94 protein-coding genes and 9 pseudogenes (2 of these 103 only partly in view) are annotated in these 115,343 nt (G+C 59.9%); 42 read left to right on the top strand and 61 right to left on the bottom strand.

The genetic code is table 11. The annotated features are described in order from the left end of the window. From LRS56_19870 to LRS56_19815, 12 genes are all read right to left on the bottom strand, one after another. On the bottom strand, positions 1-923 hold the 5' portion of the coding sequence (locus LRS56_19870; protein ID WDU61092.1) for a M14 family metallopeptidase. The gene continues 196 nt to the left of window position 1, outside the view; 923 of the gene's 1,119 nt are visible here — the first part of the coding sequence; the start codon lies at positions 921-923; the stop codon falls past the left edge of the window. A gap of 9 nt (positions 924-932) precedes the next feature. Next, the gene (locus tag LRS56_19865; GenBank protein ID WDU61091.1) at positions 933-1,643 is read right to left on the bottom strand and encodes an ABC transporter permease; all 711 of its coding nucleotides are present in this window, start codon (positions 1,641-1,643) and stop codon (positions 933-935) included. Beyond that, positions 1,640-2,368: an ABC transporter permease gene (locus LRS56_19860; GenBank protein ID WDU61090.1), complete on the bottom strand. Its 729-nt coding sequence runs from the start codon at positions 2,366-2,368 to the stop codon at positions 1,640-1,642. The genes LRS56_19865 and LRS56_19860 overlap by 4 nt, the downstream gene beginning before the upstream one ends. Before the next feature lie 57 nt (positions 2,369-2,425). Next, positions 2,426-3,205 (bottom strand): transporter substrate-binding domain-containing protein, encoded by a 780-nt coding sequence (locus LRS56_19855; GenBank protein ID WDU61089.1) that lies wholly within the window; start codon positions 3,203-3,205, stop codon positions 2,426-2,428. 309 nt (positions 3,206-3,514) lie between these two features. After that, a complete protein-coding gene (locus LRS56_19850) occupies positions 3,515-5,149 on the bottom strand; it encodes an ATP-dependent DNA ligase (GenBank protein ID WDU61088.1) in 1,635 nt (544 codons plus the stop codon). After that, on the bottom strand, positions 5,146-6,150 hold the full coding sequence (locus LRS56_19845; protein ID WDU61087.1) for a ligase-associated DNA damage response exonuclease: 1,005 nt from the start codon (positions 6,148-6,150) through the stop codon (positions 5,146-5,148). Before LRS56_19845 ends, LRS56_19850 begins: the two co-directional genes overlap by 4 nt. 202 nt (positions 6,151-6,352) lie before the next feature. Further along, positions 6,353-8,794, bottom strand: coding sequence for a penicillin acylase family protein (locus LRS56_19840; GenBank protein ID WDU61086.1), 2,442 nt, complete (start codon positions 8,792-8,794; stop codon positions 6,353-6,355). Between the two features lie 226 nt (positions 8,795-9,020). Continuing rightward, positions 9,021-9,665, bottom strand: a complete 645-nt coding sequence (locus tag LRS56_19835) for a glutathione S-transferase N-terminal domain-containing protein (GenBank protein WDU61085.1) — start codon at positions 9,663-9,665, stop codon at positions 9,021-9,023. Between the two features lie 104 nt (positions 9,666-9,769). Beyond that, positions 9,770-10,555, bottom strand: a complete 786-nt coding sequence (locus LRS56_19830; GenBank protein WDU61084.1) for an ABC transporter ATP-binding protein — start codon at positions 10,553-10,555, stop codon at positions 9,770-9,772. Further along, the gene (locus LRS56_19825; protein WDU61083.1) at positions 10,552-11,610 is read right to left on the bottom strand and encodes an iron ABC transporter permease; all 1,059 of its coding nucleotides are present in this window, start codon (positions 11,608-11,610) and stop codon (positions 10,552-10,554) included. Before LRS56_19825 ends, LRS56_19830 begins: the two co-directional genes overlap by 4 nt. Before the next feature lie 140 nt (positions 11,611-11,750). Continuing rightward, complete coding sequence (locus tag LRS56_19820) at positions 11,751-12,866, bottom strand: ABC transporter substrate-binding protein (protein WDU61082.1); 1,116 nt, start codon at positions 12,864-12,866, stop codon at positions 11,751-11,753. Positions 12,867-12,891: 25 nt separating this feature from the next. Next, positions 12,892-15,273 carry a TonB-dependent siderophore receptor gene (locus tag LRS56_19815; protein ID WDU61081.1) on the bottom strand — a complete coding sequence of 794 codons (2,382 nt, stop codon included), beginning with the start codon at positions 15,271-15,273 and terminating at the stop codon, positions 12,892-12,894. A gap of 196 nt (positions 15,274-15,469) precedes the next feature. Between LRS56_19815 and LRS56_19810 the strand changes: the two genes are divergently transcribed. Next, positions 15,470-16,180 carry a response regulator gene (locus LRS56_19810; protein WDU61080.1) on the top strand — a complete coding sequence of 237 codons (711 nt, stop codon included), beginning with the start codon at positions 15,470-15,472 and terminating at the stop codon, positions 16,178-16,180. Then, positions 16,177-17,567: pseudogene (locus LRS56_19805) on the top strand (ATP-binding protein). Before LRS56_19810 ends, LRS56_19805 begins: the two are co-directional and overlap by 4 nt. Positions 17,568-17,625: 58 nt before the next feature. On the opposite strand, the gene LRS56_19800 reads toward LRS56_19805, so the two are convergent. Both LRS56_19800 and LRS56_19795 read right to left on the bottom strand, forming a co-directional pair. Next, entirely contained in the window at positions 17,626-17,826 is a 201-nt protein-coding gene (locus LRS56_19800; GenBank protein ID WDU61079.1) for an SEC-C metal-binding domain-containing protein, read from the bottom strand. After that, positions 17,823-18,305: an LEA type 2 family protein gene (locus LRS56_19795; protein ID WDU61078.1), complete on the bottom strand. Its 483-nt coding sequence runs from the start codon at positions 18,303-18,305 to the stop codon at positions 17,823-17,825. The genes LRS56_19800 and LRS56_19795 overlap by 4 nt, the downstream gene beginning before the upstream one ends. A gap of 691 nt (positions 18,306-18,996) precedes the next feature. Between LRS56_19795 and LRS56_19790 the strand changes: the two genes are divergently transcribed. Continuing rightward, entirely contained in the window at positions 18,997-19,446 is a 450-nt protein-coding gene (locus tag LRS56_19790; protein WDU61077.1) for a hypothetical protein, read from the top strand. A gap of 27 nt (positions 19,447-19,473) precedes the next feature. Then, positions 19,474-20,334: a hypothetical protein gene (locus LRS56_19785; GenBank protein WDU61076.1), complete on the top strand. Its 861-nt coding sequence runs from the start codon at positions 19,474-19,476 to the stop codon at positions 20,332-20,334. A 541-nt stretch (positions 20,335-20,875) separates the two neighbouring features. On the opposite strand, the gene LRS56_19780 is transcribed toward LRS56_19785, so the two are convergent. The 11 genes from LRS56_19780 to LRS56_19730 all read right to left on the bottom strand — a co-directional run bounded on the left by LRS56_19780 (position 20,876) and on the right by LRS56_19730 (position 32,314). Further along, positions 20,876-21,439, bottom strand: coding sequence for a recombinase family protein (locus LRS56_19780; GenBank protein WDU61075.1), 564 nt, complete (start codon positions 21,437-21,439; stop codon positions 20,876-20,878). A gap of 1,355 nt (positions 21,440-22,794) precedes the next feature. After that, positions 22,795-23,928 carry a hypothetical protein gene (locus tag LRS56_19775; protein ID WDU61074.1) on the bottom strand — a complete coding sequence of 378 codons (1,134 nt, stop codon included), beginning with the start codon at positions 23,926-23,928 and terminating at the stop codon, positions 22,795-22,797. Between the two features lie 432 nt (positions 23,929-24,360). Next, positions 24,361-24,600 (bottom strand): hypothetical protein, encoded by a 240-nt coding sequence (locus LRS56_19770; GenBank protein ID WDU61073.1) that lies wholly within the window; start codon positions 24,598-24,600, stop codon positions 24,361-24,363. A 30-nt stretch (positions 24,601-24,630) separates the two neighbouring features. Beyond that, positions 24,631-24,822: a hypothetical protein gene (locus LRS56_19765; protein ID WDU61072.1), complete on the bottom strand. Its 192-nt coding sequence runs from the start codon at positions 24,820-24,822 to the stop codon at positions 24,631-24,633. A 35-nt stretch (positions 24,823-24,857) separates the two neighbouring features. Continuing rightward, positions 24,858-25,163: a hypothetical protein gene (locus LRS56_19760; protein WDU61071.1), complete on the bottom strand. Its 306-nt coding sequence runs from the start codon at positions 25,161-25,163 to the stop codon at positions 24,858-24,860. After that, positions 25,163-25,441, bottom strand: coding sequence for a hypothetical protein (locus LRS56_19755; GenBank protein WDU61070.1), 279 nt, complete (start codon positions 25,439-25,441; stop codon positions 25,163-25,165). Before LRS56_19755 ends, LRS56_19760 begins: the two co-directional genes overlap by 1 nt. Before the next feature lie 434 nt (positions 25,442-25,875). Then, positions 25,876-28,122, bottom strand: a complete 2,247-nt coding sequence (locus LRS56_19750) for a hypothetical protein (protein WDU61069.1) — start codon at positions 28,120-28,122, stop codon at positions 25,876-25,878. A 57-nt stretch (positions 28,123-28,179) separates the two neighbouring features. Then, positions 28,180-28,716 carry a hypothetical protein gene (locus LRS56_19745; GenBank protein WDU61068.1) on the bottom strand — a complete coding sequence of 179 codons (537 nt, stop codon included), beginning with the start codon at positions 28,714-28,716 and terminating at the stop codon, positions 28,180-28,182. Positions 28,717-29,597: 881 nt separating this feature from the next. After that, positions 29,598-31,316 carry a recombinase family protein gene (locus tag LRS56_19740; GenBank protein WDU61067.1) on the bottom strand — a complete coding sequence of 573 codons (1,719 nt, stop codon included), beginning with the start codon at positions 31,314-31,316 and terminating at the stop codon, positions 29,598-29,600. A gap of 13 nt (positions 31,317-31,329) precedes the next feature. After that, positions 31,330-31,812 carry a YchJ family protein gene (locus LRS56_19735; GenBank protein WDU61066.1) on the bottom strand — a complete coding sequence of 161 codons (483 nt, stop codon included), beginning with the start codon at positions 31,810-31,812 and terminating at the stop codon, positions 31,330-31,332. A gap of 4 nt (positions 31,813-31,816) precedes the next feature. After that, positions 31,817-32,314: a DUF6231 family protein gene (locus LRS56_19730; protein WDU61065.1), complete on the bottom strand. Its 498-nt coding sequence runs from the start codon at positions 32,312-32,314 to the stop codon at positions 31,817-31,819. A gap of 190 nt (positions 32,315-32,504) precedes the next feature. Here LRS56_19730 and LRS56_19725 point away from each other — a divergent pair, with 190 nt between their 5' ends. Next, positions 32,505-33,203, top strand: coding sequence for an OmpA family protein (locus LRS56_19725; GenBank protein WDU61064.1), 699 nt, complete (start codon positions 32,505-32,507; stop codon positions 33,201-33,203). A 147-nt stretch (positions 33,204-33,350) separates the two neighbouring features. After that, a complete protein-coding gene (locus tag LRS56_19720) occupies positions 33,351-34,109 on the top strand; it encodes a collagen-like protein (protein WDU61063.1) in 759 nt (252 codons plus the stop codon). A gap of 184 nt (positions 34,110-34,293) precedes the next feature. Here LRS56_19720 and LRS56_19715 read toward each other — a convergent pair whose 3' ends face one another. After that, entirely contained in the window at positions 34,294-34,758 is a 465-nt protein-coding gene (locus LRS56_19715; GenBank protein ID WDU61062.1) for a CopD family protein, read from the bottom strand. A gap of 99 nt (positions 34,759-34,857) precedes the next feature. On the opposite strand from LRS56_19715, the gene dinG reads away from it, so the two are divergent. The 6 genes from dinG (at position 34,858) to LRS56_19685 (ending at position 43,321) form a co-directional block, all read left to right on the top strand. Then, positions 34,858-37,002, top strand: a complete 2,145-nt coding sequence (gene dinG / locus LRS56_19710; GenBank protein WDU61061.1) for an ATP-dependent DNA helicase DinG — start codon at positions 34,858-34,860, stop codon at positions 37,000-37,002. A 98-nt stretch (positions 37,003-37,100) separates the two neighbouring features. Further along, positions 37,101-39,398 (top strand): beta-galactosidase, encoded by a 2,298-nt coding sequence (locus LRS56_19705; GenBank protein WDU61060.1) that lies wholly within the window; start codon positions 37,101-37,103, stop codon positions 39,396-39,398. 82 nt (positions 39,399-39,480) lie between these two features. Further along, complete coding sequence (locus LRS56_19700; protein ID WDU61059.1) at positions 39,481-40,626, top strand: serine hydrolase; 1,146 nt, start codon at positions 39,481-39,483, stop codon at positions 40,624-40,626. 144 nt (positions 40,627-40,770) lie between these two features. Continuing rightward, positions 40,771-41,922, top strand: coding sequence for an OmpA family protein (locus tag LRS56_19695; protein WDU61058.1), 1,152 nt, complete (start codon positions 40,771-40,773; stop codon positions 41,920-41,922). 27 nt (positions 41,923-41,949) lie between these two features. Continuing rightward, entirely contained in the window at positions 41,950-42,597 is a 648-nt protein-coding gene (gene pdxH / locus LRS56_19690) for a pyridoxamine 5'-phosphate oxidase (protein ID WDU61057.1), read from the top strand. A 259-nt stretch (positions 42,598-42,856) separates the two neighbouring features. After that, positions 42,857-43,321, top strand: coding sequence for a glycine zipper 2TM domain-containing protein (locus tag LRS56_19685; GenBank protein ID WDU61056.1), 465 nt, complete (start codon positions 42,857-42,859; stop codon positions 43,319-43,321). A gap of 341 nt (positions 43,322-43,662) precedes the next feature. Here the strand turns inward: LRS56_19685 and nhaA are convergent, their stop codons facing one another. Continuing rightward, a complete protein-coding gene (nhaA, locus tag LRS56_19680; GenBank protein WDU61055.1) occupies positions 43,663-44,844 on the bottom strand; it encodes a Na+/H+ antiporter NhaA in 1,182 nt (393 codons plus the stop codon). A 216-nt stretch (positions 44,845-45,060) separates the two neighbouring features. Between nhaA and LRS56_19675 the strand changes: the two genes are divergently transcribed. Next, the gene (locus LRS56_19675) at positions 45,061-46,155 is read left to right on the top strand and encodes a PLP-dependent cysteine synthase family protein (GenBank protein WDU61054.1); all 1,095 of its coding nucleotides are present in this window, start codon (positions 45,061-45,063) and stop codon (positions 46,153-46,155) included. A 118-nt stretch (positions 46,156-46,273) separates the two neighbouring features. Here LRS56_19675 and LRS56_19670 read toward each other — a convergent pair whose 3' ends face one another. Both LRS56_19670 and LRS56_19665 read right to left on the bottom strand, forming a co-directional pair. Beyond that, a complete protein-coding gene (locus tag LRS56_19670; protein ID WDU61053.1) occupies positions 46,274-47,887 on the bottom strand; it encodes an NAD(P)/FAD-dependent oxidoreductase in 1,614 nt (537 codons plus the stop codon). A gap of 106 nt (positions 47,888-47,993) precedes the next feature. Further along, complete coding sequence (locus LRS56_19665) at positions 47,994-48,665, bottom strand: hypothetical protein (GenBank protein ID WDU61052.1); 672 nt, start codon at positions 48,663-48,665, stop codon at positions 47,994-47,996. 182 nt (positions 48,666-48,847) lie between these two features. Here LRS56_19665 and LRS56_19660 point away from each other — a divergent pair, with 182 nt between their 5' ends. Next, entirely contained in the window at positions 48,848-49,228 is a 381-nt protein-coding gene (locus tag LRS56_19660; GenBank protein ID WDU61051.1) for a hypothetical protein, read from the top strand. Here the strand turns inward: LRS56_19660 and LRS56_19655 are convergent. Further along, on the bottom strand, positions 49,213-49,812 hold the full coding sequence (locus tag LRS56_19655) for a short chain dehydrogenase (GenBank protein WDU61050.1): 600 nt from the start codon (positions 49,810-49,812) through the stop codon (positions 49,213-49,215). The genes LRS56_19660 and LRS56_19655 overlap by 16 nt on opposite strands. Positions 49,813-49,916: 104 nt before the next feature. Here LRS56_19655 and LRS56_19650 point away from each other — a divergent pair, with 104 nt between their 5' ends. Next, the gene (locus tag LRS56_19650; GenBank protein WDU61049.1) at positions 49,917-50,825 is read left to right on the top strand and encodes a LysR family transcriptional regulator; all 909 of its coding nucleotides are present in this window, start codon (positions 49,917-49,919) and stop codon (positions 50,823-50,825) included. On the opposite strand, the gene LRS56_19645 is transcribed toward LRS56_19650, so the two are convergent. The 9 genes and pseudogenes from LRS56_19645 to LRS56_19605 form a co-directional block, all read right to left on the bottom strand. Beyond that, on the bottom strand, positions 50,822-51,307 hold the full coding sequence (locus LRS56_19645; protein WDU61048.1) for a DoxX family protein: 486 nt from the start codon (positions 51,305-51,307) through the stop codon (positions 50,822-50,824). The genes LRS56_19650 and LRS56_19645 overlap by 4 nt on opposite strands. Next, positions 51,304-52,079 (bottom strand): annotated as a pseudogene (locus LRS56_19640) (DNA-binding domain-containing protein). The gene LRS56_19645 and the pseudogene LRS56_19640 overlap by 4 nt, the downstream one beginning before the upstream one ends. Further along, positions 52,076-52,941 (bottom strand): annotated as a pseudogene (locus LRS56_19635) (DUF692 domain-containing protein). Before LRS56_19635 ends, LRS56_19640 begins: the two co-directional pseudogenes overlap by 4 nt. A gap of 22 nt (positions 52,942-52,963) precedes the next feature. Next, positions 52,964-53,263: a DUF2282 domain-containing protein gene (locus LRS56_19630; protein ID WDU61047.1), complete on the bottom strand. Its 300-nt coding sequence runs from the start codon at positions 53,261-53,263 to the stop codon at positions 52,964-52,966. A 257-nt stretch (positions 53,264-53,520) separates the two neighbouring features. After that, positions 53,521-54,222 carry an ABC transporter ATP-binding protein gene (locus LRS56_19625; protein ID WDU61046.1) on the bottom strand — a complete coding sequence of 234 codons (702 nt, stop codon included), beginning with the start codon at positions 54,220-54,222 and terminating at the stop codon, positions 53,521-53,523. Position 54,223: 1 nt separating this feature from the next. Beyond that, positions 54,224-54,991 carry a high-affinity branched-chain amino acid ABC transporter ATP-binding protein LivG gene (livG, locus tag LRS56_19620; protein ID WDU61045.1) on the bottom strand — a complete coding sequence of 256 codons (768 nt, stop codon included), beginning with the start codon at positions 54,989-54,991 and terminating at the stop codon, positions 54,224-54,226. Beyond that, entirely contained in the window at positions 54,988-56,241 is a 1,254-nt protein-coding gene (locus LRS56_19615; protein WDU61044.1) for a high-affinity branched-chain amino acid ABC transporter permease LivM, read from the bottom strand. Before LRS56_19615 ends, livG begins: the two co-directional genes overlap by 4 nt. After that, entirely contained in the window at positions 56,238-57,161 is a 924-nt protein-coding gene (gene livH / locus LRS56_19610) for a high-affinity branched-chain amino acid ABC transporter permease LivH (protein ID WDU61043.1), read from the bottom strand. Before livH ends, LRS56_19615 begins: the two co-directional genes overlap by 4 nt. A 228-nt stretch (positions 57,162-57,389) precedes the next feature. Continuing rightward, positions 57,390-58,517: a branched-chain amino acid ABC transporter substrate-binding protein gene (locus LRS56_19605; protein ID WDU61042.1), complete on the bottom strand. Its 1,128-nt coding sequence runs from the start codon at positions 58,515-58,517 to the stop codon at positions 57,390-57,392. Between the two features lie 342 nt (positions 58,518-58,859). On the opposite strand from LRS56_19605, the pseudogene LRS56_19600 reads away from it, so the two are divergent. Continuing rightward, a pseudogene (locus LRS56_19600) lies at positions 58,860-59,163 on the top strand (DUF2288 domain-containing protein). 260 nt (positions 59,164-59,423) lie between these two features. After that, positions 59,424-60,515, top strand: coding sequence for a hypothetical protein (locus tag LRS56_19595; GenBank protein WDU61041.1), 1,092 nt, complete (start codon positions 59,424-59,426; stop codon positions 60,513-60,515). Between the two features lie 36 nt (positions 60,516-60,551). Here the strand turns inward: LRS56_19595 and LRS56_19590 are convergent, their stop codons facing one another. The 3 genes from LRS56_19590 to LRS56_19580 all read right to left on the bottom strand — a co-directional run bounded on the left by LRS56_19590 (position 60,552) and on the right by LRS56_19580 (position 65,703). Next, the gene (locus LRS56_19590) at positions 60,552-62,729 is read right to left on the bottom strand and encodes a hypothetical protein (protein WDU61040.1); all 2,178 of its coding nucleotides are present in this window, start codon (positions 62,727-62,729) and stop codon (positions 60,552-60,554) included. Between the two features lie 204 nt (positions 62,730-62,933). Further along, the gene (locus LRS56_19585) at positions 62,934-65,198 is read right to left on the bottom strand and encodes a bifunctional diguanylate cyclase/phosphodiesterase (protein WDU61039.1); all 2,265 of its coding nucleotides are present in this window, start codon (positions 65,196-65,198) and stop codon (positions 62,934-62,936) included. A gap of 139 nt (positions 65,199-65,337) precedes the next feature. Further along, complete coding sequence (locus LRS56_19580; GenBank protein ID WDU61038.1) at positions 65,338-65,703, bottom strand: YkgJ family cysteine cluster protein; 366 nt, start codon at positions 65,701-65,703, stop codon at positions 65,338-65,340. Between the two features lie 253 nt (positions 65,704-65,956). Between LRS56_19580 and LRS56_19575 the strand changes: the two genes are divergently transcribed. Further along, complete coding sequence (locus LRS56_19575) at positions 65,957-67,303, top strand: MFS transporter (GenBank protein WDU61037.1); 1,347 nt, start codon at positions 65,957-65,959, stop codon at positions 67,301-67,303. A gap of 165 nt (positions 67,304-67,468) precedes the next feature. Here LRS56_19575 and rapA read toward each other — a convergent pair whose 3' ends face one another. After that, a complete protein-coding gene (gene rapA, locus LRS56_19570; GenBank protein ID WDU61036.1) occupies positions 67,469-70,315 on the bottom strand; it encodes an RNA polymerase-associated protein RapA in 2,847 nt (948 codons plus the stop codon). A 219-nt stretch (positions 70,316-70,534) separates the two neighbouring features. Between rapA and LRS56_19565 the strand changes: the two genes are divergently transcribed. Next, on the top strand, positions 70,535-70,876 hold the full coding sequence (locus LRS56_19565; protein ID WDU61035.1) for an aspartate-semialdehyde dehydrogenase: 342 nt from the start codon (positions 70,535-70,537) through the stop codon (positions 70,874-70,876). Here the strand turns inward: LRS56_19565 and LRS56_19560 are convergent. From LRS56_19560 to LRS56_19550, 3 genes and pseudogenes are all read right to left on the bottom strand, one after another. Next, positions 70,873-72,053, bottom strand: a pseudogene (locus LRS56_19560) (aminotransferase class V-fold PLP-dependent enzyme). The gene LRS56_19565 and the pseudogene LRS56_19560 sit on opposite strands and share 4 nt — an antisense overlap. Then, on the bottom strand, positions 72,050-72,520 hold the full coding sequence (locus LRS56_19555; GenBank protein ID WDU61034.1) for a RidA family protein: 471 nt from the start codon (positions 72,518-72,520) through the stop codon (positions 72,050-72,052). The pseudogene LRS56_19560 and the gene LRS56_19555 overlap by 4 nt, the downstream one beginning before the upstream one ends. A 90-nt stretch (positions 72,521-72,610) precedes the next feature. Next, entirely contained in the window at positions 72,611-73,483 is an 873-nt protein-coding gene (locus LRS56_19550) for a LysR substrate-binding domain-containing protein (protein WDU61033.1), read from the bottom strand. Between the two features lie 133 nt (positions 73,484-73,616). On the opposite strand from LRS56_19550, the gene LRS56_19545 reads away from it, so the two are divergent. Beyond that, positions 73,617-73,778, top strand: a complete 162-nt coding sequence (locus LRS56_19545; GenBank protein ID WDU61032.1) for a hypothetical protein — start codon at positions 73,617-73,619, stop codon at positions 73,776-73,778. A 1,244-nt stretch (positions 73,779-75,022) separates the two neighbouring features. On the opposite strand, the pseudogene LRS56_19540 reads toward LRS56_19545, so the two are convergent. After that, positions 75,023-76,497 (bottom strand): annotated as a pseudogene (locus LRS56_19540) (inorganic phosphate transporter). A 313-nt stretch (positions 76,498-76,810) separates the two neighbouring features. Then, positions 76,811-77,011, bottom strand: coding sequence for a hypothetical protein (locus LRS56_19535; GenBank protein ID WDU61031.1), 201 nt, complete (start codon positions 77,009-77,011; stop codon positions 76,811-76,813). Between the two features lie 544 nt (positions 77,012-77,555). Here LRS56_19535 and pcaR point away from each other — a divergent pair. From pcaR to pcaC, 11 genes are all read left to right on the top strand, one after another. Further along, a complete protein-coding gene (gene pcaR, locus LRS56_19530) occupies positions 77,556-78,398 on the top strand; it encodes a pca regulon transcriptional regulator PcaR (GenBank protein ID WDU61030.1) in 843 nt (280 codons plus the stop codon). 148 nt (positions 78,399-78,546) lie between these two features. Next, positions 78,547-79,887: an MFS transporter gene (locus LRS56_19525; GenBank protein ID WDU61029.1), complete on the top strand. Its 1,341-nt coding sequence runs from the start codon at positions 78,547-78,549 to the stop codon at positions 79,885-79,887. A gap of 299 nt (positions 79,888-80,186) precedes the next feature. Further along, the gene (locus LRS56_19520) at positions 80,187-81,044 is read left to right on the top strand and encodes a CoA transferase subunit A (protein ID WDU61028.1); all 858 of its coding nucleotides are present in this window, start codon (positions 80,187-80,189) and stop codon (positions 81,042-81,044) included. Next, entirely contained in the window at positions 81,041-81,823 is a 783-nt protein-coding gene (locus tag LRS56_19515; GenBank protein ID WDU61027.1) for a CoA-transferase subunit beta, read from the top strand. The genes LRS56_19520 and LRS56_19515 overlap by 4 nt, the downstream gene beginning before the upstream one ends. Next, a complete protein-coding gene (gene pcaF / locus LRS56_19510) occupies positions 81,820-83,022 on the top strand; it encodes a 3-oxoadipyl-CoA thiolase (protein ID WDU65781.1) in 1,203 nt (400 codons plus the stop codon). The genes LRS56_19515 and pcaF overlap by 4 nt, the downstream gene beginning before the upstream one ends. A 17-nt stretch (positions 83,023-83,039) precedes the next feature. Then, entirely contained in the window at positions 83,040-83,744 is a 705-nt protein-coding gene (pcaH, locus tag LRS56_19505; GenBank protein WDU61026.1) for a protocatechuate 3,4-dioxygenase subunit beta, read from the top strand. Position 83,745: 1 nt separating this feature from the next. After that, positions 83,746-84,312 carry a protocatechuate 3,4-dioxygenase subunit alpha gene (pcaG, locus tag LRS56_19500; GenBank protein ID WDU61025.1) on the top strand — a complete coding sequence of 189 codons (567 nt, stop codon included), beginning with the start codon at positions 83,746-83,748 and terminating at the stop codon, positions 84,310-84,312. Positions 84,313-84,492: 180 nt separating this feature from the next. After that, entirely contained in the window at positions 84,493-85,791 is a 1,299-nt protein-coding gene (locus LRS56_19495) for an MFS family transporter (GenBank protein ID WDU61024.1), read from the top strand. A gap of 10 nt (positions 85,792-85,801) precedes the next feature. Continuing rightward, positions 85,802-87,166: a 3-carboxy-cis,cis-muconate cycloisomerase gene (locus LRS56_19490; GenBank protein WDU61023.1), complete on the top strand. Its 1,365-nt coding sequence runs from the start codon at positions 85,802-85,804 to the stop codon at positions 87,164-87,166. A 10-nt stretch (positions 87,167-87,176) separates the two neighbouring features. Further along, positions 87,177-87,968, top strand: coding sequence for a 3-oxoadipate enol-lactonase (gene pcaD, locus LRS56_19485; protein ID WDU61022.1), 792 nt, complete (start codon positions 87,177-87,179; stop codon positions 87,966-87,968). A 182-nt stretch (positions 87,969-88,150) separates the two neighbouring features. Continuing rightward, positions 88,151-88,549, top strand: a complete 399-nt coding sequence (gene pcaC, locus LRS56_19480) for a 4-carboxymuconolactone decarboxylase (protein ID WDU61021.1) — start codon at positions 88,151-88,153, stop codon at positions 88,547-88,549. A gap of 128 nt (positions 88,550-88,677) precedes the next feature. Here pcaC and LRS56_19475 read toward each other — a convergent pair whose 3' ends face one another. From LRS56_19475 to LRS56_19465, 3 genes are all read right to left on the bottom strand, one after another. Then, a complete protein-coding gene (locus LRS56_19475) occupies positions 88,678-89,577 on the bottom strand; it encodes a polysaccharide deacetylase family protein (GenBank protein ID WDU61020.1) in 900 nt (299 codons plus the stop codon). Between the two features lie 186 nt (positions 89,578-89,763). After that, a complete protein-coding gene (locus LRS56_19470; protein ID WDU61019.1) occupies positions 89,764-90,888 on the bottom strand; it encodes a hypothetical protein in 1,125 nt (374 codons plus the stop codon). Between the two features lie 251 nt (positions 90,889-91,139). After that, positions 91,140-92,390: an OprD family porin gene (locus LRS56_19465; GenBank protein WDU61018.1), complete on the bottom strand. Its 1,251-nt coding sequence runs from the start codon at positions 92,388-92,390 to the stop codon at positions 91,140-91,142. Between the two features lie 347 nt (positions 92,391-92,737). Between LRS56_19465 and LRS56_19460 the strand changes: the two genes are divergently transcribed. Beyond that, the gene (locus LRS56_19460; protein ID WDU61017.1) at positions 92,738-93,076 is read left to right on the top strand and encodes a hypothetical protein; all 339 of its coding nucleotides are present in this window, start codon (positions 92,738-92,740) and stop codon (positions 93,074-93,076) included. 83 nt (positions 93,077-93,159) lie between these two features. Here LRS56_19460 and adeC read toward each other — a convergent pair whose 3' ends face one another. The 3 genes from adeC to LRS56_19445 are packed head-to-tail and all read right to left on the bottom strand — an operon-like array spanning position 93,160 to position 98,924. Beyond that, positions 93,160-94,617 carry an AdeC/AdeK/OprM family multidrug efflux complex outer membrane factor gene (gene adeC / locus LRS56_19455; protein ID WDU61016.1) on the bottom strand — a complete coding sequence of 486 codons (1,458 nt, stop codon included), beginning with the start codon at positions 94,615-94,617 and terminating at the stop codon, positions 93,160-93,162. Next, positions 94,614-97,775: an efflux RND transporter permease subunit gene (locus tag LRS56_19450; GenBank protein WDU61015.1), complete on the bottom strand. Its 3,162-nt coding sequence runs from the start codon at positions 97,773-97,775 to the stop codon at positions 94,614-94,616. The genes adeC and LRS56_19450 overlap by 4 nt, the downstream gene beginning before the upstream one ends. Before the next feature lie 3 nt (positions 97,776-97,778). Beyond that, complete coding sequence (locus LRS56_19445; GenBank protein WDU61014.1) at positions 97,779-98,924, bottom strand: efflux RND transporter periplasmic adaptor subunit; 1,146 nt, start codon at positions 98,922-98,924, stop codon at positions 97,779-97,781. A 286-nt stretch (positions 98,925-99,210) separates the two neighbouring features. Here LRS56_19445 and LRS56_19440 point away from each other — a divergent pair, with 286 nt between their 5' ends. Next, positions 99,211-99,843 carry a TetR family transcriptional regulator gene (locus tag LRS56_19440; GenBank protein ID WDU61013.1) on the top strand — a complete coding sequence of 211 codons (633 nt, stop codon included), beginning with the start codon at positions 99,211-99,213 and terminating at the stop codon, positions 99,841-99,843. A 306-nt stretch (positions 99,844-100,149) separates the two neighbouring features. Here LRS56_19440 and LRS56_19435 read toward each other — a convergent pair. The 3 genes and pseudogenes from LRS56_19435 to LRS56_19425 all read right to left on the bottom strand — a co-directional run bounded on the left by LRS56_19435 (position 100,150) and on the right by LRS56_19425 (position 102,742). Continuing rightward, a pseudogene (locus LRS56_19435) lies at positions 100,150-101,204 on the bottom strand (alkene reductase). 31 nt (positions 101,205-101,235) lie between these two features. Continuing rightward, on the bottom strand, positions 101,236-102,402 hold the full coding sequence (locus LRS56_19430; protein ID WDU61012.1) for an MFS transporter: 1,167 nt from the start codon (positions 102,400-102,402) through the stop codon (positions 101,236-101,238). A 13-nt stretch (positions 102,403-102,415) separates the two neighbouring features. Beyond that, positions 102,416-102,742 carry a helix-turn-helix transcriptional regulator gene (locus LRS56_19425; GenBank protein ID WDU61011.1) on the bottom strand — a complete coding sequence of 109 codons (327 nt, stop codon included), beginning with the start codon at positions 102,740-102,742 and terminating at the stop codon, positions 102,416-102,418. Positions 102,743-102,896: 154 nt separating this feature from the next. On the opposite strand from LRS56_19425, the gene LRS56_19420 reads away from it, so the two are divergent. Further along, positions 102,897-103,481 carry an ACP phosphodiesterase gene (locus tag LRS56_19420; protein ID WDU61010.1) on the top strand — a complete coding sequence of 195 codons (585 nt, stop codon included), beginning with the start codon at positions 102,897-102,899 and terminating at the stop codon, positions 103,479-103,481. 108 nt (positions 103,482-103,589) lie between these two features. Here LRS56_19420 and LRS56_19415 read toward each other — a convergent pair whose 3' ends face one another. After that, positions 103,590-104,381 (bottom strand): lysophospholipid acyltransferase family protein, encoded by a 792-nt coding sequence (locus LRS56_19415; GenBank protein ID WDU65780.1) that lies wholly within the window; start codon positions 104,379-104,381, stop codon positions 103,590-103,592. Next, positions 104,381-105,135: pseudogene (locus tag LRS56_19410) on the bottom strand (GNAT family N-acetyltransferase). The gene LRS56_19415 and the pseudogene LRS56_19410 overlap by 1 nt, the downstream one beginning before the upstream one ends. 195 nt (positions 105,136-105,330) lie before the next feature. Between LRS56_19410 and LRS56_19405 the strand changes: the two are divergent. The 4 genes and pseudogenes from LRS56_19405 (at position 105,331) to LRS56_19390 (ending at position 108,607) form a co-directional block, all read left to right on the top strand. After that, positions 105,331-106,404 (top strand): serine hydrolase, encoded by a 1,074-nt coding sequence (locus LRS56_19405; protein ID WDU61009.1) that lies wholly within the window; start codon positions 105,331-105,333, stop codon positions 106,402-106,404. Continuing rightward, on the top strand, positions 106,401-106,715 hold the full coding sequence (locus LRS56_19400) for an amidase (GenBank protein WDU61008.1): 315 nt from the start codon (positions 106,401-106,403) through the stop codon (positions 106,713-106,715). Before LRS56_19405 ends, LRS56_19400 begins: the two co-directional genes overlap by 4 nt. A gap of 152 nt (positions 106,716-106,867) precedes the next feature. Then, positions 106,868-107,449 carry a YceI family protein gene (locus LRS56_19395; GenBank protein WDU61007.1) on the top strand — a complete coding sequence of 194 codons (582 nt, stop codon included), beginning with the start codon at positions 106,868-106,870 and terminating at the stop codon, positions 107,447-107,449. A gap of 1 nt (position 107,450) precedes the next feature. Then, positions 107,451-108,607, top strand: a pseudogene (locus LRS56_19390) (phosphatidylserine/phosphatidylglycerophosphate/cardiolipin synthase family protein). Between the two features lie 130 nt (positions 108,608-108,737). Here the strand turns inward: LRS56_19390 and bglX are convergent. Then, positions 108,738-111,029: a beta-glucosidase BglX gene (bglX, locus tag LRS56_19385; protein ID WDU61006.1), complete on the bottom strand. Its 2,292-nt coding sequence runs from the start codon at positions 111,027-111,029 to the stop codon at positions 108,738-108,740. A 242-nt stretch (positions 111,030-111,271) separates the two neighbouring features. Between bglX and LRS56_19380 the strand changes: the two genes are divergently transcribed. The 4 genes from LRS56_19380 (at position 111,272) to LRS56_19365 (ending at position 114,715) form a co-directional block, all read left to right on the top strand. Next, positions 111,272-111,883, top strand: a complete 612-nt coding sequence (locus LRS56_19380; GenBank protein WDU61005.1) for a LemA family protein — start codon at positions 111,272-111,274, stop codon at positions 111,881-111,883. Positions 111,884-111,901: 18 nt separating this feature from the next. Further along, positions 111,902-112,627 carry a YgcG family protein gene (locus LRS56_19375; GenBank protein ID WDU61004.1) on the top strand — a complete coding sequence of 242 codons (726 nt, stop codon included), beginning with the start codon at positions 111,902-111,904 and terminating at the stop codon, positions 112,625-112,627. Positions 112,628-112,658: 31 nt separating this feature from the next. Next, a complete protein-coding gene (locus LRS56_19370; GenBank protein WDU61003.1) occupies positions 112,659-113,276 on the top strand; it encodes a TPM domain-containing protein in 618 nt (205 codons plus the stop codon). Positions 113,277-113,497: 221 nt separating this feature from the next. After that, complete coding sequence (locus tag LRS56_19365) at positions 113,498-114,715, top strand: SAM-dependent methyltransferase (GenBank protein WDU61002.1); 1,218 nt, start codon at positions 113,498-113,500, stop codon at positions 114,713-114,715. Positions 114,716-114,809: 94 nt separating this feature from the next. Here LRS56_19365 and LRS56_19360 read toward each other — a convergent pair whose 3' ends face one another. Next, on the bottom strand, positions 114,810-115,343 hold the 3' portion of the coding sequence (locus tag LRS56_19360; GenBank protein ID WDU61001.1) for a DMT family transporter. It continues 366 nt past the right edge of the window; the window shows 534 of its 900 coding nt (coding positions 367-900); its start codon lies off the right edge, out of view — the gene reads right to left on this strand; it ends in the stop codon at positions 114,810-114,812.

Genomic DNA, 115,343 nt, shown 5'->3' with positions numbered 1-115,343 from the left:
GGCAGGGCGCTGAACACCAGCAGGCCGCCGACCGGCGTGGCCACCGGTTCCACGCCCGCCAGCGGGGTGGCCGGGTAGGGCAGGTCGGGCAGCGGCGCTACTTCGCCGGCTATTGCGCCGAAGTGGATCAAGTAATCGATAATCGCCTGGCAGTCGAGGCTGGCCAGGCCGTGGTTGACGTCGCCCTGCCCACGCAGTTCGACGGTCACCGAAAAGCTGCCCATGGGGATCGGAAAGCGCCCGCCGAAGCGTTGCTGCAATTGCCACCACACCAGCGTGAAACACTCATCGAACGACTGCCCGCCGGAGTCGGTGGCCAGCAGGTTGGCCTCCGAGCCGATATAGCGCGCCAGCGGCTCCACCTGCGGCCACGCTTCTGGTGTGGTGTACAGGTGCGCCACGGCTTCAAAGTCGCAATGCAGGTCCAGCACCATGTCGGCATCGCAGGCCAGGCGTTGCAGCACCAGGCGCTGGGATTGCAACTGGGTGTCGGCGGTGTGTAGCGCCAGGGCGGTGATCAGCGCGGCGCGGATCAGTTCGACGTTGTGCTGCGGGTCATCGCCAAGCAGGTCTTCGACCCGGTTGCCGACGGTTTCACTGAGGTCGACAAACAGGCGATTGAAGTTCTGCCCGCTTTCCAGTTCGTAGCGGCCCAGCGGGATATCCATCAACACCTGTTCCAGCCCCACCGGGTTAGCGATGGGCACCAGCACGATCTCGCTCAACAACCGCCCGGCCGCCGCCAGCTCGGCGAGGCGCACCTTGAGGTGCCAGGCCACCAGCATGCCCGGCAGCTCATCGGCATGCAGCGACGACTGGATATAAATCTTGCCTTGGGCCTGCTGCGGGCCGAAGTGAAAGCTGTGAATCTGCCGCGCCGTACCTGGCACAGGCGCGATCAGTGGATGAACCTGATGACGCATGAAAGCTCCTTAATGGCTCGGGCCGAGGAAGGCCAGCCAGCGGCGTTCCGCCAGACGAAACAGCCCGACCAGGGCAAAGGTCACGGTCAGGTAGATCAGCGCAGCGATGCCGAATGATTGAAAGGTCATAAAGGTCGCCGAGTTGGCGTCCCGGGCGACTTTGAGGATGTCTGGAATCGTCGCGGTAAACGCCACCGTGGTCGAATGCAGCATCAAAATCACTTCATTACTGTAGTAGGGCAGCGAGCGGCGCAGCGCTGACGGCATGATCACATAGGCATACAGCTTCCAGCCGCTGAGGCCGTAAGCTTTGGCCGCTTCGACTTCGCCATGGGCCATGCTACGGATCGAGCCTGCGAAAATTTCCGTGGTGTAGGCGCAGGTGTTGAGGGCGAAGGCCAGGATCGTGCAGTTCATCGCATCGCGAAAGAACGCATCCAGCAGCGGTTGTTCGCGTACGGCGGCGATGCTGTAGATGCCGGTGTAGCAGATCAGCAGTTGTATATAGAGCGGCGTGCCACGAAACAGGTAGGTGTAGAACTGCACCGGCCAACGCACCAGGCGGTTGCGCGACACCCGGGCGATGGACAGCGGGATCGACACCAGAAAACCAATCACCAGGGAGGCGCTGAGCAGCCACAGGGTCATGGCCAGGCCGGTGATGTGCTGGCCGTCGCTATAAAGGAAGGGCCGCCAGTATTCCTGCAAGAGTTCGATCATCGCACTGCCTCCCGGGAGCCTGCGGAGTAGCGGCGTTCAAGACGGCGCAAGACAAAGTTGGACGCGCTGGTGATCAACAGGTAGATCAACGCGGCGAGCACCAGGAAATAGAACAGTTGGTAGGTGCTCTTGCCGGCATCCTGGGCGGCCTTGACCAGGTCCGCCAGGCCGATGATCGACACCAGCGCGGTGGCCTTGAGCATCACCATCCAGTTGTTGCCGATACCCGGCAGGGCAAAGCGCATCATTTGCGGGAAGGTCACGTAGCGAAACCGTTGGCCACGCTTGAGCCCATAGGCCGTGGCGGCTTCGAGCTGGCCACGGGGCACGGCGAGGATCGCGCCGCGAAACGTCTCGGTGAAATACGCACCGTAGATAAAGCCCAGGGTGATCACCCCGGCGCTGAATGGGTCGATCTCGATGTATTCCCATTCCATGAAGTCGGTAAGGCCGGTGAGCCAGGTTTGCAGGCTGTAGAAAATCAGCAGCATCAGCACCAGGTCGGGTACCCCACGAATCAGCGTGGTGTAGAGCTGGGCGGGGATGCGCAGGAAGGGCAGGCTGGAGAGTTTGGCACTGGCACCGAGCAGGCCCAGCAACACACTGACGGCCAGGGACAGCACCGACAACTTGATGGTCATCCAGGTGCCTTGCAGCAGCAACGGGCCGAAACCCTTCAAGCTGAGCGCGCTCAGCCCGAGGGTTTGCAACAATTCTTCGAACATAAATCAGGACCTATGGCGATGAAAAAGCGCCCCTCCAGAGAAGGGGCGCCCCAGGCATTACTTGCCGCTGTACAGGTTCAGATCGCCAAAGTGTTTCTTCTGGATGGTGGCGTAGGTGCCATCATCGTGTAACGCTTTGATACCTTTATCCAAAAGGGCCTTCAGCTCAGTGTTACCTTTTTTGATACCGACCGCGGTTTTCGACGGCAGCAATGGGTCGTCGATGGCGGCGCTGACTTCGTAACCGGCACCGGCCGGCGACTTCAGGAAGCCCAGTTCGGCTTGCAGCATGTCTTGCACGGAGGCATCCAGACGGCCGGAAGTCAGGTCGGCATACACCTGGTCCTGGTTGGCGTAGGCCTTGGTGGTCACACCGGCTTTATCCAGCACGGCCTTGGCATAGGCCTCCTGGATGGTGCCTTGCTCGTAGCCCACGGTTTTACCCTTGAGGGACTCAGGGGTGGAGAACCCGGCGCCTTTCTTGAACACCAGCGACGTCGGGCCGGAGAACAGCTCGTTGGAGAAGTCGATGGCCTTCATGCGGGCGTCGGTCACGGTCATGGAGGAAATCACGCCGTCGAACTTGTTGGCTTTCAGGCCCGGAATCATGCCGTCGAAGTCGCTTTCGACCCACTTGCATTTCACTTTCAGCTCGGCGCAGATCGCATTGCCCAGGTCGATATCGAACCCTACCAGGCTGCCGTCGGCCGCTTTGGATTCAAACGGCGCGTAGGACGGATCGACACCAAAACGCAATTCCTTGTATTCCTTGGCCGTGGCTACACCGGCGGCCATGCACAGAGCCAGTGCAGAAAGGGTCAGCAATGCTTTTTTCATTATGTAATCCCTGGAAACCAAGATAAGCGCTTGTGGCGCGTTTAGGACTGTTACTGAACGGTGTCAGACGGATCACAAGTAGCAATTTCTGCACCATAGTTCCGAATGAGCGTTTTAAAAGGTGGGATAAGGGCGTTGTGAGTGTAGGAGATGCCCGAAAATGGGCATCGCAAAATGAGTGCACTATTTTGGATCTGGTGCAGATCAACATGTGGGAGCGGGCTTGCTCGCGAATGCGGTGGCTCAGTTGAAGAGGTATTGACTGGCCCTCCGCTATCGGGAGCACGCCCCCTCCCACAGGGCTTTATCTCAGGCCAGCAGATCCTGCAATGTGCCCAAGTTATCGGCCTCATCCACCGCCTTATCCTGCCGCCACCGCAACATCCGCGGAAACCGCACCGCAATCCCGCTTTTATGCCGCTTGGACAGGGCAATACCTTCAAACCCCAACTCAAACACCATGCTCGGCGTCACGCTGCTGACCGGGCCGAATTTCTCCACGGTGGTCTTGCGCACAATGGCGTCGACTTTGCGCATTTCCTCGTCGGTGAGCCCTGAATAGGCTTTGGCGAAGGGCACCAGCGTGCGTTCAGTGCCGGGCGGGCCGTCCCATACCGCAAAGGTGTAATCGCTGTACAAACTGGCGCGGCGACCATGCCCGCGCTGGGCGTAGATCAACACCGCGTCGACGCTGAACGGGTCGACTTTCCATTTCCACCATACGCCCATGTCCTTGGTGCGGCCCACGCCGTACAGGCCATCGCGAGCCTTGAGCATCATGCCTTCCACGCCAAGCTGGCGCGAAGCCTCGCGTTGCTGCGCCAGGTCTTGCCAGGTGGCGCCCGTCAGAAGCGGCGACGCCAGCAGTACCGGCTGGTTGCACTGGGTAACAACCTGTTCGAGCTGGGCGCGGCGCTCGCCCTGGGTGTGGTTGCGCCAGTCGTCGCCCTGGTATTCCAGCAGGTCATAGGCGAGGACGGCGACGGGTGCTTCCTCCAGCAGCTTTTTGCTCAGGGTCTTGCGGCCAATTCGCTGTTGCAGCAGGGCGAAGGGTTGCACCGCCTCCTTCCACACCACGATTTCGCCGTCGATTACCGTGCCATCGGGCAGGCCGCTGACCAGGCTATGGAGTTCGGGGAAACGTTCGGTTACCAGCTCTTCACCACGCGACCAGATCCACAGCCGGCCCTCGCGCTTGACCAATTGCGCACGGATGCCATCCCACTTCCACTCCACCAGCCAGTCGGTGGGGGTGCCGAGCAGGGCGTCGAATTGCTCCAGCGGCTGCGACAGCCCATGGGCGAGAAAAAACGGATAAGGCTGCCCGCCCCGTTGCGCATGTTCGTCGGATGATTCGGCGGCAATCAGCTTGAGGTAACCCTCAGCTGTAGGGCGATTGGACAGATCGGTGTAGCCCACCAGGCGCTGGGCCACGCGTTTGCTGTCCAGCTCGGCCATGGCGGCGAGGGCGCGGGTGACCAGGAGTTTGGACACGCCGACGCGAAAACTGCCGGTGATCAACTTGATGCACACCATCAGGCTCGGCTGATCCAGTTGTGCCCACAGCGCGGGCAGGCGGTCGGCCAACTCCAGGGGCGGTAGCCCACGCAGCGGCAGGAGTTTTTCTTCCAGCCACACCGCCAGACCGTCTTCCGAGGTGTAGGTAGATTCCGGAAGCAGCAGGGAAATGGTCTCCGCCAGGTCGCCCACCGACTGGTAACTCTCTTCGAACAGCCAGGGCTCGATGCCTGCGGCTTGCGTGGCCATGTCCCGCAGCAAACGGGTCGGCACCAACTGGCGGGGGCGCCCGCCGGACAGGAAATACACGGCCCATGCCGCATCTTCGGCCGGGGCTTGCCGGAAGTAGGTTTGCAGCGCCGCCAGCTTGGCGTTGCTGGAGGTGGTGGCGTCGAGGTCGGCGTACAACTCGGCAAAGGCTTTCATGCCGTGGCCTCCTCTTCATCGTCGCCGTATTCGGTGGTGAAGCCCTGGGCATCCAGGCCTTTTTCCCGCAGATGGCGCACCAATACACCGACCGAACCGTGGGTAACCATCACCCGTTCGGCGCCGGTTTGCTCGATGGCCCACAGCAGCCCGGGCCAGTCGGCGTGGTCCGAGAGCACAAACCCCCGGTCCACCCCGCGTCGCCGCCGCGTGCCGCGCAGGCGCATCCAACCGCTGGCGAAGGCATCGCTGTAGTCGCCGAAACGCTTTATCCAGCTGCTCCCTCCGGCGGAGGGCGGGGCGATGATCAGCGCCTGGCGCAGCAGCGGGTCGGTCTTTTTGAAGTCACCGGCATAGAGCGTTTCGGGGATATAGATACCCGCCTCGCGGTATACCCGGTTCAGCGGCTCGACCGCGCCGTGGCTAAGGATCGGTCCGATGCTGGCGTCGATGCCATGCAGGATGCGTTGGGCCTTGCCGAACGAATAACAGAACAACACGCTGGCTTTACCGGCGGCGATATTGGCCTGCCACCAGTCGTTGATCCCGGCAAAGATCTGCGCCTGGGGCTGCCAGCGGTAAATCGGCAGGCCAAAGGTGGATTCGGTGATAAAGGTGTGGCAACGCACCGGCTCGAAAGGTGCGCAAGTGCCATCGGGTTCCACTTTGTAGTCGCCGGAGGCCACCCAGACTTCGCCCTGGTATTCCAGGCGCACCTGGGCCGAGCCCAACACATGCCCGGCCGGGTGAAAACTCAGGGTCACGCCGTGGTGTACGAGTGGTTCGCCATAGGCCAGGGTTTGCAGGTTAATGTCCTGGCCCAGACGCGAGCGCAGGATACCTTCGCCGGGGGCGGCGGCCAGGTAGTGCTGGTTGCCGGTACGGGCGTGGTCGCCGTGGGCGTGGGTGATGACTGAACGTTCCACCGGGCGCCAGGGGTCGATGTAGAAATCTCCGGCGGGGCAGTAGAGGCCTTCGGGCCGGGCGATGACAAGGTCCATGGAGTGGCCGGGGAGGTGGGCTTGTTACTTATGAGGCAAGGCCGAGCGGAGAAGTTCTATCTGAATTCACGCGGTACAAATGTGGGAGCGGGCTTGCTCGCGAAAGCGGTCTGTCAGTCGACTGAATCATTGACTGCGCAACCTGATTCGCGAGCAAGCCCGCTCCCACATTTTTTATCCGGTTCCTCCAAAGAGGGCCGGGTTACTTGCCAGGAGTCAGGGTCAACCGAGCCTTGCCATACACCTTCTCAAAGTTCTGCGGCTGCATCGGGAAGCTCAGGTATTGCGCCTTGAGCGAGGGGTCGATGCCGTTGGCGTAGTTCGGGCTGGCCGGGTTGCCGGATTGGCCGATGCCGCCCTGGCCCATCATCGGTTCCACCTGGCCGAAATCGACGATCATGCGCAGTGCCGGTACCTGGGTGGTGTTGAAATCCTGGCCCCAGCTGTAGGGCGAAGGGTTCAAGGTGTTGTGGTCACCTCCGGTAGCCAACGGGCCGCGAATCACTTGGCCATTGCTGTTTTTCCAGGTGGTGCTGTGCAGCTTGCCCCACTGCCAGGCTTTGTGATCGGCGCCCAGTTGGCTGTCGCCAGCGGTGATCGCGGCGGCCAGGCTGCGGGCGAGGATCGCCGGTTTGTCTTCTTTTTGCGGGGTACGCACGTCGTCCCAGAACGGGCTGTCTTCGCGGCCCAGCAGGTGGTCGGCCTGGGCGGCGTAGGACAGGCTGGCGTTGCTGACAAACGCCTTCCAGCTGGCACTGTTTTCCGGGCCGAGCTCGTCGAGGAAGATCTGTTTGGTGCTTTCCTGCAGGAACAGCTCAAAGAGCGCGGCGTCGGCGGACGTCGACACCAGGCGACCGTCGAAGGCCAGCAGGCGGCCCAGGGCTTCGCGTGCCCTGGTTTGCTCGGCGGCCGGCAACGCGTCAATCGCCTGTTTCAGCGGCTGGGCCATGCCGGGCGCCTGGAACATGGTCTTGAGCTTGGCGGCGAAGGTGGTGGTCTGGTCGTACTGCATGGCGATCATGCTGCGGCTGTCGTGCTTGCCCGCGTTGGCCAATTGCGCCAGGCGTTCGCTGCGCTCCGGCGCATCCCAGGAGTTGGACAGCTGCATGCCGTAGCCACGCGGCGCGGTGCGCTGGTTGGCGGTGCCGATCCAGCCCTGGGCCGGGTCTTGATCGTAGGGGTGCAGCATCGCGTCGGCGTAACCGTCCCAGTCAAAGCGCGTGTCCCAGCCCGGCGAGGGCAGCAAGCCTTCGCCTTCGCGGCGGTTGGGGAAGCGGCCGGTGACCTGCCAACCGATGCTGCCGGCGTCGGCAAAGATCATGTTCAGGGCAATTGCGCGGATAGTGCGGGTGGCATCCGACGCCTTGCCGGCGTTTTGCGCACGGGACAGGTCGAAGAACGCATCCAGGCTCTTGTCGTCTTTAAAGTCGGCGGTTTGCAGGGCCAGGCCCAAGCCGCTGGTGAGCGCCTGGCTGCTGTTGAGCAGGGCACCGTGGCGGGTTTCGTACACCACTTCGCGAATCGAGCGTTGGCCTTTGACAAAGAAGGTTTCGTTACGCACCAGCGCAGGTAGCCATTTTCCGTTGTTCTCGTAGTACAACGCGCTGCCTTGGCGTTTGACCTTCTCCAGGAACAGGTCCTGGGTGTCGCCTTTGACCGTGCTCATGCTCCACGCCACATTGCCGTTGAAGCCGGACAACAGGGTGGGCAAGCCCGCGATCGAAGCGCCGACCGCCTGGTATTTTGGAGCGCGAATCTGCACGTAGCTCCACGGCGAGGGGGCTTGCGGCTGGGCGGCGAGGTCGCCCGCCAGCAGGCTTTTGCCGCTGCGGCTGCGTTGCGGGCCGATGGCCCAGTTGCTTGACGTGGTGACGGCCAGCGCGTTGAGGCTGCTCAATTGCTGACTGACCGTGTCCAACCCGGCCAGGCCAGTGATCTGGCCCAGGTTCACGCCCTTGAGTTTCTCGGCCTCGGCCAGGGGGATCGGTTCATCCGGCGCGCTTGGCGTGAGCCAGGCGAGCTTGTCGACGCCGACCTTTTGCGCCAGCACCAGCGAGGCGAGTTCTTCCTGCAGGTTGGCCGACTCGCTGAAATTCAACAGGCAGAACAACAGCGCCGAATCTTCCGGCTTCCAGTATTCGGGCTTGTAGCCAGTCTGGGCCAGGTCCGGCGGCAGCTTGTCGCGGTAGCGGAACAGGTAGGCGTTGACGCCACGGGCATACACTTCAAAGAAGCGCTTGAGGCGTGGCGACGCGGCGCTATACAGCTCCCCGGCGCTTTTTTTCAGGTTGACTGCGCGCATCAAACGGTCGACATCCAGCACTTCAGGCCCGGACATTTCCGCCAGACGGCCCTGGGCCAGCAGGCGCAAGGTGACCATCTGGGTGATGCGGTCACTGGCGTGCACATAGCCGAGGGTGAACAGCGCGTCATGGAAGGTGTTGCTTTCGATCAGCGGCATGCCTTGGGCATTGCGGCGCACCGACACATTCTGCGCCAAGCCCTTGATCGGCTGTACGCCGACAACGGGCGGCAGGGTGTCCTGGGTGCTCTGGAGCTGGCAACCGGCCAGGCTTAATGCACTGGCCACTGCCGCGGCAACGCCGAACCGGGGAAGAAAATGTGAGAGGGCTGGCGAGGCCATGGCAAAGCTCCTGCGGGGGTAGCGTCAGTAAAGGCGCTACGTTAGTGAGCGCGGCGAAACGACGCAAGCGGGAGTTTGGTTTAAGCGTTAGATCTTGAGTCTTGCGCAAAACAATGTGGGAGCGGGCTTGCTCGCGAAGGCGGTATGTCAGTCACTGAAATTGCAACTGAACCACCGCCTTCGCGAGCAAGCCCGCTCCCACACTTTGACCGCGTATGACGTCAGATCAGGATTTTGGCGGGTTCACTTTCTGCACCAGTTCATAAGCCCGAACGGTCGCCGGGCGCTCTTTGATGCTGTTGAACCAGCGGTGCAAGTGGGGAAAATCCTCCAGACGCTGGCTCTGCCACTTGTGGGAAACAATCCACGGGTAAATCGCCATGTCGGCGATGCTGTAGTGCTCACCCGCCACGAACGCACGATCTGCCAAGCGCCGGTCCAGCACGCCATACAGGCGGGCGGTTTCATCTACGTAGCGCTTGATCGCGTAGGGGATTTTCTCCGGCGCGAACTGGCTGAAGTGGTGATTCTGGCCGGCCATCGGCCCCAGGCCGCCCATTTGCCAGAACAGCCATTGCAGCGTTTCCTGGCGACCGCGCAGGTCTTTTGCAATGAACTGGCCGGTTTTTTCCGCGAGGTACAAAAGGATCGCGCCGGATTCAAACAGCGAAATCGGCGCGCCACCGTCGCTCGGCTGCTGATCGACGATGGCGGGGATGCGGTTGTTGGGAGCGATCTTCAGGAAGTCCGGCTTGAACTGCTCACCCTGGCCGATGTTGATCGGGTGCACCTTATAGGGCAGGCCGGCTTCTTCCAGGAACAGCGAAACTTTGTGACCGTTAGGGGTAGTCCAGTAGTACAGGTCGATCATGAAGCTCTCCAAAGTGGTGATGCTTGAGCGAATGTCTGTAGGTATAGGTAACGGTGGGTGTACGAAAATTCAATGAAACATTTGCGCATACCCTTAGACGCGTTTCACACGGCACCATCCACCAGCACCTGTAATGACTGCTGTGAGCACCGCTCGATGCGCACCTGTACGCCGTAGACCTCGGCAAACAATGCCGGGTCCAGCACCTCATCTGCCAAGCCACTGGCGTACAGCCGGCCCTGGCGCAGCACGGCGATATGGTCGGCGAAGCGTGCGGCCAGGTTGATATCGTGCAGCACCACCACCGCGATCAGGTTATGTTCGCGCACTAACCCGCGTACGCAGTCCATGACTTTCAATTGGTAGTTGAGGTCGAGGGCGCTGGTGGGTTCGTCCAGTAACATCACTTGGGGGCGGCGTGCGATCAGTTGGGCGAGGCTGACCAGTTGGCGCTGGCCGCCAGACAAGGTGCTCAGCAATTGATCGGCCAAATGCGCGATACCGATGCGCTGCAACGCCTCGAAGGCTTCGCGCAAGCAGGCTTCGCTCGACAATGGAATGCCCTCCACATTGGCCACGCGCAAGGCGGCGATCACGCTTTCCATCACGCTCAGGCTCAGGCCCGGCGGCAGGTTTTGCGGCATGTAGGTGACGCGCCGCGCGCGCTCGGCCACGGACATGGCCGACAGGTCGAGGTCGCCCAGCCTTACAACGCCATGCATTTTTTCCAACCCGGCCACGGCACGCAGCAGCGTGGATTTACCCGCGCCGTTGGGGCCGATCAAGGCGGTCAGACTGCCGTGGGGCAGGGTGGGCAAACTCAGGTCATGCACAATCTGCCGCCGCCCGTAACTGACATTGGCGTTGTGTACCGATAAACCCGCACTCATAACTGCCTCCCACGCTTGAACACCAACAGCACAAAAATCGGCACACCCACCAGGGCGGAGACGATACCCACCGGCACGATCACGCCGGGCATGATCAGCTTGCTGGCGATCGATGACAGCGCCAGCAGCAACGCGCCGGTCAGGGCGCTGGCCGGCAGCAGGAAACGTTGGTCTTCGCCCACCAGAATCCGTGCGATATGCGGCCCCACCAGGCCGATAAATCCGATGGTGCCTACAAAGGCCACGGCGGTTGCCGACAACAGGCTGATGCGCAGCAACGAGAAAAACCGCAGGCGTTTCACGTCCACGCCGAAGCTTTGTGCGCGGTCTTCACCCATACGCAGCAAGGTCAGGCGCGGTGCGGCGGCAAACGAAAACGGCAGCACCACGGCGACCACCAGCGCCAGGATGCCGAGCTTGTCCCAGTTGGCCCGGGTCACACTGCCCAGGGTCCAGAACACCAGTTGTTGCAGCACGTCTTCGGTGGCCACCAGTTGCAGCAAGGCCACCACCGCGTTGCAACTGAACACCAGCGCGATGCCGAACAGCACCAGGCTTTCCACCCCGGCGCCACGCAGGCGTGACATGGCTTGCAGCAAAAACACCGAGGCCGCCGCGAAGATAAAGGCCGAAATGGAAATCGCCGTATTGGCCGAGACCCACAACGTAGTCACCGGAAACACAATCACCAGGGACGCGCCCAGCGCCGCCGCCGATGACACGCCCAAGGTAAACGGGCTGGCCAGCGGGTTGTTCAGAATCGCCTGCATTTCGGCCCCCGCCAACGACAGCGCGCAGCCCACCAGCACCGCCATCAGCGCGTAGGGCAGGCGCACGTTCCAGATAATCACCTGGTCGGTGGCGCTCAAATGGGACGGGTGCAGGATGCCATCGAGCAACGCTAACAGGCCCATGCCCGACGGGCCGCTGGCCAGGTCGACCAGAATCGCGCAGACCAGCGCCGTGCCCAGCAGTGCCAGTAGCCAGGCACGTCGCGCCAGCAAGCGGCGGTAGCCGTGCGTGGCGCTGGCGAGGTCGAGGGTTTGAGTGGTCATAGGGCTCACACAGTGTTGAAAACGATGAAGATCCAGAAATGTGGGAGCGGGCTTGCTCGCGAAGGCGCTAGTTCAGTCAACTATTCAGTGACTGACACACTGCATTCGCGAGCAAGCCCGCTCCCACATTTATGGGAGTGTTATTTGGATTTGGCGTCAATCCAGTAAGCGCCCTGCAACGGCATCCCGAGGAATTGCTGGTTGATCTGTTCCAGGGTCGCCTGCGGGTCCAGCGTGGCGAACAGTCGTGGATGCACCCACTTGGCCAGGGCTTCAATCGCCAGCAGGTTGTACGGCGAGTTATAGAAGTCATGCCACAGGCCGTGGGCATTGCCCTCGCGGATCGCACGCAGATTGGCGAACTCAGGGCGCGCCAGCACCCGCTCCAGGGCTTCGTGGGCTTCGTCGGCGCCAACGCCTGCGCCCAGGATCAAGCCGGGTTTGCGGTTGCCTGTGGCTACATACACATCCGGGTCAGCCTTGAGCGCGTATTCCACGCTGATATCCCCCAGTGCACCCGGCACCACGCCGGCGGCGATATTGCGTCCACCCACCAGGGCGATGAGTTCACCCATGCCGCTCTTGCCGGTGGTGTGCCCCGGCGCCTGCCAGACACCGGCCAGCAACTCCAGGAACACCCGTGGGCGCGGCTCGGCGGGCAAGGTGGCGACGGCATCGGTGATGGCCTTGATGTGCTGGTCGTAGAACGCCAGGAACGCCTTGGCCTGGGCTTCACGCCCGAGTGCCTGGCCGAGGGCCGTCAGGCTGGTGTGGGTGCCTTGCACCGGGTTGATGCGAAAGTCGACAAACACTACCGGGATGCCGGCCTTGGCCAGCACATCGGCCACCGGGCTGTGTTCGGTCGGGCCGTGCCCGGAAATGCTGAACACCGCCAAGTCCGGTTTCAGCGAGAGAATTTCCTCAGCACTGACGCTCTGCTCCGACGCTTGCCCGATCAACGGGATGTCTTTGACCGTCGGGAATTTCGCCAGGTAGGCGTTGTAGGTGTGCTGGTCCAGCAGCTTCAAATCGTTTTGCCAGCCGACGATGCGCTGGAACGGCGCGTCCTTGTCGAGCAAGGCAAACGCGGAAATCAGCCGACCTTCGCCGAGTACCACGCGTTGGACGTCGTCTTTGACTTCGACCTTGCGGCCCAGCACGTCGGTGACTTCATGGGCAGCGGCGGTTTCGGCGTGGCCGAGCACCAGGGCGCCGAACAGCACGCCCAGCTTGAGCAGGTTACGGGGTTTGAACATGGCGGGGGCTCCTGATGAGGGGAATTCAAAACTCATAATCGACACTGGCGGTGAGGGTGCGCCCGGCGCCCGGAATGCCGTACAGCTGGAAGCCGTCGAGGGATGCGCCGACCTGGCTGTAATAAAACTTATTGAACACGTTGTTCAGGTTGAGGTTGACCGTGGTGTCCTTGTTCACCTTGTATTGCGCGGCCACGTTGCTCAGCCAGTAGCCGGGGGCCTTTTCATGGTCTCGTGTGTAGATCGCATACACGCCGGACGGGCCATTGGCGTAGCTGCTGTTGTTGTTCAAACCGCCGACATATTTGTTGTCGGTGTAGCGGCGCCGGCCCACGTATTGCTCGCCGTAGCTCAGGCTCAGGGCGTCGGTGAACGCGTAGGTGGTCCACAGGTTGGCGGTCAGGTCGGGGACGTTCTTGGCTTCTGCGCCTTTATTGATGCCTTTGGTCTGCCTGCTCTTGAGCGCCGAGAAGCCGCTGTAGGCGGTCCAGCGCGGCGTGATATTGCCTTGCAGGCCGAGTTCCACGCCATCCACACGCTTGGCGGGCAGTGCGCGCACCGGGGCCGACTCACCGTCCTGGTACTCCCACGCGTTATCCAGTTCGGTGCGGAAGATCGCGGCGGTCACGTTGAGCATGTCGTGGGCAATGTCCCACTTGGTGCCCAGTTCGTAGGTCTTGGACTTGGCCGGGCTGTAGTTGCTGGTGGTGGCCGAACCGTAGATCTGGTTGTTGGTGGAGGCGCCCAGCGCCGACGGTTGCGCCGCTTCGCTGTAGGACACATAGATGCTGCCATTGGGCAACGGCTTGTACACCGCGCCGACACGGCCACTTACCGCACCGTCGGTGCTGCTGATGGTGGCCTGGCCGCGCTGGCTGGTTTGCGCACGCCAGTGGTCGTAGCGCAGCGAGCCGAGGACCTGCCATTGCTCGTTGAGGGTGACGGTGTCGCCCAGGTAAAGGCCAGCGTTGTCGATCACCGAGCGTGGGTCGCCTTCGCCTTTGGTCACGTAGGTGCTGGCGAAGCTATGGCTGGGGTCGCTCATGTCGAAGAGCATGTTGCCGGCCGGCACTTCGGCGTTGCGTTTCAGGCCGCCGTAGGTCTCGTGATAGAACTCAAGGCCCGAGACCACCGCGTGTTGCAGGCTGCTGGTGTTGAACGTGAAGGCAAAGTCGGTCTGGTTATCCAGAATGGTGTAGCGCTTGGACAAACCGAAGTCGCTGCCGCGCAGGATGCCGTACGCGGTGTTGCTGTTATTCACGTAGTCGGTGTAGGCATTGACCGTGCTGCCCGGCACTTGGCTGATCGGGCCTACGCCGGTGTAGCCCAGGGTCGCACAGCGGGCGCCGGTGCAGGTTTTGTTGCCATTGGCGTCGGCGGCGGAGAAGCGCGCCGGGGAGAGCACGGCGAAGTTATCGCTGCGCTCCCAGCGGGTCTGGTTGCGCAGGTTGGCGTCGTTCCAGTCGAAGTCGTGTTCGATGCGTGCCGTCAGCGACGTGGTTTTGTTTTCCTGGGTGTAGAGGCTGGAGTCGCCGTACCAGTTCGAGCGTTTCACGCCAGGCATGCGGTCGCCATTCGTCCCACGCTGGATCGGCACGCCGCCGTCCGGGGTGTTGGTGTCTTTCTGATAAAAGGTGTCGATAAACACGCGGGTGTCGGTGCCCAGGCCGAAGCCGAACGAGGTGGCGATGCCCCAGCGGTCGTAGTCCACGTCGTCGCGCTCGGCCACCTGGTTGTAGTGTTTCATCAGGTTGATGCGTACGGCGGTGGTGTCGTTCAGTTGCTTGTTCAGGTCGGCGGTGAGCCGGCGGTAGCTGTCGGTGCCGATTCCGGCCGACACCTTGTTGGCATCGCCCAGGTGCGCTTCCTTGCTGACCAGGTTGACGCTGCCGCCCACGGCGGACACTCCGGACTCGATGGAGCCGGTGCCCTTGAACACTTCGGCCTGTTGCAGGTTGAAGGTGTCGGTGCGTGTCGACATGCCGGCATCGCGTACGCCGTCGACGGTCAGGCTTTGCTCGGAGGAAAAACCGCGAATCGAAAACAGGTCGCCCCAGCCCAGGTTGCCCTCGCCGGACATGAAGGTGATGCCCGGCACGTTGCGCAACACTTCCTGCAGGGTTTGCGCGTTCTGCTCCTTGAGCACCTGCTGCGGCACGATGGTCACGCTTTGCGGCGCGTCCAGCAGCGGCTGGCTGATTTTCGCCGAGGTCACGCGGTCCACCTTGAAGGTGGAGGAGGCTTCGCCATCGACCTTGATTTCCGGCAGGCTCAGCACCGAATCATTGGCGGTGGTGGCGGGTGCATCGGCCCATGCAGTTGGGGCAACGCTGCCGGCAGCAAGAAAATCGAACATCGGCGCCAGGGTCGTGTGCAGCGTGTGGCGGTGAGGGGTGGGCAATGACATGGGCTACTTCCGAGTCTAAATTACAATTACTCTCATTTAGGTTCGGTAGTCTAAAGAGCGATTCCACTGGCCATGCCCTGGCTTTGTATCGCTGATGCGTGATTATGGTTTCCCACAACATTCCATTACATTTGCGCGCACCGTTGGCTGAACTTTCGGTTATCTCCTGCATTTTGAGTTTTAGGTTCGACTGCCCATGGCCAAACAAGACCACTTGTTGATCGTCGATGACGACCCGCAAATCCGCCAGTTGCTCTGCGACTACCTGAGCGACGCCGGCTTTCAGGTGTCCACCGCCGCCGACGGCAAGGAAATGCGCCGCCGCCTGGCGCTGAATGTGATCGACCTGATCGTGCTCGACCTGATGCTGCCCGGCGAAGACGGCCTGAGCCTGTGCCGCGAGCTGCGGGTCAACTCCAACATCCCGGTGGTGATGTTGACTGCCAAGGGCTCGCTGATCGATCGCATCGTGGGCCTGGAAATCGGCGCCGATGACTACCTGCCCAAGCCCTTTGACCCGCGTGAATTGCTGGTGCGGATCAAGGTGGTGTTGCGCCGGGTGCAGAGTTTTCCGGACCGTGCGCGGCTGGACGAGGCGCCGAGCATTCGCTTCGCTGGCTGGCAGCTTGATACGCGGGCGCGGCAATTGCTGACGCCGGAAGGCGTGGTGGTCAGCCTCGGTAACTCGGATTACCGTGTGCTGCGCCTGTTGTTGCAGCATCCCAACCGCCCATTGAGCCGAGATTTTTTGCTCAACCATGTGTTCGACAAAGACAGCACGCCGTTCGACCGTTCCATCGATGTGTGCGTGAGCCGCCTGCGCTCGCAACTGCCGGCGGGGCTGATCAAGACCGTGCGCAACGAGGGTTACATGCTCACCGCCGATGACGTGGTGCTGGAGTCGTGAGGCTGCTGCCGCGGTCGCTGTTCGGGCGGCTGGTGCTGATTCTGGTCAGCGGTATGCTCGCAGCCCAGGCCCTGACCAGCAGCATCTGGTATGACCGGCGCCATGGCCAGGTGCTGGAAATCCCTGCGCGGCTGATCGCCACGCGCCTGGCAGACGTGGTGCGCCTGGTGCACCGCGACCCGCAGCAGGCCGATCAGTTGATCAAAATGCTCGATACGCCGCATTTCCGCCTGACCTTGAGTGATCAGGCCAGCCACACTTCGAGCAGCCTCAACGACAGCGACCGGCCCACGGAGCGTCTGATTAAAAAGTACTGTCGGAGAAAACCGGCTATGCCCAGACCCTGATCCTGTTGCGCCTGGCCCTGGTGGATGGCGAAGGGCAGAGCGCCGGGCTGTCGACGTTGCTGGGCTCCAAACCCGTGGTGGGGCAATTTCTGATCGACCTGCGCCTGCCCGATGGGCGCTGGTTGCAAGTGGACGCCAGTGAAGAGCAGGGCTGGACCAGTACCTCGCCGCTGGACCTGTTGTTCGACTACGTGATGCGCATTTACCTGCTTAGGGTGTTGGTGCTGGTGGTGATCGCCCTGGTGGCGGTGCGTCTGGCCATCCGCCCGCTCAACGCGCTGGCCGAGGCCGCCGAAGCGCTGGGCCGGGACATCCAGCGCCCGCCGTTATCGGTGGACGGCCCCACCGAAGTCCGCCGTGCCGCCCAGGCGTTTAATGCGATGCAGCAACGGCTGATCGCCAATATCGCCGAGCGCACGCGGTTTCTGGCGGCGATTTCCCACGACCTGCGCTCACCGATCACACGTCTGCGGCTGCGCACCGAGATGCTCGACGACACCCCGACCAAGGAGCGCTTTCGCAGCGACCTGGAAGAAATGGAGCACATGGTGTCCAGCACCCTGGATTTTGTCAGCAGCGGCGAGATCAACGAGGCGCGGCAGAACATCGACATCAATGCCCTGCTGCAAAGCTTGCAGGCGGATCTGCAGGACGTGGGCGAAAGCGTGCTGATCGAGGGCCGTGCGAAACAGCCGTTGCCGGGGTATGCCCGCAGCTTGAAGCGTTGCGTGCAGAACCTGCTGGAAAATGCGGTGCGTTATGGCAGCGACGTGGTGGTGCGGGTCGAGGACCAGGCGGACAGCCTGAAGATCGTCATCAGCGACCGTGGCCCGGGGATTCCCCAGGAGCAGTTGGAGCAGGTGATGGAGCCGTTCTACCGGGTGGAAGGGTCACGCAATGCCGAGACCGGCGGGTATGGGTTGGGGTTGAGCATTGCCCACACTATTGCCCGGGCGCATGCGGGGCGATTGAGTTTGAGTAATCGCGAGGGTGGGGGGCTGGAGGTGGAGCTGGCGTTTCAGCGAAAAAAACTGGCTTGAAACACGATCAAATGTGGGAGCAGGCCAGCCAGCTCCCACACTGACTGTATTCAGGGCATCAGGCCCCGTGGCACTTCTTGAATTTTTTCTCACTGCCGCATGGGCAAGGATCGTTGCGGCCAACGTCTTTCAAGGCGTTGCGCACCGGCTCCTGGTGAGCGTGGCCGCAGTTCGGGCCGTGGACATGGCCATGGTCGTGATCATGGTGATCGTGATCGTGGTTGCAGTCAGGACCATGAACATGGGGTTGCTGAGTCATCGATGTCGCTCCGGAATAAAATCGCCGGGGATTATCTCGCCATTGTGGTTCACCTGCACGTCATAACCGATGAATAATCCGGTTTTCAGCTCACCCTCCAGGCGATAAGGCACGGGGTGATCAGGTTTTTTCAGCATCTGCACCACATCGCGGATCTGCGGCCAGAGGTTAGTGCGCACCGACACCCTGAAAAATTTATGGCTGCGCGGCGGCACGGTCAGCCATTCATTGGACTCGCCTTCGGTCAGCACAAAGTCACCCAGCGTGACCTTGTAGATCAGGCCGCGCACGGTCAGGTCGGCGTCGTCGCGGTTGTCCACGCGAAAGTACAGTTTGAATTTCTGCTCGAGCAACTTGGCGCGCACCACCTCGACTTTCACCAGGGATACGTGGGGCGGGGGCGCATCGTCTTCGAACCAGGACGCGCAGCCGGTCAGGCCCAGGGTTAACGCCAGCATCAAGCTGTATATCCGAAACATGGCGTCAGTCCTGAGGGGGGTTAGAGGTAGCTGGAACAACACTTCTTAATGTTGTGCAACAAAACACTAGCAGCCCAGCTCAACCGGCTGGCTGGCCGAAATGTTGTTAGATTTTCTCTAGGACAGATTCAGGGGCGTCAAAGCTGATCTTTCCTGCCACAAGCCTGACCTGTGTCTGAGCAAGCTCTGTCTCATCAAGGAAGTCTGCAAGCTTCTCTTGCGTGAGTCGTACTACGCTAGCGTTAAGGTCAAAATCTCTACTTCTACGGATAGGCATTGTCCCCGTGCTCCCAACGAGTGTGCCCCCAATGTAGCAGTTTTTTCTAGGCTATTCGGGTCTTCATCACTGCCCAGAGGTCACACACAGGCAACTGATGGCGGTTTGCAATGATTGCGGATAGTCTAAGGGTGTTACAAGGCGAGTGTGATTACGAATTTTGATTGCGGCGGCATGAGCACTAACTAGCTTGATTAATTTGGGGTGAGTATGGACAGGCTTTTAATTAATGGTGGGAAAGAGCATATTAGCGTAGATTTGCTGCCCGATACCTGTCCCATATGCAATATAGGTATCAATCCAAACTTTTTAACGGGCCTTACATGTAGTGATAATGGTGATGCGGATGTACTATTCACCTGCCCCAAAGTCGACTGTAGGAAGATGTTTATAGCGTCATACAGAAGGGATAGGATGAAAGGGCACCATTTCTTGGTGTCATTGCTGCCACGTACTCCTAAATCTGTTGCTGTTGTACAGGAAGTTGCGGATATCTCACCACAGTTTGCGCAGATTTATAACCAGGCATTTCAAGCCGAGGCCTATGGTTTGGGAGAGATAGCCGGTGTGGGATTCAGGAAGTCTCTAGAGTATCTAATTAAAGACTATTGCACTGCTCAGAATCCTGACAAAGAAGAAGATATTAAAAAGCGCCCGATTGCACAGGTTATTGAAGCTTTCGTTTCAAATGAGAATGTTAAGCAGTGTGCTAAGCGGGCTATCTGGCTTGGGAATGATGAAACCCATTACGTGCGAAAGTGGGAAGGTAAAGACATTAAGGATTTGAAGTTGTTGATCCAGATCACTGTTAACTGGATTCAACAGGAAGTGATTACAAAGAAACTGTTGGAAGATATGCAGTAGATTGTGATTGCTGGGGAGCATAGGACAATGACGGTAGAGATAACCTACACAGCGATCTGTCGCAACAATCAGCTATTCATCTTTGATGGCCTCAGCGAAGGCGAAAGTCAGACAGGGCGACGATTGCATGAGGACGTCACTGATTTTGCCAACAGCATAAGTCGTTACAACTACTGTACCCGATATGTAGTGAAAAGCAGGGTTACGCTTGTAGCTCATTTAAAAGCCATAGAGAACGAGTGCAAAGCAGGTGTATTGCTACCAGCCCTGCACTTTGAGTGCCATGGCGATAAAACGAAAGGGTTATGGTTAGCTGCTAGCAAGGAATATATACCTTGGCGGGATTTAGCTGCCCTGATAGCTCCAGTGAATGCGGCAACACGAAACAATGTGGCTGTTGTACTTGCGACATGCGAAGGCTTTGAATTGTGTGAGTCAGTGGATATCAAGTCGCCATGCCCATTCAACTTTATGATTGCACCAAGCGAAGAGATTGAAGTAGGAGCAATTCAAGATTCACTCTTACCCTTCTACAAGGAGGTTGTTTCAACCGGCGAACTCAATAAAGCGCTGGCACACCTTGATAGCAGATTTAAACGATTCATTGCGGGTGAGTGGTTTTATACACGAATCTCCAACTTCTACACCCATCACTACAGTTCGAAGGATAAGCAGGAGATCATGAATCAGATGATTGATAATGAGGTGGCGAAAGCAGGCTACTCAAATCGTCAGTTGATAAGGTCAGTCAGGGCAAAAGTGAAGAGGTTTTTGTCCGATCCTAAAGAGTTTTATCAGGCGGTAGAAAGAGTGTTCTTTCACGGGCAAACACATGTGCCATACATCGACATGAAAAAGTTTGTCGACCACCAGAAAACTTCGAAATGAAACCTTCACACTTTTTTTTTCTGCTGAAATTCTGTCCGCCGCGAGGGTCGAGCAACTTTCGTCCTCACTTGATCTCTGGTCTGGAAAAGCTGTTTTCAATCGAGAGCTACTCAATGACTCGCGAGCATGCCAAAGGAGAGTCGCCAAAATCCTAAAATAACGAGAGCGGTTATCAACTGCGTGTGGTGCTGCTGAGAGAGTGTTGGTGTGTGTGATAGTGGTTGGCGATAACACTGGGTTGGCACGTACCCTTGAGGGTATGCACGCTTGAAAGGATCAACCTTGGAAGGGGGCGAGACGTGTGGCTTCGCACACAGAGACGTGGCCTGTCATGCTGTCGCATGGGCTAGGTGATACGTGGCAGCTAACGGCTGGAGGGTTGGAATCTTGCAAGAAATCTGCATTGCAATGTGGCTGTAGGCCACGTAATACGTGGGGTTGGGGCGGATACGTGCGTTACACTTGGGCTCCTACCTCATGGCGCTCTCACCTGTAGGCTGGCTACAGGGGCTGGCAAGCCTTCCACCAAAACCTTTTGGGCTCATGCCCAATGGCGTTTAATGGTGGCTAGGGAAATGCCCAAATGACGTGCTGCTGCTGACTGACTCAAGCCTTCGGCTTTGGCTTCCTGCACTATCTTGGTGGTGGCGGTAGCTGCTGGGCGTCCCAGCTTCTTGCCTTCGGCCTTCGCACGTAACAGACCAGCGTTGGTGCGCTCTATCAACAGGTCACGTTCAAACTCGGCGACAGCGGCCAATACTTGCATGGTCATCTTGCCAGCGGCAGAAGTCAGGTCAACTCCCCCAAGGGCAAGGCAATGCACCCGTATACCGGCATTGTCCAGCATCTCAACCGTCTGGCGAACATCCATGGCATTACGGCCTAGACGGTCAAGCTTGGTAACGATCAGCACGTCTCCAGCCTCCATACGCTCAACCAACTTGAGAAACCCTGCACGCTCCTTGGCCTGCGTGGAGCCTGACACGGTTTCAACGATTGCACGTTGAGATTGAATGTCGAAGCCTGCCTGACGAATTTCCAGCACCTGATTGTCAGTGGTTTGGTCAACTGTGGAAACACGGCAGTAGGCAAAAGTGCGGGACATGATTTGGTCCTAAGTGGTGTCGTTTAACGTGGTGTCATTGTACGGGTGGTGTCACAAATTAACAAGCACGTTTGTTGATACCAGATCGGAAGTCTTTTCAGTGGTGTCGTTATACGGACGTTAGATGACCCAAGACTAAAGTCTCGCCCCGTGCACGATGGCCTATTGCTACATTTGTCCCGCCACAGTTCGATGGCGACCATTAGGGGTAATAGTATGTTTACCGACATTAAACCGGGACCAAAGCCGAAGCGTGACGATGGAAAAGATGACCGACGCCGCCACGTAAATCCTGAGACTAAGCCGAAGCATCCGACGCTGCCTATTCACAAGCCAAGCAAATGACTTTGTAGTGTCGGCCAATGCAGGCTGCCGGGAGGGGCGCTTGAAGCCTTCTCTCGGCTCCAATTGAGTGGAACGCTATGCAGTTAGAACTGAAGGGGACTCTCAAATCTCAAATGAGATTCTTTCGCCTTTGTTGGGGGTGTGGTGGGTGAGAATGGTTCTCGACTTGAAGAGCTTGGCCGTTCCTCGGGGCTGGCGCTCCGTTTCTCGGATTTTCAAAACTATTATTGGAGAGAGAGAAAGCGTCCGGCTTAGCACACCAGTGACTCCCGAAACTGGCTCAACTGGACAGATCGCCCTTTTATGAATCCTCACTCATGGCTGTAGGCCATACAGGGCAGGGCTTTCAAGGAGTTGGTGTCGTTTGGGCGCCCAAACAGGGAAAGGATTGATAGTTAAATGCTATCAATTATGGTTTTGTGATTGGCGTAAGCAATGAGTGCCTAAACTGGCATAGGTGGGAGGTTTCTAGAGGTTTTTATTGAGGTTATTTATGGTGGATTCGGTACTACTAGTAGTGATTTCATCCTAAGAGCTTCCGCTCTTTAGGCATTATCGCTTCAATCGTACCGATTGTAAGGGTATTCAACTTTTCGATACATCCATGACACTCCGTTCAAAAGAAGAAAGCCCTTACAAGATGTACTCTTTAATGCTTCGCATTGGAGAGGATCAAGGTCAAGAGCTTAGAAGCTCGTTCTGTGGTGACGGTTGTGTGTAAAGGCGGGGTGTCAGGACTGACGGCGGCGGTGCGTATACCGTTCGTTGCTCCGCAGGGGCAATGCCTTCGGAGCCTAAGCCGACGACAAGCGTCAGCTTACAGTATAAAGTCTTTTTGTCAAGGTGTTTTTAGGTTTGTCAAGTGCCGTTTGTCCGCAGGGCGAAGGTGGATGCCCATTGTGCTGTGCACAAAATCTGCATTGGAAAATGGCTGAAAGCCTTATGGGGCGTGGCTTGGAGGGCAGAGTAAGCGTAACACTCGTACTCCTACCTATGGAGCGCGTCACACGTTAGAACGGTAACTCTTGACAGGTTGCGGTCTGAGCAACTTCCCACTTTGATGTGAGCATCACTCTGTCGGCGTGATCCTGCATCCAGAACCCTTGGTGTTCTTCGATGGTGTGGAAGTCGAAGCCTGTACCGTAACGAACGCGGAATACCAGCGTGTTTTCGAGGATCAGCTTTTCGATGGTCGATTGCACCAAAGTTTTGCCGTGTAGCAGGTTGAACAACACCTTCCCGTGCTCGCTGGTGAACAATGATTGGGGCGCGTGCTTCTGGGTCGCCAATGCTGCTGTGAGGCTGTCAGCGATGGTTGCGAACTCTGGGCGATACTTGGTCAGCCGGGCAAATTCGGAGGTGAGCACGTCAACCAGTGGCGTTGCTGGGGCGAAGTAGATTGGCATTGTGTTCTCGCCCTTGACGATCTCAAGCGCTTGTTTCATCTGGCGACCAGTTAGGCCGTTGATGAATTCAACGCTCTTGAGTAGATCGGCGTGTGTGTCATTGCACGGGTTGAACATCATCAGCACTTGCGTCAAGTCGGCCTTACGTGTGGACTTCACTGGCTTGACGGCCTTGGCTTCTTTCAGCATGAACGCTTCGCCGTGGAGTTCGATCAGCAATTGCTTGATTGTCTCGTGTGGCGTGGTGGGGGTGATCAGTAAGCGCGGGTTGGCCTCTGTCATGTCTACGCCTTCACCGAATCCGAAGTGTGTGCTGCCGTGGGCTCGGTTCATAGAGGTTGGAGCGATGACGAGGTTTTGCAGGTTGAAGAACCCGCCCTTGGAGGCTGGGACGATGTGGCTGAGTTCGTAAACACGGCCAGCGTCACCGTTGAATGCTGCGCATTGCTTGTCCAGCTTGCTGAGGGTCAGGTACTCACCTGCATTGTAAGGCGAAGCCTGCACTGTACCGGCTCGGCCAAGGTGGTTACAAAGCTTGGTCCAGAAGCTGCCATCCATATAATCAATCGCTGTCTTGACTACTCTAGGTGACTTCTTTTTATCGGCCTTGCGGTGGGAGGCGACTCTGCACGCCGTGGAGCAGTATTTCGCTGTGGCTTGCTTGCGGCAGTTGGCGGCCTTGCATGTGTTCGCTTTGCGGGTGCTCTTAACAGCTGGTGTGGTGGTTCTGGTGGTCATCGGTGTTAGCTCCTTGAAGGTCGGCTTGGGATAGGGTTAGTTGTTCGGCTTTGTAGATGGTGTTGCAGGCGTGGCAACAAACTGGCTGAAACTTCTTGCGAGTGAACTGCTTATGGCAGACCCGGCAAGTTAGGCTTCGCAAAGTTCCGGCACGCTTGTTAAGAACGGACATAGGAAATTCTCCATTTGAATGGTGTGAGGGTATTTTGCGTGGGGATGTTTCGGGGGTACTGACAGGAGCGGTGCTAACATTGCGTCAACACAAACAAAGTTTATTTCCTGCTTATATAGTATTGTCTCACGGAATTCTCACATGTAAACCCTTTTAGGTTAGATAGACTAAAAGTAGCTGTATTAGGCGCTCTTGCGAATTACGATTGCTGAGAGTTTCCAGTTAAAGCAAGAGTCATCTAAGGCGAGTTTACTGTTTTGTCAACTTCCATATTTCTGTCGCAAAATTCGGCTAGTGGCTTCTATGGCTGTTTCGGGTTTTACATTCTTCTGCACGCTCACACTCACACTTACACTGGCCTTGGCCTTCTTGATGGACTCGGCTGTCACGGCTTCGCCAGCTTGGAGAATCTGGAAGATAATATTCCCGGCGTAAAGGTCAGTTATTCCCAAGGTTTCGCGTAGTGCCTCAATTGCGATAGGGTCGTATGTCTTGCTCATTGTAGAATCTCCAGTTGATTGGTGTATGTATCAGTGCATGTAGTACATGACTTTGGCGTCACGCTTGAATTGGTGTTCTGGAACACTGCCTTCCGCACATTGCACGGTGTAGCCAACTAAGTCTGGGTACATATACGGTACGTGAATACCGAAGGTAACTTCTAGGTAGTGGTAGGCGGCTTCATATCGGTCGTAAGCTTGGGTGATCTGGGCATACTTCATAGTTCGTTCTCCGTGCTGAATGTGTGGGGTGGGTGTCACTGTGCGAGGTGGTGCAGGACAATACTAACTTGGTGTGTCAGGGCGTCCATAGCTGCTTCTAGGGCGCTGTGATCGCCGGTTGGTACTTGCTCTAGGGCGTCGAGGTAAAGAGCCTCCAGTGCGTCCGTGGCGTCTACTAAGTGCCACTGCTCAGCCTCTAAGGCGAGTGCACGGTATGTTGGTAAGTGTTCAATATCGCCAGCCAAGGCTAGTAATGTAGCAGTGGCTTGGGTCAGGTAGGTTTCACCTGTTACTTGGTCGGCCATAGTGTAGGCGTTTGGATTGATAACTTCGTTGATCATCATTTGATTCCTTTTCTAAGTAGTTCGCTGATTGCGTATGCTGCTTCACGTACTAGAGCTGTGAAGCGCGTTACTGCGTCGAGTTTGGCAAGGGAGCCAGAATCTTTAAGTAGGCTGTACTGGGTGGCGAGTGCTGTATAAAGCCTGTCGCCCTTGGTACTTCCCGATTCTCTCAGGTCTTTGCACAGGGCTAGGAAGCTGGAGAAGGAAGTGTTGAGAAGTTTCATTTCAAAGCTGTAGCGTTCTGCTGCGTAATCAACTCTCTTGTTACTGGGCATTTGGCGGGTTCTCCGTAGTTGTGTTGGGTGGTGTGTATTTAAGTGGGGCTGGCTTTTCTGGTGTGGTATCGGAACATTGAGCGCCAGAACTTAGGCATGTGATCTGTGTTAGAAGTTTGGTGCTGGTGCTGAGCCCTGTAACAATGTCGAGCATTGCCATTCGTGATTGCAGCACTTGACTATCGGTATAGTCTTGGACGCGCCTCAATTCGATAGCTGTTTGGTGAGCGTTATACCTCTCTCGGTTAGCTGCACCAATTGTCATAATCAGGCAGATGACTAGAACGCAATAGACGATAACGTCTCTCAGCACTTGAAGAGGTGTGTAGTGGAAGGTGAAGCTTGACATTTTGGAAGGGTTCCTTGGGGCTGTTAGTTAGAAGGGAGAGGCGTATGGGATTGCAGTCCTATAAGCCTCTTTTCGTATTTGGCTGTTAACGTTCGGCTTGTTGAGAGCGGGCGTGAACAAGCATGCCTCTGATAGAGTCTTCGGCGATACCCGGCAACTTGCTCTCCATGCGTCCAACTTCTGTTTTAACGTAGTCCATGAACTGCTGACCATCCTTCTCGGTAGCACTCCCTGCAATAGTTACTTCGAAGTTGTAGCTTGGGGAGACGGTTTGCTGCACGTTAGTGGCGCCTTGCATCACTGCGGCTGCACTCCCGTTTGTGGTCATCAAGTCTTGCATGGCTTTGAACTGACTAGACAAGTCAGCGATACGGCTTAGAGGGCTGCTTGTGTCAGAATTCAAATCTTTATCCAAACCAGCTTTATGCATCAAACCAGAGGCGTCGATCTGAGGAAGTTTGTACTGATCGCCAAGAGACATGTCACGGTCTTTACGAGCTTGGGCGTTGCGCTCTGTAACTCCAAAGAGTTTGTCTAGGAAATTATCGTAAAACCCTTTACTGCGATCACCGATTGGATCAATTTTCTGATATTCGGAAGTGTCGAACAGGTTTACAGGAGCTGGCATGTCTGCCGTAGTCATACGGTCAGCCATTTGTTGAGCGTCAGACTTCTTGCTGCCATCCATGTTACGTCCGAACATGAGTCTTAGTAGGCTGGTCTGGGCACTGGTTAAGCCTTCGTCAAAACCTTTGAGTGCCACACGGGTAGACTCAAGGTCTGTATTAACATCTTGCCAAGCCTTAACGTTGTCCTTCATCACTTCGCTGAGGTTTGCGTCAGTGTTGACCGAGTTGTCGTTTAGATACTTCTGGTTATCCGCTTGAGCTTGAGTATAAGTTACTGTCTTCTTGCGGTCCTCAAGCATCCCTTGGTTTTCTTCGGCCATCAGTTGGAAGGCGCGTTCATACCAACTGTATTTGACGCCATCACCAGCCTTGAGCCTTTTATTCAAAGTCTGTCGCGCTTTAAGCGGGTCTTTGATGTTCTTCTCTTCTCCGTAAGCACGGGCTAGATATGGGGCCATCATCGGCATGCGGTCGTTGATGATATCGTAGTCTTGCTTATTGCCTGTGCCGTCGCTTGCCATCTGACCAAGTTGCTTGTTCAGCTCCTTCGCATCGTCTTTACTTGCACCACTGATAGCGAATACCTGTTGGCGAAGTTTGTAGTCTTTCATGATTCCGTCGGGCTTCTTACCATAGGCAAGTTGGGCCATCACGAAGTTACGAAAATCTTTAGCACTGTCATTGTCGATATTGGTGCCGCTGTCGTTAGCGGCCTTGATGTACTCGTCTCGCCAAAGTTTTTGCTGGGCTGGATCACGACTGATAGCGGTGAAGTTCGAGTTAAAGGCTTCTGCACCCTTGACGTTCTCTTTCCGTTCTTCGACGCGCTCCCCGAGTTTACCAATCAGGCCATTCAAGGCAGACACTGCAATCCCGATTCCGCCGATCATCCCGCCCAGGGCGAGAACACCACCGATACCACTACCTCCAATCCCGGCGCCCGGTGATGAGCGTGGAGCGTTCTGTCGGGCTTGCCACGCTTGGTGCCGTTGCTGTGCCCATTGGAAGCGTTGAGCGCTCTGGGTGCTGCCTTGAGTCTTGTTGGCGGCTGTCTGTTGAGCTGCCGCCTGCTGAGTTGCCGCACGTTGGGCGCGAAGGTGAGCTTGCTGCTGGCCGTGGTTAATCTGCTGCTGAATCCTTTGCAACTTACCTTGGCTGGCAAGGTGCGCGTTTGCCGCTTTCTGGGTGGCGGCGGCTAGCTTCTGTTGGATAGCTTGCAATCGGGTCTGGCGGGCCACGGAGGCCGTGATAGCGTTCTGGCTTGCCAGTTGGCTCTTGGTGGCGACTCCACCTGCTGTAGTGCTTGCCGCTGCCTTGGCTGCCACGATGGCGCCTTGCTTTTGGCTGGCGAGGGCTGCTGTGTTGAGCTGGGCCTGAGCCTTGGTCCCGGCATACCTCAACTTAGATTGGGTGATCTCAGCGGCGAACGTCTTACGCTGCTGGTTGGATAAAGCGGCCTCAGCGGCTGCCTGACGCTTGATTGCACTTTCAAGCTTGGCCTTAGACTTGTCCACCTGACTTGTGTCTACTTTGATTTTCAAAGTCTTTGCCAGTGCGGTATGCAGTTTGCTAACTGCCATTGCGAGTCCGTTAACTTTAGTCTGGGCTGACTGTAGTCGCTTCTGGAAGTTGGCAAGGGTTTGAAGTCCCTGCACGTTGAAAATCAGTTTACCTGTTAGGCGGGCTACCTCTTCGTTTAACATACGAATCTCCTAAATACGAAAAGGGGCACTTGGCCCCCTTGTTCTTCTGCGATGTTATTAAGCGTCAGCAAAGCCACTGTTCATCAGGGCTTCATAGTTTGGACGCTGCTTGTTACCTCTGATTTGGCGATCAACTTCGGCGTTCAACTCGGCTTCTTTCTCAGCGATGATGCGAGCCTTGATCACTTCGCGGTGTTGGGCATCAGCCTTTCCACGGGCAACTAGTTTATTATGCTCGGCCACTTCGCGTTCGTACGCTGCTTCTGCACTCATGGCGATGGTTGGCATTAGATGCTCGTCAAAGTAGTTGTGGGGTGCCAGAGCTGCAAACTGGAGCGGGGCACGGTCATTGAGTTTGACCATTTGATACTTATAGTTAATGTCTAGCTCCCAACCTTCGCTAGCCAGTTTGGCATACTTGGTCATGCCATCGTATGGCGTCAGCACTGTGAAGAGGATAGAGCGGGTTGGCTGGCGGCTACCTTCGTAAACTGGAGCGGGGGAGTTGCGGGCAAACTCAATTGCCGCTTTGATGTATTCGGCTTTCTCAGAGGCTACGACTTTACGGGTCGTAGTCAAATCATACTTTTTCATATCTTAGATTCCTTTGGTAGGTGTGTTAGGGTTCTGTGCTGTAATGGCGGAGTGTCTAGCGGGGGGTGTTACGCTGCTACTTGTTCTGCTTTCTTCGCTTTCTGCTTCAATCGCCACGCTTGCATGTAGTGAGAATGAGAACAATAGCGTGGCTTCATTAGCATGTAGCTGGTGATAATCGGTTTGCCGCAAACGGCACACCTTTGTAGCAGGGAAGTTGCTTTTTCTGGCACTTTCATTAGTTGGCCTCTTGTGAGAAATCGGAAATTGGGAAAAAAGAAGTGGCCGAAGCCACCTCTTTAAAGGTCATATATAGGAGGTATGACATTTCGACGCTGATGTGTGTCGTCGGAATTTAGTTTGCTAAGAAGTAGTTGCCAGTGTTTCGCGAATCTACTGGGCGGAGACCACACCATGCCCATCTAGCGAAAGGCATTGCGAAGGGAAAGTTTGGGGAGCAAGTGATCCAGCAATGAGGACTGTGGACTCTGCTCTGATTTCTGGTGGTGTGTAAACGATCACCGCGTGTTTGATTGCGAAACTGGAGGGTAAAAGCGAGTGAGGCAATCAAAGAGGGTGTAATTCTGGGGGTGTAAGAGTTGTAGAAAACAATCGTCCTCTACAATTAATATTCTACAGTATGTTTCTATTTTGTCAAGTAAAATCCTCACTTTTAGTTGCTTTGTGATGAATTAACTGTTAAGTGGTGAGGGCTGCGAAAGTGTACTGGTGGCTGATCTCTCTCACGCTGGTTAGTAGTAGTAGAGCACAGCAATAAGCGCTCATGAGCGAGCGTGGAGGGCTTCGGGAGAGGGTGAGGCTAGTTGCGGCTCTACAAGGTTGAAGTGTCCCTGTAGAGCCTATGGAGGGTTTTAAACTTGCTAGGTACTGTCGTCGGCTGAGTCTTCTGTGATTACACCGTGTTTGGCTTTCCACATTGCCAAGAGATGGGGCGGTAAATCGTCCCATGATTCAGTTTTGGCAAAGATCGCTTCCACTTCATTAATCTCGCCCTGAGTAACTTGAAGATCAACATATTCGTCGTACATAGCTTCGAAGCGGATTTCGTTACCCCGGTGTATGAAGTAAAACAGTAAATTTTCAGACTCTGAACTAAACGGTAGCGGTGGAACATCGCTCTTGCTTACCCAATATACCTCGTCTGTTCTGCCGTTCTTACTGGCGAAGATGAAGAGGCCAAGCCGCTTGATCAGGTTGTTAGCCGCTGCTCTCCCTTCAAACGTCACAAGGTCGAGCTTTTCAAAAAAGTCATCTTTGCTTATCACCCTGTCCGCGACCAACTGTTCAGAGAGGGCTGCGTGCTCGGATTCTAAGGTGGTGATGCTTGATTCCAGTTCACTAAGCAACTTTGCGGTTATCCGGGATGGGAACTCAGCGTGGGAAGCTTCTGCTTCGTCCTGACGTGCTTTGAATTCAGAAATACGGCCTTCGATCACCTGTAGCGATTTTCGCAAGCTGCCTGAACTGTCTTGCACCAGCGACAGGCTATCGACCTTGGCTAACAACTCTTTGAAGACAGCCTCGGAGCGAGGGGCGCTGATGATGCCAGCGTTACACATACCCTTTGTCGTCTTGGAGCACTTGTAATACTTGCGGCCATGCTGACCTTGTAGGTGCATGGCTGAGCCACATTTGTAGCAGTTGAAGATGCCAGCGAGCACGTTGAAATTGGCGGTGGTGCGCGTAACGGTGTGTGTTTTGCGTGACGTGCGGGCGGCATGAGCTAAGTAGAACTCATCCTCAGTAACGACAGCCGGGAACTGTCCCTTGATGGGGTCGCCATCTGGAGTTCGTTTACCGTCTATGAAGATGTGCGGCTGATACTCTCCGAGGGTAGTCCTGCTGTCGAGGATGTGACGCACGGTTGAAAATCCCCACAAACCAGAGACGTTTTTGCGTCCTGCACTGAATGCGGGGATACCTTCCTGATTCAGTGTCGCAGCGATGATGCGTGAGCCGTGGCCCTTGGTAGAAAGGTCGAAGATTCGGCGGACTACATCAGCCTTTTCCGGGTTCAGTACGTAGCCATCTGGAGTAACGTCCAGCCACAAGGGACGGAGCTTGCCGAGAGGTTTACCGGTGTCGCGGGCGTCTTTCTGTTTGTTACGCCATGCAGAAGAAACACGCTTTCCCTTGGTGGCGCTTTCCTCATGTGCACGTGACATGGAGATGATCGAAATGATCAGGTCAATTTCGTTGTAGTCGCGGGTGTAAAGGCGTTTGTCTGTGCTGGTGTAGACGTTAATGCCCTTGGTGAGCAGGTCAAGGAACCTTGGGAGGGCGTCACGCACGCGCTCACGCGAAAGTCGATCCAGAGACTCAACTACCAGATAGCTGCCCGCCGGAATCGTCCCGTCTTCAACGTAGGTCAGGAATCGCGCTAGCTCGCCCGTATCGTCGAGGTGTCTTCCTTTATACGCACTGCGGCCAGAGTCGAAGAAAAGGTAATCACGGGGATCGGCCAGTTCAAGGCTGTGTTCGTCGCAGAACGCCTTTGCCGCCTTCACCTGTCTGGCGTAGCTGTCGCCTGCTGACTGCTTTGCACTGCTGAATCTGATGTAACTGAAAACCTTGCCCATGCTGGAGACTGCCCTACCTGTGATCTTGTAGGTAATTGTGGCAACACTTCTTGAATTTTTGACCACTGCCGCACAGGCACGCATCGTTGCGGCCCGCCTTCACTTCCACAGTCGGGTCGATGAAGTACCAGCGCCCATCATTCTGTACGAAAGAGGACTGCTCGCGGTGGCTATGTTCGCCAGTGGCGTCATGCCAGCGTGCGGTAAAGGTTACAAAGGCATGCTCTGGCTGGCCGCCAAATACCTCGGAGCTTTCCACCTCAAGGCCAAGCCAGGTGCTTTGGGCGCTCCAGGCTGCGATGGCGTCGCGGTCCAGCCCGGCCTGTTGCGCGGGCAGGGTCGTGGCCACCAGATAGTCCACCAGGCCCAGCACGTAAGCGCTGTAGCGCGAGCGCATCAGGGCGCTGGCGCACGGGGCCGGGTGGCCGGCGTGATAATGGCCGCAGCAGGCATCCAGCAGGTTGCCGCTGCCGCAGGGGCAAATGGATGTACTCATCGGGTTACCACCAATACTTTCCAAAGTTTTCCGGGTTGGCCCAGAAGCGGGCGTTGAGCCAGTCCGGCACTTGCTTATAGTCAAGCAGATCATAGGTAAACAGGGTCAGAACCTGTTCCTCGCGCTGGAACCGCTCGCCGGCCTGCAGCGCCAGGGAGAAAAAGTCGGTGTCCTTCCAGTCGCAGGCGCCCAGGTCCACCAGCACCGCAATGCGGCTGGCATTGAGGTTGCGAATGCCGCCGAGCAGGGTCAGGCCTTGTGGTTTTGACAGGTGCTCCAGGCAGTCCACCACCAGCGCCAGGTCAAAACGCTGCGCGGCAAGCTCCGCCGGCAAAGGCCCAGGCACCGCCACCGAGACCTGTGTGTCCGGATGGGCCGCCTTGAACGCATCCAGTGCGGGAAACTGGCTGGCGCCCAACAGCAACAGGCGTTTGGGCTGGTGCAGATCCAGCAGGGCAGCCAAGGCTTGTTGGGGCGTACGGGAAGAAATACCAGCGGTCATCGAAGATCCTCACATCAGGACCGTAGAGACTAGCGCGGCTGAGCGTGCGGGCCTAGAGCGGGCGGCGGCGAAAAATCCTACAAGTGCGATCATCCTCAATGAATCCGGGGGTGTGGCGTACTGGCGCAGATGAAAAGAGCCGTCTTTACTCCACCCATCGGCCCCCGCCGATCCCCTCAGGAGAAATCAGATGAGCATCATGCGGACAGCTCTACCCTTGGTTCTGCTAACCGGAGTATTGACAGGTTGCGCAGGTTTGCAAAAAACCGACTGGCCCACCTGCGCCGCCGTTGGCGGTGTGACCGGTGCCGCGATCGGTGCCACTGAAAGCTCGGCCTATGCAGGCTATGGCGCGTTGTTGATCGGCGGTATGGCCGGAGCCTATTGCTGGGTGAATGGTGATGGCGACGAAGACGGTGATGGCGTGCCGGACAGCCGCGACAAGTGCCCGGGCACTCCGAAAGGCGTGCAGGTCGACGTCAATGGCTGCCCACCTGCACCACCGGCGGCGGCGGTGGTAGAGGAGGTGGTGGTGGTCAAGGAAGAAACCATCGTGATTCGCGATGTGCACTTCCAGTTCGACTCGGCCAAGTTGACGGCGGCGGATAAAACCAAGCTTGATACCATCGCCACGCGCCTGAAACAGGAAGCCCCGAGCGCCCAGTTGCGGGTCAGCGGCCACACCGACAGCGTGGGCAATGACGCCTATAACCAGAGACTTTCGGAAAAACGCGCCCACTCGGTCACCGATTATCTGGTCGGCGCCGGCGTGCCTCGCAGTAACTTTGTGTCTGTGACCGGTGCGGGTGAAAGCCATCCGGTAGCCGACAATAAAACCGCTGATGGCCGTGCCTTGAACCGCCGTACGGAAATCCAGATCAACCGCTGACCCGCCTTGCCCCTGTGGAATCCACAGGGGCATTGCCGCCGAACCACACCCCCATCTCAAGTTTTTTGATCCTTCACTGGCAAATCGCCTGTAGAAGTCGTTACTGTGCGTTCAAAGAAAAAATTGAAATCAGTCAGGAGCCCCATGATGCGTAAGGTTTTACTGTTGGCCGTGTTGGTCAGCCCCGTCGCCCTGGCCCAGAGCGTCAGCGTTGAAACCAACTCGTTGATGCGCCTGCCCAACAGCACCAGCGTGTTGCAACTGGAGCGCCTGGAGGTGGCGGATTACGGCACCTTGCTGATCCCGGCCAACATCAGCCAAGTCAGCGTGGATGAGCTGCACCTGGGCCGTGATGCGCGCATTGCGATTGTCCCCGGCAATACTGCACTGCAATTGCAGGTGCGCCATGCCCAGCTGGACCACGGCAGCCAGATCACCTCACGGGGCGCCCCCGGCACCCATGAAAAACCGGCCAAAGCCGGGCGTGACCTGACCTTGCGGATCAATTCACTGAGCGCTGAAGAACTGTCGGTGGACGCACGTGGCGGCGCCGGTGCCCAGGGTTATGCCGGGCTCGATGGCGCCAACGGCGTGGACCCGGGTTGTACCTGGGGCTCGGCGGGCCGTGGGGCCAATGGCGACAACGGTGGCGATGGTTTGCCGGGCGCGGCGGGTGCGGCCGTACGGGTAGAGCTGCCGCAGGATTTTCCGGCTGACCATATCAAGGTCTGGGTAGACGGCGGTGCTGGCGGTTTGGCCGGCACGGCGGGCAAGCCTGGCAAGGGCGGGCAATCCAAGGGCTGCGTTGTGTACCGCGCCGATGGCGGCGAGAAGGGCCGCCCGGGCTTGGAAGGGCAACCGGGGCCGGCTGGGCCTGCGGGAAGCGTGACCATTCAACGCCTGTAACACCGCTTATTGTGGCAAGCCCGCTGGTGTGGCGAGCGGGCTTATGTGGCGAGCGGGCTTGCCCGCGTTGGGCTGCGTAGCAGCCCCACTAAGACCACCCGGTGTATGGGTTTAGGGCCGCTGCGCGTCCCAACGCGGGCAAGCCCGCTCGCCACACAAGCCCGCTCGCCACAGGGGGACCGCCTCAGAACATCGGCCGAGCCGAAGCAATCGCCACCACCAACAACCCCACGATCAGGTTAATCCCCACCAGCTTGCGGATCTGCCCCAGCGCAGCCGCGCCTGCTGGCCAGTCCTCGGCGGCCACCGCCTTGCGCAGTTCCGGGAACTTCAACGCCTGGATGCGGATAAACAGCGCCGTCATCACCAGATACAACCCCATCATCACCTGCACATAACGCGGTGCGGTTTCAAAGCCGCTGAAGCGCAATTGCAGCAGGCCGATGCCGCTGATCGGCAAAACCAGCACCGCGACCCACACCCATACGAAAAAACGTTGAAACACATTTGCCCACAGTTTGAGCCGGGCCGGGCCCTCGAGCGCCGCCATAGCGGCGGGGCGCAGGATCATCCAGGCGAAAAACATACCGCCGACCCATACCAGGGCGGCCAATACATGCAGGGTGTAAGCGAGGCTAAACGCGGTCATTGTGGTACTCCGTTCTGCGCGGGATTAATTAGCGGGGTATGATAGCGGCCGATCCGAACCACTGAAAATTTATCCAGCGTTTTTTGCGCCCGACTATCCATGATCAGCACTGAACTCAAAACCACGATCCAGGGCGCCTATTCGCGTTTTCTCGAAGCCAAGAGCTTGAAACCGCGTTATGGCCAACGCCTGATGATCGCCGAAGTGGCAAAAGTCCTCGGGGATATCGACACCGACGACGAAGGCCGGCGCAGTGGCGACCCGGCGGTCGTGGCCGTCGAGGCCGGCACCGGTACCGGCAAGACCGTGGCCTACAGCCTGGCCGCGATCCCCACCGCCAAGGCCGCCGGCAAACGCCTGGTGATCGCCACCGCCACCGTCGCCCTGCAGGAGCAGATTGTCTACAAAGACCTGCCCGACCTGATGCGCAACAGCGGCCTGAACTTTACCTTCGCTCTGGCCAAGGGGCGTGGGCGCTATATGTGCCTGTCCAAGCTCGACGTATTGCTGCAGGAAGGCCACGCGCAAACCGCCACGGCGTCGTTGTTCGAGGAAGAAGGCTTCAAGATCGAGGTGGATGAAGTCAGCCAGAAGCTGTTTACCAGCATGATCGAGAAACTTGCCGGCAATAAATGGGACGGCGACCGCGACAGCTGGCCCACCGCCCTGGAAGACTCCGACTGGGCGCGCCTGACCACCGACCACAGCCAGTGCACCAACCGCCATTGCCCCAACTTCGGCCAGTGCGCCTTTTATAAGGCCCGCGAAGGCATGGGCAAGGTCGACGTGATCGTCACCAACCACGACATGGTGCTGGCTGACCTGGCCCTGGGCGGCGGTGCCGTACTGCCGGACCCACGCGACACCCTCTACGTATTCGACGAAGGCCACCACCTGCCGGATAAAGCCATCGGCCACTTCGCCCATTACACACGCCTGCGCTCCACCGCCGACTGGCTGGAAACCACCGCCAAGAACCTCACCAAGTTGCTGGCCCAGCACCCGCTGCCCGGCGACTTGGGCAAGCTGATCGAGCAAGTGCCGGAGTTGGCGCGGGAGATCAAGACCCAGCAGCAATTCATGTTCAGTGCCTGCGAACAGGTGGCCGACTTCAAGCCCGGCGAAGACGTGGAGGGCCGTGAGCGCCCGCGTCACCGGTTTGTCGGCGGGCTGATCCCCGAGCACATGCGCGAAATGGGCATTGAGCTGAAAAAGGGCTTTTCGCGCCTGACCGACCTGTTTACCCGCCTCACCGACCTGCTCAAGGAAGGCATGGACGGCGAGGTCAATATCGGTATCGCCAGCAACCAGGCCGAGGAGTGGTACCCGCTGTTCGGCAGCTTGTTGTCGCGCTCCCAGGGCAACTGGGAGTTATGGACCGCCTTCACCGTCGAAGACCCGGAAGACAACCCGCCCATGGCCCGCTGGCTGACCCTGTCGGAAAGCGGTGCGCTGTTTGATATCGAGGTCAACGCCAGCCCGATCCTCGCCGCCGAAATGCTGCGCCGCAACCTGTGGAACGTGGCCTACGGCTGCCTGGTAACGTCCGCCACGCTGACCGCGCTGGGCACTTTCGACCGTTTCCGCATGCGTGCCGGCCTGCCGAAAAAAGCCGTTACCGCCGTGGTGCCGAGCCCGTTCCATCACGCCGATGCGGGCGTGCTGCGGGTGCCGGACCTCAAGGCCGACCCACGGGATGCACCGGCGCATACCGCCGCGATCATCCGCGACCTGCCGGAACTGGTGGAAGGTTCACGGGGTACCTTGGTGCTGTTCTCGTCGCGCAAACAGATGCAGGACGTGTTCGACGGCCTCGACCGCGACTGGCGCAAGCAGGTGTTTATCCAGGGCAACCTGTCCAAGCAGGAAACCCTGAACAAGCACAAGGCGCGGGTCGACGGCGGGGATTCCAGCGTGCTGTTCGGCCTGGCGAGCTTTGCCGAAGGCGTCGACTTGCCGGGTGCCTACTGCGAGCACGTGGTGATCGCCAAGATCCCGTTCTCGGTGCCGGATGATCCGGTCGAGGCGGCCTTGGCCGAATGGATCGAAGCGCGGGGCGGTAACCCGTTCATGGAAATCTCGGTGCCGGATGCTTCCTTGAAGCTGGTGCAGGCCTGCGGGCGCTTGCTGCGTACCGAAGAAGACCGGGGCACCATCACCTTGCTCGACCGCCGTTTGGTCACCCAGCGCTATGGCAAGGCTATCCTGAATGCTTTGCCGCCGTTCAGGCGCGAAATTTCTTAAGCCACTGTGGGCGAATTCGCCCACTGCGTGGTCTATCTCACTGCCAACGCTTTACATCATCAGGCCATTCACCGGCCGTTTGGGAGAACCTTGTTCGTATGATTCGCACGCTGCCCGCTCTTTTTGCCCTGCTGTTCGCCACGCCATTGATGGCCGCACCTGCCGGGCAACAGACATTGTTCAACTTCGTGCGGCCTGCCGATGTGGTCAAGGTGGCGACGCAGGACGCCAGCTTGCCGCAATACAATGCTGAACAAACCCCCGAAGGCGAGGTGCTGCGCCGCATTACCTTCAACCCGGCCGCCGAGCCAAGTCTGGTGCTCAGCCCGCAGACCGGCGTATGGGACTGGTCGCAGTCCGGCGCCATGAGCCTGCGCATCCAGAGCGCCATGGACTGGGCGCTGACCCTCTACGTGAAGGTGCAGAGCAGCGACGGCAAAACCCTGGTCAGCCGTGTCGACCTGCCGGCCGGCCCGGCCCAGACCTTACTGGTCCCGCTGCAAGCCAATGCCCCGTTGAGCCAGGGCATGAAGGCCGGCCCGCCGATGCCGATCACCGTGGATGGCCAGCGCGTATTGCTGGCCGCCAGCGCCGGCGAGATCGACCGCAGCCAGGTGGCCTCGGTGACCCTGTCGATGATCAAGCCTGCGGCCGCGCAAAGCATCCTGCTGGAGCGCTTTGGCGTGCAGGACAGCGAGCCGGTGCTGAAAGCGGCCTACAGCGAACTGGTGGATGTGTATGGCCAGTCCACTCGTGCGCGTTGGCCCGAAAAGGTCAGCAGCGACGAGCAACTCAAGGCCGCCGCGGCCAAAGAGCAGCAACAGCTCAAGGGCTGGCTGGCTGAGCGCGACAAGTCTGCCCTGGACCAATATGGCGGCTGGAACAAAGGCCCGGCGTTCGATGCCAGCGGTTTTTTCCGCACCGAGAAGCGTGACGGTCGCTGGTACCTGGTGACGCCGGAAGGCCATCCGTTCTATTCCCTGGGCGTCAATACCGTGGCCCCGGACAACAACCAGACCTATGTGGCCGGGCGCGAGTGGATGTTCGCCGCGCTGCCCAAGGCCGGTGAGCCGTTCGACAAGTATTACGGCCGTGGTGATAACCGTGGCGGCAACGGTGCGGATCAGGGGCGCGGTTTCAATGTCGGGCGTTGGTACGACTTCTATGGCGCCAACCTGCAGCGCACCTACGACACCCAGGGGTTTGACGCCAAGCGTTGGGTGACCCACACCCTTGATCGCCTGCAAGCCTGGGGCTTCAACACCGTGGGCAACTGGAGCGAGCCGGACCTGGCCACCGCTGACCGCGTGCCGTACACCTTGCCGCTGTCAATCGTGGGTGACTACGCCAGCATCAGCACCGGCACCGACTGGTGGGGCGGCATGCCTGACCCGTTTGACCCGCGCTTTGCCATGGCCACCGAACGCGCCGTGGCCATTGCCGCCCGCGATCACCGCGATGACCCGTGGCTGATCGGTTTCTTTGCCGATAACGAGTTGGCCTGGGCCGGGCCCGGCGATGACCCGAAATCCCGTTACGCCCTGGCCTACGGCACGTTGCGGATGACCACCGACGTGCCGGCCAAGCGCGCATTTCTCAAGCAATTGCGCGACAAATACCGCAATGAAGAAGGCTTGTCGCGTGCCTGGGGCATCCAGCTGGCCGGTTGGGAGCTGATGGAAGACCCGGGTTTCGAGCCGCCGATGCCGAGCCCTGAGCACCCGGAAATCGAAGCCGACTTCAAGTACTTCCAGAAGACCTTCGCCGACGCCTACTTCAAAACCATCTCGGACTCGCTCAAATGGCACGCGCCGAACCAACTGCTGCTGGGCGGGCGCTACGCCGTGAGCACGCCGGAAGCCGTGGCGTCCTGCGCGCAGTATTGCGATGTGCTGAGTTTCAACATGTACACCCTCAAACCCCAGGACGGCTATGACTTTGCCGCCCTGCGCGCACTGGATAAGCCGGTGCTGATCACCGAGTTCAACTTCGGCTCGGCGGACCGTGGCCCGTTCTGGGGTGGCGTGACGCAGTTGGCCAAGGAAGAAGATCGTGGCGTGGCGTACGGCAATTTCCTCAAGCAGGCCATGGCCGAGCCGTCGATTGTCGGCGTGCATTGGTTTCAGTACCTGGACCAGCCGGTGACCGGCCGCTTGCTTGACGGCGAAAACGGCCACTTCGGGCTGGTCGGCATCACCGATGTACCGTTCCAGGGGTTTGTCGACAGTGTGCGAAAAAGCAACCTGGCGGCGATCGACCAACTGGGCAAGGCCGCTGAAAAAGCCAAAGCGGCCAGTGCGGCGCATGAGCATGAAGGCGGCCGGGACGGCCAGGCAGGCAAAGGCCCGGGGCAGGGCGCCGGACACGCCGGCGGGCACTCCGGAAATGGCCATTGATTGCGTGTTGACGGGTTCACAAAAGGCCTGAGGGCTGGAACAATGCGGGCCATTTCTTACAGTGTTTTCCGAGGGCGCTCAGGTGCAGATTCAGGGTCATTACGAACTTCAGTTCGAAGCGGTACGTGAAGCGTTCGCCGCGTTATTCGATGACCCGCAGGAGCGTGGCGCCGGGCTGTGCATCCAGATCGGCGGTGAAACCGTGGTCGACCTGTGGGCCGGTACCGCCGACAAGGATGGCACCGAAGCCTGGCACAGCGACACCATCGTCAACCTGTTCTCCTGCACCAAGACGTTCACCGCCGTCACAGCCTTGCAACTGGTAGCCGAAGGCAAATTGCAACTGGATGCGCCGGTAGCCAATTACTGGCCGGAGTTCGCCGTGGCGGGCAAGGAATCCATTACCCTGCGCCAGTTGCTCTGCCATCAGGCCGGGTTGCCGGCGATCCGCGAGATGCTGCCCACCGAGGCCCTGTACGACTGGCAACTGATGGTCGACACCCTGGCGGCTGAAGCGCCGTGGTGGACACCGGGCCAAGGCCACGGTTATGAGGCGATCACCTATGGCTGGCTGGTCGGTGAGCTACTGCGCCGCGCCGATGGGCGCGGGCCCGGAGAGTCCATCGTGGCGCGGGTGGCGCGGCCGCTGGGGCTGGACTTCCATGTGGGGCTGGCCGATGCAGAGTTTTATCGCGTTGCACATATAGCGCGCAGCAAAGGCAATATGGGCGATGAAGCCGCACAACGTTTACTGCAAGTAATGATGCGTGAACCGGCGGCCATGACTACACGGGCATTTGCCAACCCACCGTCTATTCTGACCAGTACTAATAAACCCGAATGGCGGCGCATGCAGCAGCCGGCGGCAAATGGTCACGGTAATGCGCGCAGCCTGGCGGGTTTTTATAGTGGTTTGTTGGACGGTAGTTTGCTGGAAGCCGACATGCTCGAACAATTGACCCGCGAACACAGTATCGGGCCGGATAAAACATTATTGACACAAACTCGTTTCGGCCTGGGCTGCATGTTGGATCAACCGCAGTTGCCCAATGCCACGTTCGGCCTTGGCCCACGTGCATTTGGGCATCCCGGTGCAGGCGGCTCGGTGGGGTTTGCCGACCCGGAACATGATGTAGCGTTCGGTTTCGTGACTAATACACTGGGGCCTTATGTACTTATGGACCCACGGGCACAGAAGTTGGTCGGAATATTGGCCGGTTGTCTGTAAACCCCTTGCTGTTTCACGTTTTTTTGTTACAAAGGCAAGTATAAGAAGGCGCTGAACGAAAATGATGTAACTCTGATGTTCTGTAAGCGTCTGTTTAATGGGTCATCCAGGCCCCCGTTTCTTTTCTCATTTTGTGGATATCTCATGTTATCGAACAAGTCCTTGGCACTGGCGCTGTGCCTCACTATTACCGGTTGCGCACAAACTCCGCAAAATGATGCCGAGGGTGGACATTGGTGGTCATTTGGATCGGATAAAGCCGCTACCAAGGACGCCGTCACCCAAACTGATGCAAAACCGGATGCCAAACCCGCGGCCGGCGCCAAGCCTGCTGCACCGGCAGCCGCTGCCGCCGCGCCTGCTGCCGCTGCGCCGGCGCCCGTCGCAAAGGCTGACACCGGCTCCAGCTGGTGGCCGTTCTCGTCCAAGAGCGCTGACGAAAAGGCCGCTGATGCCAAGGCCGATTTGAAAGCCGACCTCAAGGCTGCGGACCCGGCGCCTGCAGTGGCCAAGACCGACACTGAAACCCACTGGTGGTGGCCGTTCGAAAGCAAGCCCAAACCATTGGCCAAGGTCGACGTAACCAACGTGCCGATGCCGGATCCGAAAATCACCCAGGCCTGGCTGGACGACTATGAGCCGCGCCTGCGCGCCGCCATCAAGGACAGCAACCTGCAGCTGGAGCGTCGCGACAACGTGCTGGTGGTGATTGCCCCGGTAGACGGCTCCTACAACCCGAAACGCCCGGCGATGCTGCTGCCGGTCACCCTGGGCCCGTTCACACGGGTGGCCAAGGCGGTTGAAGCCGATCCGAAGACCGCCGTACTGGTACTGGGCCACGTGGATGCCACCGGCACTGCTCCGGCCAGCCAGGCATTGACCAAGGAACGTGCGCAATCCATCGCCTCGATCTTCAGCCTCAGCGGCTTGAAGCAGGATCGCCTGATGCTGCGTGGCATGGGCGACCTGATGCCGCGTGCCGCCAACGACAGCACCCAGGGGCGTGCGCTGAATCGTCGCATGGAAATCATGTTCACTCAGCGTACAACTATGTTGGCCTTGCTGAGCAAATACCAGTCGGGCAAAACCCCGCCGGTAGCTGAAATGGTCGCTGTGCAGGATGTTCCAGCACCGGCGCCCGCTGCCAAAGCCCCGGCGAAAAAGGCGCCTGCCGCCAAGAAAGCCGCTGCCAAGCCAGCCGCCAAAAAGGCCCCAGCCAAGCCGGCTGCCAAGAAGCCGGCCCCGGCCAAAGCCAAGGCGGCCACTCCGGCGGCTAACGACCAGGCGAAAAACTGATCTGCTGAACCAGAAGGATAAAGCTGCATGACCCAGGCCCTGGCCGATATGCGTCGTGATTACATACGGGACGGTTTGACCGAGGCTCAGGCTCCGAGCGAACCGTTTGCGTTGTTCCACCAGTGGTTCGGCGATGCGGTGAAAACCGAGCAGCCGCCGGTGGAAGCCAATGCCATGACCTTGGCCACGGTCGACCAGGACGGTCGGCCGCACTGCCGCATCCTGTTGCTCAAGGGCCTGGATGCGCAGGGCTTTACCTTCTTTACAAACTATCAGAGCGCCAAGGGCGAACAGCTCGCGGCGCGGCCGTTCGCGGCCATGACCTTCTTCTGGCCGACCCTGGAGCGCCAGGTGCGCATCGAGGGGCGGGTGATCAAGGTCACGCCCGAGGAGTCGGACGCTTACTACCAGGTCCGCCCGCTGGGCAGCCGCTTGGGCGCCTGGGCGTCTCCGCAGAGCAAGGTTATCCGTGACCGTGAAGAACTGCAGGACTTGCTCAAGGCCACCGAGCAGCGTTTCAGCGACACCCAGCCTGACTGCCCGGAGCATTGGGGCGGTTATCGTCTGCTGCCCGAGCGCATCGAGTTCTGGCAAGGCCGCACCAGCCGCCTGCATGATCGCCTCAACTATCGCCTGCAAGCGGGTGACTGGACACGCGAGCGGCTGGCGCCTTGAGCGTCACCTTTCGTCACTTCGCCTGAATCCTGCCGAGCACACCGAAGTCTCTATTCAAGAGGCTTCGGGCGTGTGCGCGGCTACAACCATGAACGCGTCCATGACAATCTTGGGAACAAGGTGAGTGCTACCGTTCGTCGAGTTTTCTGGTGCTGGCAGTCTGTACTAGGGCTGAATGAAAGCAATTTTCTGCGGTGCTTGCCGTGACAGGCGCCAAGCTGCAGCGTCTAATGAACACCTGTCCTTTGGAGTTGATGCTATGCGTAAGTCCGTTTTACTAGTTGCCTGCTTTACCACCCTGTCGTTGTTGTTGGGTGGCTGCGCCTCGAGTCTGACCGGCGACTCGTACTCCCGTGACGAGGCGCGTCGTGTACAAACCGTGCGCATGGGGACTATCGAATCCCTGCGTCCGGTGAAAATCGAAGGCACCAAGACCCCGATCGGCGGCGCTGCTGGCGCAGTTATCGGCGGTGTTGGCGGCAGCGCCATCGGCGGCGGCCGTGGCAGTATCGTCACCGCCGTGATCGGCGCAGTCGCCGGCGGCCTGCTGGGCTCGGCCACCGAAGAAGGCCTGACCCGCACCCAGGGCGTGGAAATCACCGTTCGCGAAGACGACGGCAGCATGCGCGCTTACGTGCAGGCCGTGCAGGAAAATGAAATCTTCCGCATCGGCGACCGCGTGCGCATCATGACCGTTGATGGCACCAGCCGCGTTACTCGTTAAGCGGTAAACAGCAGGCAATAAAAAACCGCCTTAGTAGGGCGGTTTTTTATTGCAATCCCAGTTTGCGGCTGGGGTTGTTATCTCAAGGATGCATCGACCTGCAGGCGGATGCTATCTCTGGTCATGCAATCAATCAAGACCGGACGATAGCGGGTATGGGTTGCCTGCTCAGCCTTTTCTCTTTCCAATTTAGCCCGTAAAAGCTTGCAATAAATCCCAAGCAAAATACTGGATATTTAGCTTTGACGACCTGTAAGGTCTGAAAAGTGGAGCCGCCTCGGTTTAAACCGAGGCGGCTTTTTGGTTTTTGCTTTCCAGGTTTTTGATGCGGACTTCGAGTTTTAAACAACGGTCTGCTTGCGACTCGCCATCGCCGTCACCGCATACCCGATGCACGCTGCCAATATCGACCCGGTCAGAATCCCCATACGGTCCTCACCGGCAAATTCGCTGGCGCCCGGCACAAACGCCAGGGAGCCGACAAACAGGCTCATGGTAAAGCCGATGCCGCACAGGATCGCGACACCGAACACCTGACCCCAGTTGGCGCCGCTGGGCAGGGCGGCAAGGCCGGTCTTGATGGCCAGCCAGGTAAGGCCGAATACGCCAACGGTCTTGCCGATCAACAGGCCGGCGGCAATGCCCATGGGCACGTGGTGGGTGAAGCTCTCCAGGCTGACCCCGGTCAGCGAAACACCGGCGTTGGCAAAGGCAAACAACGGCAGGATGCCGTAGGCCACCCAGGGATGCAGGGCGTGTTCCAGAGTCAGCAGGGGCGAGGGTTCGGCATTCCTGGTGCGCATCGGGATGCAGAATGCCAGGGTCACGCCGGCCAGTGTCGCGTGGACACCGCTCTTGAGCACGCAAACCCAAAGGATCAAGCCAATGATCAGGTACGGCCCGAGTTTGATCACCCCCAGGCGGTTCATCGCGATCAAGGCCACCAGGCAAGCACCGGCGCCCGCCAGCGCGGCACCGGACAGGTCGGCGGAATAGAACACAGCGATCACGATGATCGCGCCCAGGTCGTCAATAATCGCCAGGGTCATCAGGAACAGCTTCAGCGACACCGGGACCCGCTTGCCCAACAGCGCCAGTACGCCCAACGCAAAGGCAATGTCGGTGGCCATGGGGATCGCCCAGCCGGAGAGGGCGGCGGGGTAATCCTTGTTGATCGCCCAGTAGATCAGGGCCGGCACGACCATGCCGCCGATGGCCGCTGCGCCGGGCAGCACCACTTGCGATGGCTTGGAGAGGTGGCCGTCGAGCAACTCGCGCTTGACCTCCAGGCCGATCAGCAGGAAGAACAGCGCCATCAGGCCATCGTTGATCCACAGCAGGGCCGGTTTGGCGATTTTCAGCGCGCCGATCTGTGCCACCACCGGTACGTCGAGAAACGCGTTGTACAGGTGTGACAATGGTGAGTTATTGATGATCAGGGCCAGGGCGGCAGCGGCGATCAATAACAGACCGCTGGCGGCTTCCAGCTGGAAGAAACGGGTGAAAGTGCTACGCAGAGGCAAGGGATGCTCTCCAATCCAGGTTCAATAGGTGGGTACCCTAACCCGTACCGTTAGTTGTTAAAACAAAAGTTATATTCTTATTTGTTATAAGCGACGGGCTGGGATGGCGTTGCGCTTAAGCCTAGCAATTGTGTGTCCAATTGAGTCGTCACTGTATCTGTGTGGCCTGTAGGAAACCCCCTAAAATCAAGGCTGAAATCCTTAGAGAGACCCTCCATGAGCGACCACCGTCCCTGGGCCCGCGAAGCCATTCGTATCATTGAAGCAGACTTCCAGCGTAGCGCCGACACGCATCTGATCCCTCTGCCGCTGCCGGGGTTGCCGGGTATTGAGTTGTATTTCAAGGATGAGTCCAGCCACCCCACCGGCAGCTTGAAACATCGGTTGGCCCGCTCGCTGTTCCTGTACGCGCTGTGTAATGGCTGGCTCAAGCCAGGGGCGCCGGTAATCGAGGCGTCCAGCGGGTCGACGGCGATTTCCGAAGCCTACTTTGCCCGCCTGCTCGGTTTGCCGTTTATCGCGGTGATGCCGGCCACCACCTCTCAGGAGAAAATCGCGCAGATTGCCTTCTACGGTGGCAAGAGCCATCTGGTAACGGATCCGACGCAGATTTACGCCGAGTCCGAACGATTGGCGAAGGAAAGTGGCGGGCATTTCATGGACCAATTCACCTACGCCGAGCGCGCTACGGATTGGCGGGCCAACAACAACATTGCCGAGTCGATCTTCCAGCAGATGCGCTTTGAGCAACATCCCGAACCGAGCTGGTTGATTTCCAGCCCCGGCACCGGTGGCACCACCGCCACGCTGGGACGTTATGTGCGTTACCGCCAGCACTGCACCCGCGTGCTGTGTGCCGATGCCGAGCGTTCGGTGTTTTTCGATTTTTACCAGAGCGGCGACGCCAGCCTGCGCCTGGACTGCGGTTCGCGGATTGAGGGGATTGGTCGGCCACGGGTCGAGGCGTCGTTTCTGCCCAAGGTGATTGATGCCATGGTCAAGGTGCCGGATGCCTTGTCGCTGGCGGCCATGCATTACTTGGCGCAACGGTTGGGGCGGCGGGTCGGTGGTTCCAGCGGGACCAACCTGATCGGCGCGTTAGTGGCGGCGCAACAGATGAAAACAGCCGGGGAGTCGGGGTCGATCGTGGCGATCTTGTGTGATGGGGGCGAGCGTTATGCCACCACCTATTACGATCAAGCGTGGCTGGCGGGGCAGGGGTATGCGTTGGAAGGCTTGATCGCCGCCGTTGCGGCCAGTGTGGAGCGGGGTGAGCCGCTGCCGGACAGCATCCTGCGCGCCAATATCTGACCCAACACAAAACCCAGCGTGGGAGCTGGCTTGTCTACGATAACGGTGCTCACTGACACTCCGCCATCGCAGGCAAGCCAGCTCCCACATTGGATGTGTGCTGGCTGGGGAAAAGTTCTTAAGCTTCGATGCCGAGCATATCCCGCGCCAACGCCTCGGCAATCCGAATGCCGTCAACACCGGCCGACAGAATCCCGCCCGCGTAGCCCGCGCCTTCACCGGCCGGGAACAGGCCTTTCACGTTCAAGCTCTGCATCGACTCGTTACGGGTAATCCGCAGTGGCGATGAGGTGCGCGTCTCGATACCGGTCAATACCGCATCGTGCAGCGAATAGCCCTTGATTTGCTTTTCGAACGCCGGCAGTGCTTCACGGATCGCCTCAATGGCGAAATCCGGCAAGGCCAGGGCCAGGTCACCCAAAGCCACACCCGGTTTGTAGGACGGCTCCACACTGCCGATGGCCGTGGAGGGTTTGCCGGCGATGAAATCACCCACCAGCTGCGCAGGGGCCTCGTAGTTGCTGCCGCCGAGGATGTAGGCGTGGGACTCCAGGCGCTCCTGCAACTCGATACCGGCCAGCGGGCCGCCCGGGTAGTCCACCTCAGGGGTGATGCCGACCACGATGCCGGAGTTGGCGTTGCGTTCGTTACGCGAGTATTGGCTCATGCCGTTGGTTACTACGCGGTTCGGCTCGGAAGTCGCCGCTACCACGGTACCGCCAGGGCACATGCAGAAGCTGTAGACCGAGCGGCCGTTCTTGGCGTGGTGCACCAGCTTGTAGTCGGCCGCGCCGAGTTTCGGGTGCCCGGCGTACTTGCCCAGGCGTGCGGCGTCGATCAGCGACTGCGGGTGCTCGATTCGGAAGCCCACCGAGAACGGCTTGGCCTCCATGTACACACCGCGCCCATGCAGCATGCGGAAGGTGTCGCGGGCGCTATGGCCCAGGGCGAGGATCACGTGCTTGGAGCGGATTTGCTCGCCGCCGTCGATGACCACGCCGTTCAGTTGGCCGTCGTCGATCAGCACGTCGGTGACGCGCTGTTCGAAACGCACTTCACCGCCCAGCGCGATGATCTGCTCACGCATGTTCTCCACCACGCCGGTCAGGCGGAAGGTGCCGATGTGCGGCTTGCTGACGTAGAGGATTTCCTCCGGCGCGCCAGCCTTGACGAACTCGTGCAGCACTTTACGGCCGTGGAATTTCGGGTCTTTGATCTGGCTGTAGAGCTTGCCGTCGGAAAAGGTCCCGGCGCCGCCTTCGCCGAACTGCACGTTGGACTCGGGGTTAAGCACGCTTTTACGCCACAGGCCCCAGGTGTCCTTGGTGCGCTGGCGCACTTCCTTGCCGCGTTCGAGGATGATCGGCTTGAAGCCCATCTGCGCCAGCAACAGCCCGGCGAAGATCCCGCAGGGGCCGAAACCCACCACGATCGGCCGCTCAACCAGACCGTCCGGCGCCTGGCCGACCACTTTGTAGCTGACATCCGGTGCCGGGTTGATGTTGCGATCATCGGCGAACTTGAGCAGCAGGGCGGCTTCACCCTTCACGTTCAGGTCGATGGTGTAGATGAAGCACAGCTCCGAAGATTTCTTGCGGGCGTCGTAGCTGCGCTTGAACAGGGTGAAATCGAGCAGGTCATCACTGGCGATGCCCAGGCGCTGCACGATGGCAGGGCGCAGGTCTTCTTCGGGATGGTCGATGGGCAGCTTGAGTTCGGTGATTCGTAACATGACGGGATCCGGTAGGCGGCGGACAAAGAGGCCGGCTGTTTTGCAAACCGGCGATTATAAGCCCCAATGGCGGTTTTTCGTCATGTTAAAACAGCGCAGGGCTGAATCAGTCGTCGCGCGAACCGCCGAAAGACGCGCAACCACGTTGTACCTGCCCGTTGACCCGCAGCTCGGCGGTCATGTGTTGCAGGCTGCCGCTGGCGCTGTCAATGCAGCGTTGTGGGGCTACCCACAGTTCGACGTGCTGACCATTGGCCTCAGTCATCAGGTTGAAACGGCCGTCGCCCATTTGCTCTTCCACATAGGGTACCGCCAGTGGCGGCTGGCCTTCGCGCTCCAGGACCATGCCCTTGGCCGTGACGTTCATCACCCAGGTCGGCTTGTGGCCGTTGGCTCGCAGGATCATGCGCTTGAAGTCCGGGTCGTCGCAGGCCGCGGTCGAACGCTCGACGCGGTAGAGCTGTTGCAGGTCGACGCTGCCTTGGGTGCCGCTGGCGACGCCGGAGAATTTGCCACGCAAGTCGACAAACAAGGCGCCTTGCTGGCCTGCCAGTGAGGCGGCTTCCTGCAGGATACTGGTACCACCGGTGTCGTTGACCACGTAATTGCGTTTGTCGTTGCACGGTTGGAACAGCAGCTTGTCGCCTACCGCCGTGAGTTCACCCTGCATGCGGGTCAGCCCGGCGAGAGACGGTTTGGCCGGCTCGCTTTCGAACATCTGGCAGGCGGCGAACAGGGGAAGCAAGGCAAACAGGGCGAGGGTACGGGCGGCACGCATTATCGGGTCTCCAAACAAGTGCCGCCACGTTACGCAGGCTGGCGGCTCATCACAAGTGCAGGACACCGGTTCAACAGCCTGTTGCCAAAGTTATAGGAAAGAGGCGCTGTTAATTCAGATGTTTCTTACAGCGGCGGTTGAGGACTCGTGAGAATGTCGGCGTTTTTGGAGTGCGCAGAGCGATGAATATCAAATGGGGCCTTTGGGCTTTTTTGCTTTGGGCAAGTGTCGCCTTATCAGACGAGCCCGCCCGGCTCGTCTACTCGTCAGCTATCGACTTCACGAAGATATCGGTGACGTTGAAAAGAGCCGAAGACCCCGATCCAGTCTTGGTTGAGGTGAATGTCACGTTGAGCCCCGAGGCCGAGGCGAGGACAAAGTCCATTACCCTGCTTGCTTACCAAAAGCAGCTGACACTCTACGTAGACGGTTATCAGCTGACCACGGCCAAGGTTCAAAGCCAGCTGGGCGGGGCGTTCGTTCTTTTTGCGCCCCGCGAGCTAGTGATCGAATGGATGTCTCAGTTTTCCCGTGGAGAAATTGCCTCTCAACCTACGATGTAGGTTTGGCCTGTCTGTAAACCTTCCACACTTTTGGCGTAGGCCAATGCCACATCGGCCCCCGTCGCAGGTTTAAAACCTCGGAAGTATGGCGCGTAGCTACCCATGGCTTCCAGCAGCACGGTCGGGCTCACCGAGTTGACGCGCAGGCCGCGTGGCAATTCGATTGCGGCGGCTTTGACGAACGCATCCAGCGCACCGTTGACCAAGGCCGCCGAGGCGCCGGTACGAATCGGATCACGGTTGAGAATACCGCTGGTGAAGGTGAACGAGGCGCCATCGTTAGCGTACTCGCGGCCGATCAGCAGCAGGTTGACCTGGCCCATCAGCTTGTCACGCAAGCCCAGTTCAAAATCGTTTTCGCTCATCTCACCCAGGGCCACAAAATTCACGCTGCCTGCGGCACAGACCAATGCGTCGAACTGGCCGGTCTGTTCGAACAGCTCGCGGATCGAGGCGCTGTCGCTGATATCCACCTGAAAGTCGCCACTGCTGCGGCCGATGCTGATCACGTCGTGACGCTGGGCCAGTTCGGCCTTCACTGCCGAGCCGACGGTGCCGCTGGCGCCAATCAATAGGATTTTCATGGTGCTGTTCCTCCAGGGGGTAAGTGAAGGTTCAGTCTAGAGTGGCTTTTTGCGTGGATAAACGCGCTAATAGGCAACCTTTGGTTTTCAAATGGAAACAATCCATGAGCGAAATGGATGACCTGGCGGCCTTTGCCGTGTTGATCGAGGCCGGCAGTTTTACCGTCGCGGCCGAGCAACTGGGCTGCAGCAAGGGGCAGTTGTCCAAGCGCATCAGCCAGTTGGAGTCGCACTATGCGGTGGTGCTGCTGCACCGCACCACCCGCAAACTCAGCCTGACCGCCGCCGGTGCCGCGTTGTTGCCCCAGGCGCAGGCGCTGGTGGTGCAAGTAGATCGCGCTCGTCAAGCATTGGCCCGGCTCAAGGACGATCTGGCCGGGCCCGTGCGTATGACGGTTCCGGTTTCTCTGGGCGAAACCTTCTTCGACGGCCTGTTGCTGGAGTTTTCCAAGCAGTACCCGCAGGTGCAGATCGAACTCGAGCTGAACAACAGCTACCGGGAGCTGGCACGGGATGGCTTTGATCTGGGGGTGCGCTCGGGCGCGATTGAAAACGAGCGCCTGGTGGCCAAGCCTTTGCTGGCCTGGCACGAAATGACCTGCGCCAGCCCGGACTACCTGGAGCAATACGGCGAGCCGCAGACCCCGGCGGAGCTGGCCACGCACCGCTGCCTGCTCAACAGCCACTACAGCGGTCGTGAAGAGTGGCTGTACCACCAGCAGCATGAATTGTTGCGGGTGCGGGTCAGCGGCACGTTTGCCTCCAATCACTACAACCTGTTGAAAAAGGCCGCTCTCGTGGGCGCCGGTATCGCCCGCCTGCCGTCCTATGTGTTGCCGGCGGAATTGGCTGACGGCCGATTGCGCTGGCTCCTGCGCGATTATCAGACGCGGAGCATGCCCATGTACCTGGTCCACCCTTACCAGGGTGGCCTGCCGCGTCGTACCCAGGTGCTGGCTGATTATTTGGTGGATTGGTTCAAGCGCAGCGGCGAGGCGCTGGATCGCCTTTAGCGGTAGCGACGGGCGATCAGATGGTCGATGGACAGGCAACCCGGACCCTTGGCGGCCAGCAGCAACAACAAGGCAATCCAGGTGCCATGGGTCGGGTAGGCGTCGGGGTACACAAACAGTTGAATCACCAGGGTCATGCCGATCAGGGCCAGGGCCGAAAAGCGCGTGGCGAACCCTAGCAGAATCAGCACCGGGAAAAAGTGTTCGGCGAATGCCGCCATGCGCGCCGCCACTTCCGCTGACAGCAGCGGCACCTGATATTCGCTGCGAAACAACGGCAGGGTCGAGGCGGCCAGTTTCGGTACGCCGAGCTGGAAGGTGCCGCTGATCAGATCAACGGCGAAGCCTTCAACCTTGGTTTGCCCGGACTTCCAAAACACCGCGGCCATAGAGAAACGTGCGAGAAAGGCGATCAGGCTGTAGGGGATTTTCTCAAACCGGTCGATGAGCCGTTTTATAAACGGCGAGGCGGCTGTGCTCATGGCTGGACCTTTTGTTCTGTGTGCAAATGAGTGATGGCGTCGTGGCGGATCAACAAGCCCAGGCATGGGTTCAGGTCGAATTCGGGCGCCGCTTCGAGGGCGTGGGTCACTGCCATTTCCAGCTGCGCGCCCTGGTTCAGCTGGTCGATCAACGCCGCTGCGCCAGTGTCGATGGCGAACACCTTGACCACCAGGCCTTGGCGCAGCACCAGCGCGCTTTGGGCGTGCCAGGGGTTCAAGGTGGGCATGGCGCCTTCGGTCTGGTGCGCCGCCCACATCGCAACCACCGCGTAGGCAGAGCTTAAAGTGGCAAGGGAGGGTGCAGTTGCACGCGCAATGCTCCCAGGTCCGTTTGGCCTTGCAGTGTGTGAAGCACGGTTTGCGGGTCCAGGGCTTGCGCATCCGCCGCGTGGTAGGCGCGCACGCGCAAGCGCTCCAGCCGTGCGACATCGGCGAGGTAGGGCACGCTGGCCGCCGGTTCGAAACCCTGGATAAAGTCTGCAAACGTGCTGCCGTATTCGCGGATCAGCGGGCTGTCGGGTGGGGACGCTTGCACGTAAAACCCCGCCATGGCGCGAAAGAATGCGTCGCCCACCAGTTGCAATGTCACCGGGTACGCGGTGGCCAGCGCGTTGATCAACGAGCTGTGTACATTGTTGCGGTACACCGAAAAACGGCTGGCCGGGTCGGCGCCATTGCGGCTGAACAAGCCATCGGGGCAGGCCAGGTCAGGCGCGAGCAGGGCACGGGCGAACGCGTCTTGAGGGCTCATGGGCGTACCTGCGACAGGTACCGTTCGGCGTGCTCGACTTCCGCCAGTAGCACGCTGAACGCCGGCACCTGGTTATCCCGTTCGATCAGCGTCGGCACTGCGCCTACACGCGCCAGTAGCTGTTCGTACAGCTGCCACACGGCGTTATCGATAGGCGCGCCGTGATCATCGATCAGCAGGCGTTCGCCCAGGCTGTCAGTGTCTTCGGCAAACCCCGCCAGATGAATCTCACCCACCGCGTGCAGCGGTAACGCGTCAATGTAGGAAAGTGGGTCGCGTTGATGGTTGATGCACGACACGTAGACATTGTTCACATCCAGCAGTAACCCACAGCCGGTACGCCGGATGACTTCACTGATGAAGTCGGTTTCGTCCAGGGTCGAGCGATGAAACAGCAGGTACGTCGACGGGTTTTCCAGCAGCATCGGCCGCTTGAGTGTGCTCTGTACCTGGTCGATGTGTTCGCACACCCGTTGCAGGGTGGCGCTGTCGTAGGCCAGCGGCAGCAAGTCGTTGAGAAACGCCGGGCCGTGGCTCGACCAGGCCAGGTGTTCGGAAAAGGATTGAGGTTGATAGCGTTCGATCAGCGTGGCCAGGCGCGCCAGGTGGTCAAGGTTCAGTGAGCTTTCGCTGCCGATGGACAGGCCCACGCCATGCAGCGACAGCGGGTACTGTTCGCGGATCAAGCCCAGGTAATGATGAAACGGGCCGCCGGCCACCATGTAGTTTTCGGCGTGCACTTCAAAAAAACCGATCGCGGGCGAGGTCTCGAGCACTTGCGTGAAGTGCTCGGTCTTCAGCCCCAGCCCGGCCTGGCAGGGAGGCCGGGTGCCTGAGCCGGTGAGGGCATAAGCGTCATCATCAGTACTCAGGCTGTAGGGGGGTCAGGACTTGGCGGTGAAGGCCGCTTCCTGGCCGAAACCGGTCGGCGAGGTGGCGCTTGGGGTTTTGGCGCAGGTGCCGGCGGGCACCAGTTTCCAGGCGTTGGCCTGGTCTTTGACTTTCGAGGTGCCGGCGCAGGACGTGCCGGCGCCTGCGGCGCAATCGTTCTTGCCGGCTTCAGCGACGCCGAAGCATTTGTCCATTTTGGCGTCGTCGGCGTGGGCCATGTTGGACATTGCGGACAGGCTCAGAGCAGAGCCAAGGGCCAGGATCAAGGTAGCGGCGGACAGTTTGGTAGTCATGGTGTATCTCCAGCGGTGGGTTGAGGTAGCGAGCTTGAATGCCTGCTTACTCCACTAGAGGCAGCAGGGAGAATTTCGTTACAAACTCGACGAAAAAAATTTCAATCGATGCAAAATTCAAGGTTCACACAAAGCAAATGTGGGAGCGGGCTTGCTCGCGAAAGCAGTGTGTCAGTCGATAGATACTTAACTGATACACCGTATTCGCGAGCAAGCCCGCTCCCACATTTTTTATCGGGTTCCTGCAGGAACCTTTTTTAACCGCCCAGGTACGCCTCACGCACTTTCGGATCAGTCAGCAACTGCTCACCCGTGCCTTGCATCACCACCCGGCCGTTTTCCAGCACGTAGGCGCGGTCGGCGATTTTCAGCGCCTGGTTGGCGTTCTGTTCCACCAGGAACACAGTCACACCGTCCTTGCGCAGCTGTTCGATGATGTCGAAGATCTGCTGGATGATGATCGGCGCCAGGCCCAGCGAGGGTTCGTCCAGCAGCAACAGCTTGGGCTTGCTCATCAAGGCACGACCGATGGCGAGCATTTGCTGCTCGCCGCCGGACATGGTGCCGCCGCGCTGGCTGAAGCGCTCCTTGAGCCTGGGGAATAGCTGCAGCACTTTGTCCAACTGTTCCTGATAGTCGCCCTTGTCGGTGAAGAACCCGCCCATGGCCAGGTTCTCCTCCACCGTCAGGCGCGAGAACACGCGGCGACCTTCGGGCACCACGGCAATGCTCTTGCGCATGATCTCTGACGACTGCTGGCCCACCAGTTCTTCACCCATGTAGCGGATGCTGCCGCTGTGGGCCTGCGGCGAACCGCACAGGGTCATCAGCAAGGTCGACTTGCCGGCGCCGTTGGCACCGATCAGCGTGACGATTTCCCCTTGGCGCACTTCCACGTTGACGCTGTGCAGGGCCTGGATCTTGCCGTAGAAAGTGGAAACGTTTTCGAATTGCAGCATTTTACGCTTCCCCCAAATAGGCTTTGATCACTTCAGGATTGTCACGGATCTGCTCCGGGGTCCCGTCGGCCAGCGGCGTACCCTGATTGATCACCACGATGTGGTCGGAGAGGCTCATGACCAGTTTCATGTCGTGTTCGATCAACAGCACCGTGGCGTTGTTTTCCTCACGCAACACGCCGATCAGCGCCTTGAGGTCTTCGGTTTCCTTGGGGTTCAGGCCGGCGGCCGGTTCGTCGAGCATCAGGATCCGCGGGCGGGTCATCATGCAGCGGGCGATTTCCAGGCGACGTTGCTGGCCATAGGCGAGGGTGCCGGCCGGGCGGTTGGCAAACTCGGTGAGGTTGACCTTGTCCAGCCAGTACTCTGCATATTCCATGGCCTCGCGCTCGCTCTTGCGGAACGCCGGGGTCTTGAACAGACCAGCAAAGAAGTTGGTGTTCAGGTGACGGTGCTGGGCGATCAGCAGGTTCTCGACCGCCGTCATGTCCTTGAACAAGCGCACGTTCTGGAAGGTCCGCACCACGCCCTTGCGGGCGATTTCGTGACCGGCCAGACCCTGGATCGGCTGGCCGTCCAGCAGGATGCTGCCACCGCTCGGCTTGTAGAAACCGGTGAGGCAGTTGAACACCGTGGTCTTGCCGGCGCCGTTGGGGCCGATCAGCGCTACCACCTGTTTCTCTTTTACGGTCAGGGCTACGCCGTTGACCGCCAGCAAGCCGCCAAAGCGCATGCTCAAGTTTTCGACTTTCAGGATCTCGCGGCTCATTTGCGCAGCTCCATATGTGGACGTTGCATGGGCAGCAAGCCTTGAGGTCGCCAGATCATCATCAGCACCATGAGGGCGCCGAACATCAACATGCGGTATTCGCTGAAGTCACGCATCAACTCCGGCAGTAGCGTCATTACGACAGCCGCGAGGATGACGCCCAACTGAGACCCCATTCCGCCCAGCACCACAATCGCCAGGATGATTGCAGACTCCAGGAAAGTGAATGACTCAGGTGTTACCAAGCCTTGGCGCGCGGCGAAGAAACTACCCGCAAAGCCCGCAAAGGTTGCGCCGAGGGTGAAGGCCGAGAGCTTGATGACGGTAGGGTTCAGACCGAGTGCGCGGCACGCGATTTCATCTTCGCGCAGCGCTTCCCATGCCCGCCCGATAGGCATGCGCAACAGCCGGTTGATCACGAACAACGTGGCCAGCACCAGCAGTAGCGCGATCAGGTAGAGGAAAATGATCTTGTCCGTACCGCTGTAGGCCAGCCCGAAGTACTCATGGAAGGTTTGCGCACCGTCAGCGGCGTTCTTGTCGAATGTCAGCCCGAAAAACGTCGGCTTCGGAATGCTGCTGATGCCGTTAGGGCCGCCGGTGATGTCGGTCAGGTTACGCAGGAACAGGCGGATGATTTCTCCGAAGCCCAGCGTCACGATGGCCAGATAGTCACCGCGCAGGCGTAACACTGGGAAGCCCAGGAGGAAGCCGAAGGTCGCAGCCATCATCCCGGCGATCGGCAGGCAGATCCAGAAGCCCCAGCCGAGGTAATGCGAGAGCAGCGCGTAGGTGTAGGCACCGACGGCATAGAACCCGACATAGCCCAGGTCGAGAAGACCGGCCAGGCCCACCACGATGTTCAGGCCAAGGCCAAGCATCACGTAGATCAGGATCAGCATGCCGATATCGACAGCGCCCCGGGAGCCGAAGAATGGCCATACCAGAGCGGCAGCAATCAGGCCGATGATGATATAGCGCTGGGTGCGCGGCAGGGTCAGGAATTGGCTGACCTTGGGCGAGACCAACGGGCCGCGGTTGCTCTTGAACAACGCGCCGACCTGCTGGCTGAACAGCACCCGCAGGAACATCAGCACCGAGCACAGGGCGATGATGGTCAGGGTCACGGTGCCGGTGCCATGCACTTCCAGGTTGATCCCGACAATGCTCAGCTTGAGGCCGAGTACCGGAAAGGCCACGGCCCATACCAGCAAGGCGCTGAAAAACGCCGATTTAAGATATTTGCTCATACTTTCTCAACCTCCGGACGACCCAGGATGCCGGTCGGACGGAACAACAGCACCAAAACCAACAGGCCGAACGCCACGACGTCCTTGTACTGGTCGCCGAAGATATCGGCACCAAAGGCTTCGGCCACACCCAGCACCAGCCCGCCGAGCATGGCGCCCGGAATGCTGCCGATGCCGCCCAATACCGCTGCGGTAAAGGCTTTGAGGCCCACCAGGAAGCCAGCGTTGGGGTTGATCACGCCGTACTGCATGCTCAGCAACACGGCCGCGACGGCAGCCAGTGCGGCACCGATCACGAAGGTCAGGGCGATAATGTTGTTGGTGTTGATGCCCAGCAGGTTGGCCATCTTGATGTCTTCGGCGCAGGCCCGGCAGGCGCGCCCCAGACGGGAGCGGGAGATGAACAGGGTCAGACCCAGCATGGCCACCAGGGTGACGACGAAGACCAGGATCTGCATGTACGAAATCAGCACTTCTTGTGCGCCGCCTGGGCCGAAGGAGATGCTCCCCGGGATCAGGTTGGGAATGGACTTGTCCTTGGAGTCCTGGGACAGCAATACGGTGTTCTGCAGGAAAATCGACATGCCGATGGCGGAAATCAGCGGGATCAGACGGTTGCTGCCACGCAAGGGACGGTAGGCAACGCGCTCGATACTGTAGCCATAGGCACTGGTTACGACGATCGATGCAAGGAACGCAGCGGTCATCAACAGCGGCAGGGAGTGGATACCCATCATGGCCAGCCCGGCAAGGGCGATGAAGGCCACGTAGGAACCAATCATGTATACCTCGCCATGGGCGAAGTTGATCATTCCAATGATGCCGTAAACCATTGTGTAGCCAATGGCTATCAAGGCATAGGTGCTGCCAATGGTCAGACCATTAACCAGCTGTTGGAAAAAATGATAGATCTCAGGCATTACAGCGCTCCTAAAAACCCGATACGCATTTCACTGGTGGAGTCATGTTCCGGCCCTGCGCTGTGTTCTGTGAGCACATTTGCGCAAAGCGTTTGCCAGCGAACCGCTGGTGACGGTTTTAAGATTTTCAGGTGAGCCAGCGCCCGGATCGCGGGTGACAGGCCCATAAACCTCGTAAAACAAAGCCCACTGCTCTCACAGTGGGCTTGTTGACCAGTAACGCCTGGCTTACTGAGGGGAAACTTCGGTTTTTGGTTTGCCGAAGTGCCATTGGTAGACCACGAATTTGAAGTCCTTCAGGTCGCCCTTGGCATCGAAGCTCAGCTCGCCGGTAGGGGTCTTGAAGGTGCCCGCGTGGATGGCGGCTGCCACTTTGGCGGTGTCTTCGCTTTTCGCGGCAGCGATACCACCGGCGATCACTTCAACAGCCGAGTAGGCCGGGAACACGAACGGACCGGTTGGGTCCTGCTTGTTCTTGGCGAACTCTTCAACGATGGCTTTGTTGGCCGGGTCGGTGTCGAAGGATTTAGGCAGGGTTACCAGCAGGCCTTCGGAAGCGTCCTGGGCGATCTGCGAGATGGAGTCGTTACCGACGCCTTCAGGGCCCATGAACTTGGCGTTCAGGCCTTTTTCCTTGGACTGGCGCAGGATCAGGCCCAGCTCAGGGTGGTAACCGCCGTAGTAGACGAAGTCGACGTCGGCTTGCTTGAGCTTCTGGATGATCGAGGAGAAGTCTTTGTCACCGGCGTTCAGGCCTTCGAAGACGGCCACTTTCACGCCTTTCTTCTCGAGGGTCTGTTTAACGGCAGTGGCGATGCCTTCACCGTATTGCTGTTTGTCGTGCAGTACGGCAACGACTTTAGGCTTCACGAAGTCGGCGATGTAGTTGCCGGCTGCCGGGCCCTGGGCGCTGTCCAGGCCGATGGTGCGGAACACCAGTTTGTAACCACGGGCGGTGATTTCCGGGCTGGTAGCCGCCGGGGTGATCATGATCACGCCTTCGTCTTCGTAGATATCGGTTGCAGGCTGAGTGGAGCTGGAGCACAGGTGACCGACCACGAACTTGACGCCGTCGTTGACCACTTTGTTGGCGACGGCAACCGCTTGTTTCGGATCGCAAGCGTCGTCGTATTCTTTGGCCTCAAGCATCTTGCCGTCTACGCCGCCTTTGGCGTTGATGTCTTTGATGGCTTGCTTGGCACCCATGAATTGCATGTCGCCGTATTGCGTCACCGGCCCGGTTTTAGGGCCGGCGATGCCGATCTTGATGGTGTCGGCTGCGAACGAATGGCCGGCAACCCCAGCCAGGACCATAGCGGCAAACAGTTTGGAAATCTGCTTAGTAGCCTTATTCATAGTGCTCCACTCTTACTGTTGTATTTTTTATAGTTCTAGCGGCCTTGTGAGCTGCAGAACCGGATCAGATATCGCGAATATCCCCCCGGCAGTGCCCTGGCAACTGTACCGGTACAGTGTAGAGCGCCAGTTGATCTATTGAAAAGCTGGCTGCTGGGGGCAAAAGCCGCGTATGTCGCTTAAATGAAAGAAAAAGACAGAATTGCGGCGGGGCGATGCCAGAGTTTCGGGCAATCCTTGGCTTTCCTGACACTTTCAATCGATGACTCAATTGCAACTGGGTTTTTCTACCGGAGTCGGGACGCTATGATTGCGCCGATTTTTTCCGACAGGTGAACTCCCATGACGCAAGAACCTAGCACCCTCTATGCCAAGCTGCTCGGTGAAACCGCCGAAATTTCCTGGAAGGAGCTTGAACCGTTCTTTGCCAAGGGTGCCCTATTGTGGGTCGACGCCGGCCTGGATTTGATCGAGGCCGCCGAGGGAATGGCTGAGGACAACCGTGACAAAGTGGCTGCCTGGCTGGCTGCGGGGAGCCTTGGCGAGAGTGTCTGCGACGCGGGCATTGGACCTGGTGGAGCGCGACCCATGCTTGTGGGCAGTGGTGGTCTCACCGTGGATTCTGATCCAGGAAAGGGCAGCGTAGGAAAGCGCTGCGCGAAAATGGTGCGTGTTTTCCGTTCGTTGAAGTGTGTAGGGGAGTAACCGCCGAGGCGGTGATGGCATCTTGCCGTAGAGAAAGGTCACAGCCGAGGGTGACGTGCACGTCATGGGAACAGTTTTTGCGGCGCCCAAAGCGCGGAAGAATTGTTTCCTGGTGTGAAAAAAATACAGACGGCTGCCAGATCGTGGCGTAGTAAATGCTGAATTCCGGTAAAGTTCGCGGCCTGTCATCCGGAGCTCGTTATGTCGCCAGCGCTGCCCCCTCTAGAGAAAACGTCGCACCAGCTGCTTTACCTTATCTACGGTAATCAGGATGTTTACCGGCGCGAAGCGAAATTCAGCATCCTCACCGCGCTGGCGAAGCTCAAGCAGGGCGAGTCGCTGTGCATCCGGGTCATGACCGATCGCCCGCAGGATTACGCCGGCTGGCCGGTCGAGATCATCCACCTCGATGAGCAGACCCTGCTCGAATGGAAGGGGGATAACGGCTATACACACCGCCGCAAAGCTTGCGCGATTGCCCAAGGGCTGACGCTGGCGGACAAAACCCTGTTCGTCGACACTGACACGCTGTTCCTCAAATCCCCCCATCGCGTCTTCGAACTCATCGAGCCTGACCGGTATGTGATGGACGGCTTCGAATACGACTGGAGCTACGTGTGCAAACGCCCGGACTATCTCAAGTTGGGCGGGCATCTGCATGCGCATGGCATCAGCGCCACCAACAGCTTCAAGCTGTATAACAGCGGCCTGTGTGGCGTGCGTTCCAGCGATACGCCGCTGCTCGCAACGGCAATCCAATTGATCGATGAGTGGACCCAGGGCTCGTTTGATATCCACACCATTGAGCAGATCGCGATTTCGTTTGCGATGCGCGACAAAACGGTGCGCGCGGCCGAGAAGTTCGTGCATCACTACTATGCCGACAAGCGCTTTTTCCATGCCATGCAGGCGCACTTTTTCAGCTTGTACGGCGAGGCGTTCGGCCCTCAACTGGTGGCGCGTTGCCTGGATGTGCCGCAGGTCAAACCGGTGCCATCCCCTTGGCAGCGGCTGCGTATCAAATGGAAACTGCGCAATCAGCGCAAGCACCTGAAACGGGTCGGCCGTGACTTGCTCTACGGCAGCTCAGCGCCCAGGCACCCGTATTACGAGGTGTGCAGACATGGCTGGTGGGAATCGGCATCCAGGGAAATCCGTGGCTGGGATGTGCAAGAGCAGCAGAAGTTCTTCGGCCCGCACGCCGACCGCTGGCCAAAACAACTGCCCCGGCCGGCCAGGCGAGCGGACGAGCAAGCCATCCTCGCCTTCCTGCGCCAGCGCACGGCCCGCTGAAGCGGCGACGGCGCCTGGCAGCGCCGTCGCCACCAATCAGGCAGTCTTGCCGGTATGGTTATTCAGCGAAATAACCTTGGTCTTGCCGATGCGGTGACGGTAAATCTCACGCAGGTACTTGATCGCCTTCTTCACGCAATCCCGTGACAGGCGAATGTCATTGATCGACACGAACTTCTCTTTGTCGTTGATCAACTCGCGGTACTTCTTCTCATACATCGGCTTGATCGCGTACCAGTTGGTATCGAGGATCTTCGCCGGGTTTTCAAACTCGTTGAGCAATTCGTCGATACGGTCTTCATCGAAGTCCTCGTGGATGATGAAGTCCAGGATCGAGTTGTCCAGCGTGTCGTCGAAGCGGTACGGGTTGCGGGCAAAGCAGCGTTTGATAAAGGCCACGATCAGGGTGAGGAAGTCATCCGACAGGCACGGGCTTTTCGCGATCAGTGTGGTCAGCGACAGGTTCGCCGAGGCGCCGATCACCAGGGCATAACGCTTGAGCGTGGTGTTGGGGAACAGGCTGTTGAGGTGGGTCTTGAGCCGGTTCAGGTCCATGTAGGACAGCTTGTAGTCCTTGGGCAAGGACACAATCGAGACCACCGACGAGCAATTCTTGAAAAAGTGCAGGTCATGCAGCGCGGCCGCGTCGTAGCCGGAGTTCTTGTACTGCTCAAGCGAGGCCTTGTAGCGCTTGGATTCGATCGGCAGCAGGCTGATGCCTTCAATGGCCTGGGTGACCTTGTTGAAGTGCGGCAGGTCGATGGAGCGGAAAAACAGGTCATCGATGTTCAGGCGCTGCGGCTCTTTTTCGAACACCTTGAATTTGTCGTTCGACGGCGCCGGGGTTTCAGGGACTACGGACTCCGCGTAGGCAATCGCCACCGGGCCGGCCAGGCTCATGAACAGGTCGTTGGCATCCAGGCGGATGGTTTCGCCGATGTCGATGCCTGCGCGACGGAAGTAGTTCTGGTCGTAGTCGGTGGTCACGGCCTGGGCTGTGAGGATGTTGAAGATTTGCTGGGAGATGTACTGGTTGGCGTGTTTTTCCATGGCATTGACGTCAATGTTCTGGATATTGCCGTCATCGCTTTCTTCGGCATACCGCATGATGTCGTTGGAGATCAACATCATCGCGTTCCATGGGCGGATGCGGCCCTTCACGCTGGCTTCGCTGCTGTCTTCATTGGCGAAGTTGTACGAGAAATCCCATTCTTCCGAGAGGTATTTGCACAGCAGCCGCCCGGCATTGATGTGCAGCGCCTCAGACATTTCGCTACGGTGATCGGAAATATTCGGCAGCACGCAGATGCCGCTGGTGAAGATCGGTTCGAACACAAAGGCGTGGCCGCTTTTGCTGTCGTGTTCGTCGGCGGGCTTGGTGTCGAACGTCTTGTTCATGTACGAGTGCTGCTGGGCCAGGCCGAACTCCGAGGCCATGCCCGAACCGGTACCGCCGCCGGCGCTGAAGATCGAGAAGTACAGGCGCGACTGGTTGGCCTTGATGCCGCACGAGTCGATCAGGTACGAGTGGATCATCTTCCAGTCGGGGCTGGAAAAGCGCTGGGTGTCTTTATTGAGGATGATCTTGGCCAGGTACTGGCCGAGGATCGGCGCGTTACCGGCGCCACCGGCATGCACCTCAGAGAGGTCCATGATTTTCATTTTGCTGTAGTCGCGCAAAAAGCCGCTTTTTTCGCCCTTGCGCGAGAAGCGGATGCGCCCGGCGATGTCCTTGTCCAGGTCACCCAACATCACCAACGGTTCTACCAGGAACACCGGTTTGCTGGCCTTGCCGCTGCCCAGGCGCAGGTTGTTGCGAATCCACTGGGCCGGGCTGTAACCCTTGTCCAACGACTTGTCTTCGTTACTGAACTCGTTCAGGTAGAACTTGCGCGCGTTGTACACCAACTCTGCCACATCCAGCGCGATGTTCGAACCGCAACGGCCCAGGCCGATCAGGCACACCGACGGGAATTCCTGTTCGTTGCGCGGGTCGCTGTCGCCTTCCAGGTGGGGTGGGCGCGGGAACACCATGTCGCGCAGGCCGTCGAGGTTATCGAGGATGCGGTCGGTGTTGGTTTCGGTGAAGTACAAGTATTGCTGGGTGGCCAGCGGGCGGGTGGTGCTCAATGACTTTGAACCTGAGGGCTTGTCCGCAGGAGCTGGGAGCAACACGTCGGATACCACGGTGGCAGAGTTATTTTTAGAAGTCATGGTGCGCCATGTGCCTGGGCGGATGGCTGAAAGATTTCAAGGGGCCATCACGGAATGGGAGTTCGCGACTTTGCAGTGCGTCCTTGTCCGGAATGATCGGGTTTGGGCCTGGTGTGCGCAGGCAAAACCTGGCCGGACTCTGATGAATCGGCCGTTTGTCGGGGTTCTTTAGGCGAATGATGGCGAAATGCCAAAGATTCGGCGTCAGCGAATTGGCCTAACCACGGACGTGGGCCCCGCAAGGCTGGGGGAGGGCGCTTTGGGCGGGGTATTTTCCTGGGCCCCCGCCACGCTGAACGGGTAGAGTGGGTTGCGGATGTCGATGCCCTGGATCACGCCGATGATGTCACTGGCCGGCACCGCCGGGCTCAACAGGTAGCCCTGGACAAAGTCACAGCCATGTTTGAGCAGCAGTTCGAACTGCGCCTGGGTTTCCACGCCTTCGGTCACCACCTGCAGGTGCAGGGTGTGGGCCATGCCGATAATGGCCTGGACGATCTCGATGTCGGCGGTGGACTTGGGAATATCCTGGATAAACGAGCGATCGATCTTCAAGGTGTTGAGCGGCAGGCGCTTGAGGTAGGCGAGGGAGGAGTAGCCGGTGCCGAAGTCGTCAATGGCCAGCGATACGCCCAGCGCACGGATCTGCCGCAGCAGCGCCAAGGTGCTGCTGATATTGCCCATCAGCGCATTTTCGGTGACTTCGAGTTCCAGGCGGTTGGGTGCGATCCCGCTGAAACGCAGCGCATCTTCGATTTCGTCCGCCAGCTCATCACGGGCCAGGTTCAAGGCCGAGCAGTTGACCGACATGGTCAGCTCGGTATACCCCCTCTCGGACAGCAGGCTCAGGTCATGACAGGCTTGACGCAGGACCCAGTGGTCCAATTCGGCGATCAACCCGTTGCTCTCGGCGATCCCGATAAACCGATCCGGCGTCAGCAACCCGTGCTGCGGGTGTTGCCAGCGCACCAGGGCTTCCAGACGCGTGACTTTGCCCAGTTTCATGTCGAAGATCGGTTGGTAGAACAGCACCAGTTGATTGCGGGTACGCAGGGCACCGCGCAGCTCTTCTTCCAGTTGCAACTCGAGGAAGGCCCGGGTTTTCAGGTTGGAACTGAAGAAATTAAGGCTATTTCGCCCGCTGTCCTTGGACTGGTACAGCGCCAGGTCGGCGGTTTTCAGCAGCTCTTCGCAGGTCAGGCCATCATCGGGGAACAGGCTGATACCGATGCTGGTGGTCATCACCATGCGCCGGCCGGCCAGTTCGATGGGTTCTTTCATCTTCTGCATGATGCGCTGGGCCATGTGCCGTGCTTCGTCGCGGTGGTGAATGCTGATCAGGATGCAGAACTCGTCGCCGCCAAACCGGGCGACTACATCGGCGTGGCTGCGCACCGAACCCTTGATATGCCCGGCCAGCACGCTGAGCAGTTGGTCGCCGGCGTCGTGCCCGAGGCTGTCGTTGATGCGCTTGAAATGGTCGATGTCGAGGAAGATCACCGCCAACATCCCGTTGGCGGCGGTTTTTTCGGCGATTTTTTCCGCGAAGATCTGGTTGAAACCCCGGCGATTGAGCAGGCTGGTCAGTGCGTCGTAATGCGCCACTTGTTGCAGCGAGGCGCGAGCCTGGTCCAGTTCGCTGAGCAGCGCATTGACCCGGCGCAGGTCGCGCTCCTTGTGTTGCAGCTTCTTGTCGGCCAGGGCCGCGCTGATGCTGCTGCCGATCACCAACAAAGTGATGACCGCCACCGACAAGCCCAGTTGAATCGGGTTGTTATCCGAAGACAAGGACAGGTCGGCCCCGTTGGGGACGATCAATTGCATGGCGGCCATGCCGGTGAAGTGCATGCTGATGATCCCGGCGCCCAGCACCAGGCTGGCGGCATACTTGAGCAGCTGATGGAACACGCCAGCCCCGTTGCGCAGGTAGCTCGACAGCAGTAGCGCCGCCAGGCTGGCGCCGATGGCAATCGCGATGGACGCCATGAACAACCCCGATTCGAAGTACACCTGGGCCTGGGAGCGCATGGCCGACATGCCGACGTAGTGCATCAGGGCGATCCCGAGCCCCATCCACACCGACGCCAGCACGTATTGATGCAAGCGCAGGTGGTTATGGCTGAGGGTCTGCATGGCGAACAACGATGCGATCAGGGCGATCAGCAAGGACACGAACGTCATGATCAATTCGTAATCGATGGCAATCGGGGCCTGGAAGGCCAGCATGCTGATGAAGTGAGTGGACCAGATACCCCCCGCCAGGCAGCCGGCGCCGAGCCAGCGCCAGTGGCGTCTTGCGGTGGGGTCCTCGACATGGCCAACGCGTTCGGCCATATCCAGCGTGCCGAACCCCGCCGCGCAAGCGACCAGGTAGGCCAACAGCACCAGGAACGGGTTATGACTGCAATTGAGTAATAAGTGCCCGCTCGCCGGGAGGTCGGTAAAAAAATGCAGACCGAGCCATTCCATAGCATTTCCCGTCATAGAGTCATTGTCACTGCCTACGGCAATAACCTATGAGGTCGAGTATAGAAGCCTCGCGGGAACTCACATGGGTAATGGCACTTTGCTCTCAACGATTTTGGCATGCCCCTGATAGCGTTTAATGCTAAGCGCTGATGGGCAGGTCCAACTCAAACGGCGCCTCCAAGGGCGGCAGGCCGAACGCTGCGCGAGCGGCGTCGCAATCGACGTTCTGCACGCCCTGGTCCCATGATGCCTCGAACTCACGGCAAGGGCTCGACCGTTGCTCATAAATGGTGCAGCGGGTGCCCTTGCCCACCTCGCCTTCAAGGCTGCAGCAGCGGGCGGGTTTCTGGTCGGTACCGATCATCGCCACGCGGGTGGGGTTGATCTGTACCACCAGGTCATCGGGCACCGTGCCCCCCGATGAGGCGCACTCTCCCCAGAAGAAAGACACACGAAAGTATGAACAGCAGGCACCGCAACTCAGACACGGACTGGCTTCGGACATGGGCGTCATCGATAAGAAAGCAGGGATTGGGGGACTACGGGAAGGCTCGCCATTCTATCCCCGCCATGGCCCTTGGGAAGAGGGGCGCGCACTTATATTTTGCGTAGGCAAAGTCCCATGCCCACGGGTGAAATCATGCCCTATCAGCTTTACGAATCATTACAGACAACCGCGTGCTGCCTGACTATGTTGCAGTTACCGGGCAGGATGCATCGGGCATCGCAGCTCTAATAACAATAAAAGAGACGGACCCATGCAGAACTCGACCCAAGCGGCGAATGCCTGGCGCATTCTGTTCCTGCTGTTCCTCGCCAACTTGTTCAACTTCTTCGATCGCACCATTCCGGCGATCATCATCGAGCCAATCCGCATGGAATGGCACCTGAGCGACTTTCAGCTCGGCATCATCGGCACCGCCTTCACCATCGTCTACGCCATTGCCGGCTTGCCGCTCGGGCGCCTGGCCGACACCGGCTCGCGCAGCAAACTCATGGGCTGGGGCCTGTTCGCCTGGAGCGGGCTGACGGCGGTGAACGGCATGGTCGGCAGTTTCTGGACCTTCCTGCTGGTGCGCATGGGCATCGGCATTGGTGAAGCCAGCTATGCCCCGGCGGCCAACTCGTTGATTGGCGACCTGTTCCCGGCGCACCGCCGCGCCCGGGCCATGGGGATTTTCATGCTCGGCCTGCCGCTGGGGCTGTTGCTGGCTTTCTTCACCATCGGCTGGATGGTCAAGGCGTTCGACAGCTGGCGTGCGCCGTTCTTTATCGCAGCCGTGCCGGGGATGATCCTGGCGGTGTTCATGTTCTATATCAAGGAGCCCAAGCGCGGCGCCGCGGAAACCGTGCAAGTGTCACAGGAACGCGTCGACCGCCCGATCCGCCGCGTGCTGGCGGTGCCGACCTTCCTGTGGCTGGTGCTGGCGGGGCTGTGCTTCAACTTCGCGACCTATGCGTGCAACTCGTTCCTGGTGCCGATGCTGCAGCGCTACTTCCTGATGCCCTTGCAGGAGGCGGCGGTCGCCACTGGGGTGATTGTCGGCGTCACTGGCCTGGTGGGCCTGACCTTGGGCGGCTGGATTGCCGACAAGATTCATCAGCGGGTTGCCAATGGGCGACTGTTGTTCGCGGCGTGCAGCCTGATCATCTCCACCGTCACCACTGCCTGGGCCTTGCATGCCGGGCGTATTGAGATCGGTGTGTTCGTGGCGCTGTTCAGTGTGGGCTGGTTGTTTGCCTATAACTTCTACACCTGCGTATACACGGCGATTCAGGACGTGGTTGAACCGCGCCTGCGGGCCACGGCGATGGCGCTGTTCTTTGCCGGGTTGTACTTGCTGGGCGGGGGCATGGGACCGATTGTGGTGGGCGGCTTGTCGGATCACTTTGCCCATTCGGCGATGTATGCCGAGGGGGCGACGCAGATGACCGAGGCTTATAAAGCGGTGGGCTTGCACGACGCCATGTACCTGATCCCGGTGGCGCTGTTCTTGACCATGCTGTTTCTGTTCCAGGCGTCGCGCAGTTTTGTGCGCGATGCCAAGCGAATGAAGGATGGCTTGAGCGAGGTGGTGGTGCCGGCTTCGGCGGCAACAGCCTAAGGCAGCTTGTGGCGAGCGGGCTTGCCCGCGTTGGGCTGCGAAGCAGCCCCAATACGATCACCACATTTCTTCAGACAAAACGTGGTTGCGGATTGGGGGCCGCTACCGGCCCAACGCGGGCAAGCCCGCTCGCCACAGTGTTTTTTCAGTCGGGCAGGTTAACTATCAACCCGCCACCAACACCCGAATCGCTTCCAGTCGCAGCGCCGCCTTGTCGAGCATGGCCAGGCCTTGCTCGCGTTGGTTACGCAGGGCCACCAATTCGCTGTCGCGTACGGTCGGGTTGACCGCCTGCAACGCGGTCAGGCGTGCCAGCTCTTCGTCGGTGTCCGCTGCCAGGCGGCGCTTGGCCTCGGCCACACGCTCGGCGTGGCGTGGGGTGATTTTCTCTTCGCCGGCGTTGATCCGTGGCGTCAGCTGATCGCGCTGGGCCTGGATAAACTTGTTGGCGCTGGCCCGTGGCACGCTTTCCAGCTGGTCGTTGAGGGTTTCGAACGACACGCGGCCCGACAGGTCATTGCCATTCGCATCCAGCAGGCAGCGCAGCGCGGCCGGCGGCAGGTAGCGGCCCAGTTGCAGCGAGCGCGGGGCAACCACTTCGCTGACGTAGAGCAGTTCCAGCAACACGGTGCCCGGCTTGAGCGCCTTGTTCTTGATCAGCGCCACGGCGGTGTTGCCCATCGAACCGGACAGCACCAGGTCCATGCCACCCTGCACCATCGGGTGTTCCCAGGTGATGAACTGCATGTCTTCACGCGACAGTGCCTGGTTACGGTCGTAGGTGATGGTCACACCTTCGTCGTCACCCAGGGGGAAGCTGGCGTCGAGCATTTTTTCGCTGGGCTTGAGGATCAGCGCGTTTTCCGAATGGTCTTCGCTGTCGATGCCGAACGCGTCGAACAGGGTTTCCATATAGATCGGCAGGGCGAACTGGTCGTCTTGCTCAAGGATGTCTTCAACCAATGCATCGCCTTCACCGGCGCCGCCGGAATTGAGCTCCAGCAGGCGGTCGCGGCCGGTGTGCAGTTCCTGCTCCAGGCGCTCGCGCTCGGCACGGGCCTCGTCGACCAGGGTTTGCCACTCGCCGTCGTCGGCGTTTTCCAGCAGCGGCAGCAGGCGCGGGCCGAACTGGTGCTGCAAGGCGTTACCGGTCGGGCAGGTGTTGAGGAACGCGTTCAGCGCCTCGTGATACCACTGAAACAGACGCTCTTGCGGGCTGGTTTCCAGGTACGGCACGTGCAGTTCGATCACGTGCTTCTGGCCGATCCGGTCCAGACGGCCGATCCGCTGTTCCAGCAGGTCAGGGTGGGACGGCAGGTCGAACAGCACCAGGTGGTGGGAGAACTGGAAGTTGCGACCTTCACTGCCGATTTCCGAGCAGATCAGCACCTGGGCGCCGAACTCTTCATCCGCGAAGTAGGCGGCGGCGCGGTCACGCTCGAGGATGTTCATGCCCTCGTGGAACACCGTGGCCGGAATGCCGGAGCGCACGCGCAGCGCGTCTTCCAGGTCCATGGCGGTTTCGGCGTGGGCGCAGATCACCAGGACCTTGGTGCGCTTGAGCATTTTCAGCTGGTCGATCAACCATTCGACCCGTGGGTCAAAGCGCCACCAGCGGTTTTCTTCCTCAATGTCGGGCTGCGACTGGAAGCTGACTTCCGGGTACAGCTCGGCATGTTCGCCCAGCGGCAACTCCAGGTATTCGTCCGGGTTCGGCAGCGGGTAGGCGTGCAGCTTGCGCTCGGGGAAACCCTGCACGGCGGCGCGGGTATTGCGGAACAGCACGCGCCCGGTGCCATGGCGGTCGAGCAACTCGCGCACCAGGCGTGCGCTGGCTTCGGTGTCGCCATCGTTGACGGCGGTGAGTAACGCCTCGCCTTCGTTACCCAGGAAACCCTGGATAGTCTTGTGCGCGGCAGGCGACAGGCGGCCCTTGTCCAGCAGCTCCTGCACGGCTTCGGCCACCGGGCGATAGTTTTCGCTCTCGGCGCGGAAGGCTTGCAGGTCGTGGAAACGGTTCGGGTCGAGCAGGCGCAGGCGGGCGAAGTGGCTGTCCTGGCCCAGTTGCTCAGGCGTGGCGGTGAGCAGCAGCACGCCCGGGATCACTTCGGCCAGTTGCTCGACCAGCGAGTACTCGGGGCTGGCTTTTTCTTCATGCCACACCAGGTGGTGGGCTTCGTCGACTACCAGCAGGTCCCAGCCGGCGGCGAACAGCGCATCCTGGGCCTTCTCGTCGTCCACCAGCCATTCCAGGGCCACCAGGGCCAGCTGGGTGTCTTCGAACGGGTTGGTGGCATCGCTTTCGATAAAGCGCTCTTCGTCAAACAGCGCGACTTGCAGGTTGAAGCGGCGGCGCATTTCCACCAGCCACTGGTGCTGCAGGTTTTCCGGCACCAGGATCAGCACGCGGTTGGCGCGGCCCGATAGCAGCTGGCGATGGATCACCAGGCCGGCCTCGATGGTCTTGCCCAGGCCCACTTCGTCGGCCAGCAATACCCGTGGCGCGATACGGTCGGCGACTTCACGGGCGATGTGCAGTTGGTGAGCAATGGGTTGTGCACGTACACCGCCCAGGCCCCACAGCGCGGACTGCAACTGGCGGCTGGTGTGTTCCAGGGTGTGGTAGCGCAGCGAGAACCAGGCCAGCGGGTCGATCTGCCCGGCGAACAGACGGTCGCTGGCCAGACGGAACTGGATGAAGTTCGACAGTTGGGTTTCCGGCAGGGTGACCTGCTCGTTCTGCCCATTGAGGCCGTGGTAGACCAGCAGGCCGTCGACGTCGTCGACCTCCTGTACGGTCATTTTCCAGCCTTCGAAATGGGTGATTGAGTCACCCGGCGAGAACCTCACGCGAGTGAGGGGCGCATTCCGTAGCGCATACTGGCGAGTGTCGCCAGTGGCCGGATAGAGCACGGTCAACAAGCGCCCGTCCTGTGCCAGAACGGTGCCTAACCCCAGCTCTGCTTCGCTGTCACTAATCCAGCGTTGCCCCGGTTGATACTGCTGCGCCATGCTGCCTGACTCCCGCCGTGAAAAAGCCGACTATCTTAACGGAACAAGCCCCCACGCCCAAGGACTCTGACAAAAACTACTCCGTTTGCACGCGGGTTCAGAGGCGCAATCGACGGGTGGCGGGCACTTGCGAGTGTCGACTGGGTCACAGCTTGGCGCGCCAGTGCTCAAGTCGCTGCTGTGCCCGCCGACAGCCTGATGATCAGGAGAATAACTATTATGCTGCCACCCATGCTGCCCGTGAGCGTTGTGCCGGTCACGTCACAACTCGATCCGGTCCGCCAGAAGCCGGATATCCCGCCCGTGGTGCCAGTGCAACCGGGCTCCAACGAAAGCACGATCGACCTGAAAAAGGGCGATTCCGAGCAGTCGACGTTCCTCTTGCGTGAAGAACAGCGCCGCCAGCAGGAGCAGCAGAAACGCCGGCGCGAAGCCGACGAAGACCCTGAAGTACACCTGGCGATCCCCGGTGACGTGCTGAACGCCGACAACACGGTGCCGGTGGTGCCGCTGATCGAAGACGCGCCGCGCCAGGGTTTGTGGGTGGACGTCGAGGTTTAATCGCGCAATGCGTGCAGCGCCGCGATGAGGTGCTCGATGTCCTCTTCGGTGTTGAGCGGGCTGACGGAAATCCGCGCAATACTCTTCAGCGCCCGCGCCTGCATATCCAGCGGGGTATAGGCCACGTCATTGGCGCCGATGTTGATGCGCTTGAGCGCCAGGCGGCGTTTGAGTTCGAAGGCGTCCCAGCCGGCGAGGTTGAAGGCGATCAGTCCTGAGTGATGGGTGCCCAGGTCGTGCAGAGAAACTCCCGGGATCTGACGCATCGCTTCGCGGATTCGTGCGCTGAGTTGCAAGACCCGCTCCCATGTCCGCTCTACACCCAGTCGGTTTATCTCCTGCAACGCATTGCCCAACCCGGCCAATAAGGCGTAGGACACTTCGCTGGTTTCAAAGCGCCGGGCGTCGTTGCGCAGGTCGAACCCCTCGGCGGTCCAGGGGCGGACAACACATCGCGCTGGGCCGGGTTCAAGTGCTGCAGAAAATCCGGCCGCACATACAGCAGCGCCGTGCCACGTGGCCCGCGCAGGTGCTTGCGCCCGGCCGACTTGAGCACATCGCACTGCAGCGCCTGCACATCCACCGGCACTTGGCCGAGCGCTTGCCCGGCGTCGATGAAGTAGGCAATGCCATGCCGCCTGGCGACCGCTCCGATTGCCTCGGCGGGGTTGATCAGGCCACCGTTGGCCGGGAGCCAGGTCAGGTCGATGAGCTTCACGTTGGCATCGATCATCGCCTCCAGCGCCAACGGGCAAACGGCGCCGCTTGCATCGCAAGGGATCACCTCCACCCGCGCCCCGGCCTGCACCGCCCACTGCATGCTCGCCAGGTTGCCGCCCCATTCGTGACGGCCGACCAGAATGCGCTCACCGGGTTGCCACGGGCCCAGGGCTTGGAAGGCCATGCTCCAGGCGCTCGAACCGCTGCCGGCAAAGGCAATCGAGGCGGCCGGCGCGTTAAGCAATTGCCCGGCGGCGCGGCGGGCTTTTTCCACCAGGATGGCGCCATGCTCGCCGGCTTCCATCGGGCCATCACGGGCTTCGCGTTGCAGTTGGTCGATGATTGCATCGAGGGTTGCCTGGCTGGGTAACGATGCACCGGCATGGTTGAAATGCACGATGCCCGAGCGGCAGCCGGGTGTGCTGTCGCGTAGCTGCTGCGCCTCAAGCGGGCTCACGGCTGCAGCTCGAAAATCGCATCGACTTCCACGGCCACACCGGCTGGCAGGCTGGACACGCCCACGGCGCTGCGCACATGCCGGCCCTTGTCGCCAAGGGCGTTGACCAGCAGGTTCGAGGCACCGTTGGCGACCGCGCTCTGGCGCGAGAAGTCGCCGCTGCTGGCGATGAATACGCCCAGGCGCAGAGTGCGCACCACACGCGCCAGGTCATCTCCTACGGCTTCACTCAATTGCGCCAGCAGGCCCAGCGTCGCCAGCTCTGCCGCCTGAGCGCCGTCCTCATCGCTGAGGCCTTCGCCCAGCCGGCCGAGGTAGGCGGGTTTACCGTCGACCAATGGAATTTGCCCGGAGATAAACAGCTGGTTCTGGCTCACCACACAGCTGATGTAGTTGGCCGCCGGCTGGCTTGGGGTGGGCAGCGTCAGGCCGATGGCGTGCACACGTTGGCGAATGGAGTTGCTCATGGTGAAACCTCCTGGGGTCAGAGGTTTGAGCATGTTGGCTGCGACGGTGGGCGACAAACGCATAGATCTCACGCGACGTATCGAAATAACTCACGCGTCGCGGCAGGCGTCCTTCAGCCACTCGCTGAAACACCTGGCGGCTTCACTGACGGCGCCCTGGGGCGCGATCAGCCAGTAACCGATCTCGCTGCGATACGGCGGCCAGTCGTAGGCTTGCACCAGGCTGCCGTCCTGGAGTTTGCGCTCGATCAAACGGTGACGCCCCATGGCGATGCCCTGGCCGGCTACGGCGGCTTCGACCACGATGTTGTAGTCGTGCAGCAGCACGCGTGGGTGGTGTTCGAGGTCGACTTGATAATGCTCCGACCAATCCGTCCACTCGAAGGGGCGGTGCGAAGTGGCCATCAGCAACGGCCCGTTGTGCAACTGGCTGGCCTTGAAGGCCGGGCTGCAGACCGGTGAGATCACTTCAGGCATCAGCCGCGTGGCCTGCACGTCGGGCCAGTCGCCCTTGCCATAACGAATCGCCAGGTCGACCTCGGCGCCAGCGACATTGGCCAATTGAATCGCCGGCAACAGCTCCACCTGGATATGCGGGTAGCGGTTCAAAAACGCAGCCAGGCGCGGGGCCAGCCACAGGGTGGCGAAGGAGGCCAGCAGGCCGACGCGCAGCACGCTGGTACTGGGCGCTGTTCGCTGGGCGCGAGTGGCGGCGGCGATGGCGTCGAGGGCGGGGCGGATTTCTTCGTAGTAGCGTTGGCCGTCGGCGGTCAGATCGATCGCACGGGTGCGTCGGATAAACAGCGGTTTGCCCAGGTGCTGTTCGAGTTTTTGCACCTGGTGGCTGAGGGCGCTTTGGGTTACCGACAACTCATTGGCCGCTTTGATAAAACTCAAGTGCCGGGCCACGGCTTCAAAGGCGCGCAGGGCCAGCAGCGGGGGAAGGTCCTTGTGCAGTGACACCTGGGTGCGCCTATTCGGTTGCGTGGAAAGTGCCGATTTTGGTTGATGGCCTGCCTTTTGTCGCCCGCTGATTTGCCGTCGGGCGGGGGAGGCCGCATTATTGGGGCATTTCCGCCACGACGTAAGCCAAGCCATGAGTGATGATGACAAGCTGATTGACCTGAATGCTGAGCGTGCCAAGCGTGTGCATGACCTTAATGACAAGCGCCTGAATGAGGTGCGCCAGGCATTTGAGCAGGCCATGCCGTTGGGCAAAGTTAAGAAAAAGTCGAAGAACAAGCCGAAAAAGCGTTGAAATGGTCTGTGTCGGTTGATGCAGGTCAGTTATTGCCCTTCTTTACGTCCCGTTGCGGGCGACATTGATCCTCGTCAATTTTCCAATCGGGTTTGTGCATTAAGTTAGCCCTATCGCAACAGGGCAAGTGCAGGAGGCCGGTCATGTTTATCGATAATGTGGTGTTTGCCGGGGTGCTGACTGTCAGCCTCATGGTGGTGTTTTTTGTAGGGTTTGGGATTTTTATCTGGAAGGACGCTAATAAGCGTAAAGAACCGTAAGTTCTTTCGGGTTATAGGGGCACGCAAGGCATTTTGGGCGACTTCGGTTGCCCTTTTTTTTGGTTGTTTTTTTGTGTGTATATCCGTTGTTTGGGTAACGGCTGAGTATGGTTTCGCTCTTACAGCGACTCACTTTTGGAAGGACCCAAAAGTAAGCAAAAGGTCCTCGCCCCATCACTCGGCACCTCGCCTCCGGCTCGGTGTGCCCTCACTCCGGCTTTGGAGCGTGGGCCGCCGCGATGGGCCATCCTTGGCCCAGCGCGGCTAACCCGGCGTCCTGCCGGGTTGCCCACGCTCCAAAGCCTGCGTTCGGCCATCGTGATTGACGGGGCGTCTCAGATCACAATCAAAAGCCCTGGATCAAAAGATCGCTGACTTCGTCAGCGGTAAGGATGTAAGGGCCACGGCTAAAACAAAGCAAAGCGAGGCGGCCTGACAGCCGACCTGAGCATTGAAGCTGTACTCGGTTCAAATGTGGGAGCTGGCTTGCCTGCGATGCAGACACCTCGACCTGTCAGGCACACCGAGTTGATGCTTTCGCAGGCAAGCCAGCTCCCACAGAAAAGCACCCCACTGCGCACGCCGAACCGCTCTTGATCTACACCATTCAGGTCGGCTACTAGGCCGCCGTGCTCTGCTTTTGATCTTGATCTAGGCGCCCCATTAACCACGCTGGCCGCACGCAGGCTTGAATCCGTGGGTAACCCGGCAGGACGCCGGGTTAGCCGCGCTGGGCCATGGATGGCCCATCGCGGCGGCCCACGGATTCAAGTCTGCGTGCGGGCACACCGAGCCGGAGGCGAGGTGCCGAGTGGTGGGGCAAGAGCCTTTTGGTTACTTTTGGGCTCTTTCCAAAAGTGACTCGCTGTAAGAGCGAAACCAATATCAGCCGTAACCACAAAAACGGATATGTACCCCCCAATCAGCCATAAAAAAAGGCGCGATCTTCAGCAAGATCACGCCTTCTTTATCAGCCGCAGCCTATCAGCTACCCAACGCCTTGGAAGCCAACCAGAACAACCCGGCCGACAGCCCCACAGTCGCCGGCAGGGTCAGCACCCACGCCATCAGAATAGTCTTCACCGTGCCACCTTGCAGCCCACTCTTGTTGGCAACCATAGTCCCGGCCACACCCGACGACAGCACATGCGTAGTAGAAACCGGCAGGCTGAAAATGTTGGCCAGGCCAATCATGCTCGCCGTGGTGATCTGCGCCGACATGCCCTGGGCATAGGTCATGCCCTGCTTGCCGATCTTCTCGCCAATCGTCAGCACCACACGCTTCCAGCCCACCATGGTACCCAGGCCCAGGGCCAGTGCCACCGCGAGGATCACCCAGAACGGCGCGTATTCGGTGGTGGCGGTCAGGTCTTTGCGCAATTTGTCGAGGTCGGACTTCTCACGCGCTTCCAGGCCCGGCAGTTTGCCGACTTTCTTCGCGGTATCGTCCAGGCAGAGCAGATAGCGACGTACTTCAATACGATGTTCGGCCGTCAGCGAATGGTAATCGGAGACACCTTTCAATGTGCTCAGCAACGCTTCGATGGTCGGCTCGGTCTGCTGCGGGTTGCACTGGAACTTGCCCGGCAGGTCGTTCTTCACGCTTTTGCCCAGGGCCAGGAACTCACCGAGGGTCTCGTGGTTGCGCTGGTAGAACTGGTTGAGGTGCAAGGTAGCGTCGCGGGTACGTTCGATCTGGTAAGTGGTGCTGCCCAGGTCGAGTACAAATTGCGCCGGCACAATACCGATCAGCACCAGCATGATCAGGCCGATACCTTTCTGACCGTCGTTGGAGCCGTGTACAAAGCTCACGGCCATGGCGGAGATCACCAGGACCAGGCGGTTCCAGAACGGAGGATGCTTTTTATCGTCGAGCTTGCGGCGCTGGTCCGGGGTCTTGTGCATCTTCGACAGCGGGCGCCACCATTTCAGGCCCAGTAGCACCAAGGCTGCGACCAGGAAACCGGCCATCGGCGAGAACACCAGGGATGCGCCAATATCGATCGCCTTCTGCCAGTTCACACCGTCAGCCAGCGGAATATCGTTGATCAAGGCATTGGCCAGGCCGACACCCAGGATCGAGCCGATCAGGGTGTGGGAGCTGGAGGCAGGGATACCGAAGTACCAGGTGCCCAGGTTCCAGGTGATCGCTGCGGCCAATAATGAGAAGACCATCGCCAAACCATGGCCAGTGTTCACATTGATCAGCAACTCCACCGGCAGCAAGTGCACGATGGCGTAGGCGACACCCACCCCCCGAGCAACACGCCGAGGAAGTTGAACACCCCGGAGAAGAACACGGCCAGGTGCGGCGGCATGGCTTTGGTATAGATGACTGTGGCCACCGCGTTAGCGGTGTCACGAAAGCCATTGATGAACTCGAAGGCGAGGACAAAGGCCAGGGCGAGCAACAGGCTCACGAGAACCCAAGCATCCAGTCCGCTGAATAAATCGATCATGAAGGTTTTCTGACCCGGTCGTAAGGGGGCGCGATTATGCCAGAAAACCTCGGTAATCGATGCACTAGCTGCTCATCGGTAACAATCTTCGATGAAAAAAACGCGGGGAAAGGCGCGCATCCCAGGGTTTTCGGGGCTTTGGCAAGTCTTTGATTTATAAAGCAGGGGGCGCGCAGGGCGGGGGATTGTCACTAAAACGTCATGTCTGAAACATTTGTATGAAATTTCGCTAAATGCAGTGGGATGCAAGCTTGCCGACTGCTAGCTATATGCCAGCAGTCAGGGCGAAAACCTGCGGCTCAAACCGAATCGCTTATGGCTCTTCGGTTTTGAGTTCCTGTTCAATCTTCTGGATTTCCTGGGCAAATGCCTGGTCGAGCAGGCTGGCTCGTTTGCGCCAGGGTTTGCGCTCAGGTTCAGGCTGGGCGGCGTAGGTGGTGACTTCCCCGCCGTAAACGTCCTTGTAACGTTGCTCCTGGCGCTCAAGTTCCGCGCGCAGTTCGTCTTTCGTCACAGTGTTACCTAATTGAGTTGAGTTTAATAAGTTGCAGCGTTATGCCTGAATGCCGCCCTCGGGCTGTTCCAAATTGAACGATTGAAGCATTCAAGTTTGAAATAAGCACACGTGGCCACTTATTAGTGCGAGCATTCAAGGCCGCGAGTTGCAATCGGCAATGCACTGCCTGTGCATCGTCTGATGAGCTTCGGTCTCGAGCATGAGATCGGGTAGACCTGCCGATAGGGTGCATTATAGCGGCGGATTTGAATAACACTATCGGCAGAAAGTTAAAAAGCGTCAACATCGCGTGAGGGCTTTGTTACATGAGCGCGTCGGTCTTTGTGGATATTCTGGCGCCAGAAGTTCCAGGAAACTTTAGGCGTAATAAAACCCTTTTGTAACTTTTCACGCGATGTCAGCCCGCAGGCGAGGAGCGTTGCCGGTTTGCGATAATCGAATGATCGTCCGATAATCGCCCAATGTTCCAGGCCCTGCCTTGTGCATGCCCCGCGGCGCGGCTTGTAATAGCGCGGTTGACAATAAGAGAAAGGAACCCGACATGAACGATCAATTGCGCAACTCTTTCGCGTCAGTGGCGCCGCCGATCGTTGCCTCGCCGGCCAAGCGTATCCAGGCATTTACCGGTGATCCGGATTTCATGACCTCCCTGGCCCGTGGTCTGGCTGTGGTGCAGGCGTTCCAGGAGCGCAAGCGCCACCTCACCATCGCCCAGATCAGCCACCGCACGGAAATCCCCCGCGCCGCCGTACGCCGTTGCCTGCACACGTTGATCAAGCTGGGTTATGCCACCACGGATGGGCGGACTTATTCGCTGTTGCCCAAAGTCCTGACCCTGGGCCACGCCTACTTGTCGTCCACGCCGCTGGCGGTGTCGGCCCAACCCTACCTTGACCGCATGAGTGAGCAACTCCACGAAGCCTGCAACATGGCCACCCTTGAAGGCGACGACATTCTCTATATCGCCCGTTCGGCCACCACTCAGCGCCTGATTTCGGTGGACCTGTCGGTGGGCGGGCGCTTGCCGGCGTATTGCACCTCCATGGGCCGCATCCTGCTGGCGGCATTGGACGACGCCTCGCTGCAGGATTACCTCGACCACGCCGACCTGCAAACCAAAACCAGCCGCACGCTGACCACTCCCGAAGCTTTGTTCGAATGCCTGCAACAAGTGCGTCAGCAGGGTTGGTGCATTGTGGATCAGGAATTGGAGCAGGGCCTGCGCTCCATCGCGGTGCCGGTGTACGACGCGTCCGGCCAGGTGCTGGCCGCGCTCAACGTCAGCACGCATGCCGGCCGAGTCAGCCGCAGCGAACTGGAGCAGCGATTTTTGCCGAGCATGCTCAGTGCCAGCCGTGAGTTGAGTGCACAACTGTTTGCCTAAGCTGTTCGGTGACCGCACAGATCCCGGTTTGATGAATTGACGGTGTTTCCCCTGGCTTATTACTGTGCGGCAGCGCTCCTCTGGGGCCGCCGCCAATAATAACGACGACCTCAGGTCGTATGCCCGCCATCGGTGTGGAATAAAGATAATGAATCAGCCTTCTGTCGGTACCACGCTGGACGTCCAGTCCTTTATCAATGCCCAGCCACTGTCACGCTACCAGTGGCGCGTGGTGATCCTGTGTTTCCTGATTGTCTTCCTCGATGGCCTCGACACCGCCGCCATGGGCTTTATTGCGCCTGCGCTGTCCCAGGATTGGGGCATCGACCGCGCCAGCCTCGGCCCGGTGATGAGTGCTGCGTTGATCGGCATGGTGTTCGGCGCCCTGGGTTCCGGGCCGCTGGCGGATCGTTTCGGGCGCAAGGTGGTGTTGGTCGGCGCGGTGCTGGTGTTCGGCGCGTTCAGCCTGGCCTCGGCCTACAGCAGCAATGTCGACCAATTGCTGGTGTTGCGCTTTCTCACCGGGCTGGGCCTCGGCGCCGGCATGCCGAACGCCACGACCCTGCTTTCCGAATACACCCCCGAACGCCACAAGTCGCTGCTGGTGACCAGTATGTTCTGTGGCTTCAACCTGGGCATGGCGGGGGGTGGGTTTATCTCGGCCAAGCTGATCCCGGCGTTCGGCTGGCACGCCTTGCTGATGATTGGCGGCATCTTGCCGTTGATCCTGGTGGTGGTGCTGGTGCTGTGGCTGCCGGAGTCGGCGCGCTACCTGGTGGTGCGCAACCGAGGGACCGACAAGGTGCGCAAAACCCTGTCGCCCATCGAACCCTCCATCGTCGCCCAGGCCACCGGCTTCAGCGTGCCGGAGCAGAAAACCGTCAAGGCGCGCAACGTATTCGCGGTGATTTTCTCCGGCACCTACAGCGCCGGCACCTTGCTGCTGTGGCTCACCTACTTTATGGGCCTGGTGATCGTTTACCTGCTGACCAGTTGGTTGCCGACCCTGATGCGTGACAGCGGCGCCAGCCTCGAACAGGCCGCGTTTATCGGCGCATTGTTCCAGTTTGGTGGGGTATTGAGTGCCGTCGGCGTGGGCTGGGCGATGGACCGGTTCAACCCCCACAAGGTCATCGGCACGTTTTACCTGCTGGCCGGGGTGTTTGCCTACGCGGTCGGGCAGAGCCTGGGCAATATCACCCTGTTGGCAACCCTGGTGCTGGTCGCCGGCATGTGTGTCAACGGTGCCCAATCGGCGATGCCGTCCCTGGCGGCGCGCTTCTATCCGACCCAGGGGCGCGCCACCGGGGTGTCCTGGATGCTTGGCATCGGCCGCTTTGGCGCGATCCTCGGCGCATGGATGGGCGCCACGTTGCTGGGCCTGGGCTGGAACTTTGAGCAGGTGCTGACAGCGTTGGTGATCCCGGCCGCGTTGGCCACTGCTGCGGTGGTGATCAAAGGGATGGTCAGCCACGCCGACGCCACTTGAGGGTGGGCGCGGTGCTTAGATTGCGCTGGCCTCTGTGGGAGCTGGCTTGCCCGCGAATGCATCGCGCCGGTTCAACTGTCGGACCCAGTCGTTTGCATCGCAGGCAAGCCAGCTCTCACATTGATTGTGCCCAGTTGAGTTTGAGTGTTTCGCAGGAAAGATTAGCTAGACAACAATCTGTTCGATAATCGAACGCTGAGTCGATTATCGGATTGTTTGGCCCAAATCCCCGGCTTAATCTTCAAGCACTTCGGCGCCACCTCAGCGCCTTTTTCGATCCACACCGGGAGCCCAACCCCATGGCTGAAATTCTTGCGCTGCGCGACGCGGTGAAGCAGTTTGTGAACGACGGCGATACCGTCGCACTGGAAGGCTTCACCCATTTGATCCCTACAGCAGCGGGTCATGAAATCATTCGTCAGGGCAAGAAAGACCTGACGCTGGTGCGTATGACGCCTGACCTGATCTACGACCAGTTGATCGGCGCCGGTTGCGCCCGCAAGTTGATTTTCTCCTGGGGCGGCAACCCGGGTGTGGGCTCCCTGCATCGCCTGCGCGACGCGGTCGAGAAACAATGGCCGCAACCGCTGGAAATCGAAGAGCACAGCCACGCCGACCTGGCCAATGCCTACGTTGCCGGCGCCTCAGGGCTACCCTTTGCGGTGCTGCGTGCCTACGCCGGTTCCGACCTGCCCAAAGTCAACCCGCTGATCAAGACCGTGACCTGCCCGTTCACCGGCGAAGTGCTGGCGGCGGTGCCGTCGGTGCGTCCGGACATCAGCGTGATCCACGCGCAAAAAGCCGACCGCAAGGGCAACGTGCTGCTCTGGGGCATCTTGGGCGTGCAGAAGGAAGCGGCCCTGGCGGCCAAGCGTTGCATCGTCACCGTGGAAGAAATCGTCGACGACCTGAACGCGCCGATGAACAGCTGCGTGCTGCCGACCTGGGCCCTGACTGCGGTGTGCCACGTACCCGGTGGCGCACACCCGTCCTACGCCCACGGCTACAACGAACGCGACAACCGTTTCTACCAGGCGTGGGACCCAATCGCCCGTGACCGTGGGACCTTTACCGCCTGGATCGATGAATACATCCACGGCACTGCCGATTTCAGTGAATTCCAGGCCAAGCTGGCCACCGCGCAGGAGGCCAAGTGATGGCTTACTCGACCAATGAAATGATGACCGTCGCCGCCGCCCGCCGCCTCAAGAACGGCTCGGTGTGTTTTGTGGGCATCGGCCTGCCGTCCAAGGCGGCCAACCTGGCGCGGCTGACTTCGTCGCCGGATGTGGTGCTGATCTACGAATCCGGCCCGATTGGCGCCAAACCATCGGTATTGCCGTTGTCGATTGGCGATGGCGAGCTGGCGGAAACCGCCGACACCGTGGTACCGACCGGTGAGATTTTTCGCTACTGGCTGCAAGGCGGGCGCATTGACGTGGGCTTTCTGGGCGCAGCCCGGGTTGACCGTTTTGGCAATATCAACACCACCGTCGTCGGTGATTACCACCAGCCCAAAGTGCGCCTGCCGGGTGCCGGTGGCGCGCCGGAAATCGCCGGTTCGGCCAAGAGCGTGCTGATCATCCTCAAGCAGTCGGCGCGTTCGTTTGTCGACAAGCTGGACTTCATCACCTCGGTCGGCCACGGCGAAGGCGGCGATTCGCGCAAACGCCTGGGCCTGCCGGGTGCCGGTCCTGTCGGCATTATTACCGACCTGTGCATCATGGAGCCGGAGGAGGGCACCCATGAGTTCGTGGTCACCGCGTTGCACCCTGGCGTGACCCGCGAGCAAGTGATTGCCGCCACCGGTTGGGCGATTCGCTTTGCGGAGCAGGTGAGCACCACCGCGCAACCTACCGAGGTCGAGCTGACCGCCCTGCGTGACCTCGAAGCGCGCACCGCCGCCGCCCATGGTCAAGCGCCTGGAGAAGCCTGATGCGCGACGTATTTATCTGTGATGCCATCCGCACCCCCATCGGCCGGTTCGGCGGTGGTTTGTCCACGGTACGCGCCGATGACTTGGCGGCGTTGCCGATCAAGGCCCTGATCGAGCGCAACCCCTCGGTGGACTGGGCAGCGGTGGACGAGGTATTCCTCGGCTGCGCCAACCAGGCCGGTGAAGACAACCGCAACGTGGCGCGCATGGCCTTGCTGCTGGCGGGCCTGCCGGAGAGTATCCCGGGCGTGACGCTCAACCGCCTGTGTGCTTCGGGCATGGACGCAATCGGCACCGCGTTTCGTGCCATCGCCAGCGGCGAGATGGAGCTGGCGATTGCCGGTGGCGTCGAGGCGATGTCCCGTGCGCCGTTTGTGATGGGCAAGGCCGACGCGGCGTTTTCGCGCAACATGAAGCTGGAAGACACCACCATCGGCTGGCGTTTTATCAACCCGCTGATGAAGGCCCAGTACGGTGTGGATGCGATGCCACAGACCGCCGACAACGTCGCCGACGATTACAGCGTGTCCCGCGCCGACCAGGACGCCTTCGCCTTGCGCAGCCAGCAGCGCACCGCCGCCGCCCAGGCTGCCGGGTTCTTCGCCGAAGAAATCGTGCCGGTGCGGGTTGCGCATAAAAAAGGCGAAACCCTGGTGGAGCATGATGAGCACCCACGAGACACCACCCTGGAAGCCCTGGCCAAGCTCAAACCGGTCAACGGCCCGGACAAGACCGTCACCGCCGGCAATGCCTCGGGCGTGAATGACGGCGCCGCGGCGCTGATTCTGGCCTCTGCCGAAGCGGTGAAAAAACACGGCCTGACCGCCCGCGCTCGCGTGCTGGGCATGGCCAGCGCCGCTGTCGCGCCACGGGTGATGGGCATCGGCCCGGTGCCGGCGGTGCGCAAACTGGTGGAGCGCCTGGGGTTGGCAGTCACCGATTTTGACGTGATCGAACTCAACGAAGCCTTCGCCAGCCAAGGTCTGGCGGTGCTGCGTGAGCTGGGCATTGCCGACGACGCACCCCAGGTCAACCCGAACGGCGGCGCCATCGCCCTTGGCCATCCGTTGGGCATGAGCGGCGCACGGCTGGTCCTGACCGCGCTGCACCACCTTGAGAAAACCGGCGGCCGCAAAGGCCTGGCGACCATGTGTGTCGGCGTGGGCCAAGGTTTGGCCCTGGCCATTGAACGCATCTAATAAGAGAGGATTGCTCCATGAGTGACAAGCCCGGTTACCGGCGCCCGCAAGCGGGCACTCAACCTGATTACCTGCACCCGGCCTACCAGTCGACGAACCTGCGTTCGCCGTCCAAGCCGTTGGTGTTCCTGCCCCATTCCTTGTCGGAAATCACCGGCCCGACCATTGGCGCCGAGCGGATCAATGAGAAGGACAATGACCTCACCGCACAGCACGAGGGCGAGCCGCAAGGCGAGCGCATCATCATTCACGGGCGTGTGCTGGATGAAAACGGCCTGCCGGTGCCGGGGATTCTGGTGGAGATCTGGCAGGCCAACGCCGCCGGTCGCTACAACCACAAGCGCGACCTGCACGACGCGCCGCTGGACCCGAATTTCACCGGCACCGGCCGCACCGTCACCGACGCCGATGGCTGGTACCAGTTCCAGACCATCAAGCCCGGTGCCTACCCGTGGGGCAACCACCACAACGCGTGGCGCCCGGCGCATATCCACTTTTCGCTGTTCGGCCCGAGCGTGCTGACACGGCTGGTCACGCAAATGTATTTCCCCGGCGACCCGCTGCTGGAATACGACCCGATCTATAACTGCGTGCCGGACACCTCGGCCAAGCAGCGCCTGATCGCCAGCTTCGACCTGGAAAAAACCATTCCTTCCTATGCCCTCGGCTACCGCTGGGACATCGTCCTGCGCGGCCGCGAAGCCACGCCGATGGAGAAATGAGATGACACTCTATGCGACCACGTCCCACACCGTTGGGCCGTACTACCACATCGGCCTGACCTGGCTGAACCGCGAAGACCTGACCGTACCCGCCACCTTGGGCGAGCGCGTGGCGATCAGCGGGCAGGTGGTGGACGGCAACGGTGATGTCGTCAACGACGCCATGCTCGAAGTCTGGCAGGCAAATGCCGCCGGTAAGTACGACCACCCTGAGGATGAGCAGGACAAGGCTGTCGACCCGAACTTCGAAGGCTTTGGCCGGGTGCCGGTGGACGCCGAAGGACGGTTTCGCTTTACCACCATCAAACCGGGCAGCGTGCCGGGGCTGCAAGGCACGACCCAGGCGCCGCACCTGGTGGTGCTGGTGTTCGCGCGCGGCCTGGTGAAGCACTTGCTGACGCGGATTTATTTTGACGGTGAGGCGTTGAATGGCGACGACCCGTTGCTGGCGTGTGTGCCGGCAGAGCGGCGCAGTACCTTGATTGCCAAGCCGGATGCGGCTGGGGTGCATCAGTGGAATGTGATTTTGCAGGGCACAGACAAGGAAACGGTGTTTTTCGATTATTGAGTTGGCTGTAGGGCTTCATCGCAGGCAAGCCAGCTCCCACAGGAGATACCGGCCAACGGTGGGAGCTGGCTTGCCTGCGATGAGGCCCTTTCAGGCAATGCATATCCAAAAGTCTGCTTGCGGAACATGGTTGTTGCAAAGTATGTCTAGGCTATAACCGTTCCCACTGAGTGAAAAAACATGACAACAACGACGACAAGTCACTACACCGGAGAAGAACGCAGCAAACGGATATTCGCGATCGTCGGGGCATCCTCCGGCAACCTCGTCGAATGGTTTGACTTCTACGTCTATGCCTTCTGCGCCATCTACTTTGCCCCGGCGTTTTTTCCGTCGGACGACCCCACGGTGCAACTGCTCAACACCGCCGGTGTATTTGCCGCCGGGTTCCTGATGCGACCTATCGGCGGCTGGCTGTTTGGCCGGGTGGCCGACAAGCACGGCCGTAAAAATTCGATGATGATCTCGGTGCTGATGATGTGCGCCGGCTCTCTGGTCATCGCCTTCCTGCCCACCTACAAAGACATCGGCGCCTGGGCTCCGGCGTTGCTGTTGGTGGCGCGCTTGTTCCAGGGCCTGTCGGTGGGTGGCGAATACGGCACCACCGCGACCTACATGAGTGAGGTCGCGCTCAAGGGCCAGCGTGGTTTCTTCGCCTCATTCCAGTACGTCACGCTGATCGGCGGGCAACTGCTGGCGGTGTTGGTGGTGGTGATCCTGCAACAGCTGCTTACCGAAGAAGAATTGCGCGCCTGGGGCTGGCGGATTCCGTTCGTGATCGGCGCCATTGCGGCGGTGATCTCGCTGTTGCTGCGTCGCACCCTCAAGGAAACCACCAGCAAGGAAACGCGCCAGGACAAGGACGCCGGCAGCATTGCCGCGCTGTTCCGCGATCACAAGGCAGCGTTTATCACCGTGCTCGGCTACACCGCCGGCGGCTCGCTGATTTTCTACACCTTTACCACCTACATGCAGAAATACCTGGTGAACACCGCCGGGATGCACGCCAAGACGGCCAGCTACATCATGACCGGTGCGCTGTTCCTCTACATGTGTATGCAGCCGTTGTTCGGCATGCTGGCGGACAAGATCGGCCGTCGTAACTCGATGCTCTGGTTCGGCGCGTTGGGCACCCTGTGCACCGTGCCGATCCTGCTCAGCCTGAAAACCGTCAGCAGCCCGTTCCTGGCGTTTGTGCTGATCACCCTGGCCCTGGCGATTGTAAGTTTCTACACCTCGATCAGCGGCCTGGTGAAAGCCGAAATGTTCCCGCCCCAAGTGCGCGCCCTGGGTGTGGGCCTGGCGTATGCGGTAGCCAACGCAATTTTTGGTGGCTCGGCGGAATACGTGGCCCTGGGCCTTAAATCCATGGGCATGGAAAACACCTTCTACTGGTACGTCACCGGCATGATGGCGGTGGCCTTCCTGTTCAGCTTGCGCCTGCCGAAACAGGCGGCGTATTTGCACCACGATCTGTAAGGGACGAGTTATGACTTTGCGCACGAGCAATCAATTGTTCGACGCTTACTTCACCGCTGACAGCATGGCCGAGGTGTTCTGCGACCAGGGGCGCCTGCAGGGCATGCTGGATTTTGAAGCCGGGTTGGCCCGTGCCGAGGCGCGGGTGGGGCTGATTCCCCAGGCCGCCGTCGCGCCGATTGCCCAGGCGTGCCTGGCGTCGCTGTACGACGTGGATGCCCTCGGCGTGGCGATTGCCACGGCGGGGAATTCGGCGATTCCACTGGTCAAGGCGCTGGGCAAGTTGATTGCCGGTGAAGATGCCGGGGCCGAGCGTTATGTGCATCTGGGCGCCACCAGCCAGGATGTGATGGACACCGGCCTGGTGCTGCAACTGCGGCTCGCGGTGGCGTTGATCGAAACCGACCTGGCGCAGCTCGGCGAGGTGCTTGCGGTGCAGGCCCAGCGTTATGCGGGCGTGCCGTTGGCCGGTCGAACCTGGTTGCAGCATGCGACGCCGGTCACGCTGGGGATGAAAATCGCCGGCTGGCTGGGGGCGGTGACGCGCAGCCGTCAGCGCCTTGCCGAGCTGAAACCACGCCTGCTGGTCCTGCAATTTGGCGGCGCTTCCGGCACCCTGGCCGCGCTCGGCGAACAGGCAATGCCCGTCGCCGAAGCCTTGGCGCAGGAGCTGCAACTGAGTTTGCCCGAGCAACCCTGGCATACCCAGCGCGACCGTTTGGTGGAGTTCGCCAGTGTGCTTGGGCTGATCGCCGGCAGCCTCGGCAAGCTGGGGCGAGATATCAGCCTGCTGATGCAGACGGAAGCGGCGGAAGTGTTCGAGCCATCGGCGCCGGGCAAGGGCGGCTCATCGACCATGCCCCACAAACGCAACCCGGTCGGCGCCGCCGTGCTGATCAGCGCGGCCACCCGTGTGCCCGGCCTGGTGGCGACGATGTTCAGCGCCATGCCCCAGGAGCACGAACGCAGTCTGGGCCTGTGGCATGCCGAGTGGGAAACCCTTCCGCAGATTTGCCGCTTGGTCTCCGGCGCGTTGAAACAAGCGCTGCTGGTTAGCGAAGGGTTGGAAGTCGACCCCGAGCGCATGGCGCACAACCTCGACCTGACCCAGGGCCTGGTGCTGGCCGAAGCCGTCAGCATCGTGCTTGCCCAGCGTCTGGGCCGCGAGACTGCGCACCATCTGTTGGAGCAATGTTGCAAACGTGCGGTCGCCGAGAGCCGTCATTTGCGTGCGGTGCTGGCGGACGAACCGCACGTGACGGCCGAGCTGTCAGCGGCCGAACTCGATCACCTGCTCGACCCGGCCCACTATCTGGGCCAGGCCCAAACCTGGGTCACCCGCGCCGTAACCGAACACTTTGCATTGACTGCCTAAGGAGGCCTTTGTGGCATTTGTACAACTCGCCGAGGGCGAACTGCATTACCAACTGGATGGCCCGGTCGACGCGCCGGTGCTGGTGCTGTCCAACTCGCTGGGCACCGATCTGCATATGTGGGACATCCAGATCGCGGCTTTCACCGCGCATTTTCGCGTGTTGCGTTTCGACACCCGTGGCCACGGCAAATCCCTGGTGACCGAGGGCCCCTACAGCATCGAGCAACTGGGCCACGATGTGCTCGCGCTGCTGGATGCGCTGGGCATCCCGCGTGCGCATTTTTGCGGGCTGTCCATGGGCGGTTTGATCGGTCAATGGCTGGGGATCAATGCCGGTGAGCGCCTGCAGCGCCTAGTGGTGTGCAACACCGCCGCCAAGATCGGCACGCCGCAGATCTGGGACCCGCGCATCGAGATGGTCCTGCGCGACGGCGCGGCGGCCATGGTAGCCCTGCGCGATGCCTCGATTGCACGCTGGTTCACCGCCGATTTCGCCGCCGCCAACCCGCACCAGGCCAGGCAGATCACCGATATGCTCGCGGCGACTGACCCCCAAGGCTATGCCGCCAATTGCGCCGCGGTGCGTGATGCGGATTTCCGAGACCAATTGGCCTTGATCAAAGTGCCGACCCTGGTGATTGCCGGCACCGAAGACGCCGTCACACCGCCGGCCGGTAGCCACTTTATCCAGAACCATGTGCAGGGCGCCGAGTACGCCGAGTTCTACGCCGCGCACCTGTCCAACGTACAGGCCGGCGCGGCGTTCAGTGACCGTGTGCTGGACTTTTTGTTGGCGCATTAACCCAGTGTGGTGAGCAGGTTTTTTGTGGCGAGCGGGCTTGCCCGCGTTGGGGCGCGAAGCGCCCCCAAAACCCGACAACAAGGTCCTGCTGAAGACGGTCCAGGGCTGCTACGCAGCCCAACGCGGGCAAGCCCGCTCGCCACAGGTGCTTGAGCCTGAATCGAATTGAGCAAGGAGTTTTTGTGGACGAGAAACAACGTTACGCCGACGGCCTGCAAGTACGCCGCGAAGTGCTGGGCGATGCCCATGTCGACCGCAGCCTGAATGCCCTGACCGAGTTCAACAGCGAGTTCCAGGAAATGATCACCCGCCACGCCTGGGGTGATATCTGGACCCGCCCCGGCCTGCCGCGTCATACCCGCAGCTTGATTACCATCGCCATGCTGATCGGCATGAACCGCAGCGAAGAACTCAAGCTGCATCTGCGCGCCGCCGCCAGCAATGGCGTGACACGCGCCGAGATCAAGGAAGTGTTGATGCAGAGCGCGATCTACTGCGGGATTCCGGCGGCGAATGCCACTTTCCACCTGGCCGAATCAGTGTGGGATGAGCTGGGCGTGGAGTCCCGTCAGCAGGATTGACTTGTGACGCGATCAACTGTGGGAGCTGGCTTGCCTGCGATGGCATCACCTCGGTATCACCGAAAAACCGAGGCGCCCGCATCGCAGGCAAGCCAGCTCCCACAGGGGATTTGCGTGTGATCCACGCATCAGTGCGAATCCGCATCCCACACCCAATTCCACACTCCCGGCAGGTGCACCGGCTCGTTCACGTCCTTGACGGTACGCGCCAGCGCTGCACGCTCCAGCACGGCGCGGTCGGTGTAGAACGGCTCGGCGGCGGTCTGCATGCCATTGATGCGGGCGCTGTCGAGCAGGATCTGCAAGTACTCCTGCATATGCCGTGCGGTGTAGCGGTTGATGTCGTGGAAGGTCACCACCACCGGTGTCACGCCGTCCACCGTCGGCAACTCACCTAGCGCGATTCGCTCGCGCACCACTGACAGTTGTCGATACAGGTTGGCGCGGCGGCGCGGGCTGGCGTTGAAGCCCCAGATCTTGCCGTCATTGGCACTCAAATCCGTGAGCAGTACGTGCATGCCGTGGCGTTGGTAGGCGGCGAAGGTGCGGCGGTCGTAGTTCCAGAACGGCGGGCGTACCAGCACGGGCGGCGCGCCGGTGATTGAAGCGATGTCCGTTGCACCCTGGCTGAGGGTGCGCTCCAGCTCTGCGTCGCCGAGCCAGCGATGATTGGTATGAAACGCTGTTGCCGTGTGGAACGCCAGGATATGCCCGCCTGCGTACTCACGTTCCATGGTCTTGCGCCCCCGCGAGCTGCCGCCGGAACGCGACGCTTCGGTCTGCAGGAAGAACACCGCTTTGATCCCCGGCAGTATCGGGTTGTGCGCGAGGTCAGCGACCACCGAACGGCTCGGGTTGTTGTAGCCCGAGGCGCTGGGGCCGTCATCGAAGGTCAGCAGAAAACGGATCGGCGCCTGGGCGTGCAGGCGTTGTTCGGTGTGTGCCGTCAAGGGGATCGGCGAACCGATACAACCGCTCAGGCAACTGGCTACGGCAAGCGCTGACAGCACGAGGGTGATGGATTTCATACGGGGCCGGACTCCAGAGTGCTGCGCACGATACAGCATGTATTGCCCGATTGCGGACTGGATTTTGACCAACGGGAGGGATGGTAAGGCGTCAGCCGTTATTGACTGAGTGGGCCCAACCTCTTTGACACATGAACGCCCCCAGGGTGGGGGCGTCGTTACTGCGCAGCCAAGCAGTTTTTACGATCAGGCGTTGGCTGTCGGGTTGTAGTTCTGTGGCCTGTATCGCTGGGCGAGGCGGGGCTCTTCAGCGCCTGAAACAAAACCACCCCCTCTGTAGAGCGAGCCGTTCTTATCTTCGCCGGGAAGGATGAACGCATAGTTTTTGACGTTGGAGTCGATAATGGTTTTATCGTCGCCGCCCTGTGTCGTGATGTAGAGCCTTGAGCGCCCGGTGGCGTCGTTTTTGATTGGCAACAGGAATTTTTCGCCATTGATTTGGGCAACCATCGAGCCATCTTCGGCCGCCATGATATGGACGGTGTCTGCCCCATCACCGGTCTTGATGATGGTTACTCCATCGCCGAACTGCAAAGCGTTTTTATTCGGGTCGAAGGTAATAGTGACGTCGCCGTGCCTGAACACTTGGCTATTTCCCTCTTGTTTCATCTGCGAGGCAACCGGGATGACGCCAGGTTCCAGGAATGTTTTTTGGCCGGAGGATTCCGGTGCGGAAATGTAACCATTGAGCCCGGTTACACGATGGCTGTCATTGAGGCTGACGGTTGTTTCGAACCAGATGTTATCGGCGATGGTGACGTGGTCTTTGCCGCCGTTGGTTTTTATTTCAAGTTGTTCGGTCATGGCTCCAATGTTTTCGATGGGCAGTGCATAAGCCTTCCCGTTGATCTCGGCCACTACCCCGCCCGTGGTGAGTGTCTTTATCTCAACAAGATCATCTTTGCCGCCCGTTTCAATGGTGACTTTGTTTCGTTGGATAGGAACGCCGTTGAAACTTCCCGGGTGCAGGGGAGAGGACGTTATCTTGACGTTCCCATTATCAAACTCATGCGTGATGGGCGCTCCGGATGGCGACCTGGGCACGTCGACAAGGGTTGTAAATATGATTCCGGGTGTCTGCGCGGGTTCAGCGGCGCGGGCCTGGCTGAGCCTCAGCTGAGTAAGGCTGTTGGCAGGCTGATGTTGACGCTGAGCTTTTTGGCGACGATCGGTTTCATCAACTACAGCGGGTGTGGCGTGGCTGATGTCTTTGCTGTCGGCGCCACCGGTACTCTTCGACTCCGCGTGTATATATTGTTGCCAAGTTTTCCAAACTTGATTGACTGGATTGCTAGAGGCATTGATGGTCATACATTCGTTCCATGTTTTAGAGGTGGGTGGTATCGCCGCTTGACGGAAAAGATATCCGTCTGGCCCTCTGTAATTGGTGCGACTGCAGTAAGGGTTCCTTCGTGCTTTATTTCGTGTTCTTACAAGTTTTTTTACGCTGTCTGAGTGAAGCGGAGAATGATTCTTCGGTGATTAATCTCAGGGTCTGAGTAGGCCCGAGCGTGCATCGCCATGTAAGCATCGCTTAGTCATGGCGATTCTTTCTCCTCGGCTCAGAGCAGAGAGATGGGATAGCTGACAATCAAGCGATTTTCATCAAACTCATTGTTGCTGTAGTCGCGGCGCATGCTGGAATTGCGCCAGCGCACGGTAAGGTTTTTCAGGCTGCCGCTTTGCACGGTGTAGCCCAATTCGCTTTCGCGGCCCCATTCCTTGCCGTCGGTGATGGTGCCGGTGTGCACGTTGCTGCCGCTGATGTAGCGGTTCATCAAGGTCAGGCCCGGAACGCCGAGGGCGACGAAATTGTAGTCGTGACGCACCTGCCAGGATTTTTCCTGGGCGTTGTCGTAGCTGCTGTTGTAGCTGTCGTTGGCCAGGGTGCCGCCGCTGGTGCCGTTGACGCGCATCCACGCGTTGTTGCCGGTGAGCTTTTGCAGGCCGACGTAGAAGGTGTTGCCGCCGTAGCGGGCCGAGAACAGGCCGGACCAGGTCTTGTTGTCCAGCTCGCCGGCGCGGGCGCTGCCGTCGTCCTTGCCATAGAAGAACCCGAGGTTGGCGCCCAGGGTCCAGTCGCCCAGGGGCTGGCTGTGGGTCAGGTTGACGAACTGCTGGCGGTAGATGTCCTTGAGCTGGGCATTCCACAGGCCGATCTGGGTGCGCTTGTCGTTGAACGCGTATTCGCCGCCCTGGAAGTTGAAACGGTCGGAGGTGAAGGCGGTTTTACCGACCATCGACATGTCGTTCATGCTGCTGTCATCGCGTGGGCTGTTGGCGCGGAACTGGCCGCCGTAGAGGGTCAGGCCGTCGATTTCCCTGGAGGTGATCTGCCCGCCGCGCAGGGTTTGCGGCAGGGAGCGGCCATCGTCCGCACGCAAGATCGGCAGCACCGGCATCCATTCGCCTACCTTGACTTCGGTCTTGGAAATCCGCGCCTTGAACGCCACGCCGAGGCGCCCGAATTCATCCGCCGGGCGGCCATCGTGGTCCAGCGGCAACAGCTGGGTGCCACCGGTGCCGCGCCCGCCATCGAGCTTCAATGAGTACAGCCCCAGCACATCCACACCGAAGCCTACCGTGCCTTGGGTAAAGCCGGATTTGGCGTCGAGGATGAAACTTTGCGTCCACTCCTGCGCGCCGCCCTGGGTTTTGGAGGGGTTGGTGTAATTGCGGTTGAAGAAGAAATTACGCAGGTTGAGATTGGCGTTGGCGTCTTCGAAAAAGCCGTGTTCTTCGGCGACGACGGGGAGGGCAAGGCTGGCGATAGCGGTTACCAGCAAAAGCTGGCGAGGGCGGAGCGTGCTCATGGTGTTGCACCTGTTGTTATTAGGCGGCCATGGTGCGGGGCGGTCCGGGGGCGGTTCAATCGGGGGAGCGCGGGTTGTGGGCGATGATCGAACGCAATTGTGAAGCGCTCAACCCGTCAGCTTCAGGCGCATTGGGGCCTGTGTCTACTGTCAGGGTTGACAGTAGATGGGCGGGTATTGAGCGGCTATGTTCGAGACGGAGGAGATAACTTTTTAGCGTTCAAGGGAGAAGCATCCATGAGCTTTGGATCGGATATGGGGACGTTTTTAACGGCCTCGGATGAGTTCAGTGGAGACCTCATCTATGAGGGGGCCAGACGGTTGCGCTGACCTTCGACAGCTTTAAGTTGATCTATAAGGAAGGCAGTTACTGTCACATCCGCCTTGGTCTGTTGGACAACCAGGGCACGAAAAACGAACTGAAACTTGACGCCGGCCAGCTTGTGTTGAGAGCTGGCATGACCTATCCCATCGGCCCACAGCTGTTGCCCATACAAGCGACCTTCAGCTGGGGGGACTATATCAATTACCTTCCACAGTCCTATTGGGGCAATTTGGCTGTCAATCGCTTCACCACTGACGGTGCTGAAACTGCATTGATCGAGGCCAGCTTTTCACTTGGATGGGAAACCGATGCGGGGAGTGGGGTGGAGGTCCAGTGCACGTTGCTTCGAGTGAGTACTTGAACGCGCCTTGTTGGTGATTAAAGCCGCGACATAAAAAAACCGCCTCCTGTAAGGGAGGCGGTTTTTTGTTTACTGCGCCGTTATCAGAACAACTTCAACGCCGGTGCTTCTTCTTTCAACGGCTCGTTCTTCGCGGTCTGCTCGTTCCAGCCACCGCCGAGGGCCTTGTACAGGTTGACCTCGCTGGTCAGCTGCGCCAGACGGTCGGTGATCAGCGATTGCTGGGCACTGAACAGTTGGCGCTGGGCGTCGAGGAACGTCAGGTTGCTGTCGACACCAATGCGGTAGCGACGCTCGGCCAGGCGGTAGTAATCCTGGTTGGCCGCGACGAAGCCGCGCTGGGCATCCAGCTGCTGCTTGTAGGTCTCACGTGAGGCAAGGCCGTCAGAAACTTCCTGGAAGCCGGTCTGAATAGCCTTCTCGTAGTTGGCCACGTTGATCTCTTTCTGGATCTTCGAGTAGTCCAGGCTTGCGCGCAGGCTACCGGCGTTGAAGATCGGGATGTTGATCTGCGGGGCAAACGACCAGGTGCCCGAACCGCCTTTGAACAGGCCGCCCAGGGTCGGGCTGGCGGTACCGGCGCTGGCGGTCAGGCTGATGCTCGGGAAGAACGCCGCACGCGCTGCGCCGATATTGGCGTTGGCGGCTTTGAGGTTGTACTCGGCCTGCACAATGTCGGGACGACGTTGCAGCAGGTCCGAAGGCAAACCGGCCGGCACTTCGCTGAGCAGGTCATCCGACAGCGGCTTGCTGGCGATATTCGCTGGCAGGCCGGTGCCCAGCAGCAGGGTCAGGCTGTTTTCGTCCTGGGCTACCTGGCGGGTATAGCGCGCCAGTGCGACCCGGGCGTTTTCCACCGAGGTGCGTGCCTGGCTCAGGTCGAGGGCCGAGGCCACGCCGACTTCATTGCTGCGCGAGGTCAGCTTGTAGCTCTGTTCGAACGCGCCCAGGGTGTCCTGGGTCAGCTTGAGCAGTTCCTTGTCGGCCTGCCAGGTCAGGTAGGCATTGGCCACACTGGCCACCAGGCTGATCTGGGTGCTGCGCCGCGCTTCTTCAGTGGCGAAGTACTTTTGTAGCGCTTCTTCACTCAGGCTGCGCACGCGGCCGAACAGGTCCAGCTCGTACGAGCTGATCCCGAGGCCGGCCGAGTACTGGCTGGTGATGCCCGCTTCGCCGGTCTGCGACAGTTTGGCCGGGGTGCGCGAGCGGCTGCCGCTGCCCGTGGCCGAAATGGCCGGGAACAGGTCGGCCCGCTGGATCTGGTACTGAGCCGCATAGGCGTCGATGTTCAGCGCCGCGACACGCAGGTCACGGTTGTTCACCAACGCGGTCTGGATCAGCTGTTGCAGGGCAGGGTCATGGAAAAACTGCTTCCAGCCCTGCTCGGCAGCGGCCTGGCCCGGCGCCTGGGCCGACGAATACGCCGGCCCCTGCGGGAACTGTGCCGCCACCGGCGCGTCGGGGCGCTGGTAGTCAGGTATCAGCGAGCAGCCACTGAGCACGAATGCGGTGACGGCTAGGGAAAGTAGCGACTTGCTCATTGGCCAGCCTCTTTAGGAGTTTCAGTAGTCACTGTCTTTTTACGCTCGCCGGCGGAGGACACGGTTGCGAAGAACAGTGGCACCCAGAATATCGCCAGGACGGTCGCGGTGATCATACCGCCAATTACGCCGGTACCGATCGCGTGCTGGCTGCCTGAACCTGCGCCCGAGGAGATCGCCAACGGCAGTACGCCGAGGATGAACGCCATGGAGGTCATGATGATCGGTCGCAGACGCATGCGGGATGCTTCGATAGCGGCCTCGACGATGCCCTTGCCTTGCTCGTGGAGCTCTTTGGCGAACTCCACGATCAGAATGGCGTTCTTCGCCGCCAGACCCACCGTTACCAACAGGCCCACCTGGAAGAACACGTCGTTGGACAGGCCGCGCATGCTGGTCGCAATCAATGCACCCACCACACCCAGCGGCACGACCAGTACCACTGCAATCGGGATCGACCAACTTTCGTACAGCGCCGCGAGGCACAGGAACACCACCAGCAGCGACAGCGCGTACAACGCCGGTGCCTGGGAGCCGGACAGGCGTTCTTCGTACGACAGACCCGTCCAGGCATAGCCGATACCGGCCGGCAGTTGCTTGGCGATCCGCTCGACTTCGGTCATGGCGTCACCGGTACTGTAGCCCGGTGCCGGGGTGCCGAGGATTTCCATCGCCGCCACACCGTTGTAACGCGAGAGCTTCGGCGAGCCGTAGATCCACTTGCCCGAAGCGATGGCCGAAAGCGGCACCATCTTCCCGGAGTCACTGCGCACGTACCATTTGTTCAGGTCTTCAGGCGACATGCGGCTGGCGGCTTCGCCCTGCACGTACACCTTCTTCACCCGACCACGGTCGATGAAGTCGTTGACGTAGCTGCCACCCAAGGCAATTGCCAGGGTCTGGTTGATGTTCGACAGCGTAATGCCCTGGGCGCTGGCCTTCTCGTCGTCGACGGTGAGTTCGTACTGCGGCTCATCGTTCACGCCGTTGGGGCGCACACCGGCCAGGATCTTGCTCTGGGCAGCCATACCGAGGAACTGGTTACGTGCTGCCATCAACTTCTCATGGCCGACGCCGCCCTGGTCTTGCAGGAACACGTCGAAACCGGTGGCGTTACCCAACTCCAGAACCGACGGCGGCACGATGGCAAACACCATGGCGTCCTGGAAGGTCTGCATGAAGTAACCCTGGGCGCGCTTGGCGATCTCGAATACCGAGTTGGACGCATCGCGCTCATCCCACGACTTGAGCATCACGAACGCAAGGCCCGAACTCTGGCCACGACCGGCGAAGTTGAAGCCGTTCACGGTAAACACCGATTTCACGCCTTTGCCTTCGCCTGGCTCGCCTTCCTTGTCGTTGAGCAGGTAAGCACGCATGTCGTCGATGACTTTTTGCGTACGTTCAGCCGAAGAACCGACCGGTGTCTGCACCTGGGCGAAGATAACACCCTGGTCTTCGTCGGGCAGGAACGCGGCAGGAATGCGCATGAACAGCCAGATCATGCCGGCGAAGATCAGCGCGTACACCAGGAACGCCGGGATCTTGTGCTTGATCATATTGCCCACGCCGCGCTCGTAGCTCAGTACGCCACGGTCGAAGGTGCGGTTGAACCAGCCGAAGAAACCACGCTTGGGTTGGCCGTGTTTTTCCGGATCGATGGGCTTGAGCATGGTGGCGCACAAGGCCGGGGTGAAGATCAGGGCAACCAGTACCGACAACGCCATGGCCGAAACGATGGTGATGGAGAACTGTTTGTAGATCACACCGGTGGAACCACCGAAGAACGCCATCGGCAACAGTACTGCCGACAGTACCAGGGCAATACCCACCAGGGCGCCCTGGATCTGGCCCATGGATTTGACCGTCGCCTCTTTCGGCGACAGGTGTTCCTCGGCCATCACCCGCTCGACGTTTTCCACCACGACGATGGCGTCATCCACCAGCAAGCCGATGGCCAGGATCATGCCGAACATGGTCAGGGTGTTGATGGTGAAACCGAACGCCGCAAGGATCCCGAACGTACCCAGCAATACCACCGGAACCGTCATGGTGGTGATGATGGTGGCGCGGAAGTTCTGCAGGAACAGGAACATCACCAGGAACACCAGCACGATCGCTTCGACCAGGGTGTGAACCACGCCGGAGATCGACTCGGTCACAACCGGCGTAGTGTCATACGGCACCACCGCCTTCATGCCCGGCGGGAAGAACGGTTCCAGCGACGCCACGGTGGCGCGGATCGCCTTGGCGGTGTCCAGGGCGTTGGCGCCCGAAGCCAGCTTGATCGCCATACCGGAAGCCGGGTTGCCGTTGAACTGCGCACTGATGCTGTAGTTCTGGCCGCCCAGTTCGATACGCGCGACGTCATGCAGGCGAACCTGGGAACCGTCGGCATTCACCTTCATCAGAATGTTGCCGAACTGCTCAGCCGTTTGCAGACGCGTCTTGCCGATGATGGTGGCGTTCAGCTGGTTGCCGGGCAGGGCAGGCAGGCCGCCCAATTGACCGGTGGCCACCTGGACGTTCTGCGCGGAGATCGCCGTGCTGACGTCGACGGGGGTCAACTGGAAGTTGTTGAGCTTGGCCGGGTCAAGCCAGATACGCATGGCGTACTGTGAACCGAACACCTGGAAGTCACCGACGCCCGCAGTACGCGAGATCGGGTCCTGGATGTTGGACACGATGTAGTTCGAGAGGTCGTCCTTGGTCATGCTGCCGTCTTCCGACACCAGACCGATCACCATCAGGAAGTTCTTCACCGACTTGGTCACGCGGATACCCTGCTGCTGCACTTCTTGCGGCAGCAGTGGGGTCGCCAGGTTCAGTTTGTTCTGCACCTGAACCTGGGCGATGTCCGGGTTGGTACCCTGGTTGAACGTCGCGGTGATGGTCATGCTGCCGTCGGAGTTACTGTCCGAGGCCACATAACGCAGGTTGTCGATACCGTTCAGCTGTTGCTCGATCACCTGCACCACGGTGTCCTGCACGGTTTGTGCGGACGCGCCTGGGTAGGTCACCTGGATGTCGATGGCGGTTGGCGCGATGGCCGGGTATTGGTTGATGGGCAACTTCAGGATCGAGAGTGCCCCGACCAGCATGATCACCAGGGCAATTACCCAGGCGAAAATGGGGCGGTCGATAAAAAATTTCGACATGGATTACTCCCCTTTGCCAGCAGGAGCAGCAGGAGCTGCACTACCTGCGGGCTTGGCGTTGTCAGCATCCTTGACCTTGACCTCCACGCCCGGCTTGACGTACTGCAGGCCTTCGGTGATCACACGGTCACCGGCGTTCAGGCCCTTCTCCACCAGCCAGTAGGCGCCGGCGGTGCGGTTGGCGACCAGCACACGCTGCTCGACCTTGTTGTCCGCGTTGACCACCAGGGCTGTCGGGATGCCCTTCAGGTCACGGGTCACACCTTGCTGTGGTGCCAGGATCGCCTTGCTGTTCACACCGGCTTGCAGTTGGGCGTGCACGAACATGCCCGGCAGCAATGTGTGGTCAGGGTTCGGGAACACGGCGCGCAGGGTCACGGAACCGGTGGTCTGGTCGACCGACACTTCGGAGAATTCGAGCTTGCCGTCCTGGCCGTAGTCGCTGCCGTCTTCCAGGGTCAGCTTGACCTTGGCGGCATTGGCGCCGGCTTTTTCCAGCTGGCCGCTTTCCAGGTCGCGGCGCAGTTTCAGCATTTCAGCCGAAGACTGCGTTACGTCGACGTAGATCGGGTCCAGTTGCTGGATCACGGCCATGGCGTCGGTCTGGCCGTTGCTCACCAGCGCGCCTTCGGTGACCGAAGAACGGCCGATACGCCCGGAGATCGGCGCGAACACTTTGGTGTAACGCACGTTGATCTGGGCGGTTTGAACGTTTGCTTCCGAAGTCATGCGATTGGCGACGGCGGTGTCGTATTCCTGACGGCTGACGGCTTGCTCATCGACCAACTGCTTGTAGCGGTCGGTGATCGACTTGGTCTGGGTCAGGCTGGCTTGTGCGCTTTTGAGCGTGGCTTCATAGACCGAAGGGTCGATCTGATAAAGCTGCTGGCCTTCCTTCACATCCGCGCCTTCCTTGAACAGGCGCTTGAGGATGATACCGTTGACCTGCGGGCGAACTTCCGCGATGCGGTAGGCAGTGGTGCGGCCCGGCAGCTCTGAAGTCAGGGTAAAGGCTTGCGGTTGAAGGGTGACCACGCCGACCTGAGGGGTTTGAGCGGGCGGAGCCGCTTCTTCCTTTTTACATCCGCTGAGCAGCGATGCCAGGGCGACGGCAGTGACCAGAGCGGTAACAGCTGGCTTAAGTTGCATGAAGATCCTCGGGTCAGGCGCGCAGGGTGCGCACAAGAAGGGTGGAAGGGTAAAAAACAAGCTGTGAGTGGATAAGTAGCTTGCTACGCAATATACTTACGTTCATGGTTGTTTGTAAACTCTTGACAGGCTTTGCGCAATGTTGACAAAGCAACGCCCAAAGCCTCGATTCCATTACGTTCGGCACCCATGACGGTGTCGTCCCACAAATATTCTGATGATCGTTAACGCCTATTAACGTTGCGTTAACGATAGTCTCAAGTGTCCTGATTGAGGTTTTACTGCCATGGTTCGTCGCACCAAAGAGGAAGCTCAGGAAACGCGCAGCCAAATTCTCGACGCCGCCGAGCAAGCCTTTTATGCGCGTGGTGTTGCGCGGACCACGCTGGCGGATATCGCCGCGCTGGCCGGTGTGACGCGGGGTGCCATCTATTGGCATTTCAGCAATAAATCCGATCTGTTGCAGGCGCTGCTCGACACCCTGCATGAGCCGCTGGACGAGTTGGCCCGCGCCAGTGAAAGCGAGGATGAACTCGACCCGCTGGGCTGTATGCGCAAGTTGCTGATTCATCTCTATCATCAAGTGGCCCTGGACCCGAAAACCCGGCGCATCAATGAGATCCTTTTTCATAAGTGCGAGTTCACCGATGAAATGTGCGACATGCGGCGCCAACGCCAGACCCACAGCCTTGAATGCAACCTGCGCATCAGCCTGACGTTACGCAACGCAGTCCATCGCGGGCAGCTTCCAGAAAATCTCGACACCACGCGGGGTGCAGTGTGCATCCATGCCTACATCCACGGTTTGATCGGCCAATGGTTGCTGGTGCCTGACAGCTTTCAGCTGCATCAGGACGCCGAACGCTGGGTGGATGCAGGGCTGGACATGCTGCGCCTGAGCCCTAGCCTGCGCAATTAAGACAAAATGCGTAATTGCATCCACTTGTGTCAACAGTAAAGCCCAAGGAGCGTCAATCGTCCTTTTGCCTGATCGGTGGGGTGACTTTATATACGGGCTGGCGGGCGGTTGATAGGTAGCCGCCTAAGTATTTTGTAGGGATTTTGTTGCGGTTCTGTGAAGCAATGTAGCCAGAACCTGCACACAGCCAACAATGTGGGAGGGGGCTTGCGCCCGATGGCAGTGGTTCAGTCAACACATACAGTGACTGATACACCGCCATCGGGGGCAAGCCCCTCCCCACATTTGGTTTTAGGTTTCGGCCTATTACAGCGCCAATGTCGGGTAGTCGATATAACCGACCGGGCCCTTGCCGTAGAAGGTTTCCGGATGCGCTTCGTTCAGTGGCGCATCGGCTTTCAGGCGAGCCGGCAGGTCCGGGTTGGCAATGAACGGTACGCCGAAGGCCACCGCATCGGCCTTGCCCGAGGCCAGCCAGGCGTTGGCGCTGTCCTTGGTGAAGCGTTCGTTGGCGATGTACGGGCCGCCGAAGGCTTTTTCAGTTGCGGGCCCAGGCTGTCGCCGGCTTCTTTCTCACGCGAACAAATAAAGGCGATGCCACGCTTGCCCAGCTCGCTGGCGACGTAGGTGAAGGTTTCGGCCAGGTTGTCGTCGCCCATGTCATGCGCGTCGGCGCGGGGTGCCAGGTGCACCCCCACACGGCCGGCGCCCCAGACTTCGATGGCGGCGTCGGTCACTTCCAGCAGCAGGCGTGCACGGTTTTCCAGGGAACCGCCGTAGTTGTCGGTGCGCTGGTTGGTGCTGGTCTGCAGGAACTGGTCGAGCAGGTAGCCGTTGGCGCCGTGGATTTCCACGCCGTCAAACCCTGCGGCCTTGGCGTTTTCCGCACCGGTGCGGTAAGCGTCGACGATATCGGCGATTTCAGCGGTTTCCAGTGCGCGTGGCGTTGGGTAATCGGCCAGCGGGCGCACCAGGCTGACGTGGCCTTTGGCTTGAATTGCGCTGGGCGCTACCGGCGTTTCGCCGTTCAAGTAGGACTCGTGGGAGATCCGGCCGACGTGCCACAGTTGCAGGAAAATCTTGCCGCCCGCGCCGTGCACGGCCTTGGTCACGTTGGCCCAGCCGCGTACCTGGTCGTTGGACCAGATGCCCGGGGTGTCCGGGTAGCCTACGCCCAGCGGCGTGACCGAGGTGGCTTCGCTGAGGATCAGCCCGGCGGAGGCGCGTTGTACGTAGTACTCCGCCATCAGCGCGTTGGGTACGCGGCCGGCGTCGGCGCGGCAGCGGGTCAGCGGTGCCATGATGATGCGGTTCGACAGTTCCAGGTCGCCCAGTTTGATCGGATCGAAAATAGTCGTCATGGGATAACACCCTTCTCTTTAAGTGGATTGATCAGTTGGTCGCAGGGGCCAGGTCGGCATCGCCGCTCTGACGGAAAGTAATCAGGGTTACCAGCAGCGCAAGGATCGCCAGGGCCGCAGCCGCCAGAGGCACGCTGGTCAGGCCGAAACCATGGGCAATCACGCTGCCGCCGACCCAGGCACCGAGGGCGTTGCCGATGTTGAAGGCGCCGATGTTGAGGGTGGACACCAGGTTCGGTGCGGCCTTGCCGAAGGTCACCACGTTGATCTGCAGCGCCGGTACGGCGGCGAACGAAGCGGTGGCCCACAGGAACAGGGTGATTTCAGTCGGAATGACCGCGACACTGGTCCAGGTCAGCACCGTGGAAACCACTGCCATGCTGATAAATACGCCGATCAGGGTGGCTGCCAGGCGTTTGTCCGCCAGCTTGCCACCGATGATGTTACCCACGGTGAGGCCCAGGCCGATCAGTAACAGGGTCCAGGTCACGCCTTTGGGCGATACGCCGGTGACATCACCGAGCAGCGGCGCAACATAGGTAAAGAGGGTGAACATGGACGCGGCGAACAGCGCGGTCATGGTCAGCGACAACCAGATGCCGGCCCCCTTGAGGGCTCGGAGTTCGGCGCGCATGTCGAGTTTTTCTTCGTCACGCTTGGCCGGCAGGAAGCGGATCAGGCCGATCAACGCCACCACACCAATCACCGTCACCGCCCAGAAGGTCGAACGCCAGCCGGCTTCCTGGCCCAGCGCGGTGCCCAGCGGCACACCGAGCACATTGGCCAGGGTCAAACCGGTGAACATCAAGGCCACCGCCGACGCACGCTTGTTGGCCGGCACCAGGTTGGCGGCTACCACCGAACCGATCCCGAAGAACGCACCGTGGCACAGCGCGGTGACCACACGGGCAAACATCAGCACGTTGTAGTCACTGGCCAGGGCGCAGAGCAGGTTGCCGACAATAAAGATGCCCATCAACGCTACCAGGGCGGCTTTGCGCGGCAGCCTGGCGGTGGCCAGTGCCATGAAGGGCGCGCCGATGGCCACGCCCAGGGCGTAGCCGGTCACCAGCCAGCCGGCGCCGGGGATCGACACGCCGAGGTCTGCCGCCACATCGGGCAGCAGGCCCATGATGACGAACTCGGTGGTGCCGATGGCGAAGGCGCTGAGGGCCAGTATGAGTAGCGAGAGAGGCATTATCGTTTCCTTGTTACAGCGCTGCGTTGTCGTCCGCGCTGAGTTCTGTGGTGAGCGCAGCGAGGAAGGCTTGGATCACTTCCTCATTGCGTTTGAAAAAGTGCCACTGCCCGGCCTTCTGGCTGCTGATCAAACCTGCGCGTTGCAGCGTGGCCAGGTGGGCCGACACGGTTGATTGAGACAAGCCGCAGCGCTGGTCGATCTGCCCGGCACAGATGCCGTATTCATGGTTGTGCAGTTGCTCGGGGAATTGCACTTTCGGGTCTTTCAGCCAGGTGAGGATGTCTCGTCGTACTGGGTGCGCCAGGGCTTTTATTATTTCGTCGAGGTCGATGGACATGGCAGTTGCTCGGTTTCGTAAAGCGTTATATCGCGATGAGGCGAACTTTAAATCGCTATATCCCGATACACCAATATGATTTTGGTCTGAATCAAGGCTAAATCGGTATATCGGGTTATAACGATACATTGGCGGCAGTGCTAGACTGCGCGCCATGAATTATCTCGCACATCTGCACTTGGGCGGCCAACTTCCTGCGCAACTGCTGGGCAGCCTGTATGGCGACTTCGTCAAAGGCCGCCTGCAGGGCCAGTTCAGCCCGCAAATCGAAGCGGCGATCCAGCTGCACCGCTCAATCGACCGTTTCACCGACAGCCACCCGTTGGTAGGGGAGGCGCTGTCGCGTTTCAGCCTCACCCGCAGGCGCTATGCCGGGATCGTGCTGGATGTGTTCTTCGACCACTGCCTGGCGCGGGATTGGGCGCTGTACGCCGACCAGCCGCTGGAGCGCTTCACCTCACAGGTGTACCGCGTGCTGGCCGCCGAACCGCAGTTGCCGGGGCGGCTGGCGCAGATTGCACCCTATATGGCGGCGGATGACTGGCTGGGCTCGTACCGCGAGTTCGCAGTGATGGAGCAGGTGTTGCGCGGGATTTCACGGCGGCTGACGCAGCCAGAGGAATTGGGGTATGCGATGCAGGAATTGCGGGTGTTGTATGAGCCGTTGAGTGAAGACTTCCGGGTGTTCTATCCAAAGTTACAGGCGTTTGCACAAGCCCAGCTGACTACTGATATCTAAATGTGGGAGCGGGCTTGCTCGCGAATGCGGTTTGTCAGTTACCTACATGCTGACTGATCCACCGCTTTCGCGAGCAAGCCCGCTCCCACATTTTTTACCGTATGCGCTTCACGCCGCGAACGCAGGCCGGGCATCCACTTGCTCTGCCTCTGGCAACGGCCCAAACAACGCCTTCTGCACCGCCTGCTGCGCCTGGAACGCCAGCGCCGCACGTTCTTGCCCGGCACAGGCAATCGGCTTGAGCACATGGATTTCCACATCACCCTGGTCATTGGCAAACAGGCGCATCAGGTGCGACAGCAAATCGTCATCGCCAATAAACGGCGCCAGTGAGTCCACTTGGCCATTGCGCAGATAACGGATCGCCACCGGTTGCAGCGACACATCCGCGTCGATCGCACTGGCCAGCAAGCGCCCGTGGAAGGTACGCAGGCTGCGCCCGTCGGTGGTGGTGCCCTCGGGGAACATCAACAGCGGGTGCTGTTGCTCCAGGTGACGGGTCATCTGTTTGCGGATCAACTGGCTGTCGCCCGAACCGCGACGGATAAACAGGCTACCGGCCTTGGCCGCCAGCCAGCCGGCCACCGGCCAGGTGCGCACTTCGGCCTTGGACAAAAACGACAGCGGCGTGACCATGCCCAGCAGCGGGATGTCGGTCCAGGACACGTGATTGCTCACCCACAGCATCGGTGTTTGCGGCAACTCGCCGTGTACTGTCACGCGAAAGGGCAGGGCGTTGGTCAGCCGCGCCATAAAAAACCGCGACCAGCGCTGACGGCGCACCATCGAGTTGGCAATCCCCATCCGCTCAAACACGCCAAACACACTGGCCATGCTCAAACCCAGCGCCACCACCAGCAACACGCGGGCAATCCGCCCGTATACGCGCAGGCGGCCCATCACATGGCTGCCTTGAAGTGGCGTGCGTAGCGCGGGCACAACTCGTCGCGCTTGAGCAGGATGAACACGTCGGCCACCTGGAAATCTTCATCCCAGCACGGCTCGCCGCAGATCTTCGCGCCCAGGCGCATGTAAGCCTTGAGCAGCGGCGGCATTTCCGCGATGACGTTGGACGGCAGGTCCAGCGCCGGCAGTGGTTTTTGGGCTCGGCGCGCAGGTGTTCGTTGCACAAGTAGCGTTCGCGCAGACGCTGCATGATCGCGTGGGCCTGGATGCCGCCGTCGTGCATCGGGATGCTCGCGCAACCCATCAGGTAGCTGTAGCCGCCTTGGTTGAGCACTTCGGCCAACTCGCCCCACAACACGGCGATGGTGCCGCCATTGCGGTAGGCCGGGTCGACGCAAGTGCGGCCGATTTCCAGGATCGGGCCCTGCAGGTGCAGCAGGCCGTGCAGGCTGAATTCTTCTTCACTGTAGAACCGGCCCAGGGTGCTGGCGGCCTGGTGGTCCAGCAAGCGGGTGGTGGCGACCAGTCGACCGCTGTTCAAATCCCGCACGCCGATGTGGCTGCAGTGAACATCATAGTCATCCATGTCCAGACCCAGTTCCGCGCCTTTCAGCTTGGCGTTGAACTCGCCGCTGAACACGTTGAACCGCAGGGCCTGGGCTTCCTGCAAAGCCTGTGCGCCAACCAGGCGTTCGGCTTGCAGACGGCGTTCATTGCCGGTGTCGCTGATGCGGGCGATCTGAGTCATGGCGAATCTCCGAGTGCCGGCCACTTCTCGGCCGGTCGACTTGTTTGTCCAAACTCAGGCTATGTAGGCTCGGTGTCAGCTCCATGAAGTTACGGTGACGCTTAGATGACAGGCCTCGGGTCACGCTGGCGTCGCAAAAATGTCATGTGCCTCGTCTAGGCTCGCGGGCTTGAATGCCCCCTTGAGTTTGCGTCCATGGTCAGAGGCCTGTTGTGCGTTGCGCTGCTACTTGTCACCGTTACCGCCCGCGCCGAAACCTGGCCCGACAAGGAGTGGGCCAAGGGCACGCCGCTCTCAGGCCCCGCCGTCGATGCCTTGAATGCCTATGCTTTCCCTGCGCGTGATGATGCCACCCGCCAGGGCATCCGCACCGACGCGCTGCTGGTGATCCGTGACGGTGAGGTCATCTATGAACGCTACGCCGAGCCCACCACCGCTCGCACGCCGCACCTGATCTGGTCCATCAGCAAAAGCCTGATGGCGACGGTGCTGGGCGTGGCCTACGGTGAAAACCGCTTCAAGCTGAGCGACCCCGCCGCACGCTTCTACCCGCCGATGAAACAGCACCCCAAGGTCACAATGGCCGACTTGCTGCACTGGGCCTCGGGCCTGGACTGGCAGGAAGACTACGAATACGCCCCGCTGAAATCCTCGGTGGTGGCGATGCTCTACACCCGGGGCCGCGCCGACATGGCCGAGTTTGCCGCTGGCACCGAGTCTTTCAGCGCGCCGGGCCAGGCGTTTCGATATTCCAGTGGCGACAGCAATATCTTGTCCGCCGCGCTCAAGGGCATGCTCGGCCACAAGGCGTACATGAGTTACCCGTGGGATGCGATGTTCAAGCCGTTGGGCATTCACAACGCCACGTGGGAAACCGATGCCGACGAAACCTTTGTCGCCTCCTCCTACGCCTACCTGACCGCCCGCGACCTGGCGCGGGTCGGCCTGTTGATGGCACGGAACGGGCGCTGGGGTGAGCAGCAGTTGCTGCCCAAAGACTGGGTCGCCTTCAACCGCCAACCCTTCGACAAATATAAGGTCGGCCAGGACGAAGCCGTGCCGGGCGGCCAGTGGTGGCTCAACACCGGGGCGCCGCGCCCTTGGCCTGATGCACCCGCCGACACCTTTGCCGCACTCGGCCACTGGGGCCAGGCGCTGTACGTGATGCCTGACGAACGCTTGGTGATCGTGCGCTACGGCGATGACCGCGACGGCAGTTACCGCCATAACGACCTGCTCAAGCGCGTGCTCGCGGCGGTGCAACCATGATCCGTCGTCGGCCGTTTAGCAGCCTGTTTCTGCTGCTGTTACTCGCGCTGCTGGGTTGGATCTGGCACGAGCGCGTCAACCTGCAAGCCTTCCCCGATATCATCGCGGCGTACACGGCCAAGGAGTACTGCTCGTGCCGCTATGTGGCGAACAACCCGGCCGGGTATTGCCTGGGTTATGTGAAGCAGTACGTGCCCACCAGTGCGTTCAGCGATAACCCGAAGCGCAGTGAAGTCACGGCGAGTGGGTTGGGGCGTACGCACACGGCGCGTTGGCTGGGGGATCGGCAGGGCTGCCGCCTGCTTCCCTGACACCACAAAACCCTGCGGGAGCTGGCTTGCCTGCGATAGCGGTGGATCAGCCTGCCGCCATCATCACAGGCAAGCCAGCTCCCACATTGGATTTGCGCCGTTCGTGACATTGCGCTTAAGGTTCGTGCAGGTTTTTTGCCCCATGAGTTTTTATGTTCAATGTCAAACCTCTGGCCCTCACGCTGTTGACCTGCGCTGCCGTGCCTGCCCATGCCGACTGGTACCTGGACAACGAGTCCTCGCGGCTGTCGTTCGTCACCACCAAAAACACCGAGATCGCCGAGGTACATCGTTTTCTGGTGTTGCACGGCAAGGTCGACAGCAAGGGCGCGGCGCAATTGGAAGTGGAGCTGGAGTCGATCAACAGTGGCGTTCCGTTGCGTGACGAACGCATGCGTAATGATCTGTTCCAGATCAAGACCTTCCCCGACGCGCTGATCAGCGCACAGATCAACCTGCAACCCATCAACGACCTGGCGCCCGGTGCGCAATTGGAATTGCGCTTGCCGCTGAACGTCACCTTGCACGGCAAGACCCAGACCTATAGCGCCGAGTTGTTGGCCACGCGCCTGGATGACCGGCGCTTCCAGGTGGTGACTCTGGAACCGGTGGTGTTGCATGCCGAGGATTTTGACCTGGCGCCGGGCGTGGCAACACTGCGCAAGGCGGCGGGGATCAAGTCGATCAGTTTGTCGGTGCCGGTGGGTGCGGTACTGATTTTTACGGCGCGCTGACATGAGTGGCGCGGTGTTCCCCTGGCGCAGCGCCAACCGTTTCGAGTTGCTGATCGACGGCCCGCAGTTTTTCCCGCAGATGCTGGTAGGGATTGCGCGGGCCGAGCGGCAAGTCGACCTGGAGTTATACCTGGTGGAAGCCGGGGCCTGTGCCGACGCGATGGTGCAGGCGCTGGTGCTGGCCGCCGAGCGCGGCGTGCGGGTGCGCTGCCTGTTTGATGACTACGGCAGCCTGGCCTTTACCCTGGGGCTGCGCAAGCGCCTGACCGATGCCGGTGTGGAGTTGCGGTTCTACAATCGCCTGAGCTGGCGGCGCTGGATGCGCAACCTGTACCGCGACCACCGCAAGCTGTTGCTGATCGACCAGAGCATCGCCGTGGTCGGGGGCACCGGGGTCACCGACGAGTTCTGGACGCCGGGGCAGGACAGCGCCGACTGGCATGAAGTGATGGTGCAAATCAGCGGCCCGCTGGTGCTGGACTGGCAGGCGCTGTTCGACCGCCAATGGCACGCCAATGCGGCGCGCCGCGAGTGGAAGCCCGCCACCCATTTCGGTTTGCCGCGCTTGCCCAAGGTGCCCGCGACCGGGCCGGGCCTGGGGCGCGTCGCGTATGCCGATGCCCGCCAGCACCGCGATATCTTGCAGTCGCTGATTCGCGCCTTGAACAGCAGCCGGCAGCGCATCTGGCTGGCCACGCCGTATTTTTTGCCGACCTGGAGCGTGCGCCGCGCCCTGCGCCGTGCGGCCGGTCGCGGGGTGGATGTGCGTCTGTTGCTGACCGGCCCGCGCACCGATCACCCGTCCGTGCGCTACGCCGGGCACCGTTATTACCCGCGTCTGCTGCGTTCGGGCGTACAGATTTTTGAATACCAGCCGTGTTTCCTGCACCTGAAAATGGTGTTGGTGGACGATTGGGTCAGCATTGGGTCATGCAATTTCGATCACTGGAATTTGCGCTTCAACCTGAAGCCAATCTGGAAGCGCTCGACCCTGAGCTGACGCTGGCCGTGGCGGGCAGTTTCGAACGGGATTTTACCCAGAGCCAGGCGGTGAGCCTGGAGGCGTGGAAGAAGCGGCCGTTGTGGCGGCGGGTGAAGCAGCGGGTGTGGGGCTGGATTGATCGGTTGGTGGTTAACTTGCTGGATAGACGCGGCTAAGAAGAACACCGCCAAACAAATGTGGGAGCGGGCTTGCCCGCGAATGCAGAGTGTCAGTCACTGACGAGGTCGACTGATCCACCGCATTCGCGAGCAAGCCCGCTCCCACATTTTTTGGCTGCCTCAGACGTTAGAGCAATTCAAAGGTCTGCTGCTGCACAGCCTGGGAATCCAGCCCGATCTGCACATTGAACTCACCCGGCTCCGCCGCGAACTTGAGCTGGGTGTTGTAGAACTTCAAGTCTTCCTCGGTGATGGTGAAGTGCAGGGTGCGCTCTTCGCCGGCCTTGAGCATGACCTTCTGGAAGTTCTTCAGCTCTTTGATCGGGCGGATCATCGAGCCGGCCACGTCCTGGATGTAAAGCTGCACCACGGTTTCGCCATCGACCTTGCCGGTGTTCGTTACCGTGACGCTGGCATCGAGCTTGCCGGTCTTGTTCAGGGTGGTGGACGACAGCGCCATGTCCGACAGGCTGAACGAGGTATAGCTCAGGCCATAACCAAACGGGAACAGCGGCCCGGTGGTGTCATCGAAGTACTGCGAGGTGTAGTTGCCCGGCTTGCCCGGAGTGAACGGGCGGCCGATGGTCAAGTGGTTGTAGTAGGTGGGAATCTGCCCAACCGAACGTGGGAAGGTGATCGGCAGCTTGCCCGAAGGGTTGTAGTCACCGAACAGCACATCGGCAATGGCGTTGCCGCCTTCGGTGCCGGCGAACCAGGTTTCCAGGATCGCGTCGGCTTGCTGGTTCTCCTCGACAATCGACAGCGGGCGGCCGTTCATCAGCACCAGTACCAACGGCTTGCCGGTGGCTTTGAGGGCCTTGATCAGGTCGCGCTGGCTTTGCGGGATGTTCAGGTCGGTGCGGCTGGACGATTCGTGGGACATGCCACGGGACTCGCCCACAGCGGCCACCACCACGTCGGCATCCTTGGCGGCCTTGACCGCTTCGTCGATCAGCACTTGCGCCGGGCGGGTGTCATCCACCACTTCCGGGGCATCGAAGTTGAGGAAGTTGAGGTAGTCGACTACGGCCTTGTCGTTGGTGATGTTGGCGCCACGGGCATAGATAATTTTGCCTTTTTCGCCGATCACGGCGTTCATGCCGTCGAGCAGGGTCACCGATTGCGCCGGTTGGCCGGCCGCCGCCCAGCTGCCCATCATGTCGATGGGGGCCTTGGCCAATGGGCCGACCAGGGCGATGGTCGCGGATTTTTTCAGCGGCAGTGTTTCGTTATGGTTTTTCAGCAGCACCAGGCTGCGGCGTGCGACGTCGCGGGCGTCGGCACGGTGCAGGCGGTTCTCGGCGTTAGTGTCGGCCGGGTCATCCTCGGCCTTGCCGATACGCAGGTACGGGTCTTTGAACAGGCCCATGTCGTACTTGGCGGCGAGCACTTCACGCACGGCGTTGTCGATGTCGCTTTGCTCGATCTCGCCGGACTTGAGCAGCCCCGGCAGTTCCTTGCCGTACAGCGAGTCGTTCATGCTCATGTCGATGCCGGCCTTGATCGCCAGCTTCGCGGCTTCACGCCCGTCCTTGGCCACGCCGTGCTTGATCAGCTCGACGATTGCGCCGTGGTCGCTTACGGCCAGGCCCTTGAAGCCCCAGTCCCTGCGCAGCAGGTCGTTCATCAGCCAGGTGTTGGCGGTGGCGGGCACGCCGTTGATCGAGTTGAGCGCCACCATCACGCCGCCGGAACCGGCCTTGATCGCCGCGTGGTAGGGCGGCAGGTAGTCCTGGTACATCTTGACCGGGCTCATGTCGACCACGTTGTAGTCGCGACCGCCCTCAACCGCGCCATACAGGGCGAAGTGCTTGACGCTGGCCATGATGCTGTCGGCGTTGGCGGGGCTGGCGCCCTGGAACGCCTTGACCATCACTTCGGCGATCCGCGAGACCAGGTAGGTGTCTTCGCCGAAACCTTCGGAGGTGCGGCCCCAGCGCGGGTCGCGGGAGATGTCGACCATCGGCGCAAAGGTGATGTCGAGGCTGTCGGCGGCGGCTTCCTGGGCGGCGATGCGCCCGGAGCGGCCGATGGCGTCCATGTCCCAGCTGGAGGCCAGGGCCAGGCTGATCGGGAAAATGGTCCGGTGGCCATGGATCACGTCATAGGCGAAGAACATCGGGATCTTCAACCGGCTGCGCATGGCCGCGTCCTGCATCGGGCGGTTTTCCGGGCGGGTGATCGAGTTGAAGGTGCCACCGATACGGCCGGCGGCGATTTCCTTGCGGATCAGCTCGCGGGGCATCTCGGGGCCGATGCTGATCAGGCGCAACTGGCCGATCTTTTCATCCAGGGTCATCTGCTTGAGCAGGTCGCTGACGAAGGCGTCCTTGTCTTTAAGCGCAGCAGGCTTTGTTTCTGCCCACACGGGGTAACTGGCCAGAGTGGCAACAAGGCCGAGCAAACACAGCTTTTTCATGAATATCCTTTTTCGGCTCACTGCACAGCATCAAGGGAACGCTGTCGGCCAAAATGTGGGGAGCGTCTATTGTTGTTCGGGTGTTGTTCAGATAAATGCAGCACACTCTGAACTCTTTTTCGCGCTGGGCATCTTTGTAGCTGATTGGCTCAATGCATTCCAGTGGTGGCGGATTATGCCCCAAGCGCGCGGTGTATAGGGTTAGTCGTAACATTCCATCAAGATTGGGCAGGAGAAACACCATGCAAGCAGCACAAGGTTACCGCTGGGGCTTGAAGGCCGCGGTTTTGCTATTGATCAGCACAGTGCTGAGCGGTTGCGGCATCAACAACATCCCGACCCTGGACGAACAGGCCAAGGCCGCCTGGGGCCAGGTGCAGAACCAGTACCAGCGCCGCGCCGACTTGATCCCCAACCTGGTGGAAGTGGTCAAGGGCTACGCCGCCCATGAGCAGGACACCCTCACCGCCGTAATTGAAGCGCGGGCCAAGGCCACCTCGATCCAGGTGGACGCCAGCACCCTCGACAACCCGGAAAAACTCAAGCAGTTCCAGCAAGCCCAGGACGGCTTGAGCGGTGCTCTCAGCCGTTTGATGGTGGTGTCCGAGCGCTACCCGGACCTGAAAGCCAACCAGAACTTCCTGGCCCTGCAGTCGCAACTTGAAGGCACGGAAAACCGGATTGCCGTGGCCCGCCGCGATTTTATCCAGGCGGTGCAAGCCTACAACACCGAAATCCGCACCTTCCCCGGCCGTCTGTGGCACAGCGTGATGTACAGCGACTTGCCGATCCGCGCCACGTTTGAAGCCACCAGTGCCGATGCCGATAAAGCGCCGCAAGTGAAGTTCAAATAAGACTTTCCTGAGGTGTCGATGCGTTTATTACGGATAGGCTTGGCGCTGTGGCTGCTGGCCTGCGTGGGCGTGGCCCACGCGGCGCTGACCTTCCCGGCCTTGACCGGGCGGGTGGTGGACACCGCGCAGATGATCGACCCGGCAACACGCGAGCAGATCACTCAGCAATTGCAGGCGCTGGAGCAGAGTCGTGGCGACCAGATTGTGGTGGTCACCGTGTCCGACCTGCAGGGCGTGCCGATTGAAGACTACGGTTACCAACTGGGCCGCCAATGGGGCATTGGCCAAAAGGGCAAGGACAATGGCGCGCTGTTGATCGTCGCCCGCGATGAGCGCAAATTGCGCATCGAAGTCGGCTATGGCCTGGAAGGCGTGCTGACCGATGCGCAGTCGTGGGTGATCATCAACCAGGTGATCGCGCCCAAGTTCAAGGCCGGCAATTACAGCCAGGGCATCAGCGACGGTGTGTCGGCGATGGTGCAGGTGGTGGGTGGCGAGCCGTTGGCGGTGCCGGCGCATGTGGCGGATGCCAACTTTGCCAAGGATAATCCCGGGTTTTCCATCGGCCTGTTTATCCTGCTGATCGGCGTGTTGTGGCTGTGCAATCGCATGGGGCTGCCGGTGGGCGCTATCTTGCTGGCGATTCTCAGCAGCAGCGGACGCGGCGGTGGCGGAGGCGGCGGTGGTGGTTTCCGGGGCGGCGGTGGCGGCTTCGGCGGCGGCGGGGCTTCTGGCGGCTGGTAATGACAATAACGAAAACAGAGCATCTACAACCATGGCATTACTAAGTGAGCACGAGCAGCGCCAAGTGGCTGAGGCGATTGCACGGGTGGAACAACAGACCGACGCCGAACTGGTGACGGTGCTGGCGGCCCGCGCCGACGATTACGCCTACATCCCGCTGCTGTGGGCCAGCCTGATCGCCTTGGTGGTGCCTGGCGTGGTGCATTACTTGTCGGGCTATCTGACCATGTACACCTTGCTGTTGGCGCAATGGGCGACGTTTATCGTGTTGTGCCTGGTGTTTCGCTTGCCCAAGGTCACTACTCGGTTGATCCCGCGCTCAGTGCGCCATTGGCGGGCCTCGAATCTGGCGCGGCGGCAGTTCCTGGAGCAGAACCTGCACCACACGCTCGGCAGCACTGGTGTGCTGATTTTTGTCAGTGAGGCGGAACGCTACGTGGAAATCCTGGTGGATGAAGGTATTTCCAAGCACTTGGATGACAGCAGTTGGGACGGCATCGTCACCGCGTTCACCCAACAGGTGAAGCAGGGGCAAACGCTGGCCGGGTTTATTGCCTGCATTGAAGCCTGTGGCGAGTTGCTCAAGGTGCATGTGCCGGTGACGCAAACGCGCAATGAGCTGCCGAACCGTCTGGTGGTACTCGAATAGCCCAGCCAACACAGAACCAATATGTGGGAGCGGGCTTGCTCGCGAATACGGACTGTCAGCCAACCTATTCGGTGACTGGCCCACCGCTTTCGCGAGCAAGCCCGCTCCCACATTGGGTTCTGTGTTATCCAATCCAATTACCGTTGATCAAATAACCCCGTGCCCTTAACCCCTATCCCCCCTAAAATGCCCGGCATTCCCAGCCCGAGGCGTTTTTTTTCATGTCCGTCACCGCTCAACCTGCCAGCCCCGCGCCGGATCATCACGCCCAGTTCATCGAACTGCTGAGCGCAAGCCTGGCGCAGAACGCGTTTATCAAGCTGGTGCTGGCCAAGTACGTCGGTGACGAGGCCGAATTGCAACGGCTGATCATCAAACCTGTGACGGTCAAGGAGCAGGCATGCCTGTCCTTCGTCTACCGCTACAAGACCCGCGACATTACCAAGAACCTGCTCCTGGCCGACGGCGTCGCAGCGATTGCCGAGTTGCTGCCGGCCGCGTTCAAAAACGCGCATTTGCTGTCGCTGACCGACGAAGCCCAGCTGGAATACAGCAAGAAGAACAAAAGCTCGTTGTTCAAAAGCAAGCCCCAGCAATTGCGCGAGGCGCCATCGGCTGAGCATAACCGCGAGAAAAATCGCTTCCTCGACCTGAGCCGGCCGTTCCTCGCCGACCTCGGCGTAACCGATGCCAAACACGCGCTGATCCCGTCGATGTCGCGCAAGTGGAAGCAGATCAACAAGTTCATCGAAGTGTTCAGCCATGCGCTGACCTCGTCGCCCTTGAAGCTCGACCAGCCGGTACGCGTCGCCGATTTTGGCTCGGGCAAGGGCTACCTGACCTTCGCCATCCACGACTACCTGCGCAACACCCTCAAGGCCGAGGGCGAAGTGACCGGCGTGGAGCTACGCGAAGACATGGTGACCCTGTGCAACACCGCCGCCGCCCGCCTGGAGCACCCGGGGCTGGTGTTCAAATGCGGTGATGTGCGCAGCGTGGCGCCCAGCGACCTGGACGTGATGATCGCCCTGCATGCCTGCGATATCGCCACCGACTACGCGATCCACACCGGTATCCGCTCCGGTGCGTCGATCATCATGTGCTCGCCGTGCTGCCATAAACAGATTCGCCTGCAGATCCAGAGCCCGGTACTGCTCAAACCGATGCTGCAATACGGCCTGCACCTGGGCCAACAGGCGGAGATGGTCACCGACAGCCTGCGTGCGCTGTACCTTGAAGCCTGCGGTTATGAGACCAAGGTGTTTGAGTTCATCTCGTTGGAACACACCAACAAGAACAAGATGATTCTCGCGGTCAAACGCGCCGAGCCTTTGGACAATGCGCAGTTGCTGGAAAAAATCCAGGAATTGAAGGCGTTCTACCACATCAGCGAGCACTGCCTGGAAACCTTGCTGCGTGCGGATGGCTATTTAAGCTGATGAACCGCAGGGTTTAAAAAATGTGGGAGCTGGCTTGCCTGCGATAGCGGTGGAACATTCACCAGCGCTATCGCAGGCAAGCCAGCTCCTACCTTCAGACAGTGCTCGGCTTGGCGACGGGCGCCGGTTGTACGGCAGTCTTGCGCCCCAGCATCACGGTCACGATCACCCCACAGGCAAACAGCCAGGTGATCGGTTCGATATGCTCGCCAAAAAACAACGCCGAAAACGCGATGGTGAAGAAGATCTGCAGCAATTGGATCTGGCTGACCCGCGCAATACCGCCCATGGCCAACCCGGCGTACCAAGCGAAGAAGCCCAGGAACTGTGAGAACAGCGACACATAGCCAAACGCCCACCAGGCACGCATGGAAATCGACCCTTGATGCTGCGCCGCGAGGTACCACACTGGGCCGATCAACACCGGCGTCGACAGCACCAGCGCCCAGCAGATCACCTGCCAGCCGCCCATCTCCTTGGCCAGTCGGCCGCCTTCGGCATAGCCCAGGCCGCCGACGGCAATTGCGCCGAGCATCAACAGGTCGCCCGCCTGAATACTGCCGGCACCGGTGATCAACGCGTAACTCAGCACCAGCGCACTGCCCAGCGCCGCGCAGACCCAGAAGGC

The organism is Pseudomonas poae, assembly GCA_028869255.1.
Taxonomy (GTDB): Bacteria; Pseudomonadota; Gammaproteobacteria; order Pseudomonadales; family Pseudomonadaceae; genus Aquipseudomonas; species Aquipseudomonas poae_C.
This window is presented reverse-complemented; position numbering and strand designations above follow the sequence as displayed.

What these genes read in the sequence shown, in the direction of transcription:
- LRS56_19520 (WDU61028.1), top strand. Translation starts at nt 80,187, where the DNA reads ATGGCTGAAATTCTTGCGCTGCGCGACGCGGTGAAGCAGTTTGTGAAC.
- pdxH (WDU61057.1), top strand. Translation starts at nt 41,950, where the DNA reads ATGACCCAGGCCCTGGCCGATATGCGTCGTGATTACATACGGGACGGT.
- LRS56_19655 (WDU61050.1), bottom strand. Translation starts at nt 49,812, where the DNA reads ATGAAAATCCTATTGATTGGCGCCAGCGGCACCGTCGGCTCGGCAGTG.
- LRS56_19800 (WDU61079.1), bottom strand. Translation starts at nt 17,826, where the DNA reads ATGACTCAGCAACCCCATGTTCATGGTCCTGACTGCAACCACGATCAC.
- LRS56_19815 (WDU61081.1), bottom strand. Translation starts at nt 15,273, where the DNA reads ATGTCATTGCCCACCCCTCACCGCCACACGCTGCACACGACCCTGGCG.
- rapA (WDU61036.1), bottom strand. Translation starts at nt 70,315, where the DNA reads ATGGCGCAGCAGTATCAACCGGGGCAACGCTGGATTAGTGACAGCGAA.
- LRS56_19720 (WDU61063.1), top strand. Translation starts at nt 33,351, where the DNA reads ATGCGTAAGGTTTTACTGTTGGCCGTGTTGGTCAGCCCCGTCGCCCTG.
- LRS56_19365 (WDU61002.1), top strand. Translation starts at nt 113,498, where the DNA reads ATGTCCGTCACCGCTCAACCTGCCAGCCCCGCGCCGGATCATCACGCC.
- LRS56_19850 (WDU61088.1), bottom strand. Translation starts at nt 5,149, where the DNA reads ATGAAAGCCTTTGCCGAGTTGTACGCCGACCTCGACGCCACCACCTCC.
- LRS56_19630 (WDU61047.1), bottom strand. Translation starts at nt 53,263, where the DNA reads ATGACTACCAAACTGTCCGCCGCTACCTTGATCCTGGCCCTTGGCTCT.
- bglX (WDU61006.1), bottom strand. Translation starts at nt 111,029, where the DNA reads ATGAAAAAGCTGTGTTTGCTCGGCCTTGTTGCCACTCTGGCCAGTTAC.
- adeC (WDU61016.1), bottom strand. Translation starts at nt 94,617, where the DNA reads ATGAGCAAGTCGCTACTTTCCCTAGCCGTCACCGCATTCGTGCTCAGT.
- LRS56_19765 (WDU61072.1), bottom strand. Translation starts at nt 24,822, where the DNA reads ATGAAGTATGCCCAGATCACCCAAGCTTACGACCGATATGAAGCCGCC.
- dinG (WDU61061.1), top strand. Translation starts at nt 34,858, where the DNA reads ATGATCAGCACTGAACTCAAAACCACGATCCAGGGCGCCTATTCGCGT.
- LRS56_19860 (WDU61090.1), bottom strand. Translation starts at nt 2,368, where the DNA reads ATGTTCGAAGAATTGTTGCAAACCCTCGGGCTGAGCGCGCTCAGCTTG.
- LRS56_19585 (WDU61039.1), bottom strand. Translation starts at nt 65,198, where the DNA reads ATGGAATGGCTCGGTCTGCATTTTTTTACCGACCTCCCGGCGAGCGGG.
- LRS56_19490 (WDU61023.1), top strand. Translation starts at nt 85,802, where the DNA reads ATGACTTTGCGCACGAGCAATCAATTGTTCGACGCTTACTTCACCGCT.
- LRS56_19445 (WDU61014.1), bottom strand. Translation starts at nt 98,924, where the DNA reads ATGCAACTTAAGCCAGCTGTTACCGCTCTGGTCACTGCCGTCGCCCTG.
- LRS56_19730 (WDU61065.1), bottom strand. Translation starts at nt 32,314, where the DNA reads ATGACCGCTGGTATTTCTTCCCGTACGCCCCAACAAGCCTTGGCTGCC.
- LRS56_19605 (WDU61042.1), bottom strand. Translation starts at nt 58,517, where the DNA reads ATGAATAAGGCTACTAAGCAGATTTCCAAACTGTTTGCCGCTATGGTC.
- LRS56_19750 (WDU61069.1), bottom strand. Translation starts at nt 28,122, where the DNA reads ATGTTAAACGAAGAGGTAGCCCGCCTAACAGGTAAACTGATTTTCAAC.
- LRS56_19685 (WDU61056.1), top strand. Translation starts at nt 42,857, where the DNA reads ATGCGTAAGTCCGTTTTACTAGTTGCCTGCTTTACCACCCTGTCGTTG.
- LRS56_19545 (WDU61032.1), top strand. Translation starts at nt 73,617, where the DNA reads ATGAGTGATGATGACAAGCTGATTGACCTGAATGCTGAGCGTGCCAAG.
- LRS56_19565 (WDU61035.1), top strand. Translation starts at nt 70,535, where the DNA reads ATGCTGCCACCCATGCTGCCCGTGAGCGTTGTGCCGGTCACGTCACAA.
- LRS56_19450 (WDU61015.1), bottom strand. Translation starts at nt 97,775, where the DNA reads ATGTCGAAATTTTTTATCGACCGCCCCATTTTCGCCTGGGTAATTGCC.
- LRS56_19440 (WDU61013.1), top strand. Translation starts at nt 99,211, where the DNA reads ATGGTTCGTCGCACCAAAGAGGAAGCTCAGGAAACGCGCAGCCAAATT.
- LRS56_19415 (WDU65780.1), bottom strand. Translation starts at nt 104,381, where the DNA reads ATGGGCCGCCTGCGCGTATACGGGCGGATTGCCCGCGTGTTGCTGGTG.
- LRS56_19615 (WDU61044.1), bottom strand. Translation starts at nt 56,241, where the DNA reads ATGAGCAAATATCTTAAATCGGCGTTTTTCAGCGCCTTGCTGGTATGG.
- LRS56_19420 (WDU61010.1), top strand. Translation starts at nt 102,897, where the DNA reads ATGAATTATCTCGCACATCTGCACTTGGGCGGCCAACTTCCTGCGCAA.
- LRS56_19705 (WDU61060.1), top strand. Translation starts at nt 37,101, where the DNA reads ATGATTCGCACGCTGCCCGCTCTTTTTGCCCTGCTGTTCGCCACGCCA.
- LRS56_19740 (WDU61067.1), bottom strand. Translation starts at nt 31,316, where the DNA reads ATGGGCAAGGTTTTCAGTTACATCAGATTCAGCAGTGCAAAGCAGTCA.
- LRS56_19865 (WDU61091.1), bottom strand. Translation starts at nt 1,643, where the DNA reads ATGATCGAACTCTTGCAGGAATACTGGCGGCCCTTCCTTTATAGCGAC.
- LRS56_19695 (WDU61058.1), top strand. Translation starts at nt 40,771, where the DNA reads ATGTTATCGAACAAGTCCTTGGCACTGGCGCTGTGCCTCACTATTACC.
- LRS56_19380 (WDU61005.1), top strand. Translation starts at nt 111,272, where the DNA reads ATGCAAGCAGCACAAGGTTACCGCTGGGGCTTGAAGGCCGCGGTTTTG.
- LRS56_19595 (WDU61041.1), top strand. Translation starts at nt 59,424, where the DNA reads ATGTCGCCAGCGCTGCCCCCTCTAGAGAAAACGTCGCACCAGCTGCTT.
- livH (WDU61043.1), bottom strand. Translation starts at nt 57,161, where the DNA reads ATGCCTGAGATCTATCATTTTTTCCAACAGCTGGTTAATGGTCTGACC.
- LRS56_19495 (WDU61024.1), top strand. Translation starts at nt 84,493, where the DNA reads ATGACAACAACGACGACAAGTCACTACACCGGAGAAGAACGCAGCAAA.
- LRS56_19665 (WDU61052.1), bottom strand. Translation starts at nt 48,665, where the DNA reads ATGCGTGCCGCCCGTACCCTCGCCCTGTTTGCCTTGCTTCCCCTGTTC.
- LRS56_19525 (WDU61029.1), top strand. Translation starts at nt 78,547, where the DNA reads ATGAATCAGCCTTCTGTCGGTACCACGCTGGACGTCCAGTCCTTTATC.
- LRS56_19755 (WDU61070.1), bottom strand. Translation starts at nt 25,441, where the DNA reads ATGCCCAGTAACAAGAGAGTTGATTACGCAGCAGAACGCTACAGCTTT.
- LRS56_19400 (WDU61008.1), top strand. Translation starts at nt 106,401, where the DNA reads ATGATCCGTCGTCGGCCGTTTAGCAGCCTGTTTCTGCTGCTGTTACTC.
- LRS56_19580 (WDU61038.1), bottom strand. Translation starts at nt 65,703, where the DNA reads ATGTCCGAAGCCAGTCCGTGTCTGAGTTGCGGTGCCTGCTGTTCATAC.
- LRS56_19715 (WDU61062.1), bottom strand. Translation starts at nt 34,758, where the DNA reads ATGACCGCGTTTAGCCTCGCTTACACCCTGCATGTATTGGCCGCCCTG.
- LRS56_19825 (WDU61083.1), bottom strand. Translation starts at nt 11,610, where the DNA reads ATGACCACTCAAACCCTCGACCTCGCCAGCGCCACGCACGGCTACCGC.
- LRS56_19675 (WDU61054.1), top strand. Translation starts at nt 45,061, where the DNA reads ATGAGCGACCACCGTCCCTGGGCCCGCGAAGCCATTCGTATCATTGAA.
- LRS56_19670 (WDU61053.1), bottom strand. Translation starts at nt 47,887, where the DNA reads ATGTTACGAATCACCGAACTCAAGCTGCCCATCGACCATCCCGAAGAA.
- LRS56_19780 (WDU61075.1), bottom strand. Translation starts at nt 21,439, where the DNA reads ATGTCCCGCACTTTTGCCTACTGCCGTGTTTCCACAGTTGACCAAACC.
- LRS56_19650 (WDU61049.1), top strand. Translation starts at nt 49,917, where the DNA reads ATGAGCGAAATGGATGACCTGGCGGCCTTTGCCGTGTTGATCGAGGCC.
- LRS56_19375 (WDU61004.1), top strand. Translation starts at nt 111,902, where the DNA reads ATGCGTTTATTACGGATAGGCTTGGCGCTGTGGCTGCTGGCCTGCGTG.
- LRS56_19470 (WDU61019.1), bottom strand. Translation starts at nt 90,888, where the DNA reads ATGACCATCAATGCCTCTAGCAATCCAGTCAATCAAGTTTGGAAAACT.
- LRS56_19795 (WDU61078.1), bottom strand. Translation starts at nt 18,305, where the DNA reads ATGTTTCGGATATACAGCTTGATGCTGGCGTTAACCCTGGGCCTGACC.
- LRS56_19760 (WDU61071.1), bottom strand. Translation starts at nt 25,163, where the DNA reads ATGATCAACGAAGTTATCAATCCAAACGCCTACACTATGGCCGACCAA.
- pcaR (WDU61030.1), top strand. Translation starts at nt 77,556, where the DNA reads ATGAACGATCAATTGCGCAACTCTTTCGCGTCAGTGGCGCCGCCGATC.
- LRS56_19745 (WDU61068.1), bottom strand. Translation starts at nt 28,716, where the DNA reads ATGAAAAAGTATGATTTGACTACGACCCGTAAAGTCGTAGCCTCTGAG.
- LRS56_19725 (WDU61064.1), top strand. Translation starts at nt 32,505, where the DNA reads ATGAGCATCATGCGGACAGCTCTACCCTTGGTTCTGCTAACCGGAGTA.
- LRS56_19810 (WDU61080.1), top strand. Translation starts at nt 15,470, where the DNA reads ATGGCCAAACAAGACCACTTGTTGATCGTCGATGACGACCCGCAAATC.
- LRS56_19785 (WDU61076.1), top strand. Translation starts at nt 19,474, where the DNA reads ATGACGGTAGAGATAACCTACACAGCGATCTGTCGCAACAATCAGCTA.
- LRS56_19790 (WDU61077.1), top strand. Translation starts at nt 18,997, where the DNA reads ATGAAAGGGCACCATTTCTTGGTGTCATTGCTGCCACGTACTCCTAAA.
- LRS56_19820 (WDU61082.1), bottom strand. Translation starts at nt 12,866, where the DNA reads ATGTTCAAACCCCGTAACCTGCTCAAGCTGGGCGTGCTGTTCGGCGCC.
- LRS56_19840 (WDU61086.1), bottom strand. Translation starts at nt 8,794, where the DNA reads ATGGCCTCGCCAGCCCTCTCACATTTTCTTCCCCGGTTCGGCGTTGCC.
- pcaG (WDU61025.1), top strand. Translation starts at nt 83,746, where the DNA reads ATGACACTCTATGCGACCACGTCCCACACCGTTGGGCCGTACTACCAC.
- LRS56_19660 (WDU61051.1), top strand. Translation starts at nt 48,848, where the DNA reads ATGAATATCAAATGGGGCCTTTGGGCTTTTTTGCTTTGGGCAAGTGTC.
- LRS56_19835 (WDU61085.1), bottom strand. Translation starts at nt 9,665, where the DNA reads ATGATCGACCTGTACTACTGGACTACCCCTAACGGTCACAAAGTTTCG.
- LRS56_19645 (WDU61048.1), bottom strand. Translation starts at nt 51,307, where the DNA reads ATGAGCACAGCCGCCTCGCCGTTTATAAAACGGCTCATCGACCGGTTT.
- LRS56_19405 (WDU61009.1), top strand. Translation starts at nt 105,331, where the DNA reads ATGGTCAGAGGCCTGTTGTGCGTTGCGCTGCTACTTGTCACCGTTACC.
- LRS56_19770 (WDU61073.1), bottom strand. Translation starts at nt 24,600, where the DNA reads ATGAGCAAGACATACGACCCTATCGCAATTGAGGCACTACGCGAAACC.
- livG (WDU61045.1), bottom strand. Translation starts at nt 54,991, where the DNA reads ATGAGCCGCGAGATCCTGAAAGTCGAAAACTTGAGCATGCGCTTTGGC.
- LRS56_19430 (WDU61012.1), bottom strand. Translation starts at nt 102,402, where the DNA reads ATGCCTCTCTCGCTACTCATACTGGCCCTCAGCGCCTTCGCCATCGGC.
- LRS56_19855 (WDU61089.1), bottom strand. Translation starts at nt 3,205, where the DNA reads ATGAAAAAAGCATTGCTGACCCTTTCTGCACTGGCTCTGTGCATGGCC.
- pcaH (WDU61026.1), top strand. Translation starts at nt 83,040, where the DNA reads ATGAGTGACAAGCCCGGTTACCGGCGCCCGCAAGCGGGCACTCAACCT.
- LRS56_19475 (WDU61020.1), bottom strand. Translation starts at nt 89,577, where the DNA reads ATGAAATCCATCACCCTCGTGCTGTCAGCGCTTGCCGTAGCCAGTTGC.
- LRS56_19575 (WDU61037.1), top strand. Translation starts at nt 65,957, where the DNA reads ATGCAGAACTCGACCCAAGCGGCGAATGCCTGGCGCATTCTGTTCCTG.
- LRS56_19465 (WDU61018.1), bottom strand. Translation starts at nt 92,390, where the DNA reads ATGAGCACGCTCCGCCCTCGCCAGCTTTTGCTGGTAACCGCTATCGCC.
- LRS56_19590 (WDU61040.1), bottom strand. Translation starts at nt 62,729, where the DNA reads ATGACTTCTAAAAATAACTCTGCCACCGTGGTATCCGACGTGTTGCTC.
- LRS56_19395 (WDU61007.1), top strand. Translation starts at nt 106,868, where the DNA reads ATGTTCAATGTCAAACCTCTGGCCCTCACGCTGTTGACCTGCGCTGCC.
- LRS56_19425 (WDU61011.1), bottom strand. Translation starts at nt 102,742, where the DNA reads ATGTCCATCGACCTCGACGAAATAATAAAAGCCCTGGCGCACCCAGTA.
- LRS56_19775 (WDU61074.1), bottom strand. Translation starts at nt 23,928, where the DNA reads ATGACCACCAGAACCACCACACCAGCTGTTAAGAGCACCCGCAAAGCG.
- LRS56_19735 (WDU61066.1), bottom strand. Translation starts at nt 31,812, where the DNA reads ATGAGTACATCCATTTGCCCCTGCGGCAGCGGCAACCTGCTGGATGCC.
- LRS56_19625 (WDU61046.1), bottom strand. Translation starts at nt 54,222, where the DNA reads ATGCTGCAATTCGAAAACGTTTCCACTTTCTACGGCAAGATCCAGGCC.
- LRS56_19830 (WDU61084.1), bottom strand. Translation starts at nt 10,555, where the DNA reads ATGAGTGCGGGTTTATCGGTACACAACGCCAATGTCAGTTACGGGCGG.
- LRS56_19555 (WDU61034.1), bottom strand. Translation starts at nt 72,520, where the DNA reads ATGAGCAACTCCATTCGCCAACGTGTGCACGCCATCGGCCTGACGCTG.
- LRS56_19370 (WDU61003.1), top strand. Translation starts at nt 112,659, where the DNA reads ATGGCATTACTAAGTGAGCACGAGCAGCGCCAAGTGGCTGAGGCGATT.
- LRS56_19845 (WDU61087.1), bottom strand. Translation starts at nt 6,150, where the DNA reads ATGGACCTTGTCATCGCCCGGCCCGAAGGCCTCTACTGCCCCGCCGGA.